We start from the raw sequence: 115,343 nt of genomic DNA on the forward strand, positions 1-115,343 counted from the left end.
TGGTACGGCCTCGGCCAGCCGGTGGTGCTGCCGGATGTCGCCAGCGCCAGTCACAAGTTGCAATGCGCGTCCTACACCCCGTTCGACAAGGACCAGTCGCCCTTCGACCAGCCGTTCAAGTTGCGCCCGGAGCGCATGGACGCCGACCTGGCATTGCTGGCGACCCGCTTCGAGTGCATCCGTACCTATTCCATGACCGGCCTCGAAGCCCTGCCGGACCTGGCGCGCAAGCACGGCCTGAAGCTGATGATCGGCGCCTGGATCAACAGCAACCCGGTGGACAGCGAAAAAGAGGTCGACCTGCTGATCGCCTCGGCCAATGCCAACCCGGATGTGGTGAGCTCGGTGATCGTCGGTAACGAAGCCCTGCTGCGCAAGGAAGTCACCGGCCCGCAACTGGCCAGGCTGATCAACAAGGTCAAGGCTCACGTCAAGCAGCCCGTCACCTACGCGGATGTCTGGGAGTTCTGGCTCAAGCACCCGGAAATCGCGCCAGCGGTGGACTTCCTGACCATCCACCTGCTGCCCTACTGGGAAGACGATCCGTCCAACATCGATGCGGCGCTGAACCATGTGGCCCAGGTGCGCCAGGTGTTCGGCAACAAGTTCGCGCCCAAGGACGTGATGATCGGCGAAACCGGCTGGCCCAGCGAAGGCCGCCAGCGCGAAACCGCGCTGCCGAGCCGGGTCAACGAGGCCAAGTTCATCCGTGGTTTTGTGGTCATGGCCGAACAGAATGGCTGGCATTACAACCTGATCGAGGCTTTCGACCAGCCGTGGAAACGCGCCAGCGAAGGCGCGGTCGGCGGTTACTGGGGGCTGTTCGATGCCGACCGCCAGGACAAGGGCGTGCTCGCCGGGCCGGTATCGAACCTGCCTTACTGGCCATTGTGGCTGGGCGTGGGCGGGGTGATCTTCCTCGCCACACTGATCCTCGGTGGCCGGGTCCGCGGAACTCGTGCGGCCTTGGTCCTGCCTTTACTCGGCGCCCTCGCCGCCTGCTCCATTGGCGCCTGGGGCGAGCTGGCGCGAGTCACCAGCCGCTTTGCCGGGGAATGGTTCTGGGCAGGCCTGCTGCTGGCCCTGAACCTGTTGGTGCTGGCCCACGCGGCACTGAGCCTGAGCCCCCAAACCGGCTGGCGCCAGCGCGCTTTCGACAGCCTGGAAAAACGTGCCGGCTGGCTGCTCGCCGCCGCCGGTTTCGCCGCCGCGGTGATGATGCTGGAGCTGGTGTTCGACCCGCGTTATCGCAGCTTCCCCAGCGCCGCCCTGCTCCTGCCAGCCCTGGTCTACCTGTGCCGCCCGGTGCGGGTGCCGCGTCGCGAAATTGCCCTGCTGACCTTTATCGTCGGTGCCGGCATCGCTCCTCAGCTGTATCGCGAGGGCCTGGAAAACCAGCAGGCCTGGGGTTGGGCTCTGGTCAGCGTGCTGATGGTCGCCGCCCTGTGGCGCAGCTTGCGGGCTCGCAAAGCCTGATCAGAACCGTGTAGGAGCGAGGCTTGCCCGCGATGGCGTCGCCGCGGTTTAGCAGTCATACCCCGCGTCATCGTTGATCGCGAGCAAGCTTCGCTCCTACAGAACAGCGCGAGGCGCCCTTACCAGCCGCAAGGCACCGATGACGATGGCAAACACTGCCAGGCTGGTGTTGTAGAGCGCCAGCGCCGGAAAACCGAACAGCAGCGCCAGCACCGCCAGGCTCCAGCCGGCACGACCCGGTATCACGAAGGCGATCAGGGCCGCCGCCAGCGCCGCCCAGCCCATGACCTTGAAGTGGATCAGCAGCCCCAGGCTGGAACGTGCCTGGCACTCCCAGCGGCTGGCTTCGTCGACACAGACGCCGACCCATCGAGCGTCCTCCATGAAGCCGTAGCGCACGCCATAACTGGCGGCCAGCCACAACGGCAGGACAACAAGCAGCAGAATCACGGGAAGACGGCGGGACATGAAGCACTCCGATAAGCGAAAACGGCGCCCAGCATAATCGCCCGAGGCCGGTAAGCAAGCGTGTTGCACAGATAACTGTTGAGCAAACAGCGACAAAGTGTATCGTCTGGCGACTATTACCGCCGATCCGGCTTTGCCCTGCCTTGATCGTTTTTTGTGCCGTGCCATGGCACTTCGGCAGCAACCCGGTGGTCATAGCCTGCGAACTTCACTCGGCACCTTCCTCTACAGGGATTTAGTCATGCTCCGTTCCTTGCGCTTCGCTGCCCTGTTTGGCGGCCTTATCTCGAGTGCGTCCGCGCTCGCGGTCGACATCGACGCCGCCAGCTATGGCTACCCCTTGACCAACCCGTTCGAGGCGACCATTGCCACCACTCCGCCGGACCTGCGCCCGAAGCTGCCGAGTGACGACGATATCAATCAGTCCGACCGCAGCCTGACCTTGCGCCCCGAGCGCGAATTCATCCTGCCGGACAACTTCTGGGCCGTGAAGAAGCTCACCTACCGCATCGCCGAGCAGGACCATGCCGCACCGCTGATCTTCCTCATCGCCGGCACCGGCGCGCGCTACGACAGCAGCCACAACGAATACCTGAAGAAGCTCTATTACCAGGCCGGCTATCACGTGGTGCAGCTGTCCTCGCCCACCAGCTTCGACTTCATCAGCGCCGCCTCGCGGTTCGCCACCCCGGGTGTGACCAAGGACGATGCCGAAGACATATACCGCGTGATGCAGGCGGTACGCGCGCAGAACCCGAAACTGCCGATCACCGATTTCTATCTCACCGGCTACAGCCTCGGCGCCCTGGACGCGGCCTTCGTCAGCAAGCTGGACGAAACCCGGCGCAGCTTCAACTTCAAGAAAGTCCTGCTGCTCAACCCGCCGGTCAACCTCTATACCTCCATCACCAACCTCGACAAGCTGGTGCAGACCGAGGTCAAGGGCATCAATAACACCACCACCTTCTACGAGCTGGTGCTGAACAAGCTGACCCGCTACTTCCAGCAGAAGGGCTACATCGATCTCAACGATGCCCTGCTCTACGACTTCCAGCAGTCCAAGCAGCACCTGAGCAACGAGCAGATGGCGATGCTGATCGGCACCTCGTTCCGCTTCTCCGCCGCCGACATCGCCTTCACCTCGGACCTGATCAACCGCCGCGGCCTGATCACCCCGCCCAAGTACCCGATCAGCGAAGGCACCAACCTCACGCCATTCCTCAAGCGCGCCCTGCAATGCGACTTCGACTGCTACCTCACCGAGCAGGTGATCCCGATGTGGCGCGCCCGCACCGACGGCGGCAGCGTGCTGCAACTGATCGACCAGGTGAGCCTGTACGCGCTCAAGGATTACCTGCAGGACAGTCCGAAAATCGCCGTGATGCACAACGCCGACGACGTGATCCTCGGCCCCGGCGACCTGGGGTTCCTGCGCAAGACCTTTGGCGACCGGCTGACGGTCTACCCCCATGGCGGCCATTGCGGCAACCTCAACTACCGCGTCAACAGCGACGCCATGCTGGAGTTCTTCCGTGGCTAAACATCTCCTGCTCATCGCTGCGTTATTCTGCGCAGGCTATGCCAATGCCGACGACGGCCAGACCGCGACACCCGTAGTCGCAGACGAGGATGGCTTCACCCAACCGCTCAAGCGGCTCAAGTTCAACCCGGGCCTGGACCAGCGCGAGTTCGAGCGCTCGACCCTCAACGCGCTGAACGTCTACGACCCGCTGGAGTCGTGGAACCGCCGGGTGTACCACTTCAACTACCGCTTCGATCAGTGGGTGTTCCTGCCGGTGGTCGACGGTTACCGCTACATCACCCCGAGCTTCCTGCGCACCGGTGTGAGCAACTTCTTCAACAACCTGGGCGACGTGCCGAACCTGGTCAACAGCCTGCTGCAGTTCAAGGGCCAGCGCTCGCTGAACACCACCGCCCGCCTGCTGGTCAACACCACCATCGGTATCGGCGGTCTCTGGGATCCGGCCACCAGCATGGGCCTGCCACGCCAGAGCGAAGACTTCGGCCAGACCCTGGGCTTCTACGGCGTGCCGGGCGGCGCCTATTTCGTCCTGCCGATCCTCGGCCCCTCGAACCTTCGCGATACCGCCGGATTGGCCGTGGACTACACCACCGAGTCGGCGATCAACTTCCTCAACGTCTCCGAGGTCAGTTCGAACCACCCGGAACTCTGGGTCCTGCGCAGTATCGACAAGCGCTATCAGACCAGCTTCCGCTACGGCCAGCTGGACTCGCCGTTCGAGTACGAAAAAGTCCGCTACGTCTACACCGAATCGCGCAAGCTGCAAATCGCCGAGTGATCCCTCCAGGGCCCTGCCATTCGTGCAGGGCCCTTTTCTTCGCCGCACCGATACCCTCGCCCTTCTCAGCACCTGCACCCTCTCCGGAAGCAGAAAAATCCTCATTGGAATTTCCCAGGCAAGTAGATACGATGCTAATCATTAGCTAGCTATCTATGTGCCTTGCCAATGAAAAGCCCCACCCTGCGAATCCCCGATTTCTGGCTGGCCGTCCTGGCTCCCAGCCGCAACGACCTGCTGTTCGCCATCAGGAACATGATCGCCGGGGGCATCGCCCTGTACCTGGCCTTTCGTTTCAACCTCGAGCAGCCGCAATGGGCCCTGACCACCGTGTTCATCGTCAGCCAGCCCAGCAGCGGCATGGTCCTGGCCAAGGGCGCCTTCCGCCTGCTGGGCACCTTTAGCGGCGCCCTGGCCTCGATCCTGCTGATCGGCCTGTTCGGCCAGGCGCCCCTGTTGTTTCTGCTGGCGATGGCGCTGTGGCTGGCCTTCTGCACCACCGGCGCTTCGCTGCTGCGCAATCATGCTTCCTACGGCTTCGTACTGGCCGGCTACACCGCGGCGATCATCGCCCTGCCCGCCACCACCCATCCGCTGCTGGTGTTCGACCAGGCCGTGGCCCGCTGTTCGGAAATCAGCCTGGGAATCATCTGCGCGGCGATCGCCAGCACCGTGTTGTGGCCGCGCCGGGTCGAACAGGCGCTGGCCACCCAGGGCAAACTCGCCTGGCAAGCCGGCATGCGCGCCGCGGCCTCCGAGTTGATCGGCCAGGACCAGCGCAAAGGATTGCTGGAAGCCCTCGGCAAGCTGGTGGCGGTCGATGCCCAGCGCGATCACGCCTGGTTCGAAGGGCCTCAGGGGCGTCGGCGCTCCCAGGCCCTGCGGGTGCTCAGTCGCGACTTGCTGAGCCTGTTGCGCGCCGCCCGCGGCGTGGCCCGCCAGCGGCTGATGCTCGACAGCGCGGCGAATGCCGCGGTGGCACCGCTGATCGAACAACTGGCCACGGCCCTGGAACACAGCCACGAGGCAGACATCGCCCAGCTGTGGGCACGCCTTCAAGAGGCACTGCAGGACCGCAGCCTGTCGCAGGATGCACATCTGTGCCTGATGCAATTGGCCCAGGTGCCGGCGCTGCTGGAACGCAGCGCGCGGACTCTGCAGGCCGTCGAGCAGGGCCGGGTACCCCATGGCGCGCCTGGCGCCCTGTCCTGGCACCGGGATATCGAGCAAGGCATCCTCGGCGGCCTGCGCAGCGCCCTGGCGTTTCTCGCCGTGGCCGGCTTCTGGGTGCTCTCGGCCTGGCCCTCCGGCCTGGGCGCGGTATCGATCTGCGGGGTGGTGCTGAGCCTGTTCGCCGGCCGGGAAAACCCTTCCGCCTCCAGCCTCAACTTCCTCAAGGGCATCGCCCTGTCAGTACCGATCGCCGGCTTTGTCGGCCTGGGATTGCTGCCCGGCTGGGATGGTTTCCCGCTGTTGTGCGTGGGGCTCGGGGTGCCGCTGTTTTGCGCTTCGCTGTGCATGAGCAAACCGCGGATGGCGCCAATCGCGTCGGCGTTCTGCATCTTTTTCGTCAACAACGTCGGCCCCGGCAACCTGATGACCTACGACCTGGCCAACTTCCTCAACAAGGCCATGGCGACCCTGGTCGGCGTCGGCATCGCGGTCCTGGTGTTTCGCCTGGTCAGCCTCAACCCCGGCGAACATCACTATCGGCGGATGTTCCGCGCCTCGCTGTTCGACCTGGCGCAACTCACTTCGCGCCCGCTGGAGCAAGCCGAGAGCTGGTTCGGCGGGCGCATGGCCGACCGCTTGATCCGCCTGGCGCGCTACTCCGAAAGCCTGCCCCAGGAACGCCGCCAGCACTGGGACAACGGCCTGCTCGGGCTCGACCTGGGCGACGAACTGCTGCAATTGCGCGCCAGCCTGGGCGCCGCGACCGGGGCCCTGGACGTCGAGCGCGGGCACTACCTGCAGAGCATCGCCACGCAGCTCAAGTCGGGCGGACCGACGCCACGCCGCAGCGATCAACTGGATGCTCCGACCGTCGCCCTGCTCAAGGCCCTGGAGCAGGCGCCGCAACTGCCGGAACAGGATCTGGAAATGGCCAGGGCGGCGCTGCTGCAACTTCAATTCACCTGGCACAAATGGTGCCGCCTGACTCGCCACGAACCCGGCGTGGCGGCTGTCGCCCAGGGGCAATGAGCGGGCAAAAAAACCGCCACGCGCCGGTTGCGGCGGGTGGCGGCATAACGCCCTGGGAAAGCCCCTCAGGCTTGCAGCAGCGGGAACAAGGAAATCACCAGCAGCAAGGCCATGCCGTAGTTGAACAGGCGCAACCAGCGCGGGTCGCGCAGGACGTTGCGCAGCACGCTGCCGAACCCGGCCCAGACCCCGACGCTCGGCGCGTTGATCAAGGCAAACAGGCTGGCGATTACCACCACGTTGAAAAAGTAGCCCTGCAATGGCGTATAGGTGCTGATGGCCCCCAGCGCCATGACCCAGGCCTTGGGGTTGACCCACTGGAACGCCGCCGCCCCCCAGAACCCCAGCGGCCGGCCCTTGCCGTCGACTTCCTGGGACACCGGCCCGGAACGGGCGATGTTCCAGGCCAGGTACAACAGGTAGGCCGCACCGACATAGCGCAGCACCTTGTACAGCACCGGGTAGGCCTCGAACACGGCGCCCAGGCCCAGGCCGACGGCCAGTACCAGCGCCAGGAACCCCGAACTGATCCCGAGGATATGCGGCACCGTGCGGCGGAACCCGAAATTCACCCCCGAGGCCAGCAGCATGGTGTTGTTCGGTCCGGGGGTCACCGAAGTGACAAAGGCAAACAAGGCGAAAGCCAACAACAAGTCGATCGACAACGGCATACAGTCATCCTGAGAAGTACATGCTCCGAACAGAGCCCTGAGTCATTGTTTTCGCCCCGGCGATCGCCACGGGCGAGGCTTATCCACGCTTACAGCAAGGACCCGATGAAACCCGCGGCGACCATGGCGTAGAACGCGCCGCAGACCAGGCCGAAAGCCTTGCGCGTGCGGACGAAAAACGGCTCCGCCGAACGCGCGGAAAACGCCAGGGCGTAGGCACAGAAAATCACGAAGCCGGCGACCGCACAGCTGCCCACCAGCACGAAGCTGGCCCAGGAGGGCGCCGTGGCGCTGAGGCCGACGGTGGTCACGGTGAACCAGGTCAGGGCCGCCTTGGGGTTGGTCAGGTGGATGCCCAGCCCTTGCAGGTAGAACCCCAGCGTGCGGCTCTGTTTGGCCCGGGCGCGATTGAGGTTGACCGCGCTCGCGCTCAGGGCGCCGCGGATGGATTTGTAGGCCAGCCATAACAGGTAGCAGGCGCCGAGGATCTTCAGCCAGACCAGCACCTGGGTGTTGGACATCAGCAAGGCCGAGACGCCCGCGGCCGTCATCGCGCCCCAGCACAACGAGCCGGAAATGACCCCGGCCGCCAGCGCCAGCCCCGGGGTACGCCCGTAGCTGAGCGAGGTGTTGGCAATCGCCAGGTTACCCGGGCCAGGGCTGGCGGTTCCGATGACATAAACGGCCATAGCAGCACCAAAGCTCGATAAATCAAACATTTGACGGTCTCTCGTAGAAGTCGCGGGAGCAGGGTTTACCAACCGGGATGCCGCCCCGCGCGGGCCGGCATCCCTCCTCGCTACTTGAAGCAGCGATGATCGGGTTCTTCGGCCCGGATCTTTTCCATCCAGGGTTTGAGTTCGGATTGCTTGTACAGCCGCTCGCCCCAGCGCTCGGGCGACACCGGCAGCGGACGGCCTTGCAGGATGTAGTCGGTCAACAGGTGGATGAACTGCTGCAGGCAATAGGCGCCGACATGCAGGCGCAGCGAAGACGCGGTTTCCGCCGGGGCGATGTTGAAACGCGCGACATGGATGATGTCGCCGCTGTCCACCGAGGGCGCCAGGTGATGACAGGTCGAACCGTAGGTTTCGTCCTGGTAGTAGATCGCGTAGTGCTGGCTGCCCAGGCCGCGGTACTTGGGCGGCGCCGGGTGCAGGTTGATCGCGCCCTTGCGGGCCCGCTGATAGATGCTCGGCGGGAAGATGAAGTCGCCGCGATAGGAAATGATCCAGTCGCCTTCCCAGTCTTCCAGGTGATACGGATAGGGGTCGCCCGGGTCCCAACAGAACACTTCCAGGTTGGAAAAAACCGTCTTGGCGAATTCAACGCCGTGATCGCACCAGTCCATGGTGCACACCGACAATAGAACTTTGTCCTTGCATGGTTCGATGGTCTGCATAGTCTTTTCCACTATTGGCTGTTGGTACATTTCGAAAACACCCCCGGTCCGCCCTCCCCGCTAACCCTGCTGGCAGGCTTCGACTACCGCCGTGAAGCGCTCGACCATTTCGGCGATTTCCGCCTCGCTGGAGATGAAGGGCGGCGCGAACAGCACGTGGTTACCGTGAACACCGTCGGCGGTTCCGCTGCCCGGATAAATCAGCAGCCCTTGTTCCAGCGCCTGCGCCTTGAGGCTTGCGGCGTAACGGCCGCCACCGTGATAGGGCTCGCGGGTGTCCCGGTCCTGAACGAACTCCACGCCGACGAACAGGCCGCGTCCGCGCACATCGCCGACATGCTCGAAACGCGCCAGGCACTCGCGCAGGCCGTGGCGCAGTTGCTCGCCGCGCAGGCGCACGGCCTGCAGCAGGTTCTCGTCCTGGATGACCCGCTGCACCTCCAGCGCAACGGCGCAGGCCAGCGGATGATTGACGTGGGTCTGGCCGTTGCCCAGCACCCCAGAGTTGCCCGCCATGGCCTCATGCACCTGGCTGCTGACCAGCAACGCCGAGATCGGCTGGTAACCGGCCGCCAGGCCTTTGCCGACCGCGACCATGTCCGGCACGATGCCGTCGTCTTCGTAGGCGAAGAACCTGCCGGTGCGGCCCATGCCGGCCATCACCTCGTCGAGGATCAGCAGCACGTCGTGGCGCTCGCACACCGCCTTGATCTTGCGGAAGTACCCCGGCACCGGCGGCACCGCGCCGTTGGTGGAGCCGACCACGGTCTCGGCGAAAAACGCCGCCACCCTGTCGCTGCCCAGCGCCCTGATCTTTTCGTCCAGTTCCAGCGCCAGGCGCGTCCCGTACTGCTCGTCGCTTTCATCAGTGCCCTGATGGCGATAGGCATAACAGGGCGAGACGAATTCGGCGGACCCGAGCAACGGCTCGAAGACCCCGCGACGCTGCAGGTTGCCGGAAATCGACAGGGTCCCCAGGGTGCTGCCGTGGTAGCTCTGCTGGCGCGAGATAAAGATCGATTTGCCCGGCAGCCCGCGCTCGCACTGATACTGGTAGGCAATTTTCATCGCCAGTTCCATGACCTCGGAACCGCCGGAGAGAAACTGCGCCTTGGCCAAGCCGCCGGAGGCCCCCACCAGCAGGTCAGCCAATTCCTCGGCGGCGTCCGTGGTGAAGCTGCCGGCATGGGCCCAACTGAGCTTTTTCGCCTGCTGCTCGATGGCCGCGGCGATCCGTGGATGTCCATGTCCCAGGCTGGAAACGGCCACCCCGCCGCACGTGTCGAGGTAGCGTTTGCCCGAAGCATCCTCAAGCCAGACCCCAGCGCCATTGACGGCGTGAATCGGTGAGGCATTCAAGTTCTTGTAGATGACCGTTGACATGGATCCGAGCCCTTGCAGTTATTCGGCCTAACGGGTGTTTTCCGGGTGGTCCCACGCCGTCGAGCCTTGATGGAAACGCTGGCTGAAGCGCGAGGAATTGAATATCCGGCGCGCCCAGCCGATCGGTAGCAACACCACAGCGAACATCAACAACGAAAGCAACCTGAGCATGGCCTTGTCTCCTGAATAAAAAGTGAGTGAGCGATCAGTCCAGCGGGATCTCGTTGCGCCAGTCGACCTCTTCGACGAACTCCGGCTGGGTCGTGCGCTCGAGAATGAAGCTGCCCAGCACCAGCACATCCATCTCGGTGCGCATGAAGCAGGCGTAGGCTTCTTCCGGCTTGCACACGATCGGCTCGCCGCGCACGTTGAACGAGGTGTTGACCAGCACCGAGCAGCCGGTGCGCTTCTTGAAGCTGCGCAGCAGATGGGTGAACGGCGCGTTGTTTTCTTCGGTCACCGTCTGCACCCGCGCCGACAGGTCGACGTGGGTCACCGCCGGCAACTGCGAACGGATCGAGTTGATGCTGCCCAGGCCACGCTCGGGGCCGCCGGGCTGCAACGACTCGGCGGTCTTGATCGAATCGGTGACCTGCGAAACCATCAGCATGTACGGGCTCTTCTCGCAGATGTCGAAGTAGATCTGGGCGTCCTCGTCCAGCACCGCCGGGGCAAAGGGCCGGAAGGATTCGCGGTACTTGATCTTCAGGTTCATGGTGCGCTGCATCTCGGGATTGCGTGGATCGCCGAGGATCGAGCGCGCGCCCAGGGCTCGCGGGCCGAACTCCATGCGCCCCTGGAACCAGCCGACCACGGCGCCGTCGGCCAGGTGCCGCGCAGTTTCGTCATACAGCTCGGCCCCCTCGAAGCGCTGGTACGGATACTGGTTGGCGTCGAGGAACGCCTGGATCTCTTCATCGCCAAAGCCCGGCCCCAACAGGCTGCCGCTCATGGCGTCGAGCTTCTTGCTGCCCAGGTGCGGACGCCCGGTGCGCTTGACCGAATAGTCCATGGCCGCCCCCAGGGCACAACCGGCGTCGCCGGCCGCAGGCTGAATCCAGATCGCGTCGAAACGTCCGGAACGGCTGAGCACACCGTTGGCCACACAGTTGAGCGCCACGCCACCGGCCAGGCACAGGTTGCGGTAACCGGTCTGCCGCACGGCCGCGGTGGCCAGCCCCAGCACCACTTCCTCGGTCACCTGCTGCACCGAGGCTGCCAGGTCGCATTCGCGCTGGGTGATCGGGCTCTCCGGCTTGCGCACCGGACCGCCGAACAGTTCCTCGAACGCCTCGCCGACCATGCGCTCGCCACGCAGGTACTCGAAGTACTTCATGTTCAGGGTGAAGGAGCCGTCGGCGCGGATGTTGATCAGTTCCTTGCGGATCTTGTCGGCATAGATCGGCCGGCCGTAAGGTGCCAGGCCCATGAGTTTGTACTCGCCGGAGTCGACCTTGAAGCCGCAGTAATAGGTGAACGCCGAGTAGAACAGGCCGACCGAGTGCGGATAGGAAATCGAGTTCATCAGGTCGAGCTTGGAACCGTCGCCCTTCCAGATCGTGGTCGAATGCCATTCGCCGATGCCGTCGATGCACAGCACCGCCGCCTGCTCGAACGGCGACGGGAAAAACGCCGCCGCGGCATGGGAACGGTGGTGCTGCGAAGCGATGGTGAGCGGTCCGGTACCACGTCCCAGTTCCTCGAGTTTCTCGTCGATGAACTTGAGCACATTGAGCTTCCAGCGGATCCATTCCGGCATGGTGCTGATGAAGGTGCGCGCGCCGCTGATGCCGCCACTGGCGAAGGAGGAAATCATCCGCGAGAACTTTTCCTGCGGGTCTTCGTAGTAGACCACGGCGGTCAGCTCATCGAGGCCGATCCCCTCGGCGTCCAGGCAGTACTTGATGGCATTGGCCGGAAACGCCGCGTCGTGCCGCACCCGCGTGAAGCGCTCTTCCTGGGCCGCAGCCACCGGCACCCCGTCCTTCACCAGCGCCGCGGCGCTGTCGTGATAGAACGCCGAAATCCCTAATACGTAAGTAGCCATTTAAACGCTCATCCTCATAGCTTCATGCCAATCCATGGAAATTCCCTGTGTCTGTGCACAGTCCGTCATCCGTGCAACCAACTTGAGACCGGCAGGCTTTTTAATGCCGGAATCAACGACACCACCAACAACACACTCATTGAAATGTTGAACAGCCGGAGCCGGTTCGGCTCGCTGAGAAAGCGCCGCAAATAACGTCCGAACAGCACCCAGACCATCGAGCAGGGCGAGCCGAAGAGAAAGAAGATCAAGGCGATCAGCAGGATCTGCGCACTGTAGGAACCGACCGGCGTGGTGTAGGCCAGGACCGCGCCCACCGCCATGATCCAGGCCTTGGGGTTGACCCACTGGAACAGCGCCGCGCCGGTGAAGCCCAGCGGGCGCCCGCCCTGGTCGTCGAGATCGACCGTGGGCGCCGTGGCGATCCGGTAGGCCAGGTACAGCATGTACAGGGCACCGATCACCTGCAGAATGTCATGCAGGCTGGGATAACGATGGAACACCGCGCCGGCGCCGAGCCCCACCGCGATCAGCATCAGTGGAAAGCCGATGTTGATGCCCGCGACGTGGCGCAGGGTGCGGCTGATGCCGAAGTTGACCCCGGAGGACATCAGCATCACGTTGTTCGGCCCCGGCGTCACGCAGGTGGAAATCGCGAACAGGATGACGGCGTAGTAGTCCAGATTCTGCATGCCCCAGGCTCCGCTCAACGATAGTCTTCAAGGGTGCCGCGGCGACGAATGTCGACCGACACGCAATGGAAGCCGCCACTGAGGCTGCGGGCATGGCGCATTTTCAGCGGCGCCACATCGATACCGTGTTTCTCCAGGGCGCGAATCAGCGGCACTTGCTGGTCGTTGATCACCGCCAGCGCCGGGTTGACCATGATGAAGTTCATGCCCTGCCAGATCGACGCGCGCGGGTAGGACCAGCAATAGCCGGTGTCGACCATTTCCGGCGCCCAGATGATGTCCCAGTTCTTGAACAGCGCCGGCACCTGGTCCTTGCGGATCCGCTCCGGACACAGCACCACCAGCCCCGGGCGGACCACAGTGATGGTGGTGTCCAGGTGCGTGCCGTCGTACACGCCACTCACCGGGTGCACCCGGTAACGATCGCCCAGCACCCGCTGCAGCCACTGGCAACCCAGTTCGTTGCCGCTGCGGGAAACCAGATAGAGGATGTCCTCGCCGACGCGGATCACGTTGGCGGCGTCGAAGATCGGCTCGTCATTGGCAATGATCGAGCCGCTCTTGGGGTTGATCCGGTAGGTGCTGTCCAGCAGCTGCGGCTTGGGCGCGGAAATCCAGTTGGAGCCGCTGGCAAAGTATTCGGCCAGGTGCCGGCGATAGGCGAACGGTTCCAGGTAGCGGCTGCGCAGCGCCATCGGCGCCTCGATGATGGTCTGGCCGATGGGTAGCAGCACATCCCGCGGGCAGTAGTTGTATTCGCCGTCGGTTTTCCAGGCGCAAGTGCCGAATACCGCGCGATGGTCAGTGACGTCCGGACGCCGCACTATGACCCCGTGGGAGCGCAGGAAGGCGGCAAAGGCGTCCAGGTCCTCGCTGGCTTCCTCGATCACCTGCTGCGGATAGGGGCCGGATGGAATGTCCTCGATGTAGTCATGCTGCTCGCTGTAATCCAGGGCGAACAAGCCGCGGTCGGGTCGCGGCACCTGCGCGCCCTGGGCGACGCCGACGATCATTTCTTCCAGCGGATCCCACTCGTTGTGCACGTTGACCAGAGACATGGACACTCCTTGATGTTCAGGCCGTTACGCCAACCGGCGCGGCAGGGACAATAGGTTCGTGATGAAACAGCGCCTGGTCCTCGCCCCGCGTCTTGCTCCGGGGCAGCACCGCGCCCGCGGAGCCGATGCCCAGGCGCTGCAACCAGGACGTCAAGCGGTCCGGCTGCGGTGCCAGGGACTCGTAGCCGACGCGGACCCGCAGCCAGTGTTCTGCCAGTTCCGCCGGCTTCGTCGCGGCGACCTGGCGCATGTAGGCGTCGATGGCGTCCACCGCCCAGGCCGAATGCCCGGTGGTGACGTTATCGATGGTGTTGTGCAGGTCGACGAACGCCGTGCTGAAGCCGTAGTGCCGGAGGAAGCGCCGGGCCGAACGGTAGCTGCCGCCCACCCCCGACAGTTCCATCGCCAGGTTCATGCCGAGGATTTCCGGCATGAAGGTCACCGGCAGCTTGCCCAGGCACAGCCAGTAGACCGGCAAGCGGAACGAGGCCTCGCGCAGTCGCTCATCCTCGGCGAACTCGCGGGCACCGGTAGGCGCCAGCTCCAGCCCCATCTGGCGCAGGCCGTCGCGGTAGATTTTCGGATGGTTCAACGCATAGGAGCCGTTGCCCAGCTCGTCCCAGTAAGTCTGGAACAACGCGTAACCGACATGGGACGAGGCCAGCGTCAGGTCGGTGAAACCCTGCAGCCAGGCGCCGTCGATCAGGGTCAGCGGTGCCAGTTGCAGGGTGGAATCGACGATTTCTTCGCGCGACGGCATGGCCGCCGGGTCACTTTCTTCGAACTCCTGACCGTGGCGGTCGTGCTTGTCCAGTAGCCATTCGCGCAATACGCCGACATTCCAGGACTCGGGCAAGGTGCGTTCGGAGTTTTGCAGCGAGCGGCGCGACTGCTCCAGCCAACGTGTCACATAAGCCTGGGCAAAAGCCTGGGTGCGAGGCGCCAGCGCCCTGCCCTGCAAGACGAAATAGGCCTCGCGCAGGCTCTTGGGCCACTGGCCCTGCTCCTGAATACCCTCGCCCAGCACCTGTGGAACCACTGCATTGCAAGGGCTTGGCGTTGGTACTTGGGCAGCTTCTGCGCGCTGGATCGGGCCGGACAGGCCATCGATCCATTTGCGGATGACGCTCAGGTCGGCCTCGCTGAAGATCCGGAACATGCGCCCGTTCGGCGCGACCAGTGTATTGACCAGCAGACTCTTCTCGGCGTTGCCCGGCACGATCAGGCGGCTGCGCGAAAGCATCTCCAGCAGCGGCACCGGGTCGACCTGGGCCTCACGCAGCCACTGCGCCAGGCTGCGGCCTTCCATCTTGTAATCCTGGTGATAGACCGCGCCGGCCCGGGCCATGCGCTGGATCATCTTGCCCATCAGGCGCTCGGGCGATACCGCCGCCCGACAGTGCACCAGCAGCCGCTCGTTGAACGTCTTCAGGGCCGCGAACAACCACTGGGCGCCCGCCTCCAGTTGCAGGCGGCGAATGTTGCCCTGATTGGCGACCTGCTCGCAGACCCACAGGGAGATCTCCAGCGCCGAGCTGTCGCCCGCGCTTTCATCCAGTTGGTTCAGGTCGAGTCGGCGGACATCCAGCTGCTGCGCGTCCAGCACCGCCCACCAGGGGCTCAGCCCCAAGGCACGCCAGGCATAGTCGATGCCGCACAGGGTGTCGCCAAAGGCATCGCTGCGGCGGCTCACCGCTTGCAGCAATGCCGGTAATTCGAACAGTTCGTCGGGCAGGTCGGGGAGCGTGGAAAGCTCGAACGGCGAAACCGCATAGGCGGTCAGCCCCGCCTGCACCAACAGCGATTTGAAGTGATCGGCGCGCGATGCCAGGGGCCGCCCGACGCCGACGTCGTGGGCCAGTAGCTCCATGAGCCTGAGCTGCGCGCTGTCCTCGAAAACCCCGGGGGCGCTCATGCCTTGCAGCCAGCAACCCAGCACCGAGGCCAATGGCGCCGAGTGCACCAGCAGGGCCTCGGCGAATTCCCGTTGGTTGCCCAGCTCCGCGGCCTGGCTGGCCAGTTCACGGTAAACCCGGGCCTGCTCGTCACGCCAGAGTTCGATCTGCACCCGCACCCCGGACAGACCTTCCGCACCGGTTTCTCCCGGTGCGGCCAGGCCCATCAGACGCCGAATACTGACATCCCCCAGAAAGCTCTCGGGGTTGCTGACTGATCGATAAAACTGGCGCCACATACTGTTTACTTCCCTTCCAGGTTGGAGACCAAGGCAATCCATTGCCGGCCCTCAGTCATCGGCAAGCAATGACATCGGGTGTCGAGATCAGAACATCGGGTAGATCGAAGAGTCCGGCTTCTTCTTTTTCTTCTTGCCGAAGAGGCGTTGGAACAAGCTCTTGATGTAACTCATGGCAGACTCCTTTAAAGAACATCGAGGATGATTTTCGAGACGAAATCATTCCCCTGGTCGGTGAAGTGAATACGGTCGACGAACAACCACTGTTCAGGCCGCAGGGCCTCGGACAGCAGCGGCGTAATGTTCACGAAACGCACGCCCATCTTCTGTGCGCCCTCGCGCAGGCGGGCGGCATAGGCCTCGCAGACGCTGGGTTGCAGGATGTCGCCATAGACCTCGCTGAAACTGCCGGCGCGATCCAGCTCGGCGAACAGCTGCTCTTCCTCGTCGCAGCCCTTTTCCCGGACCCAGCCGGCCAGCGGCTGCAGAATGAAGGTCAGCTTGGCACCCATGTCGGCCGCCAGCGCGCGCCAGGTATCCAGGTGACGCAGGGTCAGGTCGGCGGCGTAGTCGATCTGCTCTTCCATGGTCGGTGGCGGCTCGGGCGTCGGCTCTTCCTGCTCCTTGCCGAGCAAGGCGCGGAACATGCCGCGCTTGGGCGCCTGGGACTCCGGACGCATGGCGTCGAAGAATTGGTTGCAGTTGAAGAAAGCGCCGTGTTCGCCACGGCTGCTTTGTGGCTGGCGGGCCAGCCCCAGGTTGTTGAACCCGGAAAACAGCACGATTTCGTCGACCTTGGGCAGCAAATGACGGTAAAGGGTGAAGAGCGTCAGTTCCTGGGTCGAGTTGAAACTGCGTCCGCCGAAGTTGATCCAGGGTTTGCTGTCCGGATCGTTCTCGGCCAGGCGCGAAGGCAATGTCCAGGCATCCGAACTGGCACCGATGCCAAACACGGTCGAGCTACCGGCCAGCACCCGCACGCTCTTGGCGTGACGGCTGTTGGCCACTGAATACTGTATGCCCAGCAGTTCCGAATAGCGGAAGCCCGAGGTATCTGTATTGACCACCTCCGAACGGTGGTCGGTAGGATGGAAATACATCAAATAAGGCAGCCAGCGAACCTCACCACCGTCGGTGAACTTCTGCTCGTACTCAGCCATCTGTGGAGTCAGTTTGATCCTTGCCGTCATTACCCTGCTCTTCCTTGAGAAGTCATCGTCTAAAGTAGCCTGAGGGGGAAGCCCGTTATACGTTGCCCGGGGGGACTCTGAATTGCGTCGCAACTGTATTTAAGAACAACCAGTACAGTGCGATGCGGGCCATCTTCCCAAAGGCAACCACTGTCTTATAGGTACACGCCGGATGATTTTTCTCAGTACAGATTGCTTTTTTGCCTCTAAAAATTTTCAAAAAAAGTGGAATCTGTAACTTTTTATACGACAGATGAGTCGCTACAGTCCCCCGCATGACTCGATACCTGAATCTCGCCGAATACATCAGCAGCCGCATTGAGCAGGGGTTATACGGGCCGGGGGAGCGTTTGCCTTCGGTGCGGGCCCTGAGCCTCGAGCACGGCGTCAGCCTCACCACCGTGCAACAGGCCTATCGGGTTCTGGAAAGCTCGGGACTGGCTATCCCCAAGCCCAAGTCGGGCTATTTCGTCCCGGCCGGCCGGCGTTTGCCGGAGTTACCGAAGATGGGACGGCCGTCGTTGCGGCCTGTGGATATCTCCCAGTGGGACCTGGTGCAGGACCTGATGCGCCAGGAGCAGAACGCCAATGCCATTCAACTGGGTTGCGGCATGCCCGACACCACGGCGCCGACCCTCAAGCCGCTGCTGACCGCCCTGGCGCGGATCAGCCGACGCAGCGACAGCCCGAGCCTGCAATACAACCACCTGCAAGGTGTGCTGAGCCTGCGCGAGCAGATTGCCCGCCTCGGCGTCGACTCCGGTTGCCGCCTGACGCCCGCGGAAATCGTCGTCACCAGCGGCTGCCAGGAAGCCCTGTCCATCGCCATCCGCGCCCTGTGCGAACCCGGCGACATCGTGGCCATCGCTTCCCCCTGCTTTCACGGCATCATCCAGTTGCTCAAGGCCGCCGGCCTCAAGGCCCTGGAGATTCCCACCGACCCGGTCACCGGCATCAGCCTGGAAGCCATGGAAATGGCCCTGGAACAGTGGCCGATCAAGGCCATCCAGCTCACGCCCAATTGCAACAACCCGCTGGGCTACATCATGCCGGACGATCGCAAGCGCGCGATGATCCGCCTGGCCCAGCGCTACGACGTGCCGATCATCGAAGACGATATCTATGGCGACCTGGCGTTCCGCTACCCGCGGCCGCGCACCCTGAAGTCATTCGACGACGACGGGCGCGTGCTGCTGTGCAGTTCCTTCTCGAAAACCCTGGCGCCGGGCCTGAGGATCGGCTGGATCGCCCCGGGGCGTTACCTGCCGCAAGTGCTGCACATGAAATACGTCGGCTCCGGCACTACCGCAACCCAGCCGCAACTGGCGGTGGCCGAATTCATTGCCAAGGGTCATTACCTGCCGCACCTGCGGCGGATGCGCAAACAGTACCAGCGCCATCGCGACCTGATGACCGAGTGGGTCAGCCGCTACCTGCCGGAAGGCACCCGGGTCAGCAAACCCCAGGGCGGGTTCACCTTGTGGGTGGAGTTGCCGGACGAGTTCGACACCTACACCCTGAACCGGCTGCTGGAAGCCGAGGACATCCAGATCGCCAACGGCAATATCTTTTCCGCGGCCGGCAAGTACCGCAATTGCCTCAGGCTGAACTTTGCCGGCGTGCCCAACCGCAAGATCGAACAGGCGATCAACAAGATCGGCCTGGCAGTCGCGCAACTGCTCCCTGCCTGACAGCCCCTCGCCGCGGCGGCGAGGGCCATCAACGGATCAAGCCCTGGCCGCGCGCCACAGTTTGTGACACCACTACCACCACCTACTCTATCAACAGGCTCGTCGAAACTTGCTCAAGGACAGGACACACGGCGCCAGCTGGTAAGAGCTTTTTGTGCCCACTACCCAGCTTGCCGAGCAAACGGTTCAATTGCAGCATCTGAAACCGCTGACACCAACAGGCAATCGTGTGGAGTGAGAAACCGCTCAAACGAACGATCCTTATCTGCGAAAAACCTTGGGTTAGCAGCAAGATTACTCAGCCGCGTCGACCATCGACCTGACGGATGCTTGCCGTGCGCACTCGGCAACTCAGTTCAGCCTGCTCTTCTGGGCGAAGGGCAATTTCCTGGACGTTCGCTTGCACTCCCGTGAATGACAGAGGATGTGCAGGTAAGGCTCACAGAAATGTCATTACGAAAACAGCATACTGATGAGATCGAGCCGGCCGACCAGCTGACAGAGCCAATCTTGCGTATCATTAAAATATACTACATAATTTAAGATTTGAATTTTAAAATCAAATCCATCTTTTAATGCAGAGTATTAATGAGCCGTCTACCTGCCTGTTTCGCGGATCTCAAATCTGATAATTCTCGCTCCTCAGCCATGGACGGGGTTAGAGCCATAGCCGCCCTTTTGGTTGCAGCAGGTCATTATGGCCTGATATCTCAAAACGCCAACAAAATACCCGTATGGATTTTCTTCTGCCTTAGCGGGTATTTATTAAGCGAGCAGGGATTGAAATTAGATTTCAGCAAACTAACAGTTGCAGCCTCATTTTTTAAGCGCCGCATCTTTAGATTATACCCCTTGTACCTTTTTGCAATCATTCTATGCAGCATATTTGGCTCTCCAAATGTCAATGAAAAAGGCTGGCACTATTTTTTAACTCGAAGCACTTTCTATTATGCAGAAGGCTTTTTCTGGACGATAAAACAAGAATTTATCTTCTATGCAATCATGCCGCTAATAATTTTAATTCTGCTTCCATTGAAAACCAGGCCAATTACTTGTGCCACGGTACTCATTGCACTAGCAGTTGCGACGTGCTCAGATATATTTAGTGAAACATTCACGGTTGCAGCAGACCAATCGAATTTAAAAACTCTATACTTTGCACCATTCCTGACTGGCATGGCTGGCGCCTATCTACAAAGTACTATTTTCGAAGCCAAAGCTGCAAACACAGCAGCAAAATATATAATGAGTATAACGCTGTACGTTGCTGTCGCTTTTTTAGGGTATATAAATTTTACCATTCCTCAGGGTGAATTTTTCCACTCCGAACTGGCAATCAATTCAATTATCCAAAGCATGCCTGCCATGCTTGCAATACTTGTTCTACTAAGAGCACTGCCACAGCACCCCATTTCAAGGTTCTTCAGCACGCTGCCATTGAGAGCTATCGGCATAGTAGGCTACAGCTTTTATATGTGGCACTGGCCTGTCAACATAATACTAGAGAAAATATATGTCTTTCATGGCTGGCCGAAGCTATTGATTACCGGTTCTATCACATACATTGTCTCCTGTTTTACCTACTGCCTCATTGAAAAGCCCTTCATGAATTTTTCAAAAAAAACCAGCACCAATGCAACTTCGAAAAGCCAAGCCAGCGAGATCGCATCATGAGCTTTAAAAAAATACTAGTCTATATTGAACCTTGGATTGAAGATGCAAAACCTGGCTGGAAGAGAAACTACATTTGGTGGCTAGGAGACATAGTCAACACATTAAAATCAAACTCCTCATTATCGACCGAGGTTCGATTCATTCTAGGTGATGATTGCGCTTCTTTTTGGAGCACACACAAAAACACTGAAGCGACCCCCATTACAATAACTCAACAAGAGTTAAAGAGAGTATTTCCGAACTCGAGAACAGCCCTAAAGTCTTGGCTACAAGGCACCTATTCAACTGAGCAAATTAAAGGGATGGCAGATCTCGTCTCATCTAAGCTTGATGATTTTGAGCCAGAGGTGATATTTACGATTACCCCATGTCCTTTCCTTGAGTATCGATATCCCAATGCAATGATTCTCTACCGGGATGCGCTATATTGCCGGGAACCTTGGCCAGACGAGATGACATGTCTCGACCCCTTGGGAATTAATGTTCACAGCGCCATCAATAAGTTATCAGCTGAAATTCTGGCCCTACCAAACACAAACGAAAGTGATGAGTTTTATCTTGCCATCAGGAAAATATTTTTAGAGTGCGAGTCAGCCGACAACCCTTTCTCGACGACAATAAAAACATTAAGAGAAGCCCATAAAAATATTGTCTTGCTCGCACTACAATCAACCGGCCATTACAACTTTTATAGCGCTACAGAGTTTTCAAACCAATTCGAATACCTTTGCCATGTTTTGGACTCCATAGAAGAGAACATCGGCGTAATTGTTACACAGCACCCAGACGACCCGACACTCACCCTCGAAACAATCGATTTTTTAAAGAGCAAATACTCGAATTTTATCTATATCGATAGTACAGAAAACTACCATGCACCATCCCAACTGCTTTTAGAGCTAGTAGACGGTTTGATAAGCGTAAGCTCTGGCCTGTGCTACCAAGCACTACTATGGAATAAACCAATATTCATCATAGGAAGCTCTCACTTTCTACCTTATGGGGAAAAGTGCGAACTGGGAAACATGGCATCACACCTTAATCAAAACCGCCCTATCAGAACCGGTACAATACACTGGTTACTGACTCACTACTTCTTCAGTTATAGCTATCTAAAAAACAAAGATTGGTTACCCAATCATTTAAAAACACTAGAAACCAATCTAGCCAAAGGAGGAAGCACTCTATCGATCTTCCCTAAAATAGACTCAACACAGGAAATACTTAGAAATCTAGAAGACAAGAAAAGAGAAACCTTGAAACTTAGAAACGCCAAAACTCAGCCCATAGATACCCAGCACAGCGAAGAACTCGAGTCAAAAATAAGCGAACTAACCGCAAAGATAGCACTGCACGACGAGGCTTTGGCTCATACACACAAGGTCATTCAAGAGAAAGACATATTCATCACCACCCTACACAACCACAATCTAACCTTAGAACATGAAATCAAAAACTCAAAACTTTCAACACCCCAAAAAATATTGAGTTTCTTTAGAAAAAACCTAGTACAGTCGCGCCGAAATCTCTAACATCGCCGAGCAGACACAAAAGAACCTCCAGCGCTCAGCTGACAAAATAGTCAAAAGAATTATAAACTGACGCGCCCCTGGGCCTTGCACTTATGTCCAAGGCCCAGGTTGACCGCTCTCGACCTAAGTGACCGCTCCATACATTACTGGTGTTCAGCCGGGCTGTTCGTAATTATGATTATTTATCGACTGGACTTTACGACGGATAGTGCCATAAGTACTCAACCCAGCTTCTATCGTAGCCACAAGTTAAGCTAACCCCATCTATAGGTGCAGCATCCACTGATAAGCTGAAACATTGGCGCCATGTGGATATGCATGCACTGAATGCACTCGTACTGTGCAACTTGGAGCATTTGATAAAAAGACTAACGTCCTAGCGGATCGCACTCTTGATCTTGCTCTTCTCGAAGGCCACCAGATCGGTTACCGGGTCTATCACGGCTTCGATCAGTTGCTGGAGCTCAGCGTGCCCCTCGCCGCGGCGGCGAGGGCCATCAACGGATCATGCCCTGGCCGCGCGCCACAGCTTGCCACCCAGCGACACCACGACCAGTACCGCGGCGCCGGCGATGATGCCGGCCACGGCATTGAGCAGCGTCGGCATGATCAGCGAAAACCCGCCAACCACCTCGGCCGTGTGCGCCGTGACAGTCTCGATCCAGTGATGCGCCGCCGGCACGCCGTGGGTCAGGATGCCGCCGCCGACCATGAACATGGCCGCGGTGCCGATTACCGAGAGGCTTTTCATCATGTAGGGCGCTGCGCGCAGGATCGCGCCGCCGATGCTTTTTGCGACCTGGCCCGGCTTCTGCGTCAGCCACAGGCCGAGGTCGTCGAGCTTGACGATGCCGCCCACCAGGCCATACACGCCGACGGTCATGACGATGGCGATGCCCGAAAGCACCACCACCTGCTGCATCAACGGCGCGTCGGCGACGGTGCCCAGGGTAATGGCGATGATCTCGGCCGAGAGAATGAAGTCAGTGCGGATCGCGCCCTTGATCTTGGTCTTCTCGAAGGCCACCAGATCGGTGGCCGGGTCCGCCACGGCTTCGATCAGTTGCTGGTGCTCGGCCTGATCCTCGGCCTTGCTGTGGAGAAACTTGTGGGCGAGCTTTTCAAAGCCCTCGAAGCACAGGTAGGCACCGCCGAGCATCAGCAGCGGTATCACCAGCCAGGGCGCGAAGGCACTGATGGCCAGCGCCGCGGGCACCAGGATCAGCTTGTTCAGGAACGAGCCCTTGGCCACCGCCCAGACCACTGGCAATTCGCGCTCGGCGCGCACCCCGGAAACCTGCTGGGCATTGAGCGCGAGGTCGTCCCCCAGCACCCCGGCGGTCTTCTTCGCCGCCATCTTGGTCATCAGCGCCACGTCGTCGAGTACCGTGGCAATATCGTCGATCAGCACCAGCAAACTGCTTCCGGCCATGGATCAGGGTTCCTTGAGGTCATAAATGTTGCGAAGCATAGCGCGCAACGAGGGCCGGCGGGGCATTCTTGAGCCTCGCGCAAGGCCGGTGCTACCATGCGCAACCGCCCGAACAGGCAAGGAATCACCTGGTTTATGAGCACCATCCGCGAGCGCAACAAAGAACTGATCCTGCGTGCCGCCAGTGAAGAGTTTGCCGACAAAGGCTTCGCTGCGACCAAAACCAGCGACATCGCGGCCAAGGCGGGGCTGCCCAAACCCAACGTCTACTACTACTTCAAATCCAAGGAAAACCTCTACCGCGAGGTCCTGGAAAGCATCATCGAGCCGATCCTCCAGGCTTCGACCCCGTTCAACGCCGACGGCGTGCCCAGCGAAGTACTGAGCGGCTACATCCGCTCGAAGATCCGCATCTCCCGCGACCTGCCCTTCGCCTCCAAGGTGTTCGCCAGCGAGATCATGCACGGTGCCCCGCACTTGAGCCCGGACCAGGTCGAGCAGCTCAACGCCCAGGCCAAGCACAACATCGATTGCATCCAGACCTGGATCGATCGTGGCCAGATCGCGCCCATCGACCCGCACCACCTGATGTTCAGCATCTGGGCCGCGACCCAGACCTACGCCGACTTCGACTGGCAGATCTCGGTGGTGACCGGCAAGGCCAAGCTGGACGAGTCCGATTACGAAGCCGCCGCCCAGACCATCATCCGCCTGGTGCTCAAGGGCTGCGAAACGGACCAGTAAGGCAGCCCCTGTAGCCGCTGCCGCAGGCTGCGATAAGGCCGAAGGTCTTCAGCGATCTTCAGATCTTGCGCACCCGTGGTGTGCGATCGCAGCCTGCGGCAGCAGCTACACGGCTACAGATCAGGCACTCACACCCGCATCCGCCCGCAAGCCCTGCGCCTCGATGGCGCTGATCGCACATTGCTCGTCGATGTCCGAGGTGTCGCCACTGATGCCGATCGCACCCACCACCACCCCCTGCTGATCACGAATCAACACCCCACCCGGCGCCGGCACCACGCTGCCCTGCCCCAGGCTATTGAGCGCGGCGATAAAGGCCGGCCGCTGCTGCGCATCCAGCGCCAGCAGGCGCGAGCCCTTGCCCAGGGCGATCGCGCCCCAGGCCTTGCCGATGGCGATCTGTGGCCGTAGCAGGCTGGCCCCGTCTTCGCGCTGCAAGGTCACCAGATGCCCGCCGGCATCGAGCACCGCAATGGTCAAGGGTGCCGCGCTGATCTCACGGCCAAAGGCCAGGGCCTTGCCGGCCAGGCTGACTGCAACGTTCAAGGTTAAAGCGCTCATGGGTGCCGTCCTTATTTTGTTATTGGGAAAAATTGGGGTGTTCCGATAAGAAGATCGATACAACAAATAGAACACAACAAACTTTGTTTTTGTATACAATAATTTTCGCAAATCCCTGCTTCCGACGAAAAGCTGCCTGTTTATCGGCACCGGACGAACGCATCCAAGCGCGAGAGAAAATGGATTGACCTGCGACACTCGCCATGAATACACTCAGCGCAAAGCCACTTGTATACAATTACAAAACGTAAGAGGCACAAAACCATGAGCAAAATGAGAGCAATCGAAGCCGCCGTTCTGGTGATGCGCCGTGAAGGGGTCGATACCGCTTTCGGCATCCCGGGTGCCGCCATCAACCCGCTGTACTCCGCCCTGCAAAAGGTCGGCGGCATCGATCACGTCCTCGCTCGCCACGTTGAAGGCGCCTCGCACATGGCCGAGGGTTACACCCGTACCAAAGCCGGCAACATCGGCGTGTGCATCGGCACCTCCGGCCCTGCCGGCACCGACATGGTCACCGGCCTGTACAGCGCCTCGGCCGACTCGATCCCGATTCTCTGCATCACCGGCCAGGCCCCGCGGGCCCGCCTGCACAAGGAAGACTTCCAGGCCGTCGACATCACCAGCATCGTCAAGCCGGTGACCAAGTGGGCGACCACCGTCCTGGAACCGGGCCAGGTGCCCTACGCCTTCCAGAAAGCCTTCTATGAAATGCGCTCCGGCCGCCCCGGCCCGGTGCTGATCGACCTGCCGTTCGACGTGCAAATGGCCGAGATCGAATTCGACATCGACGCCTACCAGCCGCTGCCGCTAGCCAAGCCTTCGGCGAGCCGGGTCCAGGTCGAAAAGGCCCTGGCCCTGCTGGATCAGGCCGAGCGGCCGTTGCTGGTTGCCGGTGGCGGCATCATCAATGCCGATGCCAGCGAACTGCTGGTGGAATTCGCCGAACTGACCGGCATCCCGGTCATCCCGACCCTGATGGGCTGGGGCAGCATCCCCGACGATCACCCGCAGATGGTCGGCATGGTCGGCCTGCAGACCTCCCACCGCTACGGCAACGCCACCCTGCTCAAGTCGGATGCGGTCCTGGGCATCGGCAACCGCTGGGCCAACCGCCACACCGGTTCGGTGGACGTCTACACCGAGGGTCGCAAGTTCATCCACGTGGACATCGAGCCGACCCAGATCGGCCGGGTGTTCACCCCGGACCTGGGCATCGTCTCCGACGCCAGCTCGGCGCTGACTGTGTTCATCGAAGTCGCTCGCGAATGGCAGGCCGCCGGCAAGCTGAAGAACCGCAGCGCCTGGCTGCAGGATTGCCAGCAGCGCAAGTCGAGCCTGCAACGCAAGACCCACTTCGACAACGTGCCGGTCAAGCCGCAGCGTGTGTATGAAGAGATGAACCAGGTGTTCGGCAAGGACACCTGCTATGTCAGCACCATCGGCCTGTCGCAGATTGCCGGCGCGCAGTTCCTGCACGTGTACAAGCCACGCCACTGGATCAACTGCGGCCAGGCCGGCCCGCTGGGCTGGACCATTCCTGCGGCGCTGGGGGTGGTCAAGGCCGACCCGAGCCGCAAGGTGGTGGCGCTATCGGGCGACTATGACTTCCAGTTCATGATCGAAGAGCTGGCCGTGGGCGCGCAGTTCAAGCTGCCGTACATCCACGTGGTGGTGAACAACTCCTACCTGGGCCTGATCCGCCAGGCGCAGCGCGGTTTCGACATGGACTACTGCGTGCAGCTGTCCTTCGACAACCTCAACGCCCCGGAACTCAACGGCTACGGCGTGGACCACGTCGCGGTCGCCGAAGGCCTGGGCTGCAAGGCGCTGCGGGTATTCGAGCCCGCGGGCATCCAGCCGGCCCTGCGCCAGGCCCAGGAAATGCTCGAGCAGTTCAAGGTGCCGGTGATCGTCGAGATCATCCTGGAGCGTGTCACCAACATCTCCATGGGCACCGAGATCAACGCGGTCAACGAATTCGAAGACCTGGCGCTGGTCGGCAACGACGCCCCGACCGCGATTTCCCTGCTCGACTGACACCCCTATGTAGCCGCTGCCGAAGGCTGCGATCGCATCCGCAGGATGCGCAAGATCTCAGGATCGTCGAAGGCCTTCGGCCTTATCGCAGCCTGCGGCAGCGGCTACAGGGATTGATACCTCTACAGGAGACCACCATGCCGCGTTTTGCCGCCAACCTGTCCATGCTGTTCACCGAACAGGACTTCCTCGACCGCTTCAAGGCCGCCGCCGAGGCTGGCTTCAGTGGTGTCGAATACCTGTTTCCCTACGAATTCAGCTCCGCCGAGATCAAGGCGCAACTCGACGCCCACGGCCTGACCCAGGTGCTGTTCAACCTGCCTGCGGGCGATTGGGCCAAGGGCGAGCGCGGTATCGCCTGCCTGCCGGACCGGGTCGAAGAGTTCCGCGCCGGGGTCGACCTGGCCATCGCCTACGCCCAGGTACTGGGCAATACCCAGATCAACTGCCTGGCCGGCATCCGCCCACAAGGCGTCGACGATGCCACGGTGGAAAAGACCTTTATCGCCAACCTCAAGTACGCCGCCGAGAAACTCCAGGCCGCGGGCATCAAGCTGGTGATGGAAGCGATCAACACCCGCGACATCCCGGGCTTCTACCTGAACAACACGGCCCAGGCCCTGTCGATCCGCGAGCAGGTCGGCAGCAGCAACCTGTACCTGCAATACGACATCTACCACATGCAAATCATGGAGGGCGACCTGGCCCGGACCCTGTCCGGCCACCTGGACGCGATCAACCATGTCCAGCTGGCGGACAACCCGGGGCGTAACGAACCGGGCACCGGCGAGATCAACTACCACTTCCTGTTCGGGCACCTGGACAAGATCGGCTACCAGGGCTGGGTCGGCTGCGAATACAAGCCGCTGACCACCACCGAAGCCGGCCTGGGCTGGCTCAAGAGCCACAACGCAATCTGATCGCACACCGCGTCATCGTTCATCGCTGTAGGAGCGAGCTTGCTCGCGAAGGTCGTCAACGATGACGCAGGCATCCTGAATGAACACGGCGCCCTGCCATTTTTCGCGAGCAAGCTCGCTCCTACAGAGGGCGTGCTACCTAACAAAAAGAGGATTTTCTCATGGCTAAAATCGGATTCATCGGCACCGGCATCATGGGTCACCCAATGGCCTCCAACCTGCAAAAAGCCGGTCACAGCCTGTTCCTGTCCCAGCACCACGACGCGGCCCCGGCCGACCTGGTCGCCGCCGGCGCGGTCGCCCTGGCCAGCCCCAAGGAAGTGGCCCAGGAAGCCGAATTCATCATCGTCATGGTCCCGGATACCCCGCAGGTCGACGACGTGCTGCTGCGCGCCGACGGCGTGGCCGCGGGCGTCGGTCCGGGCAAGGTGGTGATCGACATGAGTTCGATCTCGCCGACCGCGACCAAGGCCTTCGCCGCCAGGATCAACGAGAAAGGCGCGCAGTACCTGGACGCCCCGGTGTCCGGCGGTGAAGTCGGCGCCAAGGCGGCGACCCTGAGCATCATGGTCGGCGGCGACAGCCAGGCCTTCGAGCGTGCCCTGCCGCTGTTCCAGGCCATGGGCAAGAACATCACCCTGGTCGGCGGCAATGGCGACGGCCAGACCGCCAAGGTGGCGAACCAGATCATCGTCGCCCTGAACATCCAGGCAGTGGCCGAGGCCCTGCTGTTCGCCGCGAAAAACGGCGCCGACCCGGCCAAGGTACGTGAAGCGCTGATGGGCGGCTTCGCCTCCTCGAAGATCCTCGAGGTGCACGGCGAGCGCATGATCAAGGGCACCTTCGACCCGGGCTTCCGCATCAGCCTGCACCAGAAGGACCTCAACCTGGCCCTGCAAGGCGCCAAGGAGCTGAACATCAACCTGCCCAACACCGCCAACGCCCAGCAAGTGTTCAGCACCTGCGCGGCCATCGGCGGCAGCAACTGGGACCACTCGGCGCTGATCAAGGGCCTGGAACACATGGCGAACTTCTCGATCCGCGACAAGTAAGAGAACGCCAGCAAATCCCCTGTAGCCGCTGCCGAAGGCTGCGATCGACTTGGGCGGCACTCCGACGCAGCAGGCGTGCACTTGCACATCGCAGGAAGGTTCTTCGAACCTTATCGCAGCCTTCGGCAGCGGCTACAGGTTGCGTTACAGCCACACCTCGAATAACAAGAAATCCGGGAGCCCGCCATGCCGGTCGATCCGCAACAATTCCTCCGTGAGCTGTTCGCCACAGCCATCGACGCTGCCCACCCGCAGCACGTCCTCGAAGCCCATTTGCCCAGCGACCGCAGCGGCCGGGTGATCGTCATCGGTGCCGGCAAGGCCGCCGCGGCCATGGCCCAGGTGGTCGAACGCTGCTGGTTGGGTGAAGTCAGCGGGCTGGTTGTCACCCGCTACGGCCACGGCGCCCCCTGCGAAAAAATCGAAGTGGTCGAAGCCGCTCATCCCGTACCCGATGCCGCTGGCCTGGCCGTGGCCAAGCGTGTGCTGGAACTGGTCAGCGACCTGTCGGAACAGGACCGGGTGATCTTCCTCCTGTCCGGCGGCGGTTCCGCCCTGCTGGCCCTGCCCGCCGCGGGCATCAGCCTGGCGGACAAGCAGTCGATCAACAAGGCCCTGCTCAAGTCCGGCGCCAGCATCGGCGAGATGAACTGCGTGCGCAAACACCTCTCGGCGATCAAGGGCGGCCGCCTGGCCAAGGCCTGCTGGCCAGCCACCCTCTACACCTACGCGATTTCCGATGTACCGGGCGACCTGGCCACGGTCATCGCCTCCGGCCCCACCGTGGCCGACCCCAGCACCTCGGCCGAGGCCCTGGCGATCCTCAAGCGTTATGCCATCGAGGTACCCGCGGCGGTGCGCACCTGGCTGCAAAGCCCGGAGTCGGAAACCGTCAAGCCCGGCGACCCGAGCCTGGCCCGCAGTCACTTCCAGCTGATCGCCCGGCCACAGCAATCGCTGGAGGCCGCCGCGGTGAAAGCCCGCCAGGCCGGTTTCAGCCCGCTGATCCTCGGCGACCTGGAAGGCGAGTCCCGCGAGGTGGCCAAGGTCCACGCCGGCATCGCCCGCCAGGTGGTGCTGCACGGCCAGCCGCTGGCGGCGCCCTGCGTGATCCTGTCCGGCGGTGAAACCACGGTCACCGTGCGCGGCAATGGCCGCGGCGGGCGCAATGCCGAATTCCTCCTGAGCCTCACCGAGAGCCTCAAGGGCCTGCCCGGCGTCTACGCCCTGGCCGGCGACACCGACGGCATCGACGGCTCCGAAGACAACGCCGGCGCGATCATGACCCCGGACAGCTACGCCCGCGCCGCCGCCCTGGGCCTGAATGCCAGCGACGAGCTGGACAACAACAATGGCTATGGCTACTTCGCGGCCCTGAACGGGTTGATCGTCACAGAGCCGACCCGCACCAACGTCAACGACTTCCGCGCCATCCTGATCCTCGAGAGCCCCAAACATGACGCCTGACAAAAAGGTCAAAATCCTCGCCACCCTCGGCCCGGCCATCGACGGCATCGACGACATCCGCGAGCTGGTGCAGGCCGGGGTGAATATCTTTCGCCTCAACTTCAGCCATGGCGACCACGCCGATCACGCCCAGCGTTACCAGTGGATCCGCGAAGTCGAAAAACAGCTGAACTACCCGCTGGGCATCCTGATGGACCTGCAAGGCCCGAAACTGCGGGTCGGCACGTTCGCCGAAGGCAAGGTCCAGCTGCATCGCGGCCAGGCCCTGCGCCTGGACCTGGACAGCACCCCGGGCGACCAGCGCCGGGTCAACCTGCCCCACCCGGAAATCCTCAAAGCCCTGGAGCCGGGCATGGACCTGCTGCTGGACGATGGCAAGCTGCGCCTGCGGGTCACCGCCAAACACGCCGACGCCATCGACACCACGGTGCTCAACGGCGGCGAACTGTCGGACCGCAAGGGCGTCAACGTCCCGCAAGCGGTGCTCGACCTCAGCCCGCTGACCGCCAAGGATCGCCGCGACCTGGACTTCGGCCTGGAGCTGGGGGTGGACTGGGTTGCCCTGTCGTTCGTGCAGCGCCCCGAGGACATTCATGAAGCCCGCGCGCTGATCGGCGACAAGGCATTCCTGATGGCCAAGATCGAGAAACCCTCGGCCGTCACCCAATTGCGCGAGATCGCCGAACTGAGCGACGCGATCATGGTGGCCCGTGGCGACCTCGGGGTGGAGGTGCCGGCCGAAAGCGTGCCGCAGATCCAGAAGAACATCATCGGCACCTGCCGCCAGCTGGGTAAGCCGGTGGTGGTGGCCACGCAGATGCTCGAATCCATGCGCTTCTCCCCCGCCCCGACCCGGGCCGAGGTCACGGACGTGGCCAACGCGGTGGCCGAAGGCGCCGACGCGGTGATGCTCTCGGCGGAAACCGCCTCCGGCGAATACCCGCTGGAGGCGGTGCAGATGATGAGCAAGATCATCCGCCAGGTGGAAAGCGGCCCGGACTACCAGACCCAGCTCGACGTCAGCCGGCCCCAGGCCGAAGCCACGGTGTCCGATGCCATCAGCTGCGCGATCCGCCGCATCAGCAGCATCCTGCCGGTGGCGGTGCTGGTGAACTACAGCGAGTCCGGCAGCTCCAGCCTGCGCGCGGCCCGGGAACGGCCGACGGTGCCGATCCTCAACCTGACGCCGAACCTGTCCACCGCGCGTCGCCTGACGGTGGCCTGGGGCGTGCACTCGGTGGTCAACGACCGCCTGCGCCAGGTCGACGAGGTCTGCTCCACCGCCCTGGAAATCGCCCAGGCGCAAGGCATGGCCAAACGCGGCGACACCCTGTTGATCACCGCAGGCGTGCCATTCGGCCAACCGGGCTCGACCAACTCGCTGCGCATCGAAACCCTGATCTGAGCCCTGTAGCCGCTGCCGAGCCTGCGAGGCTGCGATCGAAGTGGGCGGCACTCCGACGCAGTCCTCGCCAGGCCCGAGCACTGGACTTGCCTGGAACACGGCATTGCCTGATTGACGGCCGCTACGCGCCCGATCGCAGGCTCGGCAGCGGCTACAGGAGTCAACTTTCCATGCCTTCAGAACGCTTCAACGCCCACTGTCCCGACTGGGCCACCGCCCTGCTCAACGGCTTCAGCCAGATCTTCCTCCAGCGCCATCCGCTGTGCGGCCTGCTGTGCATGCTGGCCATCCTCCTGAGCGCTCCGGCGCTGCTCGGCGGTGCGCTGCTGGGCGGCGTGGCCGGGCTGCTCACCGCGCAGCGCCGAGGCTATGCCAAGGCCGACCGGCAAGCCGGGCTATTCAGCTACAACGGGGTCCTGCTCGGCCTGCTCCTGAGCCTGCGCTTCGACTGGTCGGTGCTGCTGCCACCGCTGATCATCGCCTGCGGCGGCCTCAGTGCGATCCTCACCCAGCAATGGCTCAAACGCGCCCGCGATCAATATTGTCTACCGGCCTACACCGCGCCCTTCGTCGGCCTCGGCTGGTTGCTGCTGGGCCTGGCCGCACCGCTGCCCGCCAGCGTCGACGCGCCCTGGGTCGAGCCCGATGCGCTGGCGCTGTTGCAGGCACTGATCCAGGGGCTCGGCCAGGTGATGTTCCTCGAACATCCGCTGGCCGGGGTGCTGATTGCCCTGGGGTTGCTGCTGGCTGATCGCCGGGCGGCCGCCTGGGCGCTGTTCGGCTCGGCGGCGGGCCTGGGCTTCGCCCTGCTGCAACAGGAACCTACCGGCGCCCTGCTGGGCCTTGGCGGCTACAACAGCGCCCTGGTGGCCCTGGCCCTGAGCCAGGACCGCCGCCGGTCCTGGCTGGCGCTGCCGGGTATGCTCCTGGCGCTGCTGCTCACCCCGGGCTTCGCCGCGCTGGGCCTGCCCGCTCTGACCGCACCCTTTATCCTCGCCTGCTGGCTGGTCCGCGCCGCGCTGCGGGTGCTGCGCCAGGCCGCCATGGACAGCACGCCTTGCGCTACCGGGGCCAATCCCCCTAGGCTTCGCTGACCTTCCATTCAGGCGAACAGCATGGACAGCAACACGGACAACAACCGGCACTGGCGCGAGCGTCTCTACGTCATGATTTTCCAGACCGACACCGTGGCCGGTCGACGCTTCGACAGCACCCTGTTGCTGATCATCCTCGCCAGCCTGGTGATCGTGATCCTCGACAGCATCGACGAGGTGCATCAGAACTACGCCAATGTGCTGGCCTATATCGAATGGGGTTTTACCCTGATCTTCGCCATCGAATACGGCCTGCGCCTGTACTGCTCGCCCAAGCCGCTGCGCTACGCCTTCAGTTTCTACGGGCTGGTGGACCTGCTGGCCATCGTGCCGGGGATCCTCGCCCTGTATTACAGCGACGCCCAGTACCTGCTGATCATCCGGGTGATCCGCATGCTGCGCATCTTCCGCGTGCTCAAGCTCAGCCCGTATCTCAAGCAGGCCAACTACCTGATGTCGGCGCTGCGCGGCAGCAAGCAGAAAATCATCGTGTTCCTGCTCAGCGTGTCGACCCTGGTCACGGTGTTCGGCACCCTGATGTATGTGGTCGAGGGGCCCGAGCATGGGTTCACCAGTATTCCCAAGGGCATCTACTGGGCCATCGTCACCCTGACCACCGTGGGCTTTGGCGATATCGTGCCGAAGACGCCGCTGGGCCAGGTGATTTCGTCCCTGGTGATGATCACCGGCTACTCGATCATCGCCGTGCCCACCGGGATCTTCACCGCGGAACTGGCCAATGCCCTGCGCGGCGAACAGCTCAAGCACGACTGCCCGGTGTGCAGGAAGAACGACCATGAGCACGGCGCCGCGTTCTGCTCGCGATGTGGCAATGCGTTGTTCCCGAAAGTGGTCCAGGGAAACTGAATAAGCAAAGCACTTTTTAATCTTTAAAGAGATATACCGCCCCGGCTATAGTCGGCGGCAAATTGCCTTCACTCTCGAATACTTCACTCTCAACAAAAAGGAATGTGCAGTGAAAAAACTCGTTAGCGCCTCTCTCCTGGCCGCCGGCCTGGCACTGGGCAGCGTCGCCCAGGCCGCCCCGACCCTGCTCAACGTTTCCTACGACGTGATGCGAGACTTCTACAAGGACTACAACAGCGCCTTCCAGAAGCACTGGCAGGCCGAGCACAACGAGAACATCACCCTGCAGATGTCCTTCGGCGGTTCCAGCAAACAGGCGCGCTCGGTGATCGACGGCCTGCCGGCCGACGTCATCACCATGAACATGGCCACCGACATCAACGCCCTGGCGGACAACGGCAAGCTGGTGCCGGACAACTGGGTGACCCGCCTGCCGAACAACAGCGCGCCTTTCACCTCGGCCACCGTGTTCATCGTGCGCAAGGGCAACCCCAAGGCCCTGAAAGACTGGCCGGACCTGCTCAAGGATGGCGTGCAGGTAATCGTGCCGAACCCGAAGACCTCGGGTAACGGCCGCTACACCTACCTGTCGGCCTGGGGGTATGTGCTGAAGAACGGCGGCGACGAGAACAAGGCCAAGGACTTCGTCGGCAAGCTGTTCAAGCAGGCGCCGGTGCTCGACACCGGCGGCCGCGCCGCCACCACCACCTTCATGACCAACCAGATCGGCGACGTGCTGGTGACCTTCGAGAACGAAGCGGAAATGATCGCCCGCGAATTCGGCCGCGATCAGTTCGAAGTCATCTACCCGAGCGTCTCCGCCGAAGCCGAGCCGCCGGTATCGGTGGTCGACAAGGTGGTTGACAAGAAAGGCTCGCGCGCCGCGGCCGAGGAATACCTGAAGTACCTGTGGTCGCCGCAAGGCCAGGAAATCGCCGCCAACAACTACCTGCGCCCACGGGACCCGAAAGTCCTGGCCAAGTACACCGATCGTTTCCCGAAAGTCGACTTCCTGTCGGTGGAAAAAACCTTCGGCGACTGGCGCACCGTGCAGAAGACCCACTTCAACGATGGCGGGGTCTTCGACCAGATCTACGGCGGGAAATAACCAGCCGGCCATAAAAAGCGACCTTCGGGTTAATGCCCATCAATTGAAAATAAGGAAATTGTAGGAGCGAGGCTTGCCCGCGATGGACTTGAGAGCACTGCGTTTACCCAGTAAGTGCGCGCTATCGTTAACGACCATCGCGAGCAAGCTTCGCTCCTACAGAGAATCACCTTCGCTTGACTGACTGGTATTAACGCTCGGGTCGCCTGGGATCTAAAGCCCGGCGGCAGCTTCGAACAACACTGCCTTCCCCGCCTGCTGCAGCTCCGGCAACATCGCCTCCGCCTCGATCTCGATCAGCCACTCGGGCAAGGACAGGCCGCTGACGATGATCCATGAAGACGCTGGCGGCTGCTGGGGGAAACGCTGCAGCAGCACCTGGCTGATCTGCTCCTGCTGCTCGCGGGCCGCTTCGGCGATGTAGATCCGCAGCATGACCACGTGGCTCAGGTCGCCGCCCGCCGCCGCCAGCACCCGGGCGATATTGTCGAAGCTCTGCTCGGTCTGCTCGCGCAACCCCGGGCCGACGCAGACCTCGCGCTCATCGACAGCCACCTGACCGGACAGCAGCAGGCGCCGCCCACCGCGTACCTCCACCGCCTGGCTGAAACCGTACTGCAGGGAATTGAAGACACTGGGCGGATTGAAGACTGACTTGTGCATGAGAACTCCGCTGCGATAGACGACCGCAAACCCTAAACCAAGCCCCTGCCCAAGGCCATCCGAAACCAGGCCGTTGAAACACCCGGCAACGTAACAGCCTGCCAGCTACATCGGCGGCGTCACCCCATCCTTGCCGGCGGAGATCGACTGCGCGGTGAGTGTGCCGTCCGCGCTCTGGGACACGAACATCACCACCTTGACCCCGGTCTTGAGCAGGCTGCGGTCACCCGGCACCAGGTTGACGATGGGCACATCGTCCGGCACCAGGATCGTCTGCTGGCCGCCCTTGTAGTTGACGGTCAGGGTCCGGCCGTTGCTCACCACCAGGTCGCCGACGCTGCCATTGGTCATGCTACTGCCCTTGACCAGGTCGAAGGGCCGATGACCGTCGCCGGTGCCGGCCATCTGCGGCGGGAACACATGGACCTCCAGCGCCTTGAGGCTGCCATCGGCCTGCGGCACGGCGGCCGAACCTATGTAGCTGCCGGGCTTGATGTCCTCGATGTTGGCCAGGGTCACGGCGCGGACCTGGGTCTGCGGTGTGAGGTTGATGGTGACGTTCTCGCCGCTGTTGACGTGGACCCGCACCGCGTCGCCGGCGATGCTGGTGATTTCCCCGCGCACGCCGATGCGCATGCCCGGCGCGTCCTGGGCCTGGGCCGGGCCGGCCAGCAGCAGTGCACCGAGGGTGATCGCTTGAGCGCCGCCGAGCAGGCGGCGAAGACACAGATTCATGGGACGGACTTCCTGTGATGAAAGGTGGTACAGACGTCGAAACGAAAGCACTCCAGCGTCCGCGGGACAATGAGCGAGCTATGGAACTGAATGTAAGTAAATGTATCATCGCAACGCGAGACCGGTCGTCTGCCGCTCTGCGCCGGTCTCGCCAGGCATTTATTCCTGCACGGCATGAATGCTATCGCTCGTCAGCTTCTACCGCGTCACGGGCCAGCCCCTTAGCCTCGCCCGCATCCCTTTCGCTGCAACGAGAATCGCCATGACTGCCACGACCCAGCGGCTGCCTGCCGCCACCACGACCATGACCCGCGGCATGGTGCTGCTGTTCGCCTTCTGCTGCGGCGCCATAGTCGCCAACATCTACTACGCCCAGCCGATCATCGAGCTGATCGCCCCGGACATCGGCCTGAGCAGCACCATGGCCAGCCTGATCGTGTCCCTGACCCAGATCGGCTACGCCCTGGGCCTGTTCTTCCTGGTGCCCCTGGGCGACCTGCTGGAAAACCGCCGGCTGATGATCCTCACCAGCCTGGTGGCCATCGCCAGCCTGCTGGGCGCCGCGTTCACCGAGCAGCCCAATGCCTTTCTGCTGGTCTCGCTGCTGATCGGCTTCAGCTCGGTGTCGGTGCAGATCCTGATTCCCCTGGCCGCGCACCTGACGCCGGAGGAGTCCCGTGGCCGGGTGGTCGGCGGCATCATGGGCGGCCTGCTGCTGGGCATCCTGCTGGCGCGTCCGGTGTCCAGCGTGGTGGCCGACCTGTTCGGCTGGCGCGCGATGTTCATTGCCGCCGCGGTGCTGATGGCCGCCATCAGTGTGGTCCTGCTGCTGACCGTGCCCAAGCGCCAGCCCGCCCACAGCGCCACCTACGGCCAGCTGCTGGGTTCGCTGGGCAGCCTGCTGCGCCAGCAACCGGTACTGCGCCAGCGAGCGTTTTACCAGGCCTGCATGTTCGCCACCTTCAGCCTGTTCTGGACCGCGGTGCCGCTAGAGCTGGCGCGCAACCACGGCCTGTCGCAAAGCCAGATCGCCCTGTTCGCCCTGGTCGGGGCTATCGGTGCCATTGCCGCGCCGATCAGCGGGCGCCTGGCGGATGCCGGCCACACCCGCGTCGCCTCGTTGCTGGCCATGCTGTTCGCCGCCCTGAGCTTTCTGCCGGCCTTTATCCACCCGGCCTACAGCGTCATCGGCCTGGCGGTGACCGGCGTGGTCCTGGATTTCTGCGTGCAGATGAACATGGTCCTTGGCCAGCGCGCGGTCTACGCGCTGGATGCCCATAGCCGCGGCCGCCTCAACGCGCTGTACATGACCAGCATCTTCATCGGCGGCGCCGTCGGCTCGTCGATTGCCAGCGCGGTGTACGAACACGCCGGCTGGCTGGGCATAGTCGGTGTCGGCAGCACCTTGCCGCTGCTGGCCCTGCTGCGTTTCCTGAGCACCTCGCAGAAGGCCCTGCCCGTCACGGCCTGAGTGCATCCTGATCCTCTCGGATCGCAAACCGGGGGGCCATGCTCGATCGTTCAAACACAAGGAGTCTCGATGGACCGGCTGGCAGCCATGCAAACCTTCGTTCATGTGGTGGAAAGCGGGTCTTTTTCCGCCGCCGCCCGGCTTCTGGATATCGGCCAGCCGGCCGTGTCGAAACCATCGCCCAGCTGGAGGCGCGGCTGGCGGTACGGCTGTTGCTGCGCTCGACCCGCGGCCTGACGCCCACTGAGGCCGGCATGGCATTTTTCGAGCGCGCCAGGCGGGCCCTCGAAGAGGCCGACGAAGCCGATCTGGCGGCGCGTGGGGCCGGTTCGGGGCTCAGCGGCACGCTGCGGATCTGCGCCGCGGTGACCTTCGCCCGCCTGCATATCGTGCCGCGCCTGGGGGCCTTTCTCGATCGCCATCCCGACCTCGACATCGACGTGGTGCTGGATGACCGCAATATCAATCTGGTGGAAGCCGGCATCGACGTCGCCCTGCGCATGGGGCCCTTGAGCGACTCCGGGCTGACCGCGCGGCGGATCGGCGAATGCCGGCGCGTGGTGCTGGCCACCCCCGACTACTTCGCCCGCCACGGCGAACCCGCCTGCCCCGCCGACCTGGGCCAGCACCAGGCGATCATCTACAGCCTCGGCGGCGGTGCCCACTGGCGCTTCGAACGGGGTGACGAACAGCAGTCGGTGACGGTCCGCGGGCGGATTCGCGTGAGTGCCGCGGAGGGGCTGCGCGAATCGGTGCTGGCCCACCAGGGGCTGACCCTGGCCTCGCAATGGATGTTCGCTCCCGAGCTGGCCAGCGGCGCGGTGCGCGAGGCGATGCCGGACTGGACGCTGCCCCGCCAGGAGCTATGGGCGGTGTTTCCCACCGGGCGGCTGACCAGCGCCAAGGCCCGGGCCTTCGTCGAGTTTGTCCAGCAGCAACTGGCCAGCCCCGGGCCAGACGCTGCCCAAGGCTGAGCCGGGGTGCGCGCGGATTCAGATCCGCTCGCGCACCAGCACTTCGACCTTGGCCGCCTCGCCCCACTGGCGCACCCGCTCGATCAGCGCCAGATCGGTCTCGCCCACCAGGTACAGGGTCTCGATCGACTGCTTGGCCGCCCACTCGACGAAGCCGCACTGCTCGAAGGTGCTGACAGACGCCAGCTGGAACTCGTTTTCATAGAACCCCGGCGCCACCGCGACCCGGGTGTCCTGGGCGCTGACCTCGGGCAGGAACGGACAGGCCAGGTGCACCACGTCCCACTTCGCCACGCGCCAGTTGTGCAGCGCTTCGTCGAAGCGGCTGCGGGCGCCGCGGACAAAACCCAGGCCGTCGATCACCATGCGCCGGTTGATGATCATCCACACTTTGCGCTTGCGCGGGGCCTTGAGCAGCACCTCGCCGGTGACCTTCGAGGCGCGCAGGGCCAGGGCGATTACCAGCAATACCGGAACGAAGTAGCGATAGACGGTCTCGGCGTTGGTGGCGCGGGTCAGCTGGTACAGTCTGGACACCTCGCCCCGGGCCTTACGCTGGTCGCCCAGGGTTTCATCCAGCCGGCCGAGCCAGGCCAGGACGGGCGGCGCCGAATACCGAGCACGAAGCTCATCCAGCGCCTGGACCACCGTCCCCACCGAGAGCGCCGTCAACTGCCCCTGCGCCGTTCTCTCTAGGGCAGCAAAACGCTGACAGAGCGCGTTCACCTGCGCGGTATCGGCGGCGCTATGGACAGTCGCGGCGGCACGGCAATGATCCGGCCCCAACAGATCGTCGATCTCGGCCTTGAGGCGCCTCTGGGTCGCGACTTCATGGGATTCGGCCAGTCGATAGTCGCTCTGGAACCATTCGGTCCTGACGTTCTGGGTCTCGCTGATCAGCGCCAGCGAGGCCAGCAGCAGCCAGCCGTAATCCACGCGCTTCCAGCCGACCTCGCCCAGGGGAAAGACCGAGATGAAGCTCCAGCAGAAGAAGTAGTAGAGGAAGATGAACAGCACCAGCAGGTACACCGGTGCCAGGGAGAAGTAGATCAGCTGCGGCACTTCGACATCGGCGAAGCCATGCAGGGCGAGCAGGACAGCGACAACACAGAGCCAGAAGGCCATGGGCGCGAAATAGGGTTTGTTCAGGCTTTTCTTCATCGGGCGCTCGGATGGCGATACTCAGGAACACCCCGGGGTATCGGCCATCCAACCGGCTGCTTGAACCGGCCCCGCCCGCGGTCCGCTCAGTGGTCGCGGCTTACCGCAAGCCGCTTACTGGAACTGGCGCCCCAGCCCCGACGGCACGCCGTGGATATCGGTCTCTTCCCATGGCCCGTCGGGGCTGATGGAACGGCTCCAACCGTTGTTCCAGCGGTAGTAGGTGCGCTGGCGGTAGAACGTGTTGGTCTGGTTATCCAGCACATAGACGCCCAGGCGCGGATCCCAGTGGCTGTTGCCACCCGGCGGCGGCGCGAAGCTCGCGGAAGTACGCGGCAGTGGCTTAGCCGGCTTGATCGGCGTGGCGGGTTTGCTCGGGGTGCTGGGCTGCGTCGGCTTGGTGCTGGGCTGCGCGGGCGGAATCGGTGGCAGGGTCTCGGGCGGCATCGGCTCCTGGACCGCACAGGCGCTCAACCCCAGGACCAGTGTTAACAGGGTGATGCGGGCAATGGCGGTCATGGCGGCTTCTCTTATTTATCCGGGCTGTCGATGGTCAGTTGTTGCGGCGCGGTGGTGCTGCTGGCCAGGGGCTTGCTGCGACCGACCCACTCGCCGGCCGTCGGTTGGCCGGCGCGGGAAATGCGTGCAACCAGTTGGACTTCCGGGAAGTTCGACAGTTTCAACTGCGGCATCATCGCGTCGGCATCCCCCAGCTCCACCGTCACCGGCAGGTCGGCCACGGTCAGGCGCTTGGCCGCCAGCGGCGCCGGCGGCCCGGAAGTGGCGCGGGCAAAGATGAACACGCTGTCGCCCGGCTGCACCTTGGCTTTCAGATCGGCGGCCAGGTCGACCCGCACCTTGAGCAGCGCGGCGGCCTTGGGCGCGGGCGCCTGGGCCACTTTGCCGCCGCTGGCCAGCAGCTTCTCGGTCGCCCGGTCGATACCGCCCTGCAGCGCGGCGCGCGAGTTGTCGTCCGCCGGCAGTTGCGCCAGCAGGCGGTTCCAGTAGTCGATGGCCTCTTGATAACGCTCGCCTTCGAAGGCGGCGATCCCCAGCAGGCCGAGGCTGGTGACTTCCTTCGGGTCGGCCTTCAGCGCTTCGTCGGTCAAGGCCTGGACCTTGTCCGACCATTGCTTGCCGTCGGCAAAGTACTGCGCCTGTGCCCACTGGCCAAGCAGTTCCGGCTGACGCCCGGCCAGGGCCACGGTGCGCTCGAAGATCTTCGCCGCGTCCGCCGGGCGGTCCTGGGCCATGTAGGTACGACCGAGGAAGTACAGGCCCTCGGCGGAATCCGGCTGGGCGGCGACCGCGCGCTCGAGGCGGCGGGTCATCTCTTCCATGGATTGCGGGGCCTGGGCGAATTCACGGGTCAGCTCGACTTTGTCGCTGGCGCCGAAATGCAGGTACAGGCCCAGACCCAATAGCGGCACCAGCAGCGCCGCCAGCAATGGCAACGGCTTGCCCAGGCCGGACACCCGGGCCGGTTCGGCGCCCTCGGTGTCGGCCAGCAGTTCGCGCGCGGCTTCGGCGCGGCCGCTGTCCATCTGCTCGGCGCTGAGCACGCCTTCGGCCTGCTGGCCTTGCAGCTCGGCCACGCGTTCTTGATAAAGCGCCACGTTCAGCGCGGTACGATCCTCTTCACGCTGGGCGCGACGGCCGCGTAGAACCGGGATCAGCAGAAAACTCAGGGCTACCAGGAGCAGCAGGCCTGCGGCGAGCCAGAAATCAATCATTCGCGGTCTTTATCCAACAGTTGGTCGAGGCGCTGACGCTCCTCGGCGGAAAGTGTGCTCGGGCTGTCGCTGCGCTCTACGCGCCGACGCCGGACGATCACGGCGATGATCACCACGCCCCCCAGCAGCAGGCCGGCGGGGCCGAACCAGAGCAAGGCGGTCTTGCCGGTCAGGGCCGGCTTGTAGCGCACGAAGTCGCCATAGCGGTCGACCATGAAGTCGATGATCTGCTGGTTGTCCTTGCCTTCGCCGAGCATGCGGAAGATCTCCTTGCGCAAGTCCGCGGCGATCGGCGCATTGGAGTCGGCGATGTCCTGGTTCTGGCACTTGGGGCAACGCAGCTCTTTGGTCAGTTCGCGAAAGCGCTCGCGCTCGGCATCGTTGGCGAACTCGTAGGTATCGATCGCCGCGTGGGCCACACCGGCGATGCTCAGGCCCAGGACGGCCGCGGCCAGCCAGCGCTTCATGGCTTGGCCTCATCGGCCAGGGCCTGGTACTTGGCAGCCAGTTTCTCACGCCACACCGTTTCGTCGATCACCCCGACGTATTTGTCGCGGATGATGCCCTTGGCGTCGATGAAGAAGGTTTCCGGCGCGCCGTACACCCCGAGGTTCAGGCCCAGGGTGCCCTCCTCGTCGCGGATATCCAGCTGGTAAGGGTTGTGGAACTCGGCCAGCCACTTCAGGGCGTCGGCGTTGACGTCCTTGTAGTTGACGCCATAGATGTTCACGCCCTGCTGCGCCAGCTTGTTCAGCACCGGGTGCTCGACCCGGCAGGAAATGCACCAGGTGCCCCAGACGTTGACCAGCGCCGGCTTGCCCAGCAGGTCGGCGCGGGTCAGGGTCTTGTCGCCCTGCACCGACGGCAGGGAGAACTCCGGGAACGGCTTGTCGATCATCGCCGACGGCAGCTCGGCCGGGTCCAGGTACAACCCGCGGTACAGGAACACCGCCACCAGCAGGAACAGCGCCAGCGGCAACAACATTATCCAGCGTCTCATGCAGTGGCTCCTGTCATGCCCAGGGCTTCGCGCACCCGGGTCTTCACCTTGACCCGATAACGCCGGTCGAGGGCCGCCAGCAGGCCACCGAAACCGGTGAGCAGGCCGCCGAACCAGATCCAGCGCACGAATGGCTTGACGTGCACCCGAACGGCCCAGGCGCCCTCGCCCAGCGGCTCGCCGAGGGCGACGTAGAGGTCACGGGTGAAACCGGCGTCGATCCCGGCCTCGGTCATCACCGAGTTCTGCACCGTGTAGAGACGTTTTTCCGGGTGCAGAACGGCGATTTCCTTGCCGTCGCGGACCACCCGCACCGTGCCCTTGTCGGAGGTGAAGTTGGGGCCTTCGAAATGCTTGGCGCCCTCGAAGATGAAGTGATAACCGGCCAGGTCCATGGACTCGCCCGGCTCCAGGCGCAGGTCGCGCTCGGCGCTGTTCTGGCTCGACAGCACCACGCCCAGGGCGCAGACCGCGATGCCCAGGTGCGCCAGCTGCATGCCCCAGTAACTGCGGGTCAGGCCCGGCAGGCCCTTGATCAGGCCTTTGTGGCGGGTCTTGTCGAAGATGTCGCGGACCCCGGCGAGCAATACCCAGGCCGCCAGCATGAAGGTCGCCAGCACCGCCCAGTTGAAGTCGCCATAGGCGATACCGGCCACCACCGCCAGCGCGGCGCTGCCCAGCAGCACCGGAGTCAGCATGCTCACCAGCCATTTGACCGGGGTGTCTTTCCAGCGCACCACCACGCCGATCGCCATCACCACCATCAGCAGCGCCATCAGCGGGATAAACAGCGCGTTGAAGTACGGCGGGCCGACCGACAGCTTGGCCCCGGTCAGGGCGTCCAGCACCAGCGGATACAGAGTGCCCAGCAGGATCATCGAGGCCGCCACCACCAGCACCAGGTTGTTGCCCAGCAGCAGGGTTTCCCGCGACCACAGGTTGAAACCGACCTGGCTCTTGACCACCGGCGCGCGCAGGGCGAACAGGGTCAGCGAACCGCCGACCACGAACAGCAGGAAGATCAGGATGAACACGCCGCGCTCGGGGTCCGAGGCAAAGGCGTGGACCGAGGTCAGTACCCCGGAACGCACCAGGAAGGTTCCCAGCAGGCTCAGGGAGAACGCGGCGATGGCCAGCAACACGGTCCAGCTCTTGAACACACCACGCTTTTCGGTGACCGCCAGCGAGTGGATCAATGCGGTGCCCACCAGCCACGGCATGAAGGAGGCGTTTTCCACCGGGTCCCAGAACCACCAGCCGCCCCAGCCGAGTTCGTAGTAGGCCCACCAGGAGCCGAGGGTGATACCGATGCCGAGGAATGCCCAGGCGACAATGGTCCAGGGCCGCGACCAGCGCGCCCAGGCCGCGTCCAGGCGCCCGCCGAGCAGTGCGGCGATGGCGAAGGCGAAGGCCACGGAGAAACCGACATAACCCATGTAGAGCATCGGCGGGTGCACGATCAGGCCGATGTCCTGCAGCAGCGGGTTGAGGTCGCGGCCGTCGCCAGGCACCTGCGGCAGGATCCGCGCGAAGGGGTTGGAGGTGACGATCAGGAACAGCAGGAAGCCGGTGCTGATCATGCCCATCACCGCCAGCACCCGCGCCAGCATCACTTGCGGCAACTGCCGGGAGAACACCGACACGGCGAAGGTCCAGCCACCGAGGATCAGTGCCCAGAGCAGCAACGAGCCCTCGTGGGCGCCCCACACCGCGCTGAACTTGTAGTACCAGGGCAAGGCGCTGTTGGAGTTGCTGGCGACATAGGCCACCGAGAAATCATCGACCATGAAGGCGTAGGTCAGGCAGCCGAAGGCGAAGGTCAGGAAGGCGAACTGGCCCCAGGCCGCGGGCTGCGCCAGGCCCATCCACAGGCGGTCGCCGCGCCAGGCGCCGAGCAGCGGCACCACGGCCTGGACCAGGGCAAAACACAGGGCCAGGATCATCGCCAGATGGCCGAGCTCGGGAATGAAGATTGCGGATGTCATCGGTCAGCCCTCCTTGGCCGGCGCCGGCGCCATTTGCCCACTGTCTTTCAGGGCCTTGGTCACTTCCGGCGGCATGTACTTCTCGTCGTGCTTGGCCAGCACTTCGTCGGCCACCACCACGCCGTCGGCATTGAGCTTGCCGAGGGCGACGATGCCCTGCCCTTCGCGGAACAGGTCCGGGAGGATGCCGCGGTAGGTGATGGTCACGGCCTTGTTGAAGTCGGTGACCACGAAACGCACGTCCAGCGAATCCGCCGAGCGTTGCAACGAGCCCATCTGCACCATGCCGCCGGCGCGGATCCGTGTGTCATGGGGGGCTTCGCCGTTGGCGATCTGGGTCGGGGTGTAGAACAGGTTGATGTTCTGTTGCAGGGCGCTCAGCGCCAGGCCGACGGCAACGCCCACGCCGCCCAGCACGCCGAGGATGATCAACAGACGCTTTTTACGCAGCGGATTCACTGATTGTTCTCCCGGCGCAGACGACGCGCCTCTTGTTGCAGGTAACGCTTGCGGGCCAGCAACGGCACCGCCACGTTGAGGACCAGCACCACCAGGCAGATGCCGTAGGCTGACCAGACATACAGGCCGTGATGGCCCATGGCGAGAAAGTCGGCGAAGGAAGCGAAACTCATGATGCGGCCTCCAGGCTGTTCTGCACTTCGGCCCTGACCCAGCTGGCGCGGGCTTCGCGCTTGAGCACTTCAAGGCGCATGCGCAGCAACAGCACGGCGCCGAAGAAACAATAGAAGCCCAGCACCGTCAGCAACAGCGGCAGCCACATCTCGACGGGCATCGCCGGTTTTTCGGTGAGGGTGAAGGTCGCGCCCTGGTGCAGGGTGTTCCACCACTCCACCGAGTATTTGATGATCGGGATGTTGATCACCCCGACGATGGCCAGCACCGCGCAGGCCTTGGCGGCGCTGTCGCGATTGCTGATGGCGTTGCCCAGGGCGATCAGGCCGAAATACAGGAACAGCAGGATCAGCATGGAGGTCAGGCGTGCGTCCCAGACCCACCACGAGCCCCAGGTCGGCTTGCCCCAGATGGCCCCGGTGACCAGCGCCACGGCGGTCATCCAGGCACCGATGGGCGCCGCGCATTGCAGGGCGACGTCGGCCAGTTTCATCTTCCACACCAGGCCCACCACCCCGCACACCGCCAGCATCACGTAGATGGACTGGGCCAGCATGGCGGCGGGAACGTGGATGTAGATGATGCGAAAGCTGTTGCCTTGCTGATAGTCCGGCGGCGCGAAGGCCAGGCCCCAAATGACGCCGACGGTGATCAGCAGCAACGCTGCGATGCTCAACCAGGGCAACAGCCTGCTGCTGATGCCGTAAAACCACTTGGGCGAGCCGAGCTTATGAAACCAGGTCCAGTTCATACTGTTTCCATCACGGGGGCCGCGCGTTGTCACGCACGGCCAGGGTCTTTACTGATCAAAATTTGATCAGACCTCATTATTCGCCGACGCTGATCTTCAGGCCAGCTGCTATTGCAAAAGGTGTCAGAGTTACTGCCAGGGCGGTCAGGCTACCAAGCCACAGCAGATAACCGGTCGCCGGCATGCCCTGCAAGGCCGCCTGCAAGGCGCCGCTGCCGAGAATCAATACCGGGATGTACAGGGGCAGGATCAGCAGCGCCAGCAACAGGCCGCCACGCTTGAGTCCTACCGTCAACGCCGCGCCCACCGCTCCCAGCAGGCTGAGCACCGGAGTGCCCAGCAACAGGGACAGCAACAGCACCGGCAGACAGGCTGTGGGCAGACCGAGCATCAATGCCAACAGGGGCGCAAGCAATACCAGTGCCAGGCCGGAAAAGGCCCAGTGTGCCAGTACCTTGGCCAGAACCAGAAGAGGCAGGGGGTGCGACGAAAGGACCCACTGTTCCAAGGATCCGTCCTCGAAATCACTGCGAAAAAGCCCGTCCAGCGAGAGCAAAACCGATAATAAGGCCGCTACCCAGACTAGCCCTGGAGACAAGGTTTGCAACAATTGTGTCTCAGGTCCCACCGCCAATGGGAACAGTGAGACGACAATCGCGAAAAATACCAGCGGGTTGGCCAGTTCGGCGGGACGGCGGAACAGCAGCCGGGATTCGCGGGCAACCAGCAGTCCGAAAACACTCATACGGCCCAATGCCCCAGATCGATGTCGCGATAGCCGGCCGGCATGCGGCTCAGTGTGTGGTGGGTGGTGAGGATCACCATGCCGCCACGTTCGCAATGGCCGGCCAGGTGTTCTTCCAGTTGCGCCACGCCCTGCTTGTCCAGGGCGGTGAAGGGTTCGTCGAGGACCCACAGCGGCGGGCTGTCCAGGTACAACCGGGCCAGCGCCACCCGGCGCTGCTGGCCGGCGGACAGGGTGTGACAGGGCACATCCTCGAAGCCGCGCAGGCCGACCGCCGCCAGGGCCTGCCAGATCGCCTCGCGCCCGGCGGGCTGATGCAGGGCGCAGAGCCAGCTGAGGTTTTCCTCGGGGGTCAGCAAGTCCTTGATCCCGGCCGCATGGCCGATCCACAGCAGGTTGCGCGCCAGCTCCGCGCGCTGGGCGTTGAGCGGCTGGCCATTGAGCAGCACCTGGCCACTGGTCGGCTGCATCAGCCCTGCCAGCAGGCGCAACAGGCTGGTCTTGCCGCTGCCGTTGGGGCCGCTGATCTGCAACATGTCGCCGCTGGCCAGACGCAGTTCGAGCTTTTCGAAGAGCAGCCGCAGGTCGCGCTCACAGGCAAGCGCTACGGCTTCTAGAAGAGGACTGGTCAAATGATCGCGGGCCTTTACGGTTCAAGTCGGCAGTGGAGCAGCCGTTAAAGAGATGCAGAATAAACGCATCGGCGGCCTGTTCCAGAGAGCTGCGTCAAACTTTTGCGATGTTTTCGCCACGCCCCCCGAAGACGGGCGGCATTATACATGCGATGCCCTACTCTCAAGAGGGCTTATTTCTCCACAGGTTGTGTCCAGATGACAGGCGAAATCACCCTTCCTCCGCTGCCACAGCTGACGCCGGGAACCGTGCGCGCGCTGCCGATCAGCGGTGAGCTGCTCAAATTGCTGCAGCCGCTGGAAGGCCTGATCGCCGCCGGCCAATCGGCCAAGGCCGAAGTGCTGTCGCTCAAGCAGGCGGACCAGACGTTCCAGCTGTTGCTCAAGCTGACCCTCGACAGCGGCCGGCAGACCACCGTCCAGGCCACCAGCAGCCAGCCGCTGCCCCTGGGCACCAGCCTGGCGGTGACCCAGCCGTCGGCCGGCAACCTGGCCATCACCGTGCAGCAGGCGATTGCCGCCAGCGTCGCCACCCTGACCCGTATCGACACCGCGCAGCTTCCAGTGGGCACCCTGCTGCAAGGCAAGGTGCTGACCACCCAGCTGCAACCCCAGGCAGCCGGACAACCGGCGGTCTACCGCTCGCTGGTGAGCCTGCTCAACACCGCCCTGAGCGGCAGCACCCTGAGCATCGACAGCCCGCAGCCCTTGCGCATCGGCAGCCTGCTGAGCGCCCTGGTGCAGAGCTCACAGAGCTTGAACTTCGTGCCGCTGAGCGGGCGCCAGGAGCAACTGGCGATCGCCCAGCAACTGGCCACCCAGCAAAGCCGCCAGGCCTCGCTGACCGGCCTGATCAATGCCTTGCAGAATCTGCCGCCGTCCGACAGTACCTCCAGCGAGCTGCGTGCCGCGGTGGACAAGCTGCTCGCCGGCCTGCCCGACCTGCAGCAACTGAGCAACCCCAAGGCGCTGGCCCAGGCCCTGGGCAACAGCGGCGCCTTCCTCGAATCGCGGCTGCTGGCCGGCGACAATCCGGCCCTGGCCGGCGACCTGAAAGGCAACCTGCTACGGCTGATCGCCCAGATGACGCCGGGCCTGCCGAGCAGCACCAGTTTCAACGCGATCATTGCCGCCAACACCCTGGCCCAGGTGCTGCCGAGCTTTGTCCGCAGCGCCCTGGGCACCCTCGGCCAGGTCAGCGCCAGGCCCCAGCCGGGCGGTTTCCCCCTGCCCTCGCGGCTGCTGCAAAGCCTCGAAGAGGAAGGCGACCTGGAACATCTGCTGCGCCTGGCCGCGGCCGCTGTTTCGCGCTTGCAGAGCCATCAGCTGGCGAGCCTGGAACAGAGCGGCCTGACCGATGACGGCCGGCTGCTGACCACCTGGCAACTGGAAATCCCGATGCGCACGATGCAGGACGTCGTGCCCTTGCAGGTCAAGTTCCAGCGCGAAGACCCGGCGGAAAAACCGCCCGAGGAAAAACGCCAGGAACGCGAACCGAAGCAGCAGCTGTGGCGCGTCGAACTGGCGTTCGACCTCGAACCCCTGGGCCCGCTGCAGGTGCAGGCGCAATTGCTCAAGGGCCGCCTGTCCAGCCAGCTCTGGGCCGAGCGACCGTTTACCGCGAGCCTGATCGAAAGCCATCTGGGCAGCCTGCGTGAACGGCTGCTGGTGTCCGGCCTGGATGTCGGCGACCTGGACTGCCATCTCGGCACGCCGCCGCAAGGTCCGAAAACCCGACTGGAACAACGCTGGGTCGATGAAACAGCATGAATAATCCCAACCCGCCACGCCAGGCCATCGCCCTCAAGTACGACGGCCAGCACGCCCCCACGCTGACCGCCAAGGGCGACGACGAACTGGCCGAAGCCATCCTGAAAATCGCCCGCGACTATGAAGTGCCGATCTATGAGAACGCCGAACTGGTGAAACTGCTGGCGCGCATGGAACTGGGCGACAGCATTCCCGAGGAGTTGTATCGGACCATCGCCGAAATCATCGCCTTCGCCTGGAACCTCAAGGGCAAGTTCCCGGCCGGGCATGAGCCGCAGGAAGCGGCGCTGGAGAAGGATGTCACCGACTGCGGCGACGATTACTGACTGTAGCCGCTGCCGCAGGCTGCGATAAGGCCGAAGGCCTTCAGCGATCCTAAGATCCCTGCGGCCGTTCCGGCCGTTCGCAGCCTGCGGCAGCGGCTACGGGATTTCAGCCTTTGTGCAACTTGCTCATCAACTCGGCCTCGGCCTGGGTCAAGCCGCAGGACTGAGTGAGTTCGTCGACGCTGGCGCCCATGCCCACCAGGCGCGCGGCCTGGGCGAAGGACAGGCTCGACGGATCGCGCTGCTCCAGCTGGGCCAGCTTGTCCGGCAACGGGCCGACCACCGCGCGCAGCTCATGCAGGTCCTCGCCCATGCGCACCGTACCGTTCTGGTAATCGTCGACGCGCTTGGCCAGGTCCTTGATGCGCTGATCGCGCAGCGCATCGCCATGGGCCTGCTGGGCGGCGATCTGCCGCTGAGCGCGGATGTAGGCCAGGAACATCGCCAGCGTGCCTGCCCAAAAGAGGAACAGGACAATAACCGCAACCTCGAGAATCAATCAGATACTCTCCAGTTCCGACCACTCTTCTTCGCTCATCATCTTGTCCAGCTCAACCAGAATCAGCAGCTCGCCGTTCTTGTTGCACACGCCCTGGATGAACTTGGCCGACTCTTCGTTACCGACGTTCGGTGCGGTCTCGACTTCCGACTGACGCAGGTAAACCACTTCCGCCACGCTGTCGACCATGATCCCGACCACTTGCTTGTCGGCTTCGATAATCACGATGCGGGTGTTGTCGTTGACCTCGGTCGGCACCAGGCCGAAACGCTGGCGGGTGTCGATCACGGTCACCACGTTGCCGCGCAGGTTGATGATGCCCAGCACGTAGCTCGGGGCACCCGGCACCGGTGCGATCTCGGTGTAGCGCAGGACTTCCTGCACGCGCATCACGTTGATGCCGTAGGACTCGTTATCCAGCTTGAAGGTTACCCATTGCAGGATCGGATCTTCGGAACTCTGTGCAGACGACGACTTATTCATACCCCTGACCCCTCAAAAAACCGTTGGAAACGGTGTGTGTTCTGTGTGGCTGCACCGTCGGCGCAGCCTGTTGTTGGTCTATATCGGCTTCGGCGCCGGTTTGCTGATAGCCATGTGTTTCGCCCCGCCGCTGGCGATCAGCTCGGCCAGCTCGGAAACGTCCAGCAGCGCACACATGTGCTCGATGACCGTACCCGCCAGCCATGGCCGCTGGCCACGGTGGCTGCGCCATTTGATTTCGTTCGGGTCCAGGCGCAACGAGCGGCTGACCTGATGCACCGCCAGCCCCCATTCGTAGCCCTGGACCGAGATCACGTATTGCAGGCCCTGGCGGAAGTCGTCGCGGTAGCGGTCGGGCATCACCCAGCGCGCGGTATCCAGCACCTTCAGGTTGCCGGCCTGGCTCGGCAGGATCCCGAGGAACCATTCCGGCTGGCCGAACAACGGCGTCAGTTCATGCCCCGCCAGGGAGTAGATCGACCCCAGGCAGACCAGCGGCACCGCCAGGGTCAACCCGGCGACATCGAACAGCAGGCACTCGAAGGGTTCCGCCGCCCAGCTCGGCCGGTCGTCACCCGCCACCGGGGGTGGCGTGCTGCTGGGTGGCCGATGCACCTCGACCACCGGCTCGACCAGGCCTTGCAGCAAGGGCACAACGGTCGACAAGGTGGCCGGCAATGGCGCGGACGCCTCCAGCACGGGGACGACCACGGATTCCTCGACCGGCGCGACTACAGCCGCGGCTGGCGGCGTACGCTGGACCTGGGCATCGCGAGCCTGTTCTTCGAGCACCGCGGCCTGGAACTCATCCAGGACCTCGCTCGACACCGCTACTTCCTCTACCGCTGCCTGAACCTGCGGCAGTGCTTCGGGAACCGCGAATTCTTCTTCGGTGGCGTCCTGCAGCAACGCGTCCAGGTAGGACTGCAACGCCAGCTGCGGCCGGGACGTAACGTCGACAGGACGGTTCATGAGGATGCCCACGGATAAAACCCAGCACAGTGACCTGTAGGGTTTATCGGCCAGACCGGCAGCAGACTTGAATGCTCCGCCACGTCAGGCCACCTGCGGGACAAGTTGCTGGGCCAGCAAGTGCTTGAGCAAGGCGCGATAAGCCAGTACGCCACGGCTCTTGCCGTCGAACTGCGAAGGCGTCAGCCCGGCCCGGCTGGCATCGCGCAGGCGTGTGTCGACCGGGATGTAGCCCTGCCAGATCTCATCCGGGAACTTGTCGCGCAATACCCGCAAGGTGCCCAGGGACGCCTGGGTCCGGCGGTCGAACAGGGTCGGCACGATGCTGAACGGCAGCGCCTGTTTGCGCGAGCGGTTAATCATCGCCAAGGTATTGACCATGCGCTCCAGGCCCTTGACCGCCAGGTGCTCGGTCTGCACCGGGATCACCAGTTGCTGGCTCGCCGCCAAGGCATTGACCATCAGCACGCCGAGCAACGGCGGGCTGTCGATCACCGCATAGTCGAAATCCTGCCACAGCTGCGCCAGGCTCTTGGCGATCACCAGGCCCAGGCCGCTCTGCCCCGGCGACTGGCGCTCCAGGGTGGCCAGCGCGGTGCTCGATGGCAGCAGGGAAATACGTTCGTCGCTGGTCGACAGCAGCAACTGCCCGGGCAAGCCCTCGGGAACGCTGCCCTTGTGCAGGAACAGGTCGTAGTTACTGTGTTCCAGGCTGTCGGGGTCATAGCCGAAATAGCTGGTCATGGAACCGTGGGGGTCGAGATCGACCACGACCACGCGCTTGCCCGCCTCGGCCAGCAACCCGGCTAAAGCGATGGAACTGGTGGTCTTACCGACGCCACCCTTTTGATTGGCAACTGCCCAGACTCTCATTCAGATTGTTCCTCCCGGCAGGCACGGGCCGACCGAGAAATAGCACCCAGTTATAAAGCCGGTGACGGAGAATTGACGGCACTCTCGCGTCCCGGCGTCTTGACTGGCGTAGGTGCAGTTTGTGTGCCAGCCCGCTTCAATGCCGCATCCGGTGTTGCGTGGGCGGTGCCGGTGCCTGTCAGGCTGCGGCGTACATCGAGATTGCGCGACACCACCAGCACCACCCGACGGTTGCGGGCACGGCCGTCGGCCGTCGCGTTATTGGCTACCGGCTGGAACTCGCCGTAGCCGACCGACGCCAGGCGCTGCGGATTGACCCCCTGCATCGCCAGCATCCGCACGATGCTCGCCGAACGGGCCGACGACAGCTCCCAGTTGGTCGGGTACTGCGCAGTCTGGATCGGCTGGTTGTCGGTAAAACCCTCGACGTGAATCGGGTTGTCGAAGGGTTTGAGGATCGCCGCCACCTTGTCGATGATGTTGAACGCCAGGTCGCTGGGCATAGCATCGCCGCTGCCGAACAACAGGCTGGAGTTGAGTTCGATCTCGACCCACAGCTCATTGCCGCGCACGGTCATCTGGTTGGAGCTGATCAGGTCGCCAAAGGCTGCGCTGATATCGTCGGCGATGCTTTTCAGCGGGTCGCTGGCGCCGGCGATACCGGCATCGGTCTGCTCGCTGTCCTTGACCAGCGGCTTGGCCGGGGTCACGGTCTGGGGCCGCTCCTCACCGATGGGAATCGGCTTGAGGGCGCGGTCCGAGTCGGTGAACACACCGATCAGCGCTTCGGAAATGACCTTGTACTTGCCCTCGTTGATCGAGGAGATCGAGTACATGACCACGAAAAAGGCGAACAGCAAGGTGATGAAGTCCGCGTAGGACACCAGCCAACGTTCATGGTTGACATGTTCTTCATGCCGGCGACGACGGGACATAGTCCATTACTCCCATCAATCCATGAAGCCTTGCAGCTTCAACTCAATGGAACGAGGGTTTTCACCTTCGGCAATCGACAGGATTCCTTCAAGCAACATTTCGCGATAACGCGACTGCCGCAAGGCTATGGACTTGAGCTTGGCGGCGATCGGCAACAACACCAGGTTGGCGCTGGCCACGCCGTAGATGGTCGCGACGAAGGCCACGGCGATACCGCTGCCCAGCTGCGACGGGTCGGCCAGGTTGCCCATGACATGGATCAGGCCCATGACCGCACCGATGATGCCGATGGTCGGCGCGTAGCCGCCCATGCTTTCGAAGACTTTGGCCGCTTCGATGTCACGGCTTTCCTGGGTGTAGAAATCCACTTCCAGGATGCTGCGGATGGATTCCGGCTCGGCGCCGTCCACCAGCAGTTGCAGGCCCTTGCGCGAGTAGGTGTCGGGCTCGGCATCCGCCACGCCTTCCAGGCCCAGCAGGCCTTCCTTGCGGGCGGTCAGGCTCCAGTTGACGACGCGATCGATGCCGCCAGGCAGGTCGACCCGCGGCGGGAACAGGATCCAGCCGAGGATCTGCATGGCCCGCTTGAAGGCGCTCAGCGGCGACTGCAGCAACGCCGCACCGATGGTCCCGCCCAGCACGATCAGCGCCGCCGGACCATTGGCCAGGGCCGACAGATGACCGCCTTCCAGGTAGTTGCCACCGATGATGGCGACGAACGCCATGATGATCCCGATGAGGCTTAGCACATCCATCAGAGACAGGCCTCGACCAGGTGCTTGCCGATGTCGTCCAGGCCGTACACCGCATCCGCCAGCTCCGCCTTGACGATCGCCATCGGCATCCCGTAGATCACGCAGCTCGCTTCATCCTGGGCCCAGACCGCGCTGCCGCCCTGCTTGAGCAGGCGCGCGCCTTCGCGACCGTCGGCGCCCATGCCGGTGAGCACCACCGCCAGAACTTTGTCACCGTAGGACTTGGCCGCCGAACCGAAGGTGATGTCCACGCACGGCTTGTAGTTCAGACGCTCGTCGCCAGGGAGGATTTTCACCGCGCCACGGCCGTCGACCATCATCTGCTTGCCACCCGGTGCCAGCAGCGCCAGGCCCGGACGCAGGATGTCGCCATCCTCGGCTTCCTTGACACTGATCCGGCAGAGCTTGTCCAGGCGCTCGGCGAACGCCTTGGTGAAGGCCGCCGGCATGTGCTGGATCAGCACGATCGGCGCCGGGAAGTTGGCCGGCAACTGGGTCAGCACCCGCTGCAGGGCCACCGGGCCACCGGTGGAAGTACCGATGGCCACCAGCTTGTAGGCCTTGCGCTTGGGGGCCGCCGACGAGCCAGTGGCTGCCGCGCGGGCAGGAACCGGCGCCGGAGCCGGACGCGCCGGGGCCGTGCCGCTGAAACTGCTGGAGCTCGATGGAGCAGGCGCAGGTGCCGCCGCCGGTTGTGGCGCCGGCGCGCTGTAGCTGCTGAAACGACGGTTACTGCGCGAGATGCTGTGGACCTTCTCGCACAGCAGTTGCTTGACCTTCTCGGGATTGCGCGAGATGTCTTCGAAGTTCTTCGGCAGGAAATCCACCGCACCGGCATCCAGCGCATCCAGGGTCACCCGGGCGCCTTCATGGGTCAGCGAGGAGAACATCAATACCGGCGTCGGGCAGCGCTGCATGATGTGCCGCACCGCCGTGATGCCATCCATCATCGGCATCTCGTAGTCCATGGTGATCACGTCCGGCTTGAGCGCCAGAGCCTGATCGATCGCCTCTTTACCGTTGGTCGCGGTACCGACGACCTGGATATTGATATCCGCTGAAAGAATTTCCGAGACGCGGCGGCGGAAAAAACCCGAATCATCCACCACCAGGACCTTGACTGCCATAAACACTCCGTTAGGCGGGGCAAGGCAAATGGCCCCGCCCCTCCGGTATTCAAATACGCCGTGCGGCGTAACGCTTGAGCATGCTCGGAACATCGAGAATCAGGGCGATGCGGCCGTCACCGGTGATGGTGGCGCCAGACATGCCCGGAGTTCCCTGGAGCATCTTGCCCAGTGGCTTGATGACGACTTCTTCCTGGCCGACCAGTTGATCGACGACGAAGCCGATCCGCTGGGTGCCGACCGAAAGGATCACCACGTGGCCTTCGCGCTGCTCTTCGTGAGCCGCGGAACTGACCAGCCAGCGCTTGAGGTAGAACAGTGGCAGCGCCTTGTCGCGAACGATCACCACCTCCTGGCCGTCGACCACGTTGGTGCGCGACAGGTCCAGGTGGAAGATTTCGTTGACGTTGACCAGCGGGAAGGCGAACGCCTGGTTGCCCAGCATCACCATCAGGGTCGGCATGATCGCCAGGGTCAGCGGCACCTTGATGACGATCTTCGAGCCCTGGCCCTTGGTCGAGTAGATGTTGATCGAACCGTTGAGCTGGGAAATCTTGGTCTTCACCACGTCCATGCCCACACCGCGGCCGGACACATCGGAGATCTCGGTCTTGGTCGAGAAGCCCGGGGCGAAGATCAGGTTGTAGCACTCGGTGTCACTCAGGCGATCGGCGGCATCCTTGTCCATCACCCCACGCTTGACCGCAATGGCGCGCAGGACGTTCGGGTCCATGCCTTTGCCGTCATCGGAGATCGACAGCAGGATGTGGTCGCCTTCCTGCTCGGCCGCCAGCACCACCTTGCCGCCACGGGACTTGCCCGCCTCCTCGCGCTCTTCCGGCGACTCGATACCGTGGTCGACGGCGTTGCGCACCAAGTGCACCAGCGGGTCGGCCAGGGCCTCGACGAGGTTCTTGTCGAGGTCGGTCTCTTCGCCGACCAGCTCCAGGTTGATCTCTTTCTTGAGCTGGCGGGCCAGGTCGCGAACCAGGCGCGGGAAGCGCCCGAAGACCTTCTTGATCGGCTGCATCCGGGTCTTCATCACCGCGGTCTGCAAGTCGGCCGTGACCACGTCGAGGTTCGACACGGCCTTGGACATGGCTTCGTCGCCGCTGTTGAGCCCCAGGCGCACCAGGCGGTTACGCACCAGCACCAGCTCGCCGACCATGTTCATGATTTCGTCCAGCCGCGCGGTATCGACCCGCACCGTGGTTTCAGCTTCGCTGACCGGCTTTTCCGCCGGGGCGGCTGCCGGAGCACGAGCAGGTGCCGGAGCAGCGGCGGCTGCCGGTTTCGGTGCTTCGACCTTGGCTTCGGCTTTCTTCACTGCCGGCTTGGCGACAGCGGCAGGCGCCGAAGCCGTGACCGCCGTTGCGCTCCCCTTGGTCGCGGCAGCAGCCGCTACTTCAGAGAACTTGCCCTTGCCATGCAGCTCGTCGAGCAGGGATTCGAATTCCTGGTCGGTGATCAGGTCGCTACCGGCGGCGGCCGCACTCGGTGCAGCCGGCGGTACCGCCGCGGCCACTGCGGAATCCAGCGCCTCTACCGCAAAGTTGCCTTTGCCGTGCAACTGATCCAGCAGTGCTTCGAATTCGTCATCGGTGATTTCGTCGCTGGCCGCGGATTTTTCCGCGGCAGGCGCCGTGGCCGAAGGTGCCACCGCATCCGGTGCGAACTGGCCCTTGCCATGCAATTGGTCGAGCAGCGATTCGAACTCGGCGTCGGTAATTTCGTCGCTGGCTGCTTCGCCACCGGCTGCGGGCGCAGTGGGGGCAACAGCGGCCGGTGCTTCGGCCTCGGCCTTGGCGGCATTGAGCGAATCGAGCAGCTGCTCGAACTCGCTGTCGGTGATATCGCCGGACTCGCTTTCGGCCGATTCGGCAACCGGCTCAACAACTGTCTCAACCTCGGCCACCGGCGCGGCGACCTCCTCGGCTCCGGCAGGCTCGGCCAGGCGGGCCAGGGCAGCCAGCAGTTCCGGAGTGGCGGCGGTGATCTCGGTACGCTCGCGCACCTGGCCGAACATGCCGTTCACCGCGTCCAGTGCTTCGAGCACCACGTCCATCAGTTCCGCGTCGACGCGACGCTCACCCTTGCGCAGGATGTCGAACACGTTCTCGGCGATGTGGCAGCACTCCACCAGCTCGTTGAGCTGGAGGAAGCCGGCGCCCCCTTTTACAGTGTGAAAACCGCGAAAAATTGCGTTGAGCAGATCCGCATCGTCCGGCCGGCTTTCCAGCTCGACCAGTTGTTCGGACAGTTGCTCTAGAATCTCGCCGGCCTCAACCAGAAAATCCTGAAGGATTTCTTCATCGGCGCCGAAGCTCATGTATGGGTGCTCCTACTAGGTCGTGATGACGGTTAATGACGGATCGCGTTGGAACTGTGAGCGTGCCAGGCAAGGCGCGAGACGCTGGCAAGGGTCGTTTCCTTGCCGAGTCTCGCAACGCCGCATGGCGCGCTCACAGTTCCAACCCTTCGGGCCGCGCCCCGCAAGGCGCAATCCGTCGTTACTCGTCGCTCATTTGGAAAAACCAAACCACTCTCCTCGTGCCTAGTCTTGCGCCTTGCGGGGCGGCGGCGCGACCGTCATTAACCGTCGTCACGACCTAAAATCCAAGGCTGGAAAGCAAATCGTCGACATCGTCCTGACCGGATACAACGTCTTCACGTTTATCGGCATGAATCTGCGGACCTTCACCCTTGGCCAGATGTTTTTGCGGATCTTTTTCAGCGAGGATCGATTCACGGTCATGTTCGATGCCGGCAAAACGATCGACCTGGCTGGCCATCAGGACCAGTTTGAGCAGGTTGCTCTCGACTTCGGTGACCAACTGGGTCACGCGCTTGATCACCTGACCGGTCAGGTCCTGGTAGTCCTGCGCCAGCAGAATGTCGTTGAGGTTGCTCGATACCGCCCGCGTCTCTTGCTCGCTGCGGGTCAGGAAACCGTCCACCCGGCGGGCCAGGTCGCGGAATTCTTCGGCGCCCAGTTCGCGACGCATGAAACGTCCCCAGTCGGCGCTCAGGGCCTGGGCTTCGCTACTCAGGCCATTGACCAACGGGGTGGCGCTCTCGACCAGATCCATGGTGCGGTTGGCCGCGGCCTCGGTCAGCCTGACCACATAGGACAGGCGCTCGGTGGCATCCGTGATCTGTGAAACTTCCTCGGCTTGCGGCATATGCGGGTCAATCTGGAAATTGACGATGGCGCTATGCAGCTCGCGGGTGAGCTTGCCGACTTCCTGGTACAGGCCGCGGTCACGGGTCTGGTTGAGCTCATGGATCAGTTGCACGGCTTCGCCGAACTTGCCTTTTTCAAGGCTGTCGACCAGTTCGAGTGCGTGTTTTTTCAGGGTCGATTCGAAATCGCCCAATGAAGATTCGTTGTGCTCCATAGCTCCCCCGTGGCGGAATGGTTCCACATCTCAACCGATGCGTTCGAAGATCTTCTCGATCTTTTCTTTCAACGCCTGGGCCGTGAAGGGCTTGACCACATAGCCGTTTACGCCGGCCTGGGCAGCTTCGATGATCTGTTCGCGCTTGGCTTCAGCGGTCACCATGAGTACCGGCAGGTGCTTGAGTTTTTCATCGGCGCGCACATGGCGCAGCAGATCGATACCGGTCATGCCAGGCATGTTCCAGTCCGTTACCAGAAAGTCGATGCTCCCACTGTTGAGGACCGGAATGGCGGTGGTGCCATCGTCAGCCTCGACCGTGTTGGTGAAACCCAGGTCACGCAACAGGTTTTTTATGATCCGCCGCATCGTTGAGAAGTCATCAACGATGAGGATTTTCATGTTCTTGTCCAATTCGACCTCCAAGCAGTCTTAAACGCGTCCAGCACCTGAACGCGCCATTCAATCAATCAGGCAGAGCACTCAACGACTGCATGGAATACACACCGCGAGGCCGGCAACGTCGTGCCAGTCTCGTCCGCAGTGTCCCCCACACTGCCTGTCAGCGCGCTCGCCACTCTCCCAAACGCCCCCGCAAACGGGCTGCGCACTGGCTGTGTAACTGGCTGACCCGCGATTCGCTGACCCCCAGGACCTCACCGATTTCCTTGAGGTTCAGCTCTTCGTCGTAGTACAGCGCCAAGACCAGTCGCTCACGCTCCGGCAAATTGGCAATCGCGTCCGCCAGCGCAGCCTGGAAACGTTCGTCCTCCAGGTCGCGCGACGGCTCGAGATGAGCACTCGCGCCATCCTCATGCAGCCCTTCATGCTCGCCGTCCTGCAACAGGTCGTCGAAGCTGAACAGGCGACTGCCCAAGGTGTCGTTCAAAATCCCGTAATAATCGTCGAGACTCAATTGAAGTTCGGCCGCAACTTCATGATCTTTAGCGTCACGACCGGTTTTAGCTTCAATTGCGCGAATGGCATCGCTCACCATCCGGGTATTGCGATGTACCGAACGCGGCGCCCAGTCACCTTTACGGACCTCATCGAGCATCGCACCACGGATACGGATACCCGCGTACGTCTCGAAACTCGCGCCCTTGCTCGCGTCGTACTTGGTCGACACTTCGAGCAGACCGATCATCCCGGCCTGGATCAGGTCTTCGACCTGGACACTGGCCGGCAGGCGCGCCAGCAGGTGATAGGCAATACGCTTGACCAGGGGCGCATAACGCTCGATCAATTCGTACTGGCTGTCACGTGCCGACTTTTTGTAAAGGTTGTAGCCGCTGGCGCTCATAGCACCGGTCCCGCTGTCTGATGCACTAGCCGCTCGACGAAAAATTCCAGATGTCCACGTGGGTTGGCCGGCAACGGCCAGGTATCGACTTTCTGCGCAATGGCCTTGAACGCCAGCGCGCACTTCGAACGCGGAAACGCTTCATAGACCGCACGCTGCTTTTGCACGGCCTTGCGCACGCATTCGTCGTAAGGCACGGCGCCGACATATTGTAGGGCCACGTCCAGGAAGCGGTCCGTGACCTTGGTCAACTTGGCGAACAGGTTGCGGCCTTCCTGCGGGCTCTGCGCCATGTTGGCGAGCACGCGGAAGCGGTTCATGCCGTAGTCGCGGTTGAGCAGCTTGATCAGCGCGTAGGCGTCGGTGATCGAGGTCGGCTCGTCGCAGACCACCAGCAGGACTTCCTGAGCGGCGCGGACGAAGCTGACCACCGAGTCGCCGATGCCGGCAGCGGTGTCGATCACCAGCACATCGAGGTTGTCGCCGATGTCGCTGAAAGCCTGGATCAGGCCGGCATGCTGCGCCGGGCTCAGATGAACCATGCTCTGGGTGCCGGACGCCGCCGGCACGATACGGATTCCACCCGGCCCCTGCAGCAGCACATCGCGCAGCTCGCAGCGGCCTTCGATCACGTCGGCGAGGGTCCGTTTGGGGGTCAGCCCCAATAGCACGTCGACGTTAGCCAGACCCAGGTCGGCGTCCAGCAGCATGACGCGCCGGCCGAGCTCCGCTAGGGCCAGGGACAAGTTCACTGACACGTTAGTCTTGCCGACGCCACCTTTGCCGCCGGTCACCGCGATCACCTGTACGGGATGCATGCTGCCCATGTTCGTTCTTTACCTTGTCTTACTTAGACGGGGCCACATAACTGGCTGCGCGTTCACTAACGGAACAATGCCTGGCAGACCATCGATGTAGGTACATTGCAATCTTTTCATGATTCCCTCAGCCAACCCGCTTGGTCGGGTTGTGGTAGAGGTCAGCGAACATGTCAGCCATGGCTTCTTCGCTGGGTTCTTCCTGCATCTGCACGCTCACCGCACGACTGACCAGCTGATGACGGCGTGGCAAGTGCAAATCGTCCGGAATCCGTGGGCCATCGGTCAGATAGGCAACGGGGAGTTCGTGACTGATCGCCAGGCTCAACACCTCACCAAGGCTGGCGGTTTCATCCAGTTTAGTCAGGATGCAGCCGGCCAGCCCGCAACGCTTGTAGCTGTGGTACGCGGCGGTTAGAACCTGTTTCTGGCTGGTGGTTGCCAATACCAGATAATTTTTTGCCCGGATCCCGCGTCCAGCCAGACTTTCCAGCTGCATGCGCAGGGCCGGGTCGCTGGCTTGCAGGCCGGCGGTGTCGATCAGCACCACGCGTTTGCGCAGCAGCGGATCGAGGGCTTGCGCCAGGGATTGGCCCGGATCGACATGGGTCACCGAGACATTGAGGATCCGGCCCAGGGTCTTGAGCTGCTCCTGGGCGCCGATGCGGTAGCTGTCCATGCTCACCAGCGCGATGTTCTGCGCGCCGTACTTGAGCACGTAACGGGCCGCCAGCTTGGCCAGGGTGGTGGTCTTGCCCATGCCGGCAGGGCCGACCATGGCGATCACACCGCCCTCCTCCAATGGCTCGACTTCCGGGGTCACGATCATCCGCGCCAGGTGGGCCAGGAGCATGCGCCAGGCCTGGCGGGGCTCGTCGATTTCTGTGATCAGCGCCAGCAGGTCGCGGGCCAGCGGACCGGACAAACCGATACGCTGCAGGCGCCGCCACAGGTTGGCCTGCTCAGGCCGGCTACCTTGCAGCTGGCTCCAGGCCAGGGAACCGAGCTGGACTTCCAGCAGCTCGCGCAGGCCATTGAGCTCAAAACGCATCGAGTCCAGTGCCCGTTGATCGACAGCCGGCGCGGCGGCCACCGGGGCCGGGCGATGGGGCTCGTTGAACGTCGGTTCGATCAGTGGCTCGGCGGCGGTCAGCGGCAGGCCGGCGAACAGCTGGCGATTGGTGCTGCCGTCGCCATCGCCACGTAGGCTCAGTTCGGCCTGGGCGGTGACGATGCGCGACTGAGTCTTGCGCAGTTCGTCCTCGAGTTCCATGTTCGGAACCCGGGGCGCCAGCGCCGACAGCTTGTAATCCAGGGCAGCCGTCAGCTCGACACCGCCGGCGATGCGGCGATTGCCAATGATGGCGGCGTCGGCGCCCAGCTCATCACGAACCAGCTTCATGGCCTGACGCATATCGGCGGCGAAAAAACGCTTAACTTGCATAACCCACTACCTCAGCCGTTGGGCCCTACTGTCGCAACGATGGTCACTTGCTTGTTGTCAGGGATTTCCTGGTAAGCCAACACGTGCAAGCCCGGGACTGCCAGGCGTCCAAACCGCGAGAGCATCGCGCGGACCGGACCGGCTACCAACAGAATCACCGGTTGACCTTGCATTTCCTGGCGCTGCGCGGCTTCGATCAACGAACGCTGCAGCTTCTCAGCCATGCTTGGCTCCAACAGAACACCCTCTTCCGAGCCTTGTCCTGCCTTCTGCAGACTATTGAGCAAAATCTGTTCCAACCTGGGCTCCAAGGTGATCACAGGCAGCTCGGACTCAGTCCCTACAATGCTTTGCACGATGGCGCGCGACAATCCGACACGCACCGCGGCCACCAAAGCGGCAGTATCTTGACTCTTGGCGGCATTGTTCGCGATGGCTTCGGCAATGCTGCGGATATCGCGCACCGGCACCTGTTCGGCCAGCAGCGCCTGCAGCACCTTGAGCAGCTGGGACAACGACAGAACGCCCGGCACCAGTTCCTCCGCCAGCTTCGGCGAGCCCTTGGCCAGCAGTTGCAGGAGCTGCTGGACTTCTTCGTGGCCGATCAGCTCGCTGGAGTGCTTGTACAGAATCTGGTTGAGGTGGGTGGCGACCACGGTACTGGCGTCGACCACGGTGTAGCCCAGCGACTGCGCCTGGGCGCGCTGGCTGATCTCGATCCACACCGCCTCCAGGCCGAAGGCCGGATCTTTGGCGGTGATGCCGTTGAGCGTGCCGTAGACCTGCCCCGGGTTGATCGCCAGCTCGCGATCCGGATAGATCTCGGCCTCGGCCAGGATCACCCCCATCAGCGTCAGCCGGTAAGCGCTGGGCGCCAGGTCGAGGTTGTCGCGAATATGTACGGTAGGCATGAGGAAGCCGAGGTCCTGGGACAACTTCTTGCGCACGCCCTTGATCCGCGCCAGCAGTTGCCCACCCTGATTGCGGTCCACCAGGGGAATCAGGCGATAGCCGACTTCCAGGCCGATCATGTCGATCTGGGTCACGTCATCCCAGCCCAGCTCCTTGGTTTCCATGGCGCGGGCTGGCGAAGGCAGCAGTTCCTGCTGGCGCTTGACCTCTTCCAGCGCCTTGACCTTGACCACGTTCTGGCGCTTCCAGAACAGGTACGCGGCGCCGGCCGCCAGGGCCGCCATGCTCAGGAAGGAAAAGTGCGGCATGCCCGGCACCAGGCCCATCACCGCCATCAGGCCGGCGGCGACAGCCAGGGCCCGGGGCGAGGCGAACATCTGCCGGTTGATCTGCTTGCCCATGTCTTCGGAACCGGAAGCACGGGTCACCATGATCGCGGCCGCGGTGGACAGCAGCAGCGATGGCAATTGCGCCACCAAACCGTCACCGATGGTCAGCAAGGCGTAGACCCGGCCGGCATCGCCGAAGGACATGTGGTGCTGGAAGATACCGACAGCCATGCCGCCGATCAGGTTGATGAACAGGATCAGCAGGCCGGCGATGGCGTCACCGCGGACGAACTTGCTGGCACCGTCCATGGAACCGTAGAACTCGGCCTCCTGGGCCACTTCCTGGCGGCGCGCCTTGGCCTGGGCCTGGTCGATCAGGCCAGCGTTGAGGTCGGCGTCGATAGCCATCTGCTTGCCCGGCATCGCATCAAGGGTGAAACGCGCGCTCACCTCGGAAATCCGCCCGGCGCCCTTGGTCACCACCACGAAGTTGATGATCATCAGGATCGCGAACACCACGATACCGACCACGTAGTTACCGCCGATCACCACCTCGCCGAAGGCCTGGATCACCTTGCCCGCGGCGGCGTGACCGTCCTGGCCGTGGAGCATCACCACCCGTGTGGAGGCCACGTTCAGCGCCAGGCGCAACAGGGTCGCCACCAGCAGGATGGTCGGGAATACCGCGAAATCCAGCGGCCGCAAGGCATACACGCAGACCAGCAGGACGACGATCGACAGGGCGATGTTGAAGGTGAAGAACACGTCCAGCAGGAACGGCGGCACCGGCAGCATCATCATGGCCAGCATGACCAGCAGCAACAGCGGCACACCCAGGTTCCCCCGACTGAGGTCAGCCAGGTTAGTGCGAGCCGTACTGATTAACTGAGAGCGATCCACCGGTATTCCCCGTTCCCTTGAAGCAAACTTTTGACGCCTGGAGGCGGCGCAGGGCGGGTATTGCAAGAAGCCTTCCAACTTTGGCCCGGAAGGAAAACTGATTTATGGCGTTGCGCCATCAGTCGTCATAAAAGGCGCTTTCAGCGCCATCGCGAGCAAGCTCGCTCCTACAGGCCGGGCGTGAATTCTGTAGGAGCGAGCTTGCTCGCGATAACGTCGGCACAGCCAAACGCCGACCTCAGGAATCGCGCCGCAAATCCGGCGGAATCGGCAGGTCCTTGAGCGGATCGGGACGCTTGCCCTTGCCCGCCCGGTGCTGGCGAATCTGATAGACATACGCCAGCACCTGGGCCACCGCCAGATAGAGCCCGGCGGGGATTTCCTGCTCCAGCTCAGTGGAGTAGTAGATCGAACGCGCCAGCGCCGGCGACTCCAGCAGCAGCACTTCGTTGGCCACGGCGATCTCGCGGATCTTCAGCGCCAGGAAATCGCTGCCCTTGGCCAGCAACACCGGCGCCCCGCCCTTCTCGGCGTCGTACTTGAGCGCCACGGCGTAGTGGGTCGGGTTGGTGATGACCACGTCCGCCTCGGGAATCGCCGCCATCATCCGCCGTTGCGACATCTCGCGCTGGACCTGGCGAATCCGCTGCTTGACCTCCGGACGCCCTTCCTGGTCCTTGTGCTCGTCCCGCACTTCCTGCTTGGTCATCAGCAGTTTCTTGTAGCTCTGGTACAGCTGCACCGGCACGTCCACCGCGGCGATCAGGATCAGCCCGCAGGCCATCCACAAGGTACTCCAGGCCACCACTTGCACGCTGTGGATGATCGCCTGCTCCAGCGGCTCGTGGGCGATCCGCAGCAGGTCGTCGATATCCGAGGACAGCACCGACAAGGCCACGATCAGGATCACCACGAACTTGGCGAAGGCCTTGAGCAGCTCGATCAGCGAGGTCGGCGACACCATGCGCTTCATGCCGCTGAGCGGGTTCATGCGACTGAACTTGGGCGCCAGGCTCTTGGTTGAAAACAGCCAGCCGCCCAGGGAGATAGGGCCGATGAGCGCCGCCAGCACCAGGGGCAGCAGGATCGGCATCGCGGCGATAATCGCGATCTTGCCCGAATGCAGCAGGTACAGGCCCATGGCGCCGGGGCTGAGCAACACCTCGCGCGGCAGGGAGAAATTCAGGCGCATGATTTCCAGCAGGTCCTGCGCCACCCCCGCGCCGTAGATCAGCAGGCCGGCGGCCCCGATCATGGTGATCGCCAGGGTGTTGAGTTCTTTGGAGCGGGCGATCTCGCCCTTTTCCCGGGAGTCCTTTTTACGTTTCTCCGTGGGGTCTTCTGTCTTGTCCTGACCGCTCTCGCTCTCAGCCATGGTTCACCGCGCCTGCGCCAGGTTGCGCAGCAACTGCAGGGCCTCGACGGCCAGCGGTTGGTACTGGTTGAGAATGTCGCCGAGGCTGACCCAGAAAATCACCAGGCCCAGCACCAGGGTCAGCGGAAAGCCGATGGAGAAGATGTTCAGCTGCGGCGCCGCGCGGGTCATCACGCCAAAGGCGATGTTCACCACCAGCAGCGCGGTGATCGCCGGCAATACCAGCAACAGGGCGGCGCCCAACACCCAGCCGAGCTTGCCGGCGATTTCCCAGAAATGGTTGACCAGTAGCGCGCTGCCCACCGGCAAGGTGGTGAAGCTTTCGGTCAGCACCTCGAAGACCACCAGATGACCGTTCATGCCGAGGAACAGCAAGGTCACCAGCATGGTCAGGAACTGCCCGATCACCGCCGCCGAAACGCCGTTGGTAGGGTCGACCATGGACGCGAAGCCCATGCCCATCTGCGTCGAAATGATCTGCCCGGCGATCACGAAAGCCTGGAAGAACAACTGCAAGGAAAAGCCGAACAAGGCGCCGATGATGATCTGCTCGGCAATCAGCAGCAGCCCGCTGAGATCCAGCGCATTGACCGCCGGCATGGGCGGCAGACCCGGCACCAGCACGACCGTGATGGCCAGGGTGAAATACAGGCGGATACGGGTCGGCACCAGGGTCGTACCGAAGACCGGCATGGTCATCAACACGGCGCCGATACGGAACAGCGGCAGCATGAAGCTCGCGACCCAGGTGCTGATCTGCGTATCGGTAAGCGCCAGCAGAGACATGGCTTAGCCGATCAACTGCGGAATACTGCCGTACAACTGCAGGATGTATTCCATGAAGGTTTGCACCAGCCAGGGACCGGCGACGATCAGCGTCACCAGCATCACCAGCAGGCGCGGCAGGAAGCTCAGGGTCTGTTCGTTGATCTGGGTGGCGGCCTGGAACATCGCCACCAGCAGGCCCACCAGCAGGCTGGGAATCACCAGGATGGCGACCATCATGGTGGTCAGCCAGAGCGCTTCGCGAAACAGGTCTACTGCGACTTCAGGCGTCATAGCGCGTCACCCGCCAACAAGGTTCTAAACACCACCGAAACTGCCCGCCAGGGTACCGATGATCAGGGCCCAGCCATCGACCAGCACGAACAGCATGATCTTGAACGGCAGGGAAATGATCAGCGGCGACAGCATCATCATGCCCATGGCCATCAGTACACTGGCGACCACCAGGTCGATGATCAGGAACGGAATGAAGATCATGAAGCCGATCTGGAACGCGGTCTTCAGCTCCGAGGTGACGAAGGCCGGTACCAGGATCGTCAGCGGCGCCTGGTCCGGTGTCGCGATGTCGGTGCGCTTGGACAGACGCATGAACAGCTCCAGGTCGCTGCTGCGGGTCTGGGCCAGCATGAAGTCCTTGATCGGCACCTGGGCCTTGGCCACCGCGTCCTGGGCGTTGAGTTTCTCCGCCAGGTACGGCTGCAGGGCATCCTGGTTCACCCGGTCGAACACCGGGGCCATGATGAACATCGTCAGGAACAACGCCATGCCGGTGAGGATCTGGTTCGACGGCGTCTGCTGCAGGCCCAGGGCCTGGCGCAGGATCGAGAACACGATGATGATCCGGGTGAAGCTGGTCATCAGCATGACGAACGCCGGAATGAAGCTCAGCGCGGTCATGATCAGCAGGATCTGCAGGCTGACCGAGTATTCCTGCTGGCCGTCGGCATTGGTGCCGAGGGTGATCGCCGGGATCGACAACGGGTCGGCCGCCAGCGCCAGCGGCGCCGCCAGCATCAGGGCCAACGTCAAGAGGAGGCGCAACGGCATTACTTCTTATCCTTCTGATCCTTGCCCAGCAGCTCCATCAGGCGCTGGGCAAACTCCGGAGTCGCCTGCTCGGTGCTCGGCACCTGCACCGGCTCCTTGAGCACATGCAACGCCGTGATGGTGCCCGGCGTCAGGCCGAGCAGAATCTGTTCGTTGCCGACCTGCACCAGCACCAGCCGGTCCCGCGGGCCAAGCGCCCGCGAGCCGACCAGCTCGATGACCTGCCCCTTGCCGGCCGGTCCAGCCTGCTGCACCCGGCGCAACAGCCAGGCGAGGAAGAAGATCAGCCCCACCACCAGCAACAGGCCCAGCACCAGCTGGGTCAGCTGCCCGGCCACGCCGCTGCTGCCAACCACTGGCGCGGCGGTACCGGCCGTCGGCTCGGCGGCCAGCGCCCAGAGCGGCCAGACCAGGAACAGCGCGAGTGCCTTTCTCACTTAGCGCAGCTTCTTGATGCGTTCGCTCGGGCTGATCACGTCGGTCAGGCGGATGCCGAACTTCTCGTTGACCACCACCACTTCGCCATGGGCGATCAGCGTGCCGTTGACCAGCACGTCCAGCGGCTCGCCGGCCAGGCGATCGAGCTCGATCACCGACCCTTGGTTGAGCTGCAGCAGGTTGCGGATGTTGATGTCGGTGCTGCCGACCTCCATGGAGATCGACACCGGGATGTCCAGGATCACGTCCAGGTTCGGCCCATCGAGGGTCACCGGCTCGTTGTTCTTCGGCACACTGCCGAACTCTTCCATCGGCAGGCGATTGGACGCCGGCGCGCTGGCCGCGTCGGCCGCCAGCAAGGCATCGATATCGTCTTGCCCGGCATCGCCGGTTTCCTGCAGGGCGGCCGCCCACTCATCAGCCAGGGCCTGGTCTTCTGCGGAAGTCATTTCGTGTTCGTCAGCCATGTTGTCCTCGGCGGGCAAAAAATCATTAACAAAGCGAATTCATAACAACGCCGCTCAACGGCGCTCGATCGGCTCGATCACTTGCAGGGCCAGGTTGCCCTTGTGCGAACCGAGCTTGACCTTGAACGCCGGTACGCCGTTGGCGCGCATGATCATGTCTTCGGGCAGTTCCACCGGGATCACATCCCCTGGCTGCATGTGCAGGATGTCGCGCAGGCGCAACTGCCGGCGGGCCACGGTGGCGCTCAAGGGCACATCCACGTCCAGCACGTCTTCGCGCAGGGCCTTGCTCCAGCGCTCGTCCTGGTCGTCCAGGTCCGACTGGAAGCCGGCGTCGAGCATTTCCCGCACCGGCTCGATCATCGAGTACGGCATGGTCACGTGCAGGTCGCCGCCACCGCCATCGAGCTCGATGTGGAAGGTCGAGACCACGATCGCTTCGCTCGGGCCGACGATGTTGGCCATGGCCGGGTTCACTTCGGAGTTGATGTACTCGAAGTTGACTTCCATGATCGCCTGCCAGGCTTCCTTCAGGTCGACGAAGGCCTGCTCCAGCACCATGCGCACCACGCGCAATTCGGTCGGGGTGAATTCACGGCCTTCGATCTTGGCGTGACGACCGTCGCCGCCGAAGAAGTTGTCCACCAGCTTGAACACCAGCTTGGCGTCGAGGATGAACAGCGCGGTACCGCGCAGCGGCTTGATCTTCACCAGGTTGAGGCTGGTCGGCACGTACAGCGAGTGCACGTATTCGCCGAACTTCATCACCTGTACGCCGCCCACCGCCACGTCCGCCGAACGGCGCAGCATGTTGAACATGCTGATACGGGTGTAGCGGGCGAAACGCTCGTTGATCATCTCCAGGGTCGGCATGCGTCCGCGGACGATGCGATCCTGGCTGGTCAGGTCGTAGCTTTTGACGCTGCCGGGCTCGGCGGCGTGTTCGGTCTGTACCAGACCGTCATCGACGCCATGCAGCAGCGCGTCGATCTCATCCTGGGACAGCAGGTCCTGCACGGCCATGTCGTGTTCCTACTGCAGTACGAAGTTAGTAAAGAGCAACTGCTCGACCACCACTTTGCCGACCTCTTTCTGGGCCACTTCCTGCACGCTGGCGGTGGCCTTCTGGCGCAGCATTTCCTGGCCGACCGGAGTCGCCAGGGTGTCGAAGCTCTGGCCGGAGAACAGCATGACCAGGTTGTTGCGGATCACCGGCATATGCACTTTCAGCGCGTCCAGATCGGCCTGGTTGCGCGCCAGCATCGTGATGCTCACCTGCATGTAGCGCTGGCGGCCGTTCTGCGTGTAATTGGCCACGAAGGCCGGCGCCATGGGCTCGTAGATGGCCGCCGGCTTGACGCTGCTGGTCGCCTCGGCCGTCTCGGCAGGCTTGCTCTGGGCACTGCTGTGCATGAAGTACCAGGTAGCCCCGACGGACAAACCGATCGCCAGCAACAAGGCCAGAACAATCAAGAGGATAAGCTTGAGTTTGCCTTTCCCGGCGGGGTTTTTCTCTGCTGCTTCGCTCTTCGCCATGCCAATAATCCGTCACTAATCGGGTTTTCACAGTCGCACGGCAAGGCAAGAGCAAGTGTTATGCCAGATTTGTCTGAACCGAAGGGATAGGGCAGCGCAAAGCAAAAGATCGCCAGCCGCGGTACCACGCGACTGGCGATCTTCTGTTCAATGACGCCTGAAGCGGGTCAGGCGTAATAGTCGACGGCGCTGGTGCCAATGACCGTGCTGGTGCTGGCGGCGACTTCGGCGGCGCTCGGCGGCAACTCTTCATCCACGCCATCCAGGCGCCCGCCACTGGCACTGGCGCCATTGCTGCGATGCTGCCCCTGCTGGGCCTGCTCCTGGCCACCCTGCCAGTTGCGCGACTGGTCGGAGACGTTGACGTCCACCTGCCCCATGCCTTGCTGGTGGAACATGTCGCGCAGGCGATGCATCTGCCCTTCGAGGGCTTCGCGCACGCCGACATGGGCACTCATGAAGGTCACCTGGGTCTGCTGGTCCGGCACCATGTTCACGCGGATATCCAGACGCCCCAGCTCGGCCGGCTGCAACTGGATCTCGGCCGACTTGAGATTGACGCTGGACAGGTACATGACCCGGTTGACCACTTCTTCGGTCCAGCCGCTCTGATGCATGGCCAGCGGCTGGTTCACCGGGACGGCGTTGGCGGTCTTGGGCGTGGCCGCCTGGGTCAGGGCCGCCAGGCGGTTGGCGAAATCGTCGACGCGGGTGTCGCTGGCAGCGCTCTTGAGGTCCTTGAGACCGTCATCGAGCAGACCGCTGAAGGCCTTTTCGCCGCCCTGTTCGGTGCTGTCCTTGTCCACCTGCAGGTCCAGCATGTTGGCCATGCCGCTGGCGAAGGTCTGGGCCGAAGTCGGCCCGTCATCGGCCACCACGGTCGGCGCCGCCTTGTTCTGCGCCTGGCTGGAAGCCGAGACATGGCCGCTCTGCTCCATCGCCAGGCGCACTACCGGCAGTGCATCCAGCGGGTCGGCTTCAGGGTCGAATTCCGGATCGACCGGCACTGGCGCCACGCTACTGGCCACCACCGGTACAACCGGCGGCGTCTGCGGCTGCACTGGCGGCTGGGCCGGAACCGGCGTTGCCGCCACTTCCGGCTCGGGCGCCGGCAATGGCACCGGCTGGGCCGCCTGCATCAGCGCCGGATCGAGGGTCGGATCGACCGGCGTGCCGTCGGCCAGCGACTGATCGCTGCTCGCGGCCTGGTCATCGGCAACCTTGTCGTCACTGGCAGTGGCCTTGTCGGCAGGCAAGGTTTTGCCGCTATCGGCAACCGCCGGCTCGGGGGCGGCAGCCTTGCCCTTGCCCGGATCCACCTTGGCAGCAGCTTCGACACCCTTGTCGCGAGCCGGCTTGATGGGGCCGTCGGCGGCCGCTACCGGCTTGCCGAGCGCTTCCTTGGCGAACACCCGGGCAAAGCTTGCGCCTTTATCCCCGGGCTCGGCGGCGCTGGCCTGGGGGGTGGCGGAAGCCGCTTGAGTCTTGGCCTGGGAGGCGGCCTGAAGCAGCATGTTCGGGGTAAGGGGCATGAAAACGGTCTCCGCTGCACTGGGATCGTAGGTACAGTTGAGAGACTTGACTGCAAAGGTCGAGCCAGCTTTGCTGGCTCGCGGGAAAAAGCCTGGGTTGCTACGGTTTTTCAGCAGTGAAAACGCTGGCGTTCCTGCTGGCACAGCTGCCGGACAATGGCGAATTCACCATCGATCTCGCCCACCAGCTGCTCGATACCCCGCAACGACGAGTCCTGGGCACGCTGCTCCAACTGATGACAGAGCTCGGCCAGGCGAATCGCCCCCATATTGCTGCTGCTGCCCTTGAAGCTGTGTGCAGTGGCGACAAGTTGACGGGGGTCGTCGACCTTGTGCAACTGGCGCAAACGCTCTTCGGAGTCGCAGAGGAAGGTGTCGAGCAACAACGGATACTCATCCTCCATGACTTCCTGCAATGCGTTCAGCACCTCGTGATCCAGATGAATTTCAGCCACTTGCTCACTCCTTGATCAAGAATCGGCGAATTATGCCAGAGGCTCCCAGGAAAACTCCACGCAGGCACTACGACCATCGTCAGACCAGCTGGCACGCCGGCTGAGCTGACGGATCAGGCTGACGCCGCGCCCGGACAGACGGTCGCCATCGACGGGCCGCGCCATCACCCGGCCGACATCGAAACCACTGCCACTGTCCTCGACCCGGATCAGCAAACGACCGCCAGCACCTTGAGGCTCCACCTGCAGGTGCACCCGCACAAACCCCTCCTGCAACGCTTCCAGGCGTACCGCGCGCTCCTGGTAATAGCGGGAAAAGCCCTGGGCATCGCGCTTGAGGCTTGAATCCAGGCGCAATACGCCATGCTCCAGGGCGTTGGAATACAACTCGGCCAGCACACTGTAGAGCGCCCCGCTCTGCGCCCGCAGGCCATGCACCTCCAGCAACAGTTGCAGCAGGTAAGGCAGAGGATTGAAGCGCTTGAGGGTGGCGGCGCGATACTCGAAACTCACCGACCAGTCCAGCGGGCAGGACTGACCGCTGTCGGAATACACCAGCGCCGGCGGCGTCAGCTGCCGGGCCTCGAGCAGGCTGACCTCGACCATGCTCACATCGTCCCGCGCATCGCCGCCAAACTCGCTCAGGGCCCGCTGGATCTCCTCGAACAGCAGGTCCGGCTCGCGGTTGGCGGCAAACACCTGCTGCAGGCGCTCGACACCAAACAATTGTTCGTTGGCGTCGCAGGTGTCGATCACCCCATCGGACAACAGGAACACCCTGTCGCCCAGGGCCATGGGAAAGACTTCGGTGCGGTCGTCGAATGCCTCGGCGCCCAGCACCCCCAACGGCAGATGATGGGCCACCAGCGGCACCCGCTCCCCGCTTGCCAGGCGATGCAGGTAGCCATCCGGCATGCCGCCGTTCCACACCTCCACTGCCCGCCGCTGGAAACTCAGGCACAGCAGCGTCGCACAACAGAACATGCCCACCGGCAGGATGCGCTTGAGCTTGGCATTCATCTCGCGCAGGGTTTCCGGCAGCCCGTAACCCTTGGCCGTCATGCCGTAAAACACCTCGGCCAGGGGCATCGCGCCCACGGCCGCCGGCAAGCCGTGGCCAGTGAAATCCCCCAACAGCACATGCATGTCGCCCGTCGGGGTAAAGGCAGCCAGCAGCAAGTCACCGTTGAACAGCGCGTACGGCGATTGCAGGTAGCGGATATTCGGCGCGCTCAGGCATCCGGAATGCGCCACCTTGTCGAACACCGCCTTGGCCACCCGCTGTTCGTTGAGCAGGTAGTCATGGTGCTGGGTGATCTGGTCGCGCTGCTGCAGCACGGTTTCCTGCAGGCGCCGCAAGCGATCCATGGCCTTGATCTTGGCCGCCAGGATCACCGGACTGTAGGGTTTTGCCAGAAAATCGTCGCCGCCGGCTTCGAGGCAGCGCGCCAGCGCCTCGCTCTGGGTGAGCGAGGTCAGGAAAATGATCGGCACCAGCGCTTCGCCAGCCAGGCGCTTGATCTGCCGGGCCGCCTCGAAACCGTCCATCACCGGCATCATCGCGTCCATCAGCACCAGGTGCGGGCGCTGCTGGACGAATAGTTCCACCGCCTCGGCGCCGTTACTCGCCGTCAGCACCTCGTGCCCCTGGCGCCGGACGATGCTCGACAGCAACATGCGGTCGCTCGTGCCGTCTTCGGCGATCAGCACGCACAGGGGTGCCTCGATCGACTGCATGTCGATCAACTGATGTCGAACAGTTTGTCGAAATTGGAAATGGCGAGAATCTTGCGCACGTCCGAGTTGCTGTTGATCACTCGCACGTCGGAATCGTCGCCGCCGGCGTGATCGCGCAGCAACAGCAGCATGCCCAGGGCAGAACTGTCGAGGTAGGTGGCGTCTTTCAGGTCCACCACTATGGATTCGGGCTTTTTGTTGAGGCGCTCGTAGGACTCGCGAAACTCTTGATGTCGGCCAAAATCGAAACGTCCCTTGATCGAAATCGTCAGTTTTTGCCCGTCCGGTGATACTTCAGTAACGACTGACATGATACCGCTTCCTTGTGATTGGCAATCTGTACAAGGTTTAGCACCCCGTACAAGCATGGGCAACCCGAACCGCCGAAGCGTCGCTGACGAGCGCCTGGCGGCGACGAACGGAATGGCGCTCAGTACGGATCCTGGCGCGGCAGGCGCTGGGACAGCTCGTCGAGCAGCTTCTGCTCGCGCTTGTCTTCCAGTTGGCGGGCTTCATCGATGTAGCGCTGCACCAGCTTGCGCAAGCCTTCGACCCGGGCATAGGCCTGCTGCCAGGTTTCCCGGGCGCGGTTGAGATTGTTCTGATGCCAGGCCAGGCTTTGCCGCTGCTGCCCCACGGCGGTTTCCAGCTGATTGAGGAAGTGCTGGTAGTTCATCAGCCATTGGCCGGAAACCCCGCCGCTGCCCCGCTCGATCCACTGCTGCTGGTATTCGGCACGAAAGCGCTCCAGGTCCCCCAGCTTGCTTTCCGCCAGGCGCACCTGACCCTGGAAATGCCCCAGGCGCTGGGCGGCCGTGCGCTCGGCGCTTTCGGCCATTTCGACCACGGGCGCCAGACGCGCGGCACGGCTGTTGGCCATGGTGGATCAGCCGCCCGGCGCCGGAGCGAAAACCATCTCCAGATGGGCTTCGCTTTCACCCAGGCTGATGCTGTCGTTGAGCCCCTGGCGCAGGTAGGTGACCATCGACGGCTGCAGCGAGATGGCGGTGTCGGTTTCGCGATCGCCGCCCGGTACATAGGCGCCGACGCTGATCAGGTCGCGCGCCTGCTGGTAACGCGACCACAGCTGCTTGAAATACTGGGCGCGGGTCATGTGCTCCGGGGTCACCACCGCCGGCATGACCCGGCTGATGGACGCCTCGATATCGATGGCCGGGTAATGCCCCTCTTCCGCCAGGCGCCGTGACAGCACGATGTGCCCGTCGAGCACGCCACGGGCCGAGTCGGCGATCGGGTCCTGCTGGTCGTCGCCTTCGGACAGCACGGTGTAGAACGCGGTGATCGAGCCGCCACCGGCCTCGGCGTTGCCCGCGCGCTCCACTAGCTTCGGCAGCTTGGCGAAGACCGACGGCGGATAACCCTTGGTCGCGGGCGGCTCGCCGATGGCCAGGGCGATTTCCCGCTGGGCCTGGGCGAAACGGGTCAGGGAATCCATCAGTAACAGGACGTTCTTGCCCTTGTCGCGAAAATATTCGGCGATGCGCGTGCAGTACATGGCCGCACGCAGGCGCATCAGCGGCGCATCGTCCGCCGGCGACGCCACCACCACGGAGCGCTTGAGCCCCTCTTCACCAAGGATATGCTCGATGAACTCCTTGACTTCACGGCCCCGCTCACCGATCAGCCCGACCACAATGATGTCGGCCTCGGTGAAGCGGGTCATCATGCCCAGCAGCACACTCTTGCCCACGCCGGTACCGGCGAACAGGCCGAGGCGCTGGCCACGGCCTACCGTCAATAATCCGTTGATGCAGCGAATGCCCACGTCCAGTGGCCGGCTGATGGGATCGCGCTTGAGCGGGTTGATGGTCGGACCGTCCATCGGCACCCAGTCCTCGGCCTTCATTCCACCCTTGCCGTCCAGCGCGCGGCCAGCGCCGTCGAGGACTCGCCCGAGCATGCTCATGCCCATCGGCAGGCGGCCGGTATGGGCCAGCGGCACGACCCGAGCGCCCGGCGCGATGCCAGTGACACTGCCGACCGGCATCAGGAATACCTTGCTGCCGGAGAAGCCCATCACCTCGGCCTCGACCTGCACCGGGTGATAGCTGTCGTCGTTGATCACCATGCAGCGCGTGCCCATGGCCGCCCGCAGGCCTTCGGCCTCCAGGGTCAGGCCGACCATGCGCAGCAGGCGACCTTCGAGAATGGGCTGGTTCGGCAGTTCGGTGGCGTCGGCGTAGCTGCTCAGGCGCTTGCCGAAGCTGGTGCGGTCAAGGCGCATCGGTGGGGTCCTGCGCGAGGTCGACAGGGTCGACATCCGCGGCGGGCTTGCCCGTGGCGGCCCCCAGCTCGACGCTCAGGTCCGGTTCGGCGGGATGCAAAGCCTGTTCGTGAAGCTGGTCGGACAGCTTGTCCATGATCTTGGCGATCCGCGTTTCCATGGTCGCGTCGATACGGCTGTGCTCGGTCTCGACCCGGCAACCGCCCGGCAACAGGGCTTCGTCTTCGACGATGCGCCAGCTTTCCTCATGGCGCTCGCGCAGGCTTTTGACCTGGGCGAAGTCCTGCGGATTGACGTACAGGCGCACATTGCCCACGCCCAGCGGCAGCAGCTTGAGGGCTTCGCGCATGACATGCTCGATCTGGCTGGAGTCGATGGCCAGCTCGCGCTGGATCACCTGGCGCGTCATGTGCTGTACCAGGTCGACCAGGGCTTTTTCAATCTGGGTGTCCTGCTCGGCGATCGGCTCGAACAGATTGCCCATCAGCGTTTCCAGCGCCGCCAGCTTGGCGCTCAGGGCCACTTCGGCTTCCTGGCGGACCTTCAGCGTGGTGCTGTGGAAACCTTCCTTTTCGCCCGTGGCGAAGCCTTCGTTATAGGCTTCCTGGCGAATGCTCTCGAGCTCTTCGAGGGTCAGTGGCTGGACTTCTTCCAGCGGCACTTCCTCGATCTCCGCTGGCGGTTCTTCAACCGGTTCCGGCTCGGGCTCGGGGACATGGGGATCGAAACTGGGCAGCGCCCAGACGTCGAAACCACCGACGTCCCGAGCGCGAATCAGGTCGCTGTGGGATTCATCACTGCTGGACGACATAAAGCGACCTTAGATCATTTCTTCGCCGCCCTTCCCGCCGAGAACGATTTCTCCGGCTTCGGCCATACGGCGGGCAATGGTGAGGATTTCCTTCTGCGCGGTTTCCACATCGCTGACGCGCACCGGGCCCTTGGCCTCGAGGTCGTCGCGCAGCAGTTCGGCAGCCCGCTTGGACATGTTCTTGAAGATCTTTTCCTTGACGCCTTCGTCCGACCCCTTGAGGGCCAGGACCAGCACGTCGGAAGACACTTCGCGCAGCAACGCCTGGATGCCGCGGTCGTCGACATCGGCAAGGTTGTTGAACACGAACATGAGGTCTTCGATCTGACCGGACAGGTCTTCGTCGACTTCGCGAATCGAGTCCATCAACTGGCCTTCGATCGAGCTGTCGAGGAAGTTCATGATGTCGGCAGCACGCTTGATACCGCCCAGGGTGGTACGCGAGGCGTTGGAGTTGCCGGCGAACTGCTTCTCGAGAATCTGGTTGAGTTCTTTCAGGGCGGCCGGCTGTACGGTATTGAGCGAGGAAACCCGCAGAATGATGTCCAGGCGCGCCTTGTGGTCGAAGTTGCCGAGCACTTCGCCCGCCTGGTCCGGATCGAGGTAGGCGACCACGATCGCCTGGATCTGTGGGTGCTCGTAACGGATCACGTCCGCCACGGCGCGCGGCTCCATCCACTTCAGGCTGTCCAGGCCACTGGTGTTGCCGCCCAGCAGGATGCGGTCGATCAGGCCGTTGGCCTTGTCCTCGCCCAGGGCCTGGGTGAGCATCTTGCGCACATAGTCGTCGGAGCCCACGCCCAGGCTGGTCTGGTCGCCGACGATGTCGACGAACTCGCTCATCACCTGCTCGACCTGCTCGCGATGCACGTTGCCCATCTGCGCCATGGCCACGCCCACTCGCTGGACCTCTTTGGGGCCCATGTGGCGCAGCACCTGCGCGGCATCGGTGGAGCCCAGGGACAGCAGCAGAATCGCGGCCTTGTCGACCCGGGTCAGTTTGGCGGTAGCGGCTCGGTTATCACTCATCTGCGTTAATCCACTCTTTCACGACCTGGGCCACGCGACCCGGATCTTCTGCCACCAGACTCTTGATTGCGTTCAACTGTGCGTCATAGCCTTCGCTCGGGCTAGGCAGCAGGATGCTTTGCGGGCCGCCGAGGCTGACGCGATCGTTGGCCAGCTCGCCATCCAGGCCACCCATGCCGCCGAGTTCGACATCGCTGCCGAGACCCGCCAGTTGCTTGCCCTTGCCGCCACCGGTGATGTTGTTGAGCACCGGGCGCAGCACGCCGAACACCAGGACCAGGATAAACAGCACGCCCAGGACCTGCTTCACGATGTCCCAGAACCAGGGCTGCGAGTAGAACGGAATGTCGGCGATCACTTCACCGCGATCGGCCGAGAACGGCACGTTGATCACACTGACGCTGTCGCCACGGCTGGCGTCGAAACCCACGGCGTCCTGCACCAGACGGGTAAAGCGCGCCAATTCGTCGGCGCTCCAGGGTGCGCGGGTGGTTTCGCCGTTGGCCGCATTGACCTTGACCTGATCGTCCACCACCACCGCCACCGACAGCCGGTTCAGACGACCCTGCTGTTGCTTGGTGTGGCTGATGGAGCGATCCAGCTCGAAGTTCTTGGTGGATTGTTGACGCTTGTCGTTGGGGTACGGCGCCAGCATCGGCTGGCCGGTGGCCGGGTCCATGATCTGCTGGCCGTTGGCGTCCAGCAGCGGCTGGCCTGGCTGCACCATGCCAGCGGCAGCGGTAGAGCCACCGGTAGTCTGAGGCGCGCTGGCCGGCGACGGCGGCTGGTTGCTCAGGGCGCCAGGAACGCCTTGCGGGCCCAGGCTGCTGGAGCGTTGTTCGTTGACCGACTGCTCGCTGCGCAAGGCCGGCTGGTCCGGGTTGAATTGTTCGGAAGTCGACTCGACGGCGCTGAAGTCCACATCGGCGGACACTTCAGCCTTGTAGCGGTCGTTGCCCAGAATCGGTTGCAGGATGTTGTGCACCCGCTGGGTCAGCATGCTTTCCATGCGGCGGCTGTAGTCGAATTGTTTGCCGGCCATGGTCAGTTCGGAGTTTTCCGCCTGGTCGGAGAGCAGGTTGCCCTTCTGGTCGACCACGGTGATCTGCGACTTGCTCAGTTCGGGAACGCTGGTCGCCACCAGATTGACGATGGCCACCACCTGGCCCGGCTCCAGCGAACGACCGGAATACAGCTCGACCAGTACCGAAGCGCTGGGCTTGCGCTCGTCGCGCACGAACACCGAGCTTTTCGGGATCGCCAGGTGCACGCGCGCGCCCTTGACGTTGTTCAGGCTGGAAATGGTCCGCGCCAGTTCGCCTTCCAGGCCGCGACGGTAACGGGTCGCTTCCATGAACTGGCTGGTGCCCAGGCCCTGCTCTTTATCGAGAATCTCGAAACCGATATTGCCGTCGCCTGGGGCCACGCCTGCGGCCGCCAGCTTGAGGCGTGCACGCGGCAGGTCGTCGGCCTTGACCAGCAAGGCGCCGGAATTGGGCTCGACGGTGTAAGGAATGTCGGCGGAGGCCAGGGTGTCCATGACCTGCTTGGCGTCCATGCCGGCAAGGCTGCCGTACAACGGACGGTAATCGGGTTGCTGGGACCACAACACCACGGCAAAACCAATCGCCACGCTGGCAGCCAGACCGACCATGAGGCCAACCTGACGCAACATGGTCATCTCGGAGAGGTTTTCCAGAAAAGACAATCCGAACAGCGGCGGCTTGCCTTCTGTCGGAGTGGCCTTGGCCGGTACGTTATCGGCGACTGCTTCTGCCATGACTCAATCTCGTCCTTAAACCGGCATCTGCATGATGTCTTGGTACGCCTGAACCAGCTTGTTGCGCACCTGGGTCAACGCCTGGAAGGACACACTGGCCTTCTGCGAGGAGATCATCACGTCGGTCAGATCGACACCGCTCTTGCCGATCTCGAAGGCACTGGCCAGCTGGCTGGATGCCTGCTGAGTGTCGTTGACCTTGTTCACCGCCTGCCCAAGCATGTCGGAAAAACTGCTGCCGCTCACCTGCGGCACCGCGGCCGATTTTGGCTGGGCCATGGCGTCCATTTGCATGGCCCGCATGTCCAACATCAACCGATTAAATTCAATACCTTGGCTCATGGTCTACTCTCTCCGACGACCCGCAATTTTTTGACACTCACGCAGCGGTTAGTGAGGTGTTAGCAACAAGGGTGCCAGCTCCGCGGAGACACCGAACAAAAGCCTGCGCGGCTTCAGTCTTAAACGACTCATGTCGCAAACAGATACGCCTCGACATCCATTCCGGCATCGCGCATTTGCGCCAACTTGTAGCGCAAGGTACGCGGGCTGATACCCAGGCGCTCGGCCGCCTCCTTGCGCCGGCCGCGCTCGGCCCGCAAGGTGTCGATGATCATCTGGAATTCCCGACGCCGCAGATCGTCGCCCAAGGCCCCCGCCGACTCGGCGGGCGGCACCTCGGCCTCCACCGGCGCACTGCGCACCGCTGCTACCACGGCGGGCGCCATGGCCGGCAACGGCGCACAGGCCAGCGGCCCGCCCAGGCAGAAATCTTCCGGCTGGATCAGGCCGCCCTGCTGCAAAATGAGCGCACGCTGGATGGCGTTGTCCAGTTCACGCACATTGCCCGGCCACGGATAACCGAGCAGGCATGCCTGCGCCTCGGCGGACAACCGGGCGGCAGCGTGTTTCATTTTATTGACGTGCTTGGCCAGCAGGCGCTCGGCCAGCGGCAGGATATCGGCGGTGCGCTCGCGCAGCGGACGCCAGGCCAGCGGGAATACCGACAGCCGATAGTAAAGGTCTTCCCGGAACCGCCCCGCCGCCACTTCGCCGGCCAGGTCGCGGTTGGTGGTCGCCACCACCCGGATATCCAAGGCAATGGGTTTGCGCGCCCCGACCCGCTCGACTTCGCGCTCCTGCAGCACCCGCAGCAGCTTGGCCTGCAAAGCCAGGGGCATTTCGGAGATCTCGTCCAGCAGCAGGGTGCCGCCATCAGCCTGTTCGAACTTGCCAGGCTGAGCGGCGATGGCGCCGGTAAAGGCACCCTTTTCGTGACCGAACAGTGTGGCCTCGAGCATGTTGTCCGGAATCGCTGCGCAGTTGATGGCGATAAAGGGCTGGCTGGAGCGATGGGACTGCTGGTGGATGTAGCGCGCCAGCACCTCTTTACCGGTACCGGACTCGCCCGAGATCAGTACCGTGGAATCGCTGCGAGCGACCCGCGCCGCCAGCTCGAGCAACTGCGCACTGGCCGGCTCGAATGCCACCGGCCCTTCACCCTCGACCGCCCCCAGGCAACCCAGGGCATGTCGCGCCACCAGATCCAGCAGGGCCTTGGGCTCGAAGGGCTTGACCAGGTAGTCGGCGGCGCCTTGACGCATGGCCTCGACCGCCCGCTCGACCGCGCCATGGGCGGTCATCAGCAAGACCGGCAATTGCGGTTGGCGCGCACGCAGCAGGCCCAGCAACTGATGGCCATCCATGCCCGGCATATTGACGTCACTGACCACCAGGCTGAACGACTCGCCAGACGCCGCCTCCAGCGCTTCTTCCGCGCTGCCGACCGCCTTGTAGTCATGACCGGCCAACAGCAGCGTATCCGCCAGGGCCTCGCGCAGGGCGCGATCGTCTTCAACCAGTAGAACCTTAATTGCCATTACCTTCACTCCACTCCTTGAGCGCCGCAGAACAGTGGCAGAACCACCAGCGCACATGTGCCGCGCCCAGGACGCGAGCGCAGCAGCAATTCTCCCTGATGGGCACGCGCCACCGCCTTGACGACTGTCAGGCCCAGGCCGGTTCCCGTGGTCTTGGTGGTGAAAAACGGTTCACCCAGGCGCTCCAGCACCGCAGCATCGATACCACTGCCGCTATCGCTGACGCACAGCCGTAGGCTGCTGCCACGGGTATAAAGATGGACTTTCAGGCGCACCTGGCCGGCACTCGCCTGGATCGCGTTCTCGATCAGGTTGAGCACCGCCCCCACCAGCGTGTCGCGGTTGCACAGCAACTCACCGGCATGGCTGTCGCACTGCCAGCGCACAGGCACATCCTGCACATGGGTCAGGGCCGCCGCCTGCAGCGACTGCAGCAACGCCTTGGGCGTCACGCGGTCGGTCAACGGCAGCTCGCCCCGGGCGAACACCAGCATGTCGCGGACCTGATGCTCCAGCTCATGCAACCGCTCCTTGAGCCGCCCGGCAAAGCGCTGCTGGGTGGCGACGGGCAGTTCCTGCTCGGTCAAGTGACTGGCGTACAACAGCGCGGCGGACAATGGCGTACGAATCTGATGCGCCAGGGACGCCACCATGCGCCCAAGGGACGACAGGCGCTCATGACGGGCCAGCTGATCTTGCAGGTGACGGGTTTCAGTCAGGTCATTGAGCAGCACCAGTTGGCCTGGCTCGGCATCCAGAGAACGAGTGGCGATCGACAATCGCCGCCCGTCCTTCAGGGAAATTTCATGGCCGTCGTCTTCTCGTGGCGCGAAGCAGCGGGCGATCACATGCCGCCACAGCTCGCCCTCGAGAGGCAGGCCCAGCAGGTCGCAGGCGGCAGGATTGGCTTCACGGACAATGCCCTGGGCATCGATGACGATGACGCCGCCAGGCAGCAGATCGAGGAGGTTTTGCAGACGGTTGGCCAGACGCTCTTTTTCCGCCAGCTCCTGCATGCGCTGGGCGCTGACCACGGCCAGTTCGCCCTTGAGCTCGGTCACCCTAGCCTCAAGCATGCTGTAGGAGTCGGTAAGCTGGCTCGACATCTGGTTGAACAAGGCGAACGCCTGCTCAAGGCCAAGCCGGCTTGCCTGCTCTACGGACGACGATTGCCCCTGGGTTTCAGGAACAGGAGACATCTGGGCGGCTTGGGGCATCGTGCTCTCTCGCGTGGCTGACCGTCAGTTAAACGGAACGTTGAGAGAGACTTAGCAATACCCGTGCCGAAAAAAAACCGCCCGGTTTTCAACAGGTTAAAAAACAGGCGTCAATCATCCGCCTGTTCATCACCCTCGCGACGGCTCATGCCGTACTTGCGCATTTTTTCCACCAGCGTGGTGCGGCGGATACGCAGGCGCTCCGCAGCCCGCGCGACAATGCCGTTGGCATCGTCGAGCGCCTGCTGGATCAGACCCTGCTCCAGACCACCGAGGTAGTCCTTCAGGTCCAGGCCTTCCGGCGGCAGCATGGCAGTGGCGGCGAAGTCCGGCGTGTGGCCATTGATCGCCACCCGCTCTTCCAGGTCGCTGCGCAGGCTGTCCACCAGTTGCTCGTCTTCGTCGTCGACATAGCGGAACTTCTTCGGCAACTCGACCACGCCGATAACGCCGTAGGGGTGCATGATCGCCATGCGCTCCACCAGGTTGGCCAGCTCGCGGACGTTGCCCGGCCAGCCGTGGCGACAGAGCGACATGATCGCCGCGGAGTTGAAGCGGATCGAACCGCGCTTCTCGTGCTCCATGCGCGAGATCAGCTCGTTCATCAGCAGCGGAATGTCTTCCACGCGCTCACGCAGCGGCGCCATCTCGATCGGGAACACGTTCAGGCGGTAGTACAGGTCTTCGCGGAAACTGCCGACCTCGATCATGCTCTCGAGGTTCTTGTGAGTCGCCGCGATGATCCGCACGTCGACGCTCTGGGTCTTGTTGCTACCCACGCGCTCGAAGGTACGCTCCTGCAACACGCGCAACAGCTTGACCTGCATCGGCAACGGCATGTCGCCGATTTCGTCGAGGAACAGGGTGCCGCCGTTGGCCAGCTCGAAACGCCCGGCACGGCTGGTGATAGCTCCGGTGAAGGCGCCCTTCTCATGGCCAAACAGTTCGCTCTCCAGCAACTCGGCCGGAATCGCGCCACAGTTGACGGGCACGAACGGCGCTTCGCGACGCTTGGAGTGATAGTGCAAGTTACGCGCAACCACTTCCTTGCCGGTCCCGGACTCGCCGAGGATCAGCACGCTGGCGTCGGTATCGGCCACTTGCTGCATCATCTGCCGCACATGCTGGATCGCCCGGCTGGTGCCGACCAGACTGCGAAAGAGGTTGGGCTCGCGATGGCGACCGCGCTCGCGGGCCTGATCGTACATCTCACGATAGACCTGGGCACGGTGCAGGGAATCGAGCAACTTGCTGTAGCTGGGGGGCATTTCCAGGGTGGAAAGCACTCGACGACGCTGGTCTTCCGGCAAGTCAATGGAAGAATTATCGCCCATTAACAAAACTGGAAGGAACTCATCCCAGGTTGAGAGTGTCTTTAACAGGCCCAAAAGTGCACCAGGAGCATTTACAGTCCCGATGAGGACACAGATTACTTCACGACTTGATGACAATGAGCCGACAGCCTGCTGCCAGTCATGGCTACCGCAGGGTAAATTTTCTTCGCCAAGAAAATTTAAAATCACCGCCAGGTCGCGGCGGCGGACGCTATCGTCATCAATCAGCAGAATTTTGGTTTCACGCCACATGCAATAGCAACTTCCCTAGTCAACTCAATGCCCGGAATCAGGGCAAGCTAGACGCTTGTAGGCATTTTGAGCCTGGTAGACGTCTGAAATCTGAAAACAGCCACTAGTTAAGTCAAAAAAGCGTGCACAGTCAAATTTATGGCGCACTGGATTCGGATTAACTTAGGGGTTAATTAACCGAACAGATGGTAAACCTTTGCTGCGTTCTGTGCTTGATGGATCTGCGACATCTCGTCGACTATCGCCTGACGCTCCCCTGTCGTCACTTCCAGAAGCTGCCGATAAACCCCAAGCAGCTCCTGCAGATTCTCGCGCAACGCGGCTTCATCTTCCGGAGTTTCACTCAAGATGTCTTCCATGCAGGAACGGCAGGCCAGATCCAACTGACCGATCGCTTCCCAGTTACGCTCGGCCAGGGCGGCGACCAGTGCTTCACGGGTTTCTTCGATGCGCTGCAATACAAGACTCATGGTGATCTCCTTAGAACTGCGGACCCGGCGCAGCGATGGCGTCCCAGCCTTCCTTGACGGTGCGCAGCAGATCGGCGACCTCGTCGAGAATCTTTGGATCGGTCTTGATGTTCGCCTCGGTGAGGCGCGTCATCATGTAGGTGTACAAGCTGTCTAGATCACCCAGGGTGTCAGGTGACTTTTCCAGATCGAGCCCTTCACGCAAGCCGCCGATAATGCCGATGGCCTTGCTGATGAATATACCTTTGTTGGGAATATCCTTGCGCTCCATCGCCCCCTTGGCCTGGGCGATACGATCCAGGCCGCCTTCCATCAGCATCTGCACCAGACGATGGGGGCTGGCTTCGGAAGTCTGCGCCTGGGCACCAATCTTCTGGTATTGCCGAAGGGCTAACATCGGATTCATGTTCTACCTCATCAAAACTCAAGGGTTCGTATAACCAGCGTATCGACCTGGCGTCAAAAAACTTTAGATCAAAAGCCAAAAGCCCGGGACGTCATGAACGTTGCCGGGCTTTTGTCGCCTTGTATCAATCAGCCTTTCTGTTGCGCGGTCAACGCCTCGAACATCGAGGTGATGTTGCTGGCGGTGGCTTTCAACTTGCCCACCAGGGTGTCCATGTCGTTGTACTTCTTGGTCAGTACTGCCGTCAGGGTCTCGATACGGCGGTCCAGGGCAGCCTGATCCGAAGCCAGCTTGGTCTTGGTCTTGTTCAGCGCAGTGGTGCGCTGATCGAGAACGCCGCCAGTCTGGGCAAAAGGCGCGATGGCCTTGTCCATGCGGTCCAGCAGGCCGTTTTCACCAGTGAACAGGGTCTGCACCTCGCCACCGAGCTTTTTGTCGTTCATCGCCGCAGTGAACTTGGTGGAGTCGAAGTCCAGGGCACCGGTCTTCTGGTTGGTGGTAATCCCCAACTGCGCCAGAACGGTCAGCTTGTCACCGGACCCGACTTCCGACAGCGGCGCACGAATGGCCGCCAGGATCGAGCGTGGCAACGAGTCGCCAGTCAACTGGGCCGGGATGGTCGGCTTGCCGTCGTCATCCAGGGACGGCTTGGTCAGCGCGGTAACACTGTTGGCCACTGCGTTGTAAGCATCCACGAACTTCTGGATCGAAGCCTTCAAGCCATCGGTGTTGGCCGCGACGGTAATGGTCGAGGTACCTGGAGCGACCAGGTTGAAGGTCATCCCGGAAACCGCCTTGTCCACCGAGTTGCTCTTGCTGGTCAGCGCCATGCCGTCGACGGTGAACTTGGCATCCACTGCCAGGGCACCAATGGAACCGGCAGAGGTCGCAGTCATCGGCGAACCGGGAGCACCAACGACAGTACTGCCGTCGATTTCCAGGCCAGCAATACCGCTAAGGGAAATATCGGAGCCCGCACCGGTAGTGGTCGAGCCCACCACCAGACGCGATCCAAAGGAGTCGGTCACGATGTTCGCGCTGATACCCGCGCTTTTGAGCGATGCGTCGGCGTTGATCGAGTCACGCACCGACTGCAGGGTAGCGCCGGCTTTTACATCGAGGTTGTAGTTAGTGCCATTTTGACTGATTTTCAGGGTACCAGTCGGAATAGCACTTGTAGTACCGCCAGCGAAGGCAGCACTGGTGACTTTCGAGGAAGTCGCAAGATTCTGCACAGCGACAACATAGTTGCCATTGACCGCGGTATTGCCAGCGACCGCTGTTACATACTTGTTGTCGGAAGTAGTGGCGGCATAGCCGGGAAACTGCGGGTTGGTTTTGCTGCTGAGTTCGGTAATGGTGGTCCGAAAGGTCGACAACAAGGACTTCAAGGTGCCAATGCCGGAGATGCTTGCGGTGTTGTTCGCAGTTCCCCGGTCGATCTGACCTTGCTTGGCCGCTTTGTCAGCGTTCACCAAGGCTTTGACGATAGCACCGGTATCGAGGCCGGAGCCTAGACCGGTACCCGGTAGAATTGGACTTGCCATGGAGATCTCCCTTCAGTGTGTCGCCGGTCTTTTGACCATTACAACGTCCAAAAGAACATAGCAACAATTTTCATGCCAGCTGTCAGACTTTAGCGCTGAACAACAAGCTGCTCGCATCATTCAAACTATTGGCCAACTTCAGGACTTCTTCGTTGGGGATCTGACGAATCACCTCACCGGAGTCACTGGCAATGACCTTGACGACAACCTTGCCAGAAGGCTCGTCGATAGAAAATTCCAGGTTACGTTTGACCGATTGCACAAACTCTTCAATTTCCTTAATGGCCATTTTCAGTTTGTCCTGCTCGGTTTGCGCACTCTTACTCTCTTCCTTGACAGTCGGCAGCGCCACAACGTCCGCTCGAGGCTTCTCCACAGGCTTGTCAGCAACAGGCGTTGCCGGCTTGGCCGCAGGATAAGACAAGTTCAGCTTCATGCTCATATCCATGTCCATCACCTCTTAAAGTAAAAAGCGAGAGAGCACGACCAGCGCACTCCCCCGCCAAAGCTTAGTCAGCTATTACTGAAGCAGTTTCAGTACAGCGGACGGCAGTTGGTTGGCCTGTGCCAGAACTGCGGTGGAAGCTTGTTGCAGAGTTTGTTGCTTGGTCAGCTGTGCAGTTTCAGCAGCGAAGTCGGTATCTTGTACGCGACCCAGTGCAGCACTGGCGTTTTCGTTGATGTTCTGCAGGTTGGAAATGGTGCTGGTCAGGCGGTTTTGTGCAGCACCGAGGTCAGCACGGCTGGAGTTGATGGTTGCCAGAGCCTTGTCGATCGCGTCGATCGAAGCCTTGGAGCTGGCTTCGGCGGTGGTGCTGTTGTTACCGGTAATGGCGATAGCACCGGAGTTAACACCCAGGGTGGTAGCGTCGAAGCCGCTGGCCAGAGTGATGGTGATCTGGTTGGTAGCACCGGTGTTGGAACCGACCTGGAAGGTCATGGTGCCAGCAGTACCGTCGATCAGGTTCTTGCCGTTCAGGTTGGTCGACTTGGCGATACGAGTCAGCTCGTCCGACATCGAAGCGAATTCTTTGTTCAGTGCAACACGGTCAGCAGTACCGTTGGAGTCGTTTCGTGCTTGAACGGCCAGTTCACGCATACGTTGCAGGATGTTGGTGGATTCCTGCATCGCGCCTTCAGCGGTCTGAGCGATGGAGATACCGTCGTTGGCGTTTTTGATCGCCATGGTCTGACCGCGGATCTGCGAAGTCATACGGGTAGCGATTTGCAGGCCGGCGGCGTCGTCTTTTGCGCTGTTGATTTTCAGGCCGGAAGACAGGCGAGTCATCGAAGTCGACAGAGCGTCGGAAGCACGGTTCAGGTTCTTCTGAACGTTCAACGATGTGACGTTAGTGTTTACTGTTAAAGCCATGACGAATTCCTCGTTGGTTGGGTACTGCGGCTTCCGGCCCTGGCAACCGCCGGGTATGGCCTAGAGAACCTTCGTAATAGTTATCGTCGGCAATGCAAGTTGCTTTAGGGGATTTTCAAAAAATTTTGCCATCAGCGTGCCACCCCTCGTAAATCAAGGGCTCGGCGTTCTTAAGCCGTGGAAAAATGACGCCAGAAAAATGCCGGAGAGGGCCCGAGCGAGGAGGTCGCCCGGGCAGGCAGGAAATATTTCAGTCCGTCGAGAGGGAACACAGCACTTCAACACATTCGTATTGCAGGTAGTCGGCCAGGGCCAGCCAGTTTTGTTCTTGCTGGCATTCGAACATCAGGCCAAGCAATGCCCCCCAGTCCTGGCGCTGCTCTTGCGACGCGCTATCGATCACCGGCTGGATCGCCCCCATCAACTGGACCATGGTCATGGCCGCCTCGACATCACGCCCCAGGCGAAAGCCTTGGGCGCATTGCTGCAAGCGGGCGATCAACCCTTCGATTTCGCTCATTGGCTGAACTCCGGATGATAGGTCGTCCCGGCGATCATCGCCCCGTCCCGACTGCTGTTATAGAAGCGCACCCGCGGATGACCGGCGATAAAGCGCTCCAGCTCGCACAGGTAACTGCGGAAATTGAGTTGGGTCCTGACCCGCTGGCCATGCCCATCCAGCACCCAGTGCCTGGCCGCGCCCAACTGCGGCCCCAGCTCACCGTCGAGCCAGCCGGCATGGGTCTTGTTCATCGGGAAGGCAAAGTCGGCACCGAACAGGGTGACCTGCTCGGCACCCATTTTTACCGCCAGGTCCACCGCCGGATGAATCACGCTGCCACCGACATACAACTGTGCCTTGGGCAGTTGCTCGCGCATCCGCGTGTAAATCGGGCTGGCGGAATACCCGACATACCGCGGCCCCTGCCAGAGCGCCAGAATCTGCGGATCGACCATCGGCAGATAGACCAGGGTGATGGCTGCCGATTTTTCTGGCGGCAGGTGCAGGCCGGAAATCCGGTGATCGATACTGACCACAATGTCCGGCTCGATCCCCTGCTTGAGCAGCGGCCGGTAGGCGGTATCGACACAGATAAACAGAGGCCGCCGGGCTTGGGCGCGAATCTCGCGCAAGCGCTCGAAATGCCGTTCCAGGCTCGGCCCGGTGGCAATCACAAAGACCTCGCGGCCCGGCTGGGTGCCGAACAACTCGGCCACGTCACTGTCGCCGGTCACCAACTCGGCACTCGATTGCAGGCGCTGGGTGACCTCAGGGGAATCGGCCACGAAATCACGGTTATTGAAGGCCAGGTGCACCTCGCTAACCAGACGATCGCGGATCTTGGCGTTGTAGTCATCTGCCAGCACCAGCTCGGACGGCAAGGCGAAGAACGGCAACTGGATTTCCGCCAGATCGCCGGCATAACCCAGTTCCACTCGAGGATCGTTCAACCAGGCCCGCTGATCGAGCAATTGCAGCACCAACGCAAACACCGCGCCGTTCAGGATATGCACCTGCAAACGTTGCAGCGCCGGGTTTTCCAGCAGTATCTGCTGCAAGTCGCCCAAGCCGGTGCCGTACAGATGGATCACCGGGCTGTCGGCCGGCAGGCTCGCTGCCTGGGTTCGTGCTTCCGCCGTGCGATCGTGGCGGCTGGTGAGCTGAATGCCGGAAATACTCAAGGTCGAACCCAGGCCTTCGACCAGATCCGCCTGCAACCCGGCACTGTCTTCCGCCAGCAACCGTTCAAGCAGTCGTGGCCAGCGAGCCTGTATTGCCTGGGCATTGCCCTCGAAGCTTTCGCTCATGCTGTCTCGCCTATCTTCATGCAAAAAAAATAGCGCTCAGGGTACACCCTGGGCGCTATTTTTTGGATGCCGCGGGATCAACTCATGGGCGATAGATAATCGCCGACCCCCAGGACAGCCCCACACCGAAGCCACTCAGGGCCACACGTTGCCACTTCGATTCGAGCACGTGCTTTTCCAGCAGCAGCGGAATGCTCGACGACACGGTGTTACCGGTCTCGACCATGTCCTTGATGAACTTTTCCGGCTCGCCTTCGAAACGGCGCGCCACGGCGTCGACGATCGCCGCACTGCCCTGGTGGATACAGAACGCATCGATCTGCTCCTCCTTCAGGCCCGACTCATCCAGCAATTCGTTCAAATGCGCCGGGACTTTCAGCAAGGCAAAGTTGAACACCTGACGGCCATTCATGAAAAACACGCCATCGGTGACTTTCAGGTGCGGGGCGCCGGAACCGTCGGTGCCGAACTTGGCCTTGCCCAGCTGCCAGGGAGCGTCTTCGCCCATCCAGGTCGCGGTCGCCGCATCGCCGAACAGCATGGTGGTGTTGCGGTCTTCCGGATCGACGATCTTCGAGTAAGGGTCGGCGGTGACCAGCAGGCCGTTCTTCAGGCCCGCGGCTTCCATGAAGCCCTTGAGCGCGTAGATGCCGTAGACATAACCGGAGCAGCCCAGGGAAATATCGAAGGCCGCGACGTGAGTCGGCAGGCCCAGCTTGTCCTGGACGATGGCGGCGGTGTGCGGCAGACCTTCTTCGTCGCCGTTCTGGGTGACGACGATCAGCGCGTCGATCGACTCGCGCGACAGTTGCGGGTTGTTGGCGAACAGCGCATTGACTGCTTCGACACACAGGTCCGAGGTTTCCTGCGTGGCGTCTTTGCGCGGCAGGAAGGCCGAACCGATCTTGCCCAGGATGAACTCTTCATCCTTCTCGAATTTTGCACCTTGTGCGTAATTGTCTACGCCGGCTACAGGCACGTAGCTCGCAATGCTCTTTATGCCAATCATTACGGCTTCCCAATAATAAACAGCTGAATACCCCGACCATCGGGACCGGGGCTGCCGACAAACAGACATCCTGGCGCCCCTGACGGGCGACAGCGGGAAGAATAGAAGGCTATCACTGCACCGTTTACCGGCCAGGCGCCATCTCCCCGGTCAATACAATACAGTGAAGATGCGCGTTATGACTCGCAGGTCACGCTATTTTGCCGAATCAGCCATACAAACGACTATTCGACAAATGCCCAATCCAGTGCGGTGCCACGCTTGAGGGCCTGGCGCGCGCAACGCCCGAGGATCGCGTCGATGTGCTTGGGGGCCAGCCCCAGGCCCGGACGAATGGCCCTGACGTTATCGCTGCTGAACACCTCCCCCGCCGCCATATCGCGGGTGACATAGAGGGAACGGCGGTACAACACCGATTGCCGCTCGGCCTCGGTCGCGCCGTAACGCACCTGGCCCAGAGCCTGCCAGGCACGTTCGGTTTCCACCACCAGGCTGTGCAGCTCCGCCGGTTCCAGGGAAAAACTCGCATCCACCCCGCCGGCGGCGCGGTCGAGGGTGAAGTGTTTCTCCACCACCGTGGCGCCCAGCGCCACGGCGGCCACCGAAACCCCGACGCCCATGGAGTGATCGGACAAACCGACCTCGCAGCCGAACAGCTCGCGCAAATGCGGGATGGTCAGGATGTTGCTGTTCTCCGGCGAAGCCGGGTAGGTGCTGGTGCACTTGAGCAACACCAGGTCCTTGCAACCCGCCTCCCGGGCGGCGCGCACGCTTTCGTCCAGCTCGGCGATGCTGGCCATGCCGGTGGAAATGATCAGCGGCTTGCCGGTGGCCGCGACCCGACGAATCAGCGGCAGGTCAGTGTTTTCGAAACTGGCGATCTTGTAGGCCGGCACGTCGAGGCTTTCGAGGAAGTCCACCGCGCTCTCATCGAACGGCGTGGAGAATGCCAGCATTCCCAATTCCCTGGCGCGGGCGAAGATCGACGCGTGCCACTGCCAGGGTGTGTGGGCCTTTTCATACAGGGCATACAGCGAGGAACCGGCCCAGAGACTGGCCGGATCCTTGATGAAGAATTCGCCATGCTCCAGGTCCAGGGTCATGGTGTCGGCGGTATAGGTCTGCAACTTCAGGGCATGGGCGCCGGCCTTGGCCGCGGCCTCGACGATCTGCAGGGCAACGTCCAGCGACTGGTTATGGTTGCCGCTCATCTCGGCAATGATGAACGGCGGCGAACCGGCGCCAATCGAGCGCGAGCCGATCTTGAAACTAGTCATTGGGGTTTTCCTTCGATTCACGCGTAAATTCGCCGGTGGCCGGGTCATCCCCAGCACGGCGCAATGGATTGCGGGTCATCTCGAACAGGGCCACCGCCACCCGCGATGCGCCCTGCCCGTCGACCAATTGCCGGGAGCGTTGCGCCAGGCTCTGGCGCTGCGGGTAATCGCCGACGAGCGCCGCGACCGCCTGACGGATCTGCTCGACGCTCACCTGCTCGCTGGGCCCCAGGTAGACATGCATGCCTGCCTCGGCCAACAGCCGGGCATTGGCCTCTTGATTGCCAGCGACGCTGATGCACAGGGTCGGCAGGCCCAGGGCGGCGCGCTCCCAGCTGGTGCCGCCGCCGGCACCGATAAACAGGTCGGCCTCGGCCATCAAGCGGGAAAAGTCGCTGACATAGGCGTGCAAGCGCCAATGCCCGCGACCGGCCGCCAGTTCCTGCATCTGCGCCCAGGCCGGGTTACCGGCCCCGGCGACAAAATCCACCTCCAGGCCGTCGAACGCACTCAAGGCCAGCATCGCCTGGTATGTCTGGCTGGCCGCATCGAAACCGCCGAAATTCACCAGCACCCGATTCGCTCGCTCGCGAATGGCGATCGGCGGGCAGCGAAACTCCTCGCGCAGCAAGGCGAAATGCGGCCCCAGCAGCGCCCGACACTCAGCGTCGATCAAATCGGCATAGGCCTGCGGTGTGCCGCTGAAGTTCTGGTCGAGCAACAGATCAACGGCATGCCGTCGATTGGCCAGGTCATCGATGGCGGCAATCCGCGGTGCCCATTGCCGCGCCGCCTGCTGCCACTGCCAGTCGAGGCCGTAGTGATCGACCAGCACCCAGTCGAATCGCGGCTGATCCTGCAACGCAGCCTGCAAGGCGGCGATATCCGCCTGCCAGGGCAGCGGCGCCTCGATGTCCTGCGCGCATTCACCCGGATAACTCGCCGGCAGGGCGAACGTCAGGAAACCCAGCTCGGCCAGACGCTCCAACTGCTGCCCGGGCAAGCTTCGGCAAGCGAATGCCACTGTGGCGCCCTGCTCGCGCAACGCCCTGGCCAGGGTCAGGCAGCGGGCGATATGGCCGCTGCCAATGGCCGGCGAGGCATCGGCCCGGATCAGCACCCTCACTCCAGCTCTCCACCGGCTTTTAGCGCCGCGTACAGGTACTCCGCGCGCAGCCAGTCTTCCTCGGTGTCGATGTCCTGCACCAGATGCCGCGGCAGGATCACCGGCAGGCTGAGCGGGGAAAACACCAGGTCGCCGCGCAACCAGGCCTCGCTGCGCCCCCAATAGAACTGCCCGGCATCCTGATAGGCCGGTGGCAGGTCCTGGGAGCGTGTGTTGCGAAACTCCGGATAAAGCGAGGTCAGCGCGCCCTGCTCGTCGAGGGTCAGGGCCCGCTGCACCGGAAACGCGAAGCTGCACACGGAAAACGCGAAGGACTTCTCAGGATGAGCCTCCAGCGCCGCCAGGCCCTGGCGCAGGTAGCGCAGCTGCAGCAAAGGCGCGGTGGCGTAAATGCAGCAGGCGTAATCGAAGATCTCGCCACGCTCCTGCAACTGCTGCAAAGCATGCACGATCACCGGCCCGGTGCCGGTGAAATCGTCCGCCAGCTCGGCCGGGCGCATGAACGGCACCGTGGCGCCGCAGGCCCTGGCCAGCTCGGCGATCTCCGGGTCTTCGGTACTGACCAGCACCTGGTCGAACAACCCGGAGCGCAGCGCCGTCGCAATCGAGCGGGCAATCATCGGCACGCCGTCGAACGGCTTGAGGTTCTTGCGCGCGATGCGTTTGCTGCCGCCACGGGCGGGAATGATGGCGATGGCACTCAAGGCTGGGCGGGCTCCTGGATAAGCTGGCGCAATTGCTCGACCACATACGTCTGCTGCTCATCCTCCAGCGCCGGAAACAGCGGCAGGCTGATGGCCTCGGCGTAGTAGCGCTCGGCCTCGGGGAAATCCCCCGCGGCGAATCCCAGGTCGCGGTAATACGGCTGCAGATGCACCGGGATGTAATGCAGATTGACCCCGACCCCGGCCTCGCGCAATGCCTCGAATACCTCGCGATGGGAGCGGCGGATGCGTTCGGGTTGCAAGCGCACCACGTACAGATGCCATGCCGACTGCGCCTGCTCCTGAGCCTGCGGAAGGGTCAGCGGCAGATCGGCCAGCAGGTGGTCATAACGGGCCGCCAGCTGCCGGCGCCTGGCAATGAACGCGTCGAGCTTGTCCAGTTGGGACAAGCCCAGGGCCGCCTGCAGATCGGTGATGCGGTAATTGAAGCCCAGCTCGGTCTGCTGGTAGTACCAGGGTCCGTGGCTGGGCTCGGTCATCTGCGCCGGGTCGCGGGTCATGCCGTGGCTGCGCAAGCGCCGCAGGTGGTCCGCCAGTTGCGGGCTGTTGGTCAGGACCATGCCGCCCTCGGCGCTGGTGATGATCTTCACCGGATGAAAGCTGAACACCGTCATCGTCGCGAATTCGCCACAGCCCACCGGCCGCCCGGCATAGGAGGCACCCACCGCGTGGGAGGCATCCTCGATCAGCACGAAGCCATAACGCTGCGCCAGCTGCGCCATGGCGCGCATGTCGCAGCTTTGCCCGGAGAACGCCACCGCCACCACCACCTTGGGCAGGCGGCCCGTGCGTTCGGCGGCCTCCAGCTTGTGCGCCAGCGCCCGGGCATCCATGTTCCAGGTGTGCGGATCGATATCGACGAAATCCACCTCGGCGCCGCAATAACGGCCACAGTTGGCCGAGGCCAGGAAGGTATTGGGCGTGGTCCACAGCCGGTCTCCCGGTCCCAGCCCGGCGGCCAGGCAGGCAATGTGCAAGGCCGCCGTGGCGTTGCATACCGCCACCCCATGGCCGGCCTCGCAGCGGGCTGCCATGGCCTGTTCGAAGCGTTCGATGGTCGGCCCCTGGGTCAGCCAGTCGGACTGCAGCACCGCGACCACCGCATCGATGTCCGCCTGGTCGAGACTCTGGCGCCCGTAGGGAATCATGCCGACAGCCCGGCATGCAGCTCGGCGATCTGGCCCACCGAGAGAAAATGCGGATTGGTGTCGGAGCGGTATTCGAACTGCTCGTCCACCGGTCGCCCGCGCTCGCCCAGGCCGTCCACGGCAAAGTCGACATTGACGTTGGTAAAGCGGATCGACGGCTGGATGGTGTAGTGATCGGCGAACTCCAGGGTCATGCGCGCGTCATCCAGCGGCACCATCAGCTCGTGGAGTTTTTCCCCCGGACGAATGCCCACCTGCTTGTGCGGCAGGTTTTGCGCCATGCCACGCGCCAGGTCGACGATCCGGATCGACGGGATCTTCGGCACGAAGACTTCACCGCCATGCATGCGCGAGAAGCTGTCGAGCACGAACTGCACCCCGTGATCCAGGGTAATCCAGAAACGGGTCATGCGCTCGTCGGTGATCGGCAGCTCGCGGGCGCCTTCGGCGATCAGCTTGCTGAAGAACGGCACCACCGAACCCCGGGAGCCGGCCACGTTGCCGTAGCGCACCACGGCAAAACGGGTCGGCTGGTCGCCGGCGATATTGTTCGCCGCGACGAACAGCTTGTCCGACAGCAGCTTGGTCGCGCCATACAGGTTGACCGGGCTGGCCGCCTTGTCGGTGGACAGCGCGACCACTTTCTTCACGCCATTGTCGATGGCCGCGGCGATGATGTTTTCCGCGCCGTTGACGTTGGTGCGGATGCACTCGGTGGGGTTGTATTCCGCGGCCGGCACCTGCTTCAGGGCCGCGGCGTGCACCACATAGTCGATCCCGCGCATGGCCTGGCGCAGGCGCTCGGCATCGCGCACGTCGCCAAGGAAATAACGCATGCAGGGCGCATTGAAGGTCTGCTGCATTTCGTACTGTTTCAGTTCATCGCGGGAGAACACCACCACCCGCTTGGGCTGGTATTGCTCCAGCAGACGCCGGATGAAATTGCGCCCGAACGAACCGGTGCCGCCGGAGATAAAAATCGATTTGCCGTTGAACATGCCTTGAGTCCTTTTTCCTGTCAGCCAGGCTTATGCGAGCAGCTGTGCCCAGTCGACACTGGCAGGAGCGCCAGGGGTGAAGCCCTTGCCGCTCCGGCTCAGGTTCTGGTTGTAGGCCACATCGTGCTCGAAGCGGGCCTGCCATTTGTCACGCAGCGCCGCCGCGGCCTGGGCATCGTCCGCCAGGGTGCCCGGATGGAGGATCTGCACCTGCGGGGTCCAGACCGTCAACAGCCCGGCATCGGCGACCTTCAGGCACAGGTCGACATCAGCGAATGCTTCGGCGAAATGTTCTTCGTCCAGGCCGCCGACGGCGTTATAGACGTCCTTGCGAATCATCAGGCAGGCGCCGGAAACCGCCGAATAGTTCTGCTCGGCCAGCAAGCCGTTCAGGTAGCCACTGGCGCCTTTCGGCTCACCGGCGAATGCCGCGCCCAGATGCTCGTTCAGCCCGAGCACCAGGCCGGCCGAGGTGGTCCCACCCTTGGCATCCACCAGGCGCGCGCCGACGATCCCCACTTCCGGCCGCTGCGCCTGATTGAGCAGGCTCTCCATCCAGTCGGCATTGACCACTTCGCCGTCGGCCGCCAGCAGCACCAGGTAGTCGCCGCGGGCCTCCTGGCTCGCCGCGTTGTACAGCGCCGCGCCGCTCAGGCGCTGCGGGCTGCGCAGCACGCGGATACGATCGCCCTTCTGCTCCAGGCTGGTGAGCCAGTCGGCCAGTTCTGCAGACTGGCTATGGTTGTCGGCGATGACCACTTCGTAACGCTGGTAGCGCGTGCGTTGCAGCACGCTGACCAGGCAGCGCTGCAGCTGCTCGAGGTTGTCCTCGCTGCGCAGGATGATCGAGGCCAGCGGACGTTCGCCATGACCGTAGTTGATCTGGTAGACGCCGGTTTGCGCCGAGCTGACCTGGGCCCGGTAGCCACGCTTGCCCAGATGACGAGTCAACACCTGGCTGTACTGGGTGTTCTCCTGCGCTGTCGGGGCCTGGCCGAGCAACAGCGGTTCGGCCAGGTGGGCCAGGCCCGCCAGCCCGCCGTCTTCGATCAGGCGCAGCAGCAGGTCGTATTCCATGGCTTGTGGAAAGGCCGTCGAATAGCCGCCGGCAGCCGCCAGCACATCCCGGCGAATCAGCCAGTGGCCGGCCATCATGTCCGGCACGCTTTGCAGCAGGTCGAGGTTGATACCCGGGCGGAACACATCCTTCAGCGCGCCATCGGCGCCGTAGTGGATTTCGTCCATGGCCACCGCGCGGCACCCTTGCGCGCCGAGCAGTTCCAGGCTCGCGCGCAGCAGGCCGCTGGCGGTGAAACGCTCGCCGGCACGGGCCAGGAGCAACCAGTCACGGGAGGATTGCGCCGCGACCTGGTTGATTCGCTCCACATAGTTGCTGGTGCTGACCTTGACGAAATGCACGGTGTCCTGGGCGGTGGTGGTCGCCGGCAGGTCGCCCGTGGTGAAGACCACCACCTGGAAGGAGCGGCAATGGCCGTTGACCAGGCTGTCGAAGGTCGCCTGCAACTTGACCATGTCCGCGTCGAGGTCGAGCAGCAGGATGCCGAAGCTCGGTCCACCGTTGTGCCGGGCCAGGTGCTCGTTGATCGCCTTGAGCTGTTGCGCCTCGGGGTTGCGCGCCTCCAGCCACTTCAGCAGGCGCCCCGAAGGCATGTTTTCCAGCAGCCCCGGGCCGTCCTGGAAAGGCACCGACGCCAGGCGCTCGGCCCAGACCTGCAATTTGCGGGCATCGTTCTGTTCCTCGGAGTCCTGCTCCGTGGAAGCCTGCAGCGAGGCCGCCAGACGCCGGACCACCTCAAGGTTGAACAGGTTGCACGACAGCGCCTCCCACAAGCGGCTGCGCAGGGTGCGATCGGTGTCGTTGGGTTGTACCTGCATCAGTTCCTGCTGCTTGAGCAGTACGCCTTCAAGCTCCTGGAGCTGCAGGCGGCCAGCCGGCATCGCATGCATGAGGAATTCGAACTCGGTCAACAGGTCGAACATCGGCTTGTTGTAGAACGGCATCTCGACGAACTGCTCCGGGCCGAACGAACGCACCGGCTCGGCCCCGGGCTCGACCCAGGCCGAACGGAAAATCATCTTGCCATTGAGCGAGCGCCCGGTGAGCAGGCACTCGGCCATGGCCCTGAAGCTGTCCAGGGCAAGCTGCTTGGCCTGTTGCGGCCCCTGGGCGCTCAAGCCGGTGGGCAACGACGCCAGGAACCCGGCGAACGCCTCGCGCTGGGCCACCGACTTGGCGTCGCCGTAGGTCAGCACCGTCAACACATCGGTGTTGTGCTCCGAGGCGTTGTAGTTGACCTCCCGCACGGCGAACGGGATCGGCAGGATCCGTGCCTTGGCCGAGGCCAGCAGGAAGAAGGTATGGCCGATTTCCTGCCATTCGAAGCTGGTCCCCGGCGGCAGCAGGCTGTACCACTGTTGCAGCAGGTCGGTGCGGGTCACCGCGTAGAACGGCGGCAGGAAATGGCTCATGAACGCCATGACCCGCTCGCCGGCATCTTCCGAGGCGTAGTCCTCGATCACCCGGCAATCGCGCCGGTAGTAGTTCACCTCGGCGGCGCGGGCCAGGTACATCATCCCGTAGCCGTGGCACAGGCCGTAGTCGGGGTTGGCTTCGAGAAACTCCACCGACTCGGTCAGCGCGCCATGCAGCAGGAAGTCGTCGTCGGCGGCAAACACCATGTACGGCGTCGTCACCTGCCCGACACCGTAGGTCAGCTTGTCCTGCAGGCCCTTGTAGGTGTACTGCGGCAGATGCCGGTAGTCGACCTGGGGGAACTGCCCGGCCAGGCTTGCGTCGGCGTGCAGCGAAGAGTCCAGCACCAGGATCTTGCAGGGGTAGGTGCTGTAGTACTGCAAGGTGCGGCGCAAGAACGCCTTGCGATTGTGGGACATCACCACCAGCGTGAAACGCTCGCTCAACGGTGCGCTAGTGTTTTGAGCCTTGTCTTGAACCTGCATCAGTGTTTCCCCACAACCGGCAAAGTGCTGTTACCTGCAAACCATTGAATTCAACGAACGCGACGCAGATAGCCATCCGGCGCCACGGTGATCAGCAGCTTGTTCTGCATCTGGTAGTCGATCTCGAAGTCGCGGTTCTCTTCCAGGTAGGCCCAGACCGCGGTTTTCGGGTTGTCGCCCGGGCCCCATGGACGGTCCGGGAAGAAGTCCGCCGGCATGTCCTCGACCACGGTGTCCATCACCACGCAGTAGCTGTCCACCGACACCAGCGGCGCATACAGGCGCAGCTCTTCGAGCACGTGCTCGTGGGTGTGGTTGGAGTCCAGGACCAGGATGACTTTCTTGCCCGCGGCCGCGGCACGCACCTGCTCGGCAATCGCCGGATCGATGCTCGAGCCTTCGATCATCTTGATCCGCTTGCTCATCGGATGGCTTTCGATGGCTTCGCGGTTATGGGCGCGGATATCCAGGTCGATGCCCAGCACTTCGCCGTGGCCCTGCAGTTCGAGCAGCGAGGCGTAGTAGATGATCGAGCCACCGTGGGCGATGCCGCATTCGATCACCAGGTCCGGCTTGACCCGCCAGATGATCTCCTGCATGGCCATCATGTCCTGGGGCAGCTGGATGATCGGGCGGCCCATCCAGGAGAAGTGATAGCTGTACTTGTGGCCGGCGGACTCGTTGAAGAAGTCGCGCGCCAGGCCCTTGAGTTTCTGGTCTTCGCCCTGGGCGCGGATCTGCGCCTGGCACTCGGCTTCGAAGGCTTGGTTGATGCTGTTGTCGGTCATGGTCGGGTCTCAATAAACGTCATTGGAACGAAGCGCTGTCGACTGCGTGATAGACATAACGCCCATCGGTCATGCGCTTGATTTCGTCGAGATAGTTGGAATTCATCACAAACAGGTTGGCGCCCTCGGGCAAGGTCGCCATGACCTCTTCGGGGGACGACACGCGGGCGCCGCTCAGGGGCAGATAACGGCCCTGCTTGGCCGGATTGATATCCACCACCTGGTCCACCGAAACGCCCGCGCGCTGCAGGAACAGCGAATAGATCACGCCCTTGGACGACGCGCCCCAGATCGCCGAACCCGCCTCGGGCTGGGCCTGGATGATCTGCTTGGCGCGCTCGATGCTGGCGGTGAAATCCAGCGGCATCTCCAGGCGCTCGACCGCTGTCTCGCCCGGCTCACGCAAGGTGCCGAGGTCGGCCACCACGTACAGGTACTGGCCGCCGAACAGGTGACCGGCTTCGTGCACGGTGCCGAACATCCGCCGCAGGTCATCCAGGCGGAAGTAGTTCACATGCTCGTAGAACACGTCGAACCAGGCGCGATGCTCGACGATCCAGTCGAAGCACGGTACTTCGATGTAGATCTGCCCGCCCTGGTTGGCCTCGGCCATCTCCGCCAGGAACGCCCGCGGGTCGGCGATATGCTCCAGCACATGGCGCAACACCACGGCATCGGCCGACAGGCCCAGGCCACGGGTAAAGGGCGCCTTGATCACATCGGCGTTATCGCCCTCGTAGGCCGGGTCGATGCCGGTAATGCGGTAGCCCCGCTCACGCAGCAGCTCGAGGAAATAGCCCTTGCCGCAACCGACCTCGATCAACTCGCGGCCCTTGAAATGCCGGGCGATGATGCCCTCGACATCCTGCAGGTGGCGCTGGAACTGCGCCGAGTGGGCCTGCTCGTTCTGGTAGTCGCTGTCGTAGCTCAGCTTGTCGGGGTCGAAAGCCTGGTTGAAGATCAGGCCGCTCTCCTCGTCCTGCACCAGCACCATGTCGGCAGAGGCCGACGCCCTGGCGCTCTGCGCGTCGGCGAAGGTGCGGTTCTGCAGCACCGGCAGGTCCATGACCCGATACAACTCATGCCCCATGTTCTGCTCCCAATAGTTGTTGCAGGCGCTGGTTCGCCCCCCAGAACGCCATGGGCTCATGGGCGGGATAGGGGTAATGCCCCAGGTTCAGGCGGATCATCGAGCCGCGCTCGCGCACCCGTCGTTCGACCAGCGCACGAACCGATATCGGCTGGCCGCTGGAACAGTTGACCACCCCGGAAAAATCCCGCCGTTGCAGCAGCGCTGCAAGGCTGGCGGCGGCGTCCTCGATGGCCAGGTAATCGCGCAGCTGTTCGCCGGCGGACATGTCGAACACCGCATCGCCGGCGTCGATCGCCCGGTCCAGGGCGGCCAGCAGGCTGTTGGGGTTCTGCCCAACACCATGCAGATAGAACAGCCGCGCCCATTGCAAGGTGAAAGGCAGCTGCTGCTGCAGGTTTTCCAGGAACAGCCGCAAGCTGTGCTTGGCCAACCCATAGGGATTACTCGGCTGCGCCGGTGTCTGCTCGTCGAGCGGACCGCTCTGCATACCGTATTCGAAACAGGTACCGGTGATCATGACCTGGGGCACGCCCGCCTCGACCGCGGCCTTGATGAACCGGTAGTCGGCCATCAGGTTGTGCTCGAGATGGAACAGCGCCTTGTAGTTCGGCAGCCCCGGCCAGGCCAGGTGCGCCAGGGCATCGACGCCGTCGACCAGGGAGGCGATATCGCTATCGACGGCATGCACGTCCGCGGCCACCCGCTCCACCGCTCCAGCCCAGGGCATGGCGGCCAGCTTTTGTGGATCACGAGCCAGCGCCCGCACCTGGCAACCACGGGCCAGCAAGGCGGCGACCAGATGCCGACCGACAAACCCGCTGGCCCCGGTGACCAGTACCTTCAAGCCACTCACAGCAGCTTCAACTCGGGCACGGCGATCACGAAGCGCCCGCCCCACTGCCGAACGTGAGCCAGCTGCTCGCTGACTTCCGACAGCAGGTTCCACGGCAGCACCAGCACATAGTCCGGGCGCTCGCTGTCGATACGCTCTGGCGCAACCACCGGAATCCGGCTGCCAGGCAGGAACTTGCCCTGCTTGTGCGGGCTGGCGTCGGCGACCCAGGCCAGCAGGTCCGGCTTGACCCCGGCGTAATTGAGCAAGGTGTTGCCCTTGGCCGCGGCGCCGTAACCCACCACGCGCTTGCCTTCGGCCTTGGCCTGGAGCAGGAAGCGCAGCAGGTCATGCTTGATGCGCTCGGCGGCCGGCGCCAGGGTTGCGTAGTACTCGGGGGTCTTCACGCCCGCGTCGAACTCGGTTTGCAACTGCTGCTGCACCGCCGGTTGCACGGCGCGGCGTTCGCCGTCCTTGCGCTGGACGAAAACCCGCAGCGAACCGCCATGGGTCGGCAGCTGGCTGACGTCGAAGACTTCCAGTCCGTTGCGCTCGCACAGTGCCTGCACCGCGGTCAGGGACAGATAGGAATAGTGTTCGTGATATAGGGTGTCGAACTGCGCGCCGGCCATCAGCGTCAGCAGTTGCGGGAATTCGAAGGTGGCCACGCCGGTCGGCTTGAGCAGCGTCGCGAAACCACCGAGGAAATCGTTGATGTCCGGTACATGGGCCAGCACATTGTTGGCCGCCATCAGGTCCGCCGCCCAGCCTTGGTTTTTCAGCTGCGCGGCGGTGTCGCGACCGAAGAACAGCTCACGAATCTCCAGGCCTTTTTCCCGCGCGGCTTGCGCGGTGCTGCGGGTCGGCTCGACGCCCAGGCATTTGATCCCGCGAGCGGCCACGTACTGCAACAGGTAACCGTCGTTGGCGGCGACTTCCACCACACGGCTGTCAGCCGTCAAGCCAAAGCGCTCGACCATCTCGGCCACATAGCGCTCGGCGTGGGCCAGCCAAGTGCTGGAGAACGAACTGAAATAGGCGTATTCGGCATCGAACAGGCTTTCGGCGCTGGTGTAATCCTCGGTCTGTACCAGCCAGCATTGCTGGCACACGGCAACCTTCAGCGGCACCCATTGCTCGGCCTGTTCAAGACGCTCGGCATGCACATAGGCGTTGGACGGTGGTGAGGTGCCGAGGTCGATCAACGGCAGGCTCAGCGGTGCGGCGCACCCACGGCAGTTCATAGACGCACTCCAGCAAAGTGTTGATCGAGCGCGGGATGGCTGGAATCCCGGGCCGACAGATTATTGACAGGCAACGGCCAGGCAATCGCCAGCCGTGGATCATTCACCGACAGACCGCCCTCGTGCTCCGGCGTGTAATCGGCGCTGTGCAGGTAGAGCAGCTCGGCGTCGTCGGTGAGGGTCTGAAAACCGTGGGCGAATCCGGCCGGGATCAGCAGGCTGCGGCCATCGCCGGCCTTCAAGTGCTCGCCGTGCCAGTGCAGAAAGGTCTCGGAGTCCGGACGCAGATCCACCGCCACATCCCACACCTCGCCGCGCAGGCAGGTAATCAGCTTGGCTTCCGGCGCATTGGCGTTCTGGTAATGCAGACCGCGCACACTGCCCTTCTCGCGGGTACAGGAATGGTTGATCTGGCGGATATGAAACTCGCTGCCGAATGCACTCAGACTGCCTTCGCAGAACAGCCGGGCGAAGTGTCCGCGCTGATCTTCGAAGCGTTTGTGCTGGACGCTGAACAGCCCGGCCAGCGGCAGCTGTTTCAAGGAAAACTCGCTCACAGCGCGCCCCGGTACAGATTCAGTTGAGCGAGGGTCACAGCGCGCATATCGTCGCCACGTTGCCAGGCCAGGTGCCAATCCAGGGTCTGCGCCAGGCATTGCTGCAGCGACCAGCGCGGTTGCCAGGCCAGCAGCTGGCGTGCGCGGCTGCTGTCCAGGCGCAACAGGCCGGCCTCGTGCAGGTCGCTCGGTTCGATGCGCAAGCCGGGGGCCGCCGGCCAGCGCGCGGCCAGCAACTCGACCACTTCGCCGACGCTGCACATGTCCACTTCGCTTGGCCCGAAGTTCCAGGCCCCGGCGAACTGCGGCCCTTGTTCGTAGAGCCCGGCGGCCAGTTGCAGGTAGCCGGCCAGTGGCTCCAGGGCGTGCTGCCACGGGCGCACCGCCTGCGGGTAGCGCAGGGTCACCGGCTCGTCGGCCGACCAGGCCTTGAGCACATCGGGAATCAGCCGTTCCGGGGCAAAGTCGCCGCCGCCCAGCACGTTGCCGGCACGCGCGGTGGCCAGGGCCAGGCCATGCTCGGCATAACACTCGGCCGGGAAGAATGAGGCGGCATAGGACTGCGCCAGCAATTCGCAGCACGCCTTGCTGCTGCTGTAGGGGTCATGCCCACCCAGGGCTTCGTTTTCGCGGTAGGGCCACAGCCATTCCTGGTTGGCGTAGACCTTGTCGGTGGTCACCAGCACGCAGGCGCGCACGCCGCCGACCTGGCGGATCGCTTCCAGCAGGTTCAGGGTGCCCATCACGTTGCTCGAGTAAGTACCCAGCGGGTCGCGATAGCCCTCGCGCACCAGCGGTTGCGCCGCCAGGTGCAGGACGATTTCCGGCTGCGTCTCGGCGATCAGCTCCAGCAAGGCGCCAAGATCGCGCAGGTCGCCACGCTGGTCGTTGATGCCCTCGGCGACCCGCGCCAGCTCGAACAGACTCGGCTCGGTCGCAGGGTCCAGGGAAAAACCGCTGACTTCGGCCCCCAGGCTTTGCAGCCACAGGGTCAGCCAGCTGCCCTTGAAGCCGGTGTGGCCGGTCAGCAGGACCCGCTTGCCGCGCCAGAATTGCGGGCTCAGTCCCATTGCTTCCATGGGGCCTCCCCACTCTGCCAGAGCTGCTCCAGGTGGTTCTTGTCACGCAGGGTGTCCATCGGATGCCAGAAGCCGTCGTGCTGGAAGGCGTGCAACTGGCCTTGCCGGGCCAGGGTAGTCAGCGGCTCGGCTTCCCACACCGTGTCGTCGGCGCTCAGCAGCGGCAACACCTTGGGCGACAGCACGAAGAAGCCACCGTTGATCCAGCCACCCTCACCGCGGGGCTTTTCGGTAAAGCCCAGGACGCTGTCGCCGTCGCGCTCCAGAGCGCCGTAACGGCCGGGCGGCTGCACCGCGGTGACGGTCGCGTGCTTGCCGTGGGCCAGGTGGAAGTCCACCAGGGCGCCGATATTCAGGTCGGACACACCGTCGCCGTAGGTGAAGCAGAAGGCTTCTTCGTTCTCCAGGTAACGCCCGGCCCGGCGCAGACGGCCGCCGGTCATGGTTTCCTCACCGGTGTCGATCAGCGTCACGCGCCAGGGCTCGCTGTAGTTCTGGTGAACGTCCATGCGGTTTTCCCGCATGTCGAAGGTGACATCGGAGGTGTGCAGAAAGTAGTTGGCGAAGAAGTCCTTGATCGCGTACCCCTTGTAGCCCAGGCAGATCACGAAGTCGTGAATGCCGTGGGCGGAGTACTGCTTCATGATGTGCCAGAGAATTGGCTTGCCACCAATCTCGATCATCGGCTTGGGCTTGAGATGGGACTCCTCGCTGATGCGCGTACCCAGGCCACCCGCCAAAATAACTGCCTTCATCGTCTCCCCTCTTGTTCGTCACAGGGCTCTGCCAAGCTGTACCGAGCTTTTTGCGGGCCTTCTGGATAAAACCTTGTGCCGTTGACGGCGTTTCGCGGGTCAGCGAAAACGCTCGTTTTATGGCGATATCGAGGGGGGCTTGCAGGAAACGCGCCAGCTCCTGGGTCCCGGGTCCATGACCCTGGGGCTGTGGAATAGGCCATGGGACAGTACGACAAGAGGTGCTTGAGCGGCGAAACCTGCCCCTGAATCGCCGCCATAAAAAAGCCAGGCGTCTAAGCCTGGCTGGTTGTGTTCCCGCACCCCATCAATCCGGCAGCCACCCCTGCAGCCATAGATTCAGGTTGTTGCCCCGCAGCATGTAGTCGCGCAGGACTTCTTCGCGCAGCGCATCGCCCATGCGGTAGCTGGCGTCGGGGTCGGCCAGGTGCATGCGGATCGCCTCGATCCACTCCTGGGTGCTGTTACTCACGACCTTGGTACACGGCAGGTAGCCGCGATAGGCCTCGGTGTCGGTGCAGATCACCGGGTAACCGCAGGCACCGTATTCCAACAGGCGCAGGTTGCTCTTGCAGTCGTTGAAGATGTGAAACTCCAGCGGCGCCAGGGCCAGGTCGAGGTTGAGGCTGGCCAGTTTGAACGGGTAGGCCTGCAGACTAATGACGGAGTGGAACTCATGGACATAAGGCCGCAGCTCGTCCGGACACATGCCGAAGAACACCCACTCGACTTCATTGGCCAGCTCACGCACCACATCGACAATAATTTCCAGGTCGCCGGTGTGGCTGGTCCCTCCCCCCCAGCCTACCCGTGGCTTGCTCGAGGTGCCGCGGCGGCTGGTCAGACTGCCCCAGGGATCGACCGGCAGCATGTTCGGCACGATCCGGATATCGCTGTGCATTCCCGACAGCGTATCGGCCAGCGGTTGCGTGGTGACCACTACCCGATCACACAGAGCAATGCTCTGGCGCAGCATTTCTTCGGTATTGACCGGCGTGTTGCGCGCATGGGAGTTTTTCTTCGGCGCGCTGATCACGTAGTCGTCCAGCTCGAATACCCTCAGGGCACTGGAGTAGTTTTTCATACGCTGGATATCGCTCTCCGCGCCGCCGCTGTAGCGACATTGCAGAATGATCGAATCGGGGGACAGGCGCTCAATCTCCACACTCGACGGGGACTCATAGGCGAACCGACCGAGCAGCCGCCCTTCCTCTTCCAGCGCCATGAGGGGCGCGGTCACCCGGTAATGGCCCACTGCCGTTTTGGTTACCGGCAAGCCGAGCACCAGCGGCAAGGCCCGGGTCGAGAACGGGTTCCAGTTGTCGCGCAGCCCCACCTCCAGGCTGAAGCTGGAATACCCCAGGCTCAGGGCCGGGTTGTAGGCCGGATCGCGGGCGACCAGAGGCATCCAGCGGCGATAGAAGGTGTCGTGCTCGCGCTCCTGTCGCTCCAGGGCTCCTGGCGCTTGCGGCGCCTGCTCGACGGGCGCCAGCATCAAGCTGGCATAGGGCGTCCAGACCACCAGGTAACCGTCGCGGTTGACCCGCAGGCACAGGTCGACATCACTCAGCCCCCGGGAATAGCTGACCTCATCCAGCTGGCCGACACTGTCAAAGACTTCCTTGCGCACCATCAGACAATCGCCACTGACCGCACTCCAGCTCTGCGGCACCTGCAAGCGCTGCATGTAACCGCGGGCGCTGGCGGCCTCGCCTTGGAACGGCGAACTGGCAGCGCCGGCCAGGCCAAGGATCAGCCCCGCATGCACAATCGAGCCGTCCAGGCCGAGCATCCGTGCTCCCACCACGCCGACTTCCGGCCGCCGGGCGTGATTGAGCAGTTCGTCCAGCCAGTCGCCGGAGCAGATCAGGGCATTGGCGCTGAGCAACAGCAGGTATTCGCCGCGCGCCTGTTGCGCTGCGTAATTGCGTACCGCCGCCTCAGTGCCGCTGCCGGCGAACGGCAACACCCGCAGCATGTCGGCGCCCAGCTGCGCCATCGCCTCCAGCCAAGCGGCCATGGCCGGGTCGCGGCTGCCGCTATCGACGATCAGGATCTCGTAATGGCTGTAGGCAGTCTTTTCGATCAGGCTTTCGGTGCAGCGCTGCAAGGCCGCCAGCGAATCGCCGGCCTGGATGATGATCGACACCAGCGGCCGCTGCGGGAACAGGTAGTCGATGTGGTTGAGCAGCGGCAATTCGTCATGACGAATCCGGTGCTCGACGCCGATCCTGTCCAGATGCGCACCGACCAGGCCGGCGTTGCCCTCGATCACTTCGGGCAGCGACAGCCAGTCGGCGAAATTGTATGGGCTCTCGACCTGGATCTCGGCAATGTGTCCGATGGTCTGTGGCCCCGCCTCTTCCACCAGGCGCCACAGCACGTCATGGGGGGCCAGTTCGCCGAAGGCCGGATCGAAACCGCCCAGAGCCAGAAAACGTTCGCGCTCGAATGCCAGCATCCGGCCGACATAGGGGTAACCGCGCATCAGGTCCAGGTTGAAGTCCGGCTTGAACACCGGATCGCTGGACTCGCCCTCGATCCGCGCGCCTTCATCGCTGTAGATGCACAGCGCGCCCGGCGTCGCGGCGATGCGCTCGGCGAGGATCAGCAGCGCCGATTCCTGGAGCAGGTCGCCGGCGCGCAGCAGGTAAAACCAGTGGCAACCTTCCAGCTGCGGCACCAGCGCATTGAGCTGCTGCGGCCACGGTGTTTCCAGTGGCAGTTGCAGCACGCGTTCGTGCTCCGCGCATTCGGCATTGGACAGGACCAGGATTGCCTGCGGCGCATACAGCTGCTGCGCCAGGCTTTGCAAGGTCGACTCCAGTGCCACACCATCCGCATCCACATCGATCACCACGGGCACGATCTGCGGTCGCGCTGACCAGCTGGCGATACGCTGTGGCAGATGGCGTTTCTCGGTCTCGCTGAAACGCCGGATCGCCAGCCACTCCTGGTAGAAGTCGGCATAACTTTCGCTCTCGCCGCCGACCCGACCACTGACCACGGTGTTGCGGTTGCCGAGCACCCGGGTCACGCAGAGTTCGTCCCACTGCCAGGATGGCTCGGACATTTTTGCCAGGTCGACGCAACGCACCCAGCCCGAGGCCGGGGCCGACTCGCCGCTGCGCGCGGCGAGCATCTGCGCCAGCCAGTCCCATTCGATCTTCTCCGCCCGCTGCATTTCCGGCTGCTTGCTCAAGCGTTCCGGATACAGGCGCTCGGTGCTCAGCACAGTGTTAAGTAGCGCCAGGTTGCCACGCCGCATCAGGCACACGAACAGCGCCAGATCCAGCAACGCGAGGAAACCTGCGCCCTCCTGGGTCAAGGCTGGCAACAGCTCGAGCACGTCGGCGCGACGCATCAGGGTCGAACTGAAATTGCCAAGGAAGTTGCGTGGCGTGCTCTCGAGGATCGCCAGCATGTCGTCGCCCTTGAGCATGGCGTCGTTCGGCGACAGCCGGGCGTTCTCGACCCGCGGCGGCAGAATGAAGTTACCGGCATCGCTCATCATGCGCAGGGCGCAGACCAGATTGATCTCGGGATGATCGACCAGCACCTGGGCCTGCAGGGCGATGCTCGGGGCGAACAGGCGATCGTCGTCACAGAGGATCTTGATCAGCTCGCCCCGCGCCTCTTCGACACAGCGCAGCAGGTTCTTCTGCAGGCCCAGGCGTTGTGGGTTGCGCAGATAACGCACCGGATGGGGAGGCTCTACGATGGCCTCGACCACCTCACGAATCTCGTCGCCGGCCGAGTCGTCGCAGATGACGATTTCGACCCGCTCCCAGGTCTGGGCCAGCGCACTCTCGAACGCCTGGCTGAAGAAGCGCGGATTGAAGGCTGGGATGACGATGCTGACTAGAGGGCGTTGATTCACGGCGGGAAACTCTCGAGCGGCGGGCCCGGCCTGGTCAGGCGCGGGCCCCGGAACCGCTTAATGAAGACGGTTGACGGCTCGACGGCGCGGCCGCGCTCACAGGAGCGCGACCGGCTCAGGCTCAGACCTTGTTGAACAGGCCCAGCTGGGCAATCTTGCTGAAGGCCAGTTGCGAAGCTTGCAGCATGGTCTGTTGCAGGGTCAGGCGGGTCATCACCTCGGCCGGGTCGGAATCGCGGATCGCCGACTGGGTCTGGGTGTTGGCCGCGCTCAGGCTCAGGTTGGTCTCGTTCTGGATATCCAGCGCCGAACCCCGGCCGCCGATGTCGCTGACCGCGCTCGCCACCTGGTTGGCGCCGCTGGCCAGGTTGGCCATCCCCGCCTGCAACCCGGCGTTGAGTTTCTGGATGGCGATCGGATCACCGTTGGTGGGGGTATCCAGCACGGTACGCAGTTGGTGAATGGTGTCGAGGACGTTCTGGGTCTGGTGGTTGTTGACCGCCACCACATACTGGTCGCCCGCCGCCGGGGTACCGCTGAAGGTGAAGTTCACACCAGACGCGGTGGCGGTGGAGCCGGCCATGGTGCCGGTGGAAACCGGCTTGCTGTCAGCAGTCAACGGCGACGCATACAGCTCGTAGTCGGTGGCGCTGGTGAACTTGAGGATCGCACCGCCGCTCGGGAAGCTGGCGTTGTAGGCGTTGTTGTTGCTGACGCTGGCACCAGTCACCACCGCGGTCGACGGGTTGCCCGGGCTGCGCGAGACATTGAAGGAGTCGGGCTTGGCCGCCAGGGTGAAGCTGTGACCGGCGATCTCCGTGTTCGGGGGGGTGGCATCGCCGGGTTTCAGGTTGATGCTCAGGCGCAGATCGACGCCACGGAAACTGACGGTCTGTGCCTCGGCGCCCTTGCTGGAGGAGAAGGAGCCATTCTGGCTGGCCTCGGACGTCACGTCGTTGCCGGCGCTGTCGGTGATCTTGAACTGAGTGCTGCTGAGGAAGCTGATGGTGTACGGCTCGCCGCTGCGGAACTCGCTGTTGTACTTCGGATTCGAAGACACCTGGCCGTTGGACAGCGTCACCCGACCGTCATCCACTGCCGGGGCAGTCATGCTGACCTGGCTGCGGCTGGTGTTGATGGCTTGCTGGAAGGCGGCCCAGCCGGTGGTGTTGGTGGCCATGGACATGGTGTCGCCCACTGGCAGGTTCAGCGTGGTCTGGTCGCCGTTGTAGCTGTAGGTGCCGTCGGAGTTGCGGGTGAACGGCACGGTGTCGCCCTGGGAACCGGCAAAGATGTATTTGCCGTTTTCGTCCTGGGTGTTCATCAGGCTCAATAGCTGCTCTTCGATCTGCGCCAGTTCGGCGGCATTGGCCTTGCGGTCATCGTCGGTGTAACCGGCGTTGCCAGCTCCGCTCGCCAGTTCCTGGGCACGTGCCAGAACGTTGGTGATGCTGGTCAGGACCGATTCGGCCTGGCCCAGGGATGCCTTGATCGAGGTGGTGTTGGCCGAGTACTGGCTCAACAGCGAAGCCTGCTGGCCCAGTTGCAGCAGGCGCGAGGCGCCTACCGGATCGTCGGCCGCGGTGTTGACGCGAACCAGGCTGCTGGCCTCTTCGCTGCTCTTGACCACATTGGCGAAGTTCTTCTGGTAGTTGGCAGCCGAGGACTCGTAAAACTGGGCGGTGGAAATACGCATGGACTACGACTCCTTAAAGGCTGTTGATCAGGGTGGCGAAGGTTTCCTGCGCCGCCTTGATGATTTGCGAGGACGCGGTGTAGTACTGCTGGTACTTGACCAGGTTGCCGGTCTCCTCATCCAGGTCGACCCCGGACAACGAGTCCCGCGCGCCCTTGGCGTTGGCCAGGATCGCCTCGGTGGCCGCACTGTCGAGCTTGCCCTGGCTGGCCTTGGCACCGACGTTCTCCACCAGCTTGCCGTAGGCGTCGACCAGGGTGATGCCCTTGCTGGCCGAACCAGTATCCACGGTCTGCTTGGTCTGTAGCCCCGCCAGCGCGATGCCGTTGCGGTTGTCGGTGGAACCGGCGCCGTTGAACTTGACGTTCAGTCCTTCGCCGTCCTTCGGCGAGCCGGCGACGCTCATTTCCACGGTGAAGGTTTTCTGCACCGGCGGTGTGCCGCCGTCGGTGATCGGGTTGCCGCTGGCATCGACCATCTTGATCTGCAGGTTCAGCGTGTTGTTCTGCCCCGGTACGATCGAACCGGTGCCCATCAACGTGCCCTTGGCATCGTAGTACTTGTAGCCCTGGCTACCGCCCGCGGGGGCGTCGAAGACCAGCTTGACCGGTACCGAGTTCTTGATCGCGGTCTGCATCTCGGCGTTGGCGGCCGAGTTGTAGATGTCCAGCGCCGGCTTGACTGTCGGCAGGCCTGGAATGCTCAGCGAACCGGTGGCCCCTGGCAGCACTTCGGCATTCAGCGGCGCGGCGATGGCCAGGCGCTTGGCGTCGGTCAGTTCGGTCTTGATCGTGGTCGCCGCGTTGCGGGTCGGGGTGATCTTGAAACTGTCGCCGGCACTCATCGCCCCGCCGTTGAGGCTCAGGGTGAAACCGTCGATCACCGGTGGCGGCGTGGTGGTGGTGCTGAACGCGCCCAGGCTGGTGCCGTCGGAGCGCTTGACGGTGTAGTCGGTGGCGCTGGTGAAGGTCACCTGGTAGTCGCTGATGGTCAGCTTGCCGGTGTCCTTGATGGTCACATCGAGGTTGCCCGAGCCGGCGCTGTTGTTGCCGTTGGCAATGCTGCGCTGGCTGATCAGGGCCGCACTGTTGATGTTGTTGAACAGCGCCGCGCCAAACTCGCCGTTCTTGTCGATACCTTGTCCGAGCTGGCTGTTGACCTGGTCGGCGATCACCAGGGCCACGCGCCCCAGTTCGTTCATCGCCGGGTCCAGCACCTCGTTGCGATAGCGCAACAGGCCGCCGATCTCGCCACCGGTGACCACCGAGGTCACATCGATAGTGCTCGAGCCGCGATTGAGTTGCAGCGAAGAACGGGTCGGGTCGGTCTTGCCAGGGACCACTTCCAGCTTGCTGGTGGTGTTACCCACGACCAGCGGCTGGCCGCTGCCCAGGTACAGATCGACGCTCGAACCGCGCTCCGAGACATCCACCTTGACGAACTGCGACAGCTGGCGCAGCGTCTCGTTGCGCGCGTCGAGCAGGTCGTTGGGCATGCCGCCGCCGCTGGAGACTTCGGAAATCTTCTGGTTCAGCTGGGCAACAGTGGCCGCCAGCTTGTTGACCTGGTCAGCCATGCTGCTCAGGTTGCCGTTGATGTTGGCGTTCTGCTCGTTCAACTGGCTGGAAACGGAATTGAAGCGGTTGCTCAGGGCTTGCGCGTCGCTGAGCAGCAATTGGCGCGAGGCATCGTCGGCCGGCTTGGCGTTGACGTTCTGCATCGAGGCAAAGAATTTGGTCAGCGCGCCGGTGATGCCGGTGCCGCTGTCCGACAGCAGCTTGTCCACTGGGGTGATCTGGCCCAGGTAGGCGGCGGCATCGCTGTTCAGCGAGGTGGTGGTCTGCAGCTGGGCATCCAGGTAGCTGTTGTACACCCGGCGCACGTCGGCCAGGGTAGTACCGCTGCCGATGAAGACGTTACCGTACTGGTTCGAAGCCTTGCTGCCCTGCACGGTCTGCTGGCGCGAGTAACCGGCGGTATCGGCGTTGGCGATGTTGTTACCCGTGGTCATCAACGACGTTTGGCTGGCTGACAGCCCCGACATCCCGATATTGAGCAAACTCATGATTCAGACCTTATAAATTCGTGGAAGCGCCCGCCGCAGCGTAGTTCTCGTAGCTCTTCATCTGCTTGGCAATCTGCGAAATCTTGCTTGCGTAATCCGGGTCGGTTGCATACCCGGCTTTCTGCAATTCACGTACAAACTGTTCGGGGTTATCGGCCGCCTTCAGCACTTCTTGATAGCGATTGTTGCTCTGCAACAAGGTCACCAGGTCGTGGAAGCTGTCCTGATACGAGGCATAGGAACGGAACTCGGCCGTCTCCTTGACCATCTGCCCATTTCTGAATTCGCTGGTGATCGCCCGCGCCTGGTCGCCCTTCCAACTGCTGCCGGCCTTGATGCCGAACAGGTTGTGGCTGCTGCTACCGTCCTGCTGGCGCATCACCGATTTGCCCCAACCGGTTTCCAGCGCCGCCTGGGCGACCAGGTAGCGAGGATCGACCCCGATGCGGTCGGCGGCCTGCTGCGCCATCGGTAGCATGGTGGCGACGAATTCGTCCGCCGAACTGAAGGCTTTCTTCGCCGGCGCCAACGGTGGCTGGGCCACGGCGCGGCCGTAGATCTGCATGCGTCCGTGCGGCACCGCGGCAAAGCTGCGCGAGCTGTTCTTGACCAGCGCGTCGGTAGCGGCCGTGGTGCGCTCCGGCAAGGCCGTCCGGTTGGTGGCGGCACTGTCGGCCGACGGCACGATGCCCGCCAGCAAGCGATCGGTCAGCTTGCTCGGCAGGGAAATGCGCCGCTGGTTGAGCAGCGCCATATCGTTATGGGTACCGCTGTCGGCGGCGCGCTGTGGCTCCAGCGCACGGGAGGCCCACAACGGACGCTGGCCATTGACCCGCGACAACGGGCCGCCCAATGCCGTGGTGCCGGCAGCGATGGCGGTTGGCGTCGCGACCTTTTCAGTCAGCGCGACCTTTTCAGCCTGGGCACCGGGCAAGGTCGAGGCCGCTGCCGCAGTGGTGGATTTGTTCTTCGACATCTGGCGCATCAGCACATCGGCCAGGCCGATACCACCGCCCTCGCGGGACATGGAAACCGCCAGCTGCTGGTCGTACATTTCCTGGTACTGCTTGGCCGCCGGAGTGTTGAGCGGGTTGTCCTTGCCCAGCGCTTCGGTGGCCGAGCGCATGGACTTGAGCATTTCGTTGAGGAACAGCGACTCGAACTCCTGCGCCACCTTGCGCATGTTGGCGTCGCTGTTCTTGTCGCCGACCTTGAGCTGGTTAAGCCGGTTGAGGTCCGAGTAGGAACCCGAATCGCCGCTGCTGACCAGACCGCTCTTGCGAATATCCATGACCCCTACCTCAAATCACGATCAGGTCGGCTTGCAGCGCGCCGGCCTGTTTCAAGGCTTCGAGGATCGCCATCAGGTCGCCCGGTGCCGCGCCGACCTGGTTCACCGCACGCACGATCTCGTCGAGGGTGGTGCCCGGGCCGAACTTGAACATCGGCTTGGCTTCCTGCTCGGCGTTGACCCGCGAACGCGGCACGACCGCGGTCTGGCCGTTGGACAGCGGACCCGGCTGGCTGACGATCGGGTCTTCGGTGATGGTCACGGTGAGGCTGCCGTGGGTCACGGCGGCTGGCGAGACCTTGACGTTCTGGCCGATGACGATAGTGCCGGTACGCGAGTTGATGATGACCTTGGCCACCGCCTGACCCGGATCGATTTCCAGGTTCTCGAGGATCGACAGGTAGTCGACGCGCTGGCTCGGATCGAGCGGCGCGGTAACACGGATCGAACCGCCGTCGATGGCCTGGGCCACGCCCGGGCCGAGCATGTCGTTGATCTTGTCAACGATGCGCTTGGCGGTGGTGAAGTCGGAACGGTTGAGGTTCAGGGTCAGGCTGTTGCCCTGGTTGAAACCGCTCGGCACCGCGCGCTCCACCGAGGCGCCGCCCGGGATGCGACCGGCCGACGGAACGTTGACCGTGATCTTCGAACCGTCACGGCCCTCGGCGTCGAAACCGCCCACCACCAGGTTGCCCTGGGCGATGGCGTAGACGTTGCCGTCAATCCCCTTGAGCGGCGTCAGCAGCAAGGTGCCGCCGCGCAGGCTCTTGGAGTTACCGATGGAGGACACGGTGATATCCACCTGCTGCCCCGGCTTGGCGAACGCCGGCAGATCGGCACTCACCGATACCGCCGCGACGTTCTTCAACTGCACATTGCCGGAACCCGGCGGTACCTTGATGCCGAACTGCGACAGCATGTTGTTGAAGGTCTGCAGGGTGAAGGGTGTCTGGGTCGTCTGGTCGCCGGTGCCGTTAAGCCCGACCACCAGGCCGTAGCCAATCAACTGGTTGGAACGCACGCCGGAAATGCTGGCGATGTCCTTCAGCCGTTCGGCGTGAGCGTTGCAGGCCGCCGAGAGCAACAGCGCGGCCAGCATGAGGCGTTTGAAATTCAACGTAGCCACCTAGAAAGGGAACAGCGGGCTGAGGAAGAAACGGTCGAACCAGCCCGGCTGGCTCGCATCGGCAAAGGCACCGGTACCCGAATAGGTGATGCGCGCGTCGGCGACGCGGGTCGAGGACACCGTGTTGTCGG

The 115,343-nt window shown here is 63.0% G+C and carries 106 protein-coding genes and 2 pseudogenes (2 of these 108 only partly in view); 20 read left to right on the top strand and 88 right to left on the bottom strand.

Annotated elements, in window-relative coordinates; translation table 11 throughout:
- Nucleotides 1-1,476: the 3' portion of a glycoside hydrolase family 17 protein gene (locus tag PVZ80_RS24525; RefSeq protein ID WP_273864700.1), read on the top strand. 78 nt of this gene lie to the left of the window's left edge; only the last 1,476 of its 1,554 coding nucleotides appear in the window; its start codon lies beyond the left edge, outside the window; it ends in the stop codon at nt 1,474-1,476.
- Nucleotides 1,477-1,572: 96 nt separating this feature from the next.
- Here PVZ80_RS24525 and PVZ80_RS24530 read toward each other — a convergent pair whose 3' ends face one another.
- Nucleotides 1,573-1,944, bottom strand: a complete 372-nt coding sequence (locus tag PVZ80_RS24530; RefSeq protein WP_009047761.1) for a hypothetical protein — start codon at nt 1,942-1,944, stop codon at nt 1,573-1,575.
- 241 nt (nt 1,945-2,185) lie between these two features.
- On the opposite strand from PVZ80_RS24530, the gene PVZ80_RS24535 reads away from it, so the two are divergent.
- The 3 genes from PVZ80_RS24535 (at nt 2,186) to PVZ80_RS24545 (ending at nt 6,467) form a co-directional block, all read left to right on the top strand.
- Nucleotides 2,186-3,484: a serine protein kinase PrkA gene (locus PVZ80_RS24535; protein WP_009047760.1), complete on the top strand. Its 1,299-nt coding sequence runs from the start codon at nt 2,186-2,188 to the stop codon at nt 3,482-3,484.
- Nucleotides 3,477-4,265, top strand: coding sequence for an MlaA family lipoprotein (locus PVZ80_RS24540; protein WP_009047759.1), 789 nt, complete (start codon nt 3,477-3,479; stop codon nt 4,263-4,265). Before PVZ80_RS24535 ends, PVZ80_RS24540 begins: the two co-directional genes overlap by 8 nt.
- 168 nt (nt 4,266-4,433) lie before the next feature.
- Nucleotides 4,434-6,467, top strand: a complete 2,034-nt coding sequence (locus tag PVZ80_RS24545) for an FUSC family protein (protein ID WP_273864701.1) — start codon at nt 4,434-4,436, stop codon at nt 6,465-6,467.
- 65 nt (nt 6,468-6,532) lie between these two features.
- On the opposite strand, the gene PVZ80_RS24550 is transcribed toward PVZ80_RS24545, so the two are convergent.
- The 10 genes from PVZ80_RS24550 to PVZ80_RS24595 all read right to left on the bottom strand — a co-directional run bounded on the left by PVZ80_RS24550 (nt 6,533) and on the right by PVZ80_RS24595 (nt 17,104).
- On the bottom strand, nt 6,533-7,138 hold the full coding sequence (locus PVZ80_RS24550; RefSeq protein WP_273864702.1) for a LysE family translocator: 606 nt from the start codon (nt 7,136-7,138) through the stop codon (nt 6,533-6,535).
- An 89-nt stretch (nt 7,139-7,227) separates the two neighbouring features.
- Nucleotides 7,228-7,857 (bottom strand): LysE family translocator, encoded by a 630-nt coding sequence (locus tag PVZ80_RS24555; RefSeq protein WP_009047757.1) that lies wholly within the window; start codon nt 7,855-7,857, stop codon nt 7,228-7,230.
- Between the two features lie 80 nt (nt 7,858-7,937).
- Nucleotides 7,938-8,540, bottom strand: coding sequence for a formyltransferase family protein (locus PVZ80_RS24560; RefSeq protein ID WP_007931465.1), 603 nt, complete (start codon nt 8,538-8,540; stop codon nt 7,938-7,940).
- A 60-nt stretch (nt 8,541-8,600) separates the two neighbouring features.
- Nucleotides 8,601-9,923, bottom strand: coding sequence for an aspartate aminotransferase family protein (locus PVZ80_RS24565; protein WP_053268505.1), 1,323 nt, complete (start codon nt 9,921-9,923; stop codon nt 8,601-8,603).
- 27 nt (nt 9,924-9,950) lie between these two features.
- Nucleotides 9,951-10,094: a hypothetical protein gene (locus tag PVZ80_RS24570; protein WP_007931463.1), complete on the bottom strand. Its 144-nt coding sequence runs from the start codon at nt 10,092-10,094 to the stop codon at nt 9,951-9,953.
- A 34-nt stretch (nt 10,095-10,128) separates the two neighbouring features.
- Complete coding sequence (locus PVZ80_RS24575) at nt 10,129-11,970, bottom strand: carbamoyltransferase family protein (RefSeq protein ID WP_009047755.1); 1,842 nt, start codon at nt 11,968-11,970, stop codon at nt 10,129-10,131.
- A gap of 65 nt (nt 11,971-12,035) precedes the next feature.
- Entirely contained in the window at nt 12,036-12,662 is a 627-nt protein-coding gene (locus PVZ80_RS24580; protein ID WP_009047754.1) for a LysE family translocator, read from the bottom strand.
- Between the two features lie 14 nt (nt 12,663-12,676).
- On the bottom strand, nt 12,677-13,720 hold the full coding sequence (locus tag PVZ80_RS24585) for an inosamine-phosphate amidinotransferase (protein WP_009047753.1): 1,044 nt from the start codon (nt 13,718-13,720) through the stop codon (nt 12,677-12,679).
- Between the two features lie 16 nt (nt 13,721-13,736).
- A complete protein-coding gene (locus PVZ80_RS24590) occupies nt 13,737-15,914 on the bottom strand; it encodes an iron-containing redox enzyme family protein (RefSeq protein WP_041987168.1) in 2,178 nt (725 codons plus the stop codon).
- Nucleotides 15,915-16,099: 185 nt separating this feature from the next.
- Nucleotides 16,100-17,104 (bottom strand): inducer of phenazine A, encoded by a 1,005-nt coding sequence (locus PVZ80_RS24595; RefSeq protein ID WP_009047751.1) that lies wholly within the window; start codon nt 17,102-17,104, stop codon nt 16,100-16,102.
- Nucleotides 17,105-17,379: 275 nt separating this feature from the next.
- On the opposite strand from PVZ80_RS24595, the gene PVZ80_RS24600 reads away from it, so the two are divergent.
- The 3 genes from PVZ80_RS24600 to PVZ80_RS24610 all read left to right on the top strand — a co-directional run bounded on the left by PVZ80_RS24600 (nt 17,380) and on the right by PVZ80_RS24610 (nt 22,001).
- Entirely contained in the window at nt 17,380-18,795 is a 1,416-nt protein-coding gene (locus PVZ80_RS24600; protein WP_009047750.1) for an aminotransferase-like domain-containing protein, read from the top strand.
- Between the two features lie 588 nt (nt 18,796-19,383).
- A complete protein-coding gene (locus tag PVZ80_RS24605; RefSeq protein ID WP_273864703.1) occupies nt 19,384-20,469 on the top strand; it encodes an acyltransferase family protein in 1,086 nt (361 codons plus the stop codon).
- Entirely contained in the window at nt 20,466-22,001 is a 1,536-nt protein-coding gene (locus PVZ80_RS24610) for a capsular polysaccharide export protein, LipB/KpsS family (protein WP_273864704.1), read from the top strand. The genes PVZ80_RS24605 and PVZ80_RS24610 overlap by 4 nt, the downstream gene beginning before the upstream one ends.
- Before the next feature lie 505 nt (nt 22,002-22,506).
- Here PVZ80_RS24610 and PVZ80_RS24615 read toward each other — a convergent pair.
- Nucleotides 22,507-23,433 (bottom strand): DUF808 domain-containing protein, encoded by a 927-nt coding sequence (locus PVZ80_RS24615; RefSeq protein WP_016702222.1) that lies wholly within the window; start codon nt 23,431-23,433, stop codon nt 22,507-22,509.
- 135 nt (nt 23,434-23,568) lie between these two features.
- Here PVZ80_RS24615 and PVZ80_RS24620 point away from each other — a divergent pair, with 135 nt between their 5' ends.
- Nucleotides 23,569-24,177, top strand: a complete 609-nt coding sequence (locus PVZ80_RS24620; RefSeq protein ID WP_009047748.1) for a TetR/AcrR family transcriptional regulator — start codon at nt 23,569-23,571, stop codon at nt 24,175-24,177.
- Between the two features lie 120 nt (nt 24,178-24,297).
- On the opposite strand, the gene PVZ80_RS24625 is transcribed toward PVZ80_RS24620, so the two are convergent.
- Nucleotides 24,298-24,738, bottom strand: a complete 441-nt coding sequence (locus PVZ80_RS24625) for a GlcG/HbpS family heme-binding protein (RefSeq protein WP_009047747.1) — start codon at nt 24,736-24,738, stop codon at nt 24,298-24,300.
- Nucleotides 24,739-25,002: 264 nt separating this feature from the next.
- Between PVZ80_RS24625 and gcl the strand changes: the two genes are divergently transcribed.
- The 8 genes from gcl (at nt 25,003) to PVZ80_RS24665 (ending at nt 34,691) form a co-directional block, all read left to right on the top strand.
- The gene (gene gcl / locus PVZ80_RS24630; RefSeq protein ID WP_053268504.1) at nt 25,003-26,778 is read left to right on the top strand and encodes a glyoxylate carboligase; all 1,776 of its coding nucleotides are present in this window, start codon (nt 25,003-25,005) and stop codon (nt 26,776-26,778) included.
- Between the two features lie 137 nt (nt 26,779-26,915).
- Nucleotides 26,916-27,698 (top strand): hydroxypyruvate isomerase, encoded by a 783-nt coding sequence (gene hyi / locus PVZ80_RS24635; RefSeq protein WP_273864705.1) that lies wholly within the window; start codon nt 26,916-26,918, stop codon nt 27,696-27,698.
- Between the two features lie 161 nt (nt 27,699-27,859).
- The gene (locus PVZ80_RS24640) at nt 27,860-28,750 is read left to right on the top strand and encodes a 2-hydroxy-3-oxopropionate reductase (protein WP_009047744.1); all 891 of its coding nucleotides are present in this window, start codon (nt 27,860-27,862) and stop codon (nt 28,748-28,750) included.
- Nucleotides 28,751-28,936: 186 nt separating this feature from the next.
- Nucleotides 28,937-30,217, top strand: a complete 1,281-nt coding sequence (locus tag PVZ80_RS24645; RefSeq protein WP_053268502.1) for a glycerate kinase type-2 family protein — start codon at nt 28,937-28,939, stop codon at nt 30,215-30,217.
- A complete protein-coding gene (gene pyk, locus PVZ80_RS24650; protein ID WP_009047742.1) occupies nt 30,207-31,622 on the top strand; it encodes a pyruvate kinase in 1,416 nt (471 codons plus the stop codon). Before PVZ80_RS24645 ends, pyk begins: the two co-directional genes overlap by 11 nt.
- Nucleotides 31,623-31,792: 170 nt before the next feature.
- Nucleotides 31,793-32,716 carry an urea transporter gene (locus PVZ80_RS24655; RefSeq protein WP_273864706.1) on the top strand — a complete coding sequence of 308 codons (924 nt, stop codon included), beginning with the start codon at nt 31,793-31,795 and terminating at the stop codon, nt 32,714-32,716.
- A 21-nt stretch (nt 32,717-32,737) separates the two neighbouring features.
- Complete coding sequence (locus PVZ80_RS24660; protein WP_028681918.1) at nt 32,738-33,583, top strand: ion transporter; 846 nt, start codon at nt 32,738-32,740, stop codon at nt 33,581-33,583.
- Nucleotides 33,584-33,692: 109 nt separating this feature from the next.
- Complete coding sequence (locus PVZ80_RS24665) at nt 33,693-34,691, top strand: sulfate ABC transporter substrate-binding protein (protein ID WP_016702230.1); 999 nt, start codon at nt 33,693-33,695, stop codon at nt 34,689-34,691.
- A gap of 213 nt (nt 34,692-34,904) precedes the next feature.
- Here the strand turns inward: PVZ80_RS24665 and PVZ80_RS24670 are convergent, their stop codons facing one another.
- Both PVZ80_RS24670 and PVZ80_RS24675 read right to left on the bottom strand, forming a co-directional pair.
- Nucleotides 34,905-35,354, bottom strand: a complete 450-nt coding sequence (locus tag PVZ80_RS24670; protein ID WP_041987153.1) for a RidA family protein — start codon at nt 35,352-35,354, stop codon at nt 34,905-34,907.
- A 105-nt stretch (nt 35,355-35,459) separates the two neighbouring features.
- Complete coding sequence (locus tag PVZ80_RS24675) at nt 35,460-36,089, bottom strand: DUF5666 domain-containing protein (protein ID WP_273864707.1); 630 nt, start codon at nt 36,087-36,089, stop codon at nt 35,460-35,462.
- Between the two features lie 262 nt (nt 36,090-36,351).
- On the opposite strand from PVZ80_RS24675, the gene PVZ80_RS24680 reads away from it, so the two are divergent.
- Together PVZ80_RS24680 and PVZ80_RS24685 are read left to right on the top strand one after the other, a co-directional pair.
- Nucleotides 36,352-37,560, top strand: a complete 1,209-nt coding sequence (locus PVZ80_RS24680; RefSeq protein WP_273864708.1) for an MFS transporter — start codon at nt 36,352-36,354, stop codon at nt 37,558-37,560.
- Between the two features lie 69 nt (nt 37,561-37,629).
- Nucleotides 37,630-38,534, top strand: a pseudogene (locus tag PVZ80_RS24685) (LysR family transcriptional regulator).
- 18 nt (nt 38,535-38,552) lie between these two features.
- Here the strand turns inward: PVZ80_RS24685 and PVZ80_RS24690 are convergent.
- From PVZ80_RS24690 to ccmA, 11 genes are all read right to left on the bottom strand, one after another.
- On the bottom strand, nt 38,553-39,695 hold the full coding sequence (locus tag PVZ80_RS24690) for a hypothetical protein (RefSeq protein ID WP_273864709.1): 1,143 nt from the start codon (nt 39,693-39,695) through the stop codon (nt 38,553-38,555).
- A 114-nt stretch (nt 39,696-39,809) separates the two neighbouring features.
- Nucleotides 39,810-40,214, bottom strand: a complete 405-nt coding sequence (locus PVZ80_RS24695; protein ID WP_009047733.1) for a hypothetical protein — start codon at nt 40,212-40,214, stop codon at nt 39,810-39,812.
- Nucleotides 40,215-40,225: 11 nt separating this feature from the next.
- On the bottom strand, nt 40,226-41,428 hold the full coding sequence (gene ccmI, locus PVZ80_RS24700; protein WP_016702236.1) for a c-type cytochrome biogenesis protein CcmI: 1,203 nt from the start codon (nt 41,426-41,428) through the stop codon (nt 40,226-40,228).
- Nucleotides 41,425-41,895, bottom strand: coding sequence for a cytochrome c-type biogenesis protein (locus tag PVZ80_RS24705; protein WP_009047731.1), 471 nt, complete (start codon nt 41,893-41,895; stop codon nt 41,425-41,427). The genes ccmI and PVZ80_RS24705 overlap by 4 nt, the downstream gene beginning before the upstream one ends.
- Complete coding sequence (locus tag PVZ80_RS24710; protein WP_009047730.1) at nt 41,892-42,428, bottom strand: DsbE family thiol:disulfide interchange protein; 537 nt, start codon at nt 42,426-42,428, stop codon at nt 41,892-41,894. The genes PVZ80_RS24705 and PVZ80_RS24710 overlap by 4 nt, the downstream gene beginning before the upstream one ends.
- Nucleotides 42,425-44,413: a heme lyase CcmF/NrfE family subunit gene (locus PVZ80_RS24715; RefSeq protein ID WP_009047729.1), complete on the bottom strand. Its 1,989-nt coding sequence runs from the start codon at nt 44,411-44,413 to the stop codon at nt 42,425-42,427. The genes PVZ80_RS24710 and PVZ80_RS24715 overlap by 4 nt, the downstream gene beginning before the upstream one ends.
- A 3-nt stretch (nt 44,414-44,416) precedes the next feature.
- The gene (ccmE, locus tag PVZ80_RS24720; protein ID WP_009047728.1) at nt 44,417-44,872 is read right to left on the bottom strand and encodes a cytochrome c maturation protein CcmE; all 456 of its coding nucleotides are present in this window, start codon (nt 44,870-44,872) and stop codon (nt 44,417-44,419) included.
- The gene (ccmD, locus tag PVZ80_RS24725) at nt 44,869-45,045 is read right to left on the bottom strand and encodes a heme exporter protein CcmD (RefSeq protein WP_009047727.1); all 177 of its coding nucleotides are present in this window, start codon (nt 45,043-45,045) and stop codon (nt 44,869-44,871) included. Before ccmD ends, ccmE begins: the two co-directional genes overlap by 4 nt.
- On the bottom strand, nt 45,042-45,797 hold the full coding sequence (locus tag PVZ80_RS24730) for a heme ABC transporter permease (RefSeq protein ID WP_009047726.1): 756 nt from the start codon (nt 45,795-45,797) through the stop codon (nt 45,042-45,044). The genes ccmD and PVZ80_RS24730 overlap by 4 nt, the downstream gene beginning before the upstream one ends.
- 76 nt (nt 45,798-45,873) lie before the next feature.
- On the bottom strand, nt 45,874-46,542 hold the full coding sequence (gene ccmB, locus PVZ80_RS24735) for a heme exporter protein CcmB (RefSeq protein ID WP_009047725.1): 669 nt from the start codon (nt 46,540-46,542) through the stop codon (nt 45,874-45,876).
- The gene (gene ccmA, locus PVZ80_RS24740) at nt 46,539-47,174 is read right to left on the bottom strand and encodes a cytochrome c biogenesis heme-transporting ATPase CcmA (RefSeq protein ID WP_016702238.1); all 636 of its coding nucleotides are present in this window, start codon (nt 47,172-47,174) and stop codon (nt 46,539-46,541) included. Before ccmA ends, ccmB begins: the two co-directional genes overlap by 4 nt.
- A gap of 198 nt (nt 47,175-47,372) precedes the next feature.
- Here ccmA and fliK point away from each other — a divergent pair, with 198 nt between their 5' ends.
- Both fliK and PVZ80_RS24750 read left to right on the top strand, forming a co-directional pair.
- A complete protein-coding gene (gene fliK, locus PVZ80_RS24745) occupies nt 47,373-48,944 on the top strand; it encodes a flagellar hook-length control protein FliK (RefSeq protein WP_273864710.1) in 1,572 nt (523 codons plus the stop codon).
- Entirely contained in the window at nt 48,941-49,270 is a 330-nt protein-coding gene (locus tag PVZ80_RS24750; protein WP_009047722.1) for an EscU/YscU/HrcU family type III secretion system export apparatus switch protein, read from the top strand. The genes fliK and PVZ80_RS24750 overlap by 4 nt, the downstream gene beginning before the upstream one ends.
- A gap of 106 nt (nt 49,271-49,376) precedes the next feature.
- On the opposite strand, the gene PVZ80_RS24755 is transcribed toward PVZ80_RS24750, so the two are convergent.
- From PVZ80_RS24755 to flgH, 62 genes and pseudogenes are all read right to left on the bottom strand, one after another.
- Nucleotides 49,377-49,769, bottom strand: a complete 393-nt coding sequence (locus PVZ80_RS24755; protein WP_016702241.1) for a DUF2802 domain-containing protein — start codon at nt 49,767-49,769, stop codon at nt 49,377-49,379.
- Nucleotides 49,770-50,252 (bottom strand): chemotaxis protein CheW, encoded by a 483-nt coding sequence (locus tag PVZ80_RS24760; protein WP_007922496.1) that lies wholly within the window; start codon nt 50,250-50,252, stop codon nt 49,770-49,772.
- A 78-nt stretch (nt 50,253-50,330) separates the two neighbouring features.
- On the bottom strand, nt 50,331-51,224 hold the full coding sequence (locus PVZ80_RS24765) for a CheW domain-containing protein (protein ID WP_103331181.1): 894 nt from the start codon (nt 51,222-51,224) through the stop codon (nt 50,331-50,333).
- A gap of 84 nt (nt 51,225-51,308) precedes the next feature.
- Nucleotides 51,309-52,097, bottom strand: coding sequence for a ParA family protein (locus PVZ80_RS24770; protein WP_007922498.1), 789 nt, complete (start codon nt 52,095-52,097; stop codon nt 51,309-51,311).
- Nucleotides 52,098-52,147: 50 nt separating this feature from the next.
- Complete coding sequence (motD, locus tag PVZ80_RS24775; RefSeq protein ID WP_009047719.1) at nt 52,148-53,032, bottom strand: flagellar motor protein MotD; 885 nt, start codon at nt 53,030-53,032, stop codon at nt 52,148-52,150.
- A 15-nt stretch (nt 53,033-53,047) separates the two neighbouring features.
- On the bottom strand, nt 53,048-53,788 hold the full coding sequence (locus tag PVZ80_RS24780; RefSeq protein WP_007922500.1) for a flagellar motor protein: 741 nt from the start codon (nt 53,786-53,788) through the stop codon (nt 53,048-53,050).
- A complete protein-coding gene (locus tag PVZ80_RS24785) occupies nt 53,788-54,915 on the bottom strand; it encodes a protein-glutamate methylesterase/protein-glutamine glutaminase (protein WP_053268494.1) in 1,128 nt (375 codons plus the stop codon). Before PVZ80_RS24785 ends, PVZ80_RS24780 begins: the two co-directional genes overlap by 1 nt.
- Before the next feature lie 49 nt (nt 54,916-54,964).
- Entirely contained in the window at nt 54,965-57,244 is a 2,280-nt protein-coding gene (locus PVZ80_RS24790; RefSeq protein WP_110176688.1) for a chemotaxis protein CheA, read from the bottom strand.
- A 280-nt stretch (nt 57,245-57,524) separates the two neighbouring features.
- A complete protein-coding gene (locus tag PVZ80_RS24795; protein WP_009042749.1) occupies nt 57,525-58,313 on the bottom strand; it encodes a protein phosphatase CheZ in 789 nt (262 codons plus the stop codon).
- Between the two features lie 30 nt (nt 58,314-58,343).
- Nucleotides 58,344-58,715, bottom strand: coding sequence for a chemotaxis response regulator CheY (locus tag PVZ80_RS24800; RefSeq protein ID WP_003183998.1), 372 nt, complete (start codon nt 58,713-58,715; stop codon nt 58,344-58,346).
- Nucleotides 58,716-58,875: 160 nt separating this feature from the next.
- A complete protein-coding gene (fliA, locus tag PVZ80_RS24805; RefSeq protein ID WP_007922505.1) occupies nt 58,876-59,616 on the bottom strand; it encodes an RNA polymerase sigma factor FliA in 741 nt (246 codons plus the stop codon).
- The gene (gene fleN / locus PVZ80_RS24810) at nt 59,613-60,443 is read right to left on the bottom strand and encodes a flagellar synthesis regulator FleN (RefSeq protein WP_007922506.1); all 831 of its coding nucleotides are present in this window, start codon (nt 60,441-60,443) and stop codon (nt 59,613-59,615) included. The genes fliA and fleN overlap by 4 nt, the downstream gene beginning before the upstream one ends.
- 118 nt (nt 60,444-60,561) lie before the next feature.
- Nucleotides 60,562-61,878, bottom strand: a complete 1,317-nt coding sequence (gene flhF, locus PVZ80_RS24815; protein WP_009047715.1) for a flagellar biosynthesis protein FlhF — start codon at nt 61,876-61,878, stop codon at nt 60,562-60,564.
- A gap of 11 nt (nt 61,879-61,889) precedes the next feature.
- Nucleotides 61,890-64,019: a flagellar biosynthesis protein FlhA gene (gene flhA, locus PVZ80_RS24820; RefSeq protein WP_009047714.1), complete on the bottom strand. Its 2,130-nt coding sequence runs from the start codon at nt 64,017-64,019 to the stop codon at nt 61,890-61,892.
- A gap of 238 nt (nt 64,020-64,257) precedes the next feature.
- Nucleotides 64,258-65,394: a flagellar biosynthesis protein FlhB gene (gene flhB, locus PVZ80_RS24825; protein WP_009042746.1), complete on the bottom strand. Its 1,137-nt coding sequence runs from the start codon at nt 65,392-65,394 to the stop codon at nt 64,258-64,260.
- A 3-nt stretch (nt 65,395-65,397) separates the two neighbouring features.
- On the bottom strand, nt 65,398-66,180 hold the full coding sequence (gene fliR, locus PVZ80_RS24830; protein WP_009047712.1) for a flagellar biosynthetic protein FliR: 783 nt from the start codon (nt 66,178-66,180) through the stop codon (nt 65,398-65,400).
- Nucleotides 66,181-66,183: 3 nt separating this feature from the next.
- Nucleotides 66,184-66,453, bottom strand: a complete 270-nt coding sequence (gene fliQ / locus PVZ80_RS24835; protein WP_003184009.1) for a flagellar biosynthesis protein FliQ — start codon at nt 66,451-66,453, stop codon at nt 66,184-66,186.
- Between the two features lie 24 nt (nt 66,454-66,477).
- A complete protein-coding gene (gene fliP, locus PVZ80_RS24840; protein WP_016702247.1) occupies nt 66,478-67,227 on the bottom strand; it encodes a flagellar type III secretion system pore protein FliP in 750 nt (249 codons plus the stop codon).
- The gene (fliO, locus tag PVZ80_RS24845) at nt 67,227-67,664 is read right to left on the bottom strand and encodes a flagellar biosynthetic protein FliO (protein WP_053268492.1); all 438 of its coding nucleotides are present in this window, start codon (nt 67,662-67,664) and stop codon (nt 67,227-67,229) included. Before fliO ends, fliP begins: the two co-directional genes overlap by 1 nt.
- On the bottom strand, nt 67,665-68,132 hold the full coding sequence (fliN, locus tag PVZ80_RS24850) for a flagellar motor switch protein FliN (RefSeq protein WP_009042742.1): 468 nt from the start codon (nt 68,130-68,132) through the stop codon (nt 67,665-67,667).
- Nucleotides 68,133-68,186: 54 nt separating this feature from the next.
- Nucleotides 68,187-69,155 (bottom strand): flagellar motor switch protein FliM, encoded by a 969-nt coding sequence (fliM, locus tag PVZ80_RS24855; protein WP_009042741.1) that lies wholly within the window; start codon nt 69,153-69,155, stop codon nt 68,187-68,189.
- A gap of 9 nt (nt 69,156-69,164) precedes the next feature.
- Nucleotides 69,165-69,668, bottom strand: coding sequence for a flagellar basal body-associated protein FliL (gene fliL, locus PVZ80_RS24860; protein WP_009047709.1), 504 nt, complete (start codon nt 69,666-69,668; stop codon nt 69,165-69,167).
- Nucleotides 69,669-69,835: 167 nt separating this feature from the next.
- Entirely contained in the window at nt 69,836-71,200 is a 1,365-nt protein-coding gene (locus PVZ80_RS24865) for a flagellar hook-length control protein FliK (RefSeq protein ID WP_273828140.1), read from the bottom strand.
- A 110-nt stretch (nt 71,201-71,310) separates the two neighbouring features.
- The gene (locus PVZ80_RS24870) at nt 71,311-71,655 is read right to left on the bottom strand and encodes an Hpt domain-containing protein (RefSeq protein ID WP_009047707.1); all 345 of its coding nucleotides are present in this window, start codon (nt 71,653-71,655) and stop codon (nt 71,311-71,313) included.
- 30 nt (nt 71,656-71,685) lie between these two features.
- Nucleotides 71,686-73,392: an ATP-binding SpoIIE family protein phosphatase gene (locus PVZ80_RS24875; RefSeq protein WP_016702252.1), complete on the bottom strand. Its 1,707-nt coding sequence runs from the start codon at nt 73,390-73,392 to the stop codon at nt 71,686-71,688.
- A gap of 5 nt (nt 73,393-73,397) precedes the next feature.
- Nucleotides 73,398-73,703: an STAS domain-containing protein gene (locus tag PVZ80_RS24880; protein WP_009047705.1), complete on the bottom strand. Its 306-nt coding sequence runs from the start codon at nt 73,701-73,703 to the stop codon at nt 73,398-73,400.
- A gap of 119 nt (nt 73,704-73,822) precedes the next feature.
- On the bottom strand, nt 73,823-74,272 hold the full coding sequence (fliJ, locus tag PVZ80_RS24885; protein ID WP_009047704.1) for a flagellar export protein FliJ: 450 nt from the start codon (nt 74,270-74,272) through the stop codon (nt 73,823-73,825).
- 6 nt (nt 74,273-74,278) lie between these two features.
- Nucleotides 74,279-75,637 (bottom strand): flagellar protein export ATPase FliI, encoded by a 1,359-nt coding sequence (fliI, locus tag PVZ80_RS24890; protein WP_028681929.1) that lies wholly within the window; start codon nt 75,635-75,637, stop codon nt 74,279-74,281.
- The gene (gene fliH / locus PVZ80_RS24895) at nt 75,627-76,448 is read right to left on the bottom strand and encodes a flagellar assembly protein FliH (RefSeq protein ID WP_016702254.1); all 822 of its coding nucleotides are present in this window, start codon (nt 76,446-76,448) and stop codon (nt 75,627-75,629) included. Before fliH ends, fliI begins: the two co-directional genes overlap by 11 nt.
- A gap of 9 nt (nt 76,449-76,457) precedes the next feature.
- Nucleotides 76,458-77,477, bottom strand: coding sequence for a flagellar motor switch protein FliG (gene fliG, locus PVZ80_RS24900; RefSeq protein ID WP_007922630.1), 1,020 nt, complete (start codon nt 77,475-77,477; stop codon nt 76,458-76,460).
- Nucleotides 77,470-79,257, bottom strand: a complete 1,788-nt coding sequence (gene fliF / locus PVZ80_RS24905) for a flagellar basal-body MS-ring/collar protein FliF (RefSeq protein WP_009047701.1) — start codon at nt 79,255-79,257, stop codon at nt 77,470-77,472. The genes fliG and fliF overlap by 8 nt, the downstream gene beginning before the upstream one ends.
- 15 nt (nt 79,258-79,272) lie before the next feature.
- Nucleotides 79,273-79,599: a flagellar hook-basal body complex protein FliE gene (gene fliE, locus PVZ80_RS24910; protein ID WP_007922633.1), complete on the bottom strand. Its 327-nt coding sequence runs from the start codon at nt 79,597-79,599 to the stop codon at nt 79,273-79,275.
- A gap of 128 nt (nt 79,600-79,727) precedes the next feature.
- On the bottom strand, nt 79,728-81,137 hold the full coding sequence (gene fleR / locus PVZ80_RS24915) for a sigma-54-dependent response regulator transcription factor FleR (protein WP_150085114.1): 1,410 nt from the start codon (nt 81,135-81,137) through the stop codon (nt 79,728-79,730).
- A 5-nt stretch (nt 81,138-81,142) separates the two neighbouring features.
- Nucleotides 81,143-82,354 (bottom strand): sensor histidine kinase, encoded by a 1,212-nt coding sequence (locus PVZ80_RS24920; protein ID WP_016702256.1) that lies wholly within the window; start codon nt 82,352-82,354, stop codon nt 81,143-81,145.
- Nucleotides 82,355-82,464: 110 nt separating this feature from the next.
- Nucleotides 82,465-83,940: a sigma-54 dependent transcriptional regulator gene (locus tag PVZ80_RS24925; RefSeq protein ID WP_007922638.1), complete on the bottom strand. Its 1,476-nt coding sequence runs from the start codon at nt 83,938-83,940 to the stop codon at nt 82,465-82,467.
- Nucleotides 83,941-84,113: 173 nt separating this feature from the next.
- Complete coding sequence (gene fliT, locus PVZ80_RS24930) at nt 84,114-84,410, bottom strand: flagellar protein FliT (RefSeq protein ID WP_009047698.1); 297 nt, start codon at nt 84,408-84,410, stop codon at nt 84,114-84,116.
- A 10-nt stretch (nt 84,411-84,420) separates the two neighbouring features.
- On the bottom strand, nt 84,421-84,816 hold the full coding sequence (gene fliS, locus PVZ80_RS24935) for a flagellar export chaperone FliS (protein ID WP_016702257.1): 396 nt from the start codon (nt 84,814-84,816) through the stop codon (nt 84,421-84,423).
- Between the two features lie 128 nt (nt 84,817-84,944).
- Complete coding sequence (fliD, locus tag PVZ80_RS24940) at nt 84,945-86,363, bottom strand: flagellar filament capping protein FliD (protein WP_009047696.1); 1,419 nt, start codon at nt 86,361-86,363, stop codon at nt 84,945-84,947.
- A gap of 82 nt (nt 86,364-86,445) precedes the next feature.
- Nucleotides 86,446-86,811, bottom strand: coding sequence for a flagellar protein FlaG (locus PVZ80_RS24945; RefSeq protein WP_009047695.1), 366 nt, complete (start codon nt 86,809-86,811; stop codon nt 86,446-86,448).
- 72 nt (nt 86,812-86,883) lie between these two features.
- A complete protein-coding gene (locus PVZ80_RS24950; protein WP_009047694.1) occupies nt 86,884-87,735 on the bottom strand; it encodes a flagellin domain-containing protein in 852 nt (283 codons plus the stop codon).
- A gap of 250 nt (nt 87,736-87,985) precedes the next feature.
- The gene (locus tag PVZ80_RS24955; RefSeq protein ID WP_009047693.1) at nt 87,986-88,255 is read right to left on the bottom strand and encodes a hypothetical protein; all 270 of its coding nucleotides are present in this window, start codon (nt 88,253-88,255) and stop codon (nt 87,986-87,988) included.
- Nucleotides 88,252-89,544 (bottom strand): motility associated factor glycosyltransferase family protein, encoded by a 1,293-nt coding sequence (locus PVZ80_RS24960; protein ID WP_273864711.1) that lies wholly within the window; start codon nt 89,542-89,544, stop codon nt 88,252-88,254. Before PVZ80_RS24960 ends, PVZ80_RS24955 begins: the two co-directional genes overlap by 4 nt.
- Nucleotides 89,545-89,626: 82 nt before the next feature.
- On the bottom strand, nt 89,627-90,553 hold the full coding sequence (locus tag PVZ80_RS24965) for a ketoacyl-ACP synthase III (protein ID WP_009047691.1): 927 nt from the start codon (nt 90,551-90,553) through the stop codon (nt 89,627-89,629).
- 224 nt (nt 90,554-90,777) lie between these two features.
- A complete protein-coding gene (gene pseI, locus PVZ80_RS24970; protein WP_124310616.1) occupies nt 90,778-91,830 on the bottom strand; it encodes a pseudaminic acid synthase in 1,053 nt (350 codons plus the stop codon).
- A gap of 82 nt (nt 91,831-91,912) precedes the next feature.
- Nucleotides 91,913-92,956, bottom strand: a pseudogene (gene pseG / locus PVZ80_RS24975) (UDP-2,4-diacetamido-2,4,6-trideoxy-beta-L-altropyranose hydrolase); the annotation flags it as partial.
- Complete coding sequence (pseF, locus tag PVZ80_RS24980; RefSeq protein ID WP_273864713.1) at nt 92,953-93,660, bottom strand: pseudaminic acid cytidylyltransferase; 708 nt, start codon at nt 93,658-93,660, stop codon at nt 92,953-92,955. The gene pseF and the pseudogene pseG, both read right to left, overlap by 4 nt.
- On the bottom strand, nt 93,657-94,829 hold the full coding sequence (pseC, locus tag PVZ80_RS24985) for a UDP-4-amino-4,6-dideoxy-N-acetyl-beta-L-altrosamine transaminase (RefSeq protein ID WP_009047687.1): 1,173 nt from the start codon (nt 94,827-94,829) through the stop codon (nt 93,657-93,659). Before pseC ends, pseF begins: the two co-directional genes overlap by 4 nt.
- Nucleotides 94,826-95,827: a UDP-N-acetylglucosamine 4,6-dehydratase (inverting) gene (pseB, locus tag PVZ80_RS24990; RefSeq protein WP_009047686.1), complete on the bottom strand. Its 1,002-nt coding sequence runs from the start codon at nt 95,825-95,827 to the stop codon at nt 94,826-94,828. Before pseB ends, pseC begins: the two co-directional genes overlap by 4 nt.
- A gap of 30 nt (nt 95,828-95,857) precedes the next feature.
- Nucleotides 95,858-98,806, bottom strand: coding sequence for a TIGR00180 family glycosyltransferase (locus tag PVZ80_RS24995; protein WP_135006323.1), 2,949 nt, complete (start codon nt 98,804-98,806; stop codon nt 95,858-95,860).
- Nucleotides 98,807-98,856: 50 nt separating this feature from the next.
- Nucleotides 98,857-99,594: a cephalosporin hydroxylase family protein gene (locus tag PVZ80_RS25000; RefSeq protein WP_038631001.1), complete on the bottom strand. Its 738-nt coding sequence runs from the start codon at nt 99,592-99,594 to the stop codon at nt 98,857-98,859.
- Nucleotides 99,595-99,613: 19 nt separating this feature from the next.
- Nucleotides 99,614-100,684 (bottom strand): class I SAM-dependent methyltransferase, encoded by a 1,071-nt coding sequence (locus PVZ80_RS25005; RefSeq protein WP_009047683.1) that lies wholly within the window; start codon nt 100,682-100,684, stop codon nt 99,614-99,616.
- The gene (locus PVZ80_RS25010) at nt 100,674-101,531 is read right to left on the bottom strand and encodes an NAD-dependent epimerase/dehydratase family protein (protein ID WP_029526187.1); all 858 of its coding nucleotides are present in this window, start codon (nt 101,529-101,531) and stop codon (nt 100,674-100,676) included. Before PVZ80_RS25010 ends, PVZ80_RS25005 begins: the two co-directional genes overlap by 11 nt.
- Before the next feature lie 5 nt (nt 101,532-101,536).
- A complete protein-coding gene (locus PVZ80_RS25015; RefSeq protein WP_273864714.1) occupies nt 101,537-102,763 on the bottom strand; it encodes a class I SAM-dependent methyltransferase in 1,227 nt (408 codons plus the stop codon).
- Nucleotides 102,760-103,320 carry a dTDP-4-dehydrorhamnose 3,5-epimerase gene (rfbC, locus tag PVZ80_RS25020; protein WP_273864715.1) on the bottom strand — a complete coding sequence of 187 codons (561 nt, stop codon included), beginning with the start codon at nt 103,318-103,320 and terminating at the stop codon, nt 102,760-102,762. Before rfbC ends, PVZ80_RS25015 begins: the two co-directional genes overlap by 4 nt.
- Nucleotides 103,317-104,399 carry a CDP-glucose 4,6-dehydratase gene (gene rfbG / locus PVZ80_RS25025; RefSeq protein WP_273864716.1) on the bottom strand — a complete coding sequence of 361 codons (1,083 nt, stop codon included), beginning with the start codon at nt 104,397-104,399 and terminating at the stop codon, nt 103,317-103,319. Before rfbG ends, rfbC begins: the two co-directional genes overlap by 4 nt.
- Complete coding sequence (gene rfbF / locus PVZ80_RS25030; RefSeq protein ID WP_273864717.1) at nt 104,381-105,154, bottom strand: glucose-1-phosphate cytidylyltransferase; 774 nt, start codon at nt 105,152-105,154, stop codon at nt 104,381-104,383. The genes rfbG and rfbF overlap by 19 nt, the downstream gene beginning before the upstream one ends.
- A 307-nt stretch (nt 105,155-105,461) precedes the next feature.
- Nucleotides 105,462-109,034 carry a glycosyltransferase gene (locus PVZ80_RS25035; protein WP_273864718.1) on the bottom strand — a complete coding sequence of 1,191 codons (3,573 nt, stop codon included), beginning with the start codon at nt 109,032-109,034 and terminating at the stop codon, nt 105,462-105,464.
- Between the two features lie 121 nt (nt 109,035-109,155).
- Entirely contained in the window at nt 109,156-110,730 is a 1,575-nt protein-coding gene (locus PVZ80_RS25040) for a flagellar hook-associated protein 3 (protein ID WP_009047677.1), read from the bottom strand.
- A 13-nt stretch (nt 110,731-110,743) separates the two neighbouring features.
- Nucleotides 110,744-112,795, bottom strand: coding sequence for a flagellar hook-associated protein FlgK (gene flgK / locus PVZ80_RS25045; RefSeq protein ID WP_009047676.1), 2,052 nt, complete (start codon nt 112,793-112,795; stop codon nt 110,744-110,746).
- A 10-nt stretch (nt 112,796-112,805) separates the two neighbouring features.
- Nucleotides 112,806-114,086, bottom strand: a complete 1,281-nt coding sequence (flgJ, locus tag PVZ80_RS25050) for a flagellar assembly peptidoglycan hydrolase FlgJ (RefSeq protein ID WP_009047675.1) — start codon at nt 114,084-114,086, stop codon at nt 112,806-112,808.
- Nucleotides 114,087-114,096: 10 nt separating this feature from the next.
- Nucleotides 114,097-115,185, bottom strand: a complete 1,089-nt coding sequence (locus tag PVZ80_RS25055) for a flagellar basal body P-ring protein FlgI (protein ID WP_053268480.1) — start codon at nt 115,183-115,185, stop codon at nt 114,097-114,099.
- Between the two features lie 27 nt (nt 115,186-115,212).
- Nucleotides 115,213-115,343 carry the final stretch of a flagellar basal body L-ring protein FlgH gene (flgH, locus tag PVZ80_RS25060; protein ID WP_009047673.1) on the bottom strand. 565 nt of this gene lie beyond the right edge of the window, so the window shows 131 of its 696 coding nt (coding positions 566-696); its start codon lies beyond the right edge, outside the window; the stop codon is at nt 115,213-115,215.

Source organism: Pseudomonas sp. B3G-3, from assembly GCF_028640915.1.
Classification (GTDB): Bacteria; Pseudomonadota; Gammaproteobacteria; order Pseudomonadales; family Pseudomonadaceae; genus Aquipseudomonas; species Aquipseudomonas chlororaphis_I.

Coding starts and splice junctions, on each gene's coding strand:
- fliP (WP_016702247.1), bottom strand. CDS start 67,227: ATGCCGTTGCGCCTCCTCTTGACGTTGGCCCTGATGCTGGCGGCGCCG.
- pyk (WP_009047742.1), top strand. CDS start 30,207: ATGACGCCTGACAAAAAGGTCAAAATCCTCGCCACCCTCGGCCCGGCC.
- fliK (WP_273864710.1), top strand. CDS start 47,373: ATGACAGGCGAAATCACCCTTCCTCCGCTGCCACAGCTGACGCCGGGA.
- PVZ80_RS24645 (WP_053268502.1), top strand. CDS start 28,937: ATGCCGGTCGATCCGCAACAATTCCTCCGTGAGCTGTTCGCCACAGCC.
- PVZ80_RS24795 (WP_009042749.1), bottom strand. CDS start 58,313: ATGGAGCACAACGAATCTTCATTGGGCGATTTCGAATCGACCCTGAAA.
- PVZ80_RS24715 (WP_009047729.1), bottom strand. CDS start 44,413: ATGACATCCGCAATCTTCATTCCCGAGCTCGGCCATCTGGCGATGATC.
- PVZ80_RS25040 (WP_009047677.1), bottom strand. CDS start 110,730: ATGCGTATTTCCACCGCCCAGTTTTACGAGTCCTCGGCTGCCAACTAC.
- hyi (WP_273864705.1), top strand. CDS start 26,916: ATGCCGCGTTTTGCCGCCAACCTGTCCATGCTGTTCACCGAACAGGAC.
- motD (WP_009047719.1), bottom strand. CDS start 53,032: ATGTCCCGTCGTCGCCGGCATGAAGAACATGTCAACCATGAACGTTGG.
- PVZ80_RS24780 (WP_007922500.1), bottom strand. CDS start 53,788: ATGGATGTGCTAAGCCTCATCGGGATCATCATGGCGTTCGTCGCCATC.
- flgJ (WP_009047675.1), bottom strand. CDS start 114,086: ATGGATATTCGCAAGAGCGGTCTGGTCAGCAGCGGCGATTCGGGTTCC.
- rfbG (WP_273864716.1), bottom strand. CDS start 104,399: ATGGAAGCAATGGGACTGAGCCCGCAATTCTGGCGCGGCAAGCGGGTC.
- fleN (WP_007922506.1), bottom strand. CDS start 60,443: ATGGGCAGCATGCATCCCGTACAGGTGATCGCGGTGACCGGCGGCAAA.
- PVZ80_RS24675 (WP_273864707.1), bottom strand. CDS start 36,089: ATGAATCTGTGTCTTCGCCGCCTGCTCGGCGGCGCTCAAGCGATCACC.
- PVZ80_RS24950 (WP_009047694.1), bottom strand. CDS start 87,735: ATGGCTTTAACAGTAAACACTAACGTCACATCGTTGAACGTTCAGAAG.
- PVZ80_RS24790 (WP_110176688.1), bottom strand. CDS start 57,244: ATGAGCTTCGGCGCCGATGAAGAAATCCTTCAGGATTTTCTGGTTGAG.
- PVZ80_RS24785 (WP_053268494.1), bottom strand. CDS start 54,915: ATGGCAGTCAAGGTCCTGGTGGTGGATGATTCGGGTTTTTTCCGCCGC.
- PVZ80_RS24960 (WP_273864711.1), bottom strand. CDS start 89,544: ATGAGCGAAAGCTTCGAGGGCAATGCCCAGGCAATACAGGCTCGCTGG.
- fliI (WP_028681929.1), bottom strand. CDS start 75,637: ATGCGCCTTGACCGCACCAGCTTCGGCAAGCGCCTGAGCAGCTACGCC.
- PVZ80_RS24575 (WP_009047755.1), bottom strand. CDS start 11,970: ATGGCTACTTACGTATTAGGGATTTCGGCGTTCTATCACGACAGCGCC.
- PVZ80_RS25055 (WP_053268480.1), bottom strand. CDS start 115,185: ATGCTGGCCGCGCTGTTGCTCTCGGCGGCCTGCAACGCTCACGCCGAA.
- PVZ80_RS24620 (WP_009047748.1), top strand. CDS start 23,569: ATGAGCACCATCCGCGAGCGCAACAAAGAACTGATCCTGCGTGCCGCC.
- PVZ80_RS24610 (WP_273864704.1), top strand. CDS start 20,466: ATGAGCTTTAAAAAAATACTAGTCTATATTGAACCTTGGATTGAAGAT.
- PVZ80_RS24705 (WP_009047731.1), bottom strand. CDS start 41,895: ATGAAGCGCTGGCTGGCCGCGGCCGTCCTGGGCCTGAGCATCGCCGGT.
- fliD (WP_009047696.1), bottom strand. CDS start 86,363: ATGGCAAGTCCAATTCTACCGGGTACCGGTCTAGGCTCCGGCCTCGAT.
- PVZ80_RS24555 (WP_009047757.1), bottom strand. CDS start 7,857: ATGTTTGATTTATCGAGCTTTGGTGCTGCTATGGCCGTTTATGTCATC.
- fliA (WP_007922505.1), bottom strand. CDS start 59,616: ATGAGCGCCAGCGGCTACAACCTTTACAAAAAGTCGGCACGTGACAGC.
- PVZ80_RS24590 (WP_041987168.1), bottom strand. CDS start 15,914: ATGTGGCGCCAGTTTTATCGATCAGTCAGCAACCCCGAGAGCTTTCTG.
- PVZ80_RS24600 (WP_009047750.1), top strand. CDS start 17,380: ATGACTCGATACCTGAATCTCGCCGAATACATCAGCAGCCGCATTGAG.
- PVZ80_RS24615 (WP_016702222.1), bottom strand. CDS start 23,433: ATGGCCGGAAGCAGTTTGCTGGTGCTGATCGACGATATTGCCACGGTA.
- PVZ80_RS24625 (WP_009047747.1), bottom strand. CDS start 24,738: ATGAGCGCTTTAACCTTGAACGTTGCAGTCAGCCTGGCCGGCAAGGCC.
- PVZ80_RS24800 (WP_003183998.1), bottom strand. CDS start 58,715: ATGAAAATCCTCATCGTTGATGACTTCTCAACGATGCGGCGGATCATA.
- PVZ80_RS25015 (WP_273864714.1), bottom strand. CDS start 102,763: ATGAACTGCCGTGGGTGCGCCGCACCGCTGAGCCTGCCGTTGATCGAC.
- PVZ80_RS24710 (WP_009047730.1), bottom strand. CDS start 42,428: ATGAGACGCTGGATAATGTTGTTGCCGCTGGCGCTGTTCCTGCTGGTG.
- PVZ80_RS24560 (WP_007931465.1), bottom strand. CDS start 8,540: ATGCAGACCATCGAACCATGCAAGGACAAAGTTCTATTGTCGGTGTGC.
- PVZ80_RS24995 (WP_135006323.1), bottom strand. CDS start 98,806: ATGCAGGTTCAAGACAAGGCTCAAAACACTAGCGCACCGTTGAGCGAG.
- PVZ80_RS24690 (WP_273864709.1), bottom strand. CDS start 39,695: ATGAAGAAAAGCCTGAACAAACCCTATTTCGCGCCCATGGCCTTCTGG.
- PVZ80_RS24770 (WP_007922498.1), bottom strand. CDS start 52,097: ATGAGAGTCTGGGCAGTTGCCAATCAAAAGGGTGGCGTCGGTAAGACC.
- pseI (WP_124310616.1), bottom strand. CDS start 91,830: ATGACTAGTTTCAAGATCGGCTCGCGCTCGATTGGCGCCGGTTCGCCG.
- fleR (WP_150085114.1), bottom strand. CDS start 81,137: ATGGCAATTAAGGTTCTACTGGTTGAAGACGATCGCGCCCTGCGCGAG.
- PVZ80_RS24875 (WP_016702252.1), bottom strand. CDS start 73,392: ATGCAGTCGATCGAGGCACCCCTGTGCGTGCTGATCGCCGAAGACGGC.
- PVZ80_RS24550 (WP_273864702.1), bottom strand. CDS start 7,138: ATGCCGTTGTCGATCGACTTGTTGTTGGCTTTCGCCTTGTTTGCCTTT.
- PVZ80_RS24535 (WP_009047760.1), top strand. CDS start 2,186: ATGCTCCGTTCCTTGCGCTTCGCTGCCCTGTTTGGCGGCCTTATCTCG.
- PVZ80_RS24565 (WP_053268505.1), bottom strand. CDS start 9,923: ATGTCAACGGTCATCTACAAGAACTTGAATGCCTCACCGATTCACGCC.
- fliF (WP_009047701.1), bottom strand. CDS start 79,257: ATGGCAGAAGCAGTCGCCGATAACGTACCGGCCAAGGCCACTCCGACA.
- fliE (WP_007922633.1), bottom strand. CDS start 79,599: ATGAGCCAAGGTATTGAATTTAATCGGTTGATGTTGGACATGCGGGCC.
- ccmI (WP_016702236.1), bottom strand. CDS start 41,428: ATGATTGATTTCTGGCTCGCCGCAGGCCTGCTGCTCCTGGTAGCCCTG.
- PVZ80_RS24530 (WP_009047761.1), bottom strand. CDS start 1,944: ATGTCCCGCCGTCTTCCCGTGATTCTGCTGCTTGTTGTCCTGCCGTTG.
- pseB (WP_009047686.1), bottom strand. CDS start 95,827: ATGTTCAACGGCAAATCGATTTTTATCTCCGGCGGCACCGGTTCGTTC.
- fliS (WP_016702257.1), bottom strand. CDS start 84,816: ATGAATCCGATGTTAGCCCTTCGGCAATACCAGAAGATTGGTGCCCAG.
- PVZ80_RS24655 (WP_273864706.1), top strand. CDS start 31,793: ATGCCTTCAGAACGCTTCAACGCCCACTGTCCCGACTGGGCCACCGCC.
- PVZ80_RS24750 (WP_009047722.1), top strand. CDS start 48,941: ATGAATAATCCCAACCCGCCACGCCAGGCCATCGCCCTCAAGTACGAC.
- fliR (WP_009047712.1), bottom strand. CDS start 66,180: ATGTCTCTGCTGGCGCTTACCGATACGCAGATCAGCACCTGGGTCGCG.
- ccmB (WP_009047725.1), bottom strand. CDS start 46,542: ATGAGTGTTTTCGGACTGCTGGTTGCCCGCGAATCCCGGCTGCTGTTC.
- PVZ80_RS24965 (WP_009047691.1), bottom strand. CDS start 90,553: ATGATTGGCATAAAGAGCATTGCGAGCTACGTGCCTGTAGCCGGCGTA.
- PVZ80_RS24730 (WP_009047726.1), bottom strand. CDS start 45,797: ATGAACTGGACCTGGTTTCATAAGCTCGGCTCGCCCAAGTGGTTTTAC.
- PVZ80_RS24580 (WP_009047754.1), bottom strand. CDS start 12,662: ATGCAGAATCTGGACTACTACGCCGTCATCCTGTTCGCGATTTCCACC.
- flhB (WP_009042746.1), bottom strand. CDS start 65,394: ATGGCTGAGAGCGAGAGCGGTCAGGACAAGACAGAAGACCCCACGGAG.
- PVZ80_RS24865 (WP_273828140.1), bottom strand. CDS start 71,200: ATGCCCCTTACCCCGAACATGCTGCTTCAGGCCGCCTCCCAGGCCAAG.
- PVZ80_RS24945 (WP_009047695.1), bottom strand. CDS start 86,811: ATGGATATGAGCATGAAGCTGAACTTGTCTTATCCTGCGGCCAAGCCG.
- PVZ80_RS24670 (WP_041987153.1), bottom strand. CDS start 35,354: ATGCACAAGTCAGTCTTCAATCCGCCCAGTGTCTTCAATTCCCTGCAG.
- fliH (WP_016702254.1), bottom strand. CDS start 76,448: ATGTCGTCCAGCAGTGATGAATCCCACAGCGACCTGATTCGCGCTCGG.
- flgK (WP_009047676.1), bottom strand. CDS start 112,795: ATGAGTTTGCTCAATATCGGGATGTCGGGGCTGTCAGCCAGCCAAACG.
- PVZ80_RS25005 (WP_009047683.1), bottom strand. CDS start 100,684: ATGGGGCATGAGTTGTATCGGGTCATGGACCTGCCGGTGCTGCAGAAC.
- pseC (WP_009047687.1), bottom strand. CDS start 94,829: ATGATTCCCTACGGGCGCCAGAGTCTCGACCAGGCGGACATCGATGCG.
- PVZ80_RS24880 (WP_009047705.1), bottom strand. CDS start 73,703: ATGTCAGTCGTTACTGAAGTATCACCGGACGGGCAAAAACTGACGATT.
- fliM (WP_009042741.1), bottom strand. CDS start 69,155: ATGGCCGTGCAGGACCTGCTGTCCCAGGATGAGATCGACGCGCTGCTG.
- flhF (WP_009047715.1), bottom strand. CDS start 61,878: ATGCAAGTTAAGCGTTTTTTCGCCGCCGATATGCGTCAGGCCATGAAG.
- ccmD (WP_009047727.1), bottom strand. CDS start 45,045: ATGAGTTTCGCTTCCTTCGCCGACTTTCTCGCCATGGGCCATCACGGC.
- PVZ80_RS24760 (WP_007922496.1), bottom strand. CDS start 50,252: ATGAATAAGTCGTCGTCTGCACAGAGTTCCGAAGATCCGATCCTGCAA.
- PVZ80_RS24605 (WP_273864703.1), top strand. CDS start 19,384: ATGAGCCGTCTACCTGCCTGTTTCGCGGATCTCAAATCTGATAATTCT.
- fliN (WP_009042742.1), bottom strand. CDS start 68,132: ATGGCTGACGAACACGAAATGACTTCCGCAGAAGACCAGGCCCTGGCT.
- PVZ80_RS24595 (WP_009047751.1), bottom strand. CDS start 17,104: ATGACGGCAAGGATCAAACTGACTCCACAGATGGCTGAGTACGAGCAG.
- PVZ80_RS24660 (WP_028681918.1), top strand. CDS start 32,738: ATGGACAGCAACACGGACAACAACCGGCACTGGCGCGAGCGTCTCTAC.
- fliL (WP_009047709.1), bottom strand. CDS start 69,668: ATGGCGAAGAGCGAAGCAGCAGAGAAAAACCCCGCCGGGAAAGGCAAA.
- fliT (WP_009047698.1), bottom strand. CDS start 84,410: ATGAGTCTTGTATTGCAGCGCATCGAAGAAACCCGTGAAGCACTGGTC.
- PVZ80_RS24640 (WP_009047744.1), top strand. CDS start 27,860: ATGGCTAAAATCGGATTCATCGGCACCGGCATCATGGGTCACCCAATG.
- PVZ80_RS24925 (WP_007922638.1), bottom strand. CDS start 83,940: ATGTGGCGTGAAACCAAAATTCTGCTGATTGATGACGATAGCGTCCGC.
- fliG (WP_007922630.1), bottom strand. CDS start 77,477: ATGAGTGATAACCGAGCCGCTACCGCCAAACTGACCCGGGTCGACAAG.
- rfbF (WP_273864717.1), bottom strand. CDS start 105,154: ATGAAGGCAGTTATTTTGGCGGGTGGCCTGGGTACGCGCATCAGCGAG.
- PVZ80_RS24680 (WP_273864708.1), top strand. CDS start 36,352: ATGACTGCCACGACCCAGCGGCTGCCTGCCGCCACCACGACCATGACC.
- PVZ80_RS24570 (WP_007931463.1), bottom strand. CDS start 10,094: ATGCTCAGGTTGCTTTCGTTGTTGATGTTCGCTGTGGTGTTGCTACCG.
- gcl (WP_053268504.1), top strand. CDS start 25,003: ATGAGCAAAATGAGAGCAATCGAAGCCGCCGTTCTGGTGATGCGCCGT.
- PVZ80_RS24955 (WP_009047693.1), bottom strand. CDS start 88,255: ATGAGCGAAATCGAAGGGTTGATCGCCCGCTTGCAGCAATGCGCCCAA.
- PVZ80_RS24545 (WP_273864701.1), top strand. CDS start 4,434: ATGAAAAGCCCCACCCTGCGAATCCCCGATTTCTGGCTGGCCGTCCTG.
- fliQ (WP_003184009.1), bottom strand. CDS start 66,453: ATGACGCCTGAAGTCGCAGTAGACCTGTTTCGCGAAGCGCTCTGGCTG.
- PVZ80_RS24920 (WP_016702256.1), bottom strand. CDS start 82,354: ATGCCCCAAGCCGCCCAGATGTCTCCTGTTCCTGAAACCCAGGGGCAA.
- PVZ80_RS24765 (WP_103331181.1), bottom strand. CDS start 51,224: ATGAACCGTCCTGTCGACGTTACGTCCCGGCCGCAGCTGGCGTTGCAG.
- PVZ80_RS24585 (WP_009047753.1), bottom strand. CDS start 13,720: ATGTCTCTGGTCAACGTGCACAACGAGTGGGATCCGCTGGAAGAAATG.
- fliJ (WP_009047704.1), bottom strand. CDS start 74,272: ATGGCCAACAGCCGTGCCGCGCGTCTGGCGCCCGTGGTCGAAATGGCC.
- PVZ80_RS24695 (WP_009047733.1), bottom strand. CDS start 40,214: ATGACCGCCATTGCCCGCATCACCCTGTTAACACTGGTCCTGGGGTTG.
- PVZ80_RS25000 (WP_038631001.1), bottom strand. CDS start 99,594: ATGACCGACAACAGCATCAACCAAGCCTTCGAAGCCGAGTGCCAGGCG.